This is a genomic window from Thauera butanivorans NBRC 103042 (assembly GCF_001591165.1).
Classification (GTDB): Bacteria; Pseudomonadota; Gammaproteobacteria; order Burkholderiales; family Rhodocyclaceae; genus Thauera; species Thauera butanivorans.
The window spans coordinates 1-111,827 of the sequence record NZ_BCUG01000019.1 but is presented as its reverse complement, the minus strand read 5'-3'; the positions used below and the strand labels follow the sequence as shown (position 1 = coordinate 111,827).

The following is a 111,827-nucleotide window of genomic DNA, read 5'->3' as shown; positions in this document are numbered from 1 at the left end:
GATGTAGAAACGCTCCTCTTCGGTCATCTGCACCGATGTGTTCGCCTTGCGCGCCAGAGCGGTCAGGCGATAGCTCAAGGTGCCATCCTCATCGAGCGCGCCGCCGCTGTCCCAGGTGATCTGCCTGCGTTGATGGCTGCCCAGCGACACGCTCACCTCGTGCAAAGGCTCTTCCGCCGGGCGCTTGCTCACCAAGTTGACGATACCGCCCAGCGGCGCCTGACCATACAGCAGCGAGGCCGGACCTTTGAACACCTCCACACGCTCGACGTTGTGCGTATCGATCTGCGGAATCAGGTATGACGCGCCGCGCGGCAGGCGCAGGCCATCGAGGTAATGGAAGGAGTCGAGCGCAAAGCCGATGCCACGAAAGGCAATCTGATCGAAGCGCGAAATATTGCCGCGAATGTCCGCCGCCACGCCCGGCGTGTAGCGCAGCGCCTGCACCACCTGCTGTGCGCCCTGGCTGTCCATCTGCTCGCGCGTGACGATGTTGATCGACATGGGCGTCTCGATGATCGGCGTGTCCGTTTTCATCGCCGTCATGCTTCGCTTGGCGACATAGCCCAGCACTGGGCCGGTGGCCTGCTCCTGCATGGCCTGCGCCGTCACTGTCACGGCGGCCAGTGTTGCATCCCCTTTTCTCACCGGCGCCGGCCGCACGCTCAGCGTGCCGCTTTCGGTGACGATCAGCTCCAGCCCGGTGCCGGCCAGAGCCTGGCGGGCGGCGTCGGTGGGGCTGTAGCGGCCACGCACCGGGGCGGCGGTCTTGCCGGCGATCAGCGCCGGATCGGCGGACAGGCGCTGGCCGCTGTCGCGGGCGATGCGGGCCAGGGTGTCAGCCAGCGGGGCGACGGGAAGATCCCAGGCGCGCAGGGCGGCGGCTTCGGCGGCGGTGGGGGCCGGTGCGGCGTTTTGGGCGGCGGCCGTCAGGCTGGCGAGGGCGAGCGATACGGCGATGGCGCAGTGCAGCAGACGGGGCCGGCGGGCGCTGGGGCGGTGCTTGCGGGTCATGGAGTCTTCTCGGCGGGTGTTGAACATGGGGCTGAACGCACGGGTTCAGTAGTCATGTCCAACGAGGCCGGCAAAACCCCTCATGGAAATTCGAAATTATTCGATTTCGCCGCGATGCTCGACCAGCGTAACCAGCGCGCCGTAGCGCCGGATGGCGATGGGCTGGGTTTCGGCCAGCGACAGCAGTGCGGCGTCAGGGTCGTCCAGCGGGAAGACGCCATACACGCGCAGCGCGGCGGCCTGCGGAGAGACGCGCAGGTAGCCGCGCTTGTAGGGGCGCAGCGCGTTGACGACTTCGCCCAGCGGCTGGTCGCGTACGTCGAGCTGGCCGCCGGCCCAGGCGGCGTGGGTGGCCGCGGAGGCGGCCAGGGGCTGGATGCGGGTGCCATCGAAGCGCGCCGTGCTGCCGGCGTCGAACACTTGCTGCGCGCCGCTGGTGGCGGTGAGCTGCACGCGGTGTTCGAGCACGGCGAGTTCGCTGTGGGTGTCGAGTTGCCGCACGCTGAAGCGGGTGCCGAGGGCGCGGGCCTGGCCGTGCAGGGTCTGCACGACGAGCGGGCGGGCCGGGTCGGGGGCGGTGTGGATGAGGATTTCGCCCTTGCGCAGGCGCAGCAGGCGCATGGATGCGCTGTATTCCACGTCGACCGCGCTGCGGGCGTTGAGCACCAAGGTGCTGCCGTCGGCGAGCTGCACTTGCCGGCGTTCCCCGGTGGCGGTGTGCAGGTCCGCGACCAGGGTGCCGAGCGGATGCTGGCGGTTCAACGCGTAGCCGCCGAGGCTCAGCAGGAGCAGGGCGGCGGCGCTGTTGCGCAGGGCCTTGCGGCGCTGGGGAGTGGTCAGTGCCAGACGGGCGGCGCGGCGCTGGCCGGGGAGATGGCTTTCCGCTTCGCGGAGGGTGGCGATGGGCTGGTGGAGCAGGCCGGAGATCGTCTGCCAGGCGTTGCGGTGGCGCAGATCCGCATCCAGCCAGGCTTCGAAGGCGCTGCGGTCTTCGGCGGTGGCGCTGCCGGAGTCGAGCCGCAGCAGCCAGTCGATGGCGCGTTCGGCGATGGGGTCGAGCTGTCTGGCCGGAGTGTTCATGGGCGCGTGGAGGAGGGCGCTTCGGTGATGCCGTTCGGTATGGCGTCGAGGCTGGCGAGGTAGCAGTGGGTGAAGGCCAGCTTGATGTCGCGTTCGATGGTGGCCAGGGAAACGCCCAGGCTGCGGGCGATTTCCACATGGGTCATGTCTTCCAGGCGGTTCATCAGGAAGGCCTTGCGGGCGCGCAGCGGCAGGTCGCCGAGCAGGCGGTCGAGGGTTTCGATGGCGTCGCGCACCAGGGCGTAGTCCTCGGCCGAGGGGGCATGGTTTTCCGGCTCTTGGGCCAAGGCTTCCAGCCAGGCGTTTTCCAGATTGCGGCGGCGCCAGAAGCTGTACAGCACGCGCTGCGCCAGGGTCATCAGGAAGGCGCGCGGTTCGTCGAGCCTGCCGAGTTCGTTCGAGCCGAGCACGCGCACGAAGGTGTCCTGCGCCAGGTCGGCGCCCTGGTGGGTGCAGCCGACCTTGTGGGAAAGCCAGCCCCGCAGCCATTGGTGGTGATCCCGGTAGAGCAGGTCGGCGGTTTGTCGCAGCGAGGGCGGCGGGGTGTGCATGAAGAGCGCGGAGGCGGGCGATATCGGGCGATGATATTAAGAATTGTTCTTATCAACAAGCCGATCCGCCGTTCCGGATCAGGGCAATCGCATGAAGCCTGTACGCTTTTCTCTCTCCCTTCACGCAAAAAACCGCGCAATTGCGCCGGTTTCCCCGGCCAATTGCGCGGCTTCCCGCGTTTTTTCACCCATCTCCGCCAGGCCGCGATCTCAGCCTTCCGGTCCGATCACTCCTTCCAGCGTTTCCGCCGTCAGCACCGCATCGATCCAGTCTTCGAGCTGTTCCAGCGGCGCCCGCGCCAGTCGTTCCTCCGCCCAGGTGGGCAGGTCGCCGAAACGCAGGCGAAGCAGCCGACTCAACATCCGTACAGCCTCGACCTGCTTGCCTTTGAGCAAGCCTTCCTGCTCTCCCTTGAGCACCCCCTCTTGGCGGATGCCCTCTAGCCACTGGTCGATACGTTCGGCAAGCATGGTGTCGATCTCCTGCAGGTCATTCGGGGGTTCGATGCTCTGGCTCGCATCGAGTTTCGAGAGAATGGTCCGATTGTAGAACACCACGAAGGCCCGGCGCAGGCTGTCGAAGGCAGGGTCTTTGAGGTGTTCCGCCAGCGCCTGGGTCACTTCGCGGATGAACGGATCATCGGGCAGATGGGTTTCCAGCTCGATCAGTCGCGCCATCAGGTTGTCCGGCAGGCGCCGCAGTTCCTTCTCCGATACCCTCCCTTGGTCGAGCAGGTGATGGCGAAAGCGCGGGCTCCAGCGCGCCAGCCCGCCGGGCGCGGCGGTCAAATCAGCGACTTCCTGCGTCGCAGCCCACTTCGGCTGTCCGTTGTAGAGCACCAGCGGGAAAACCGGCGGCAGCTTGCCGCCCGATTTGACCTGTCCTCCGCGAATCAAATCTTGGTACAGCAGGCAGACATAGGTCAGCAGGCGCAGCGCCATCCATCGACCGACATTGCCGTGGAAAGGGTCGGGGAGGGGAGGTTTCGTGCCCAAAAAGGCGACAGCGGTATTCGTGCGATTGTCCTGCGTTCCGGATGTGATGCCCGAATCGGCAGGTATCATCCCGTCCATGTCCCGCCTGATCCTCCTCAACAAGCCCTATGGCGTGCTGTGCCAGTTCTCCGGCGAGGCCGGGCAGGCCACGCTGAAAGACCACGTTCCGGTGCCCGGCGTCTATGCCGCCGGCCGGCTCGATGCCGACAGCGAAGGTCTGCTGCTGCTGACCGACGACGGCGCCTTGCAGCACCGCATTGCCGACCCGCGCCACAAGCAGCCCAAGACCTATCTCGTGCAGGTCGAGGGCGGGCCGGACGAGGCGGCGCTGGCGCAACTGCGCGCCGGGCTGGATCTGGGCGATTTCCATACCCGGCCCTGCGATGCGCGCCGGGTGGTCGAGCCGGAGTGGCTGTGGCCGCGCAACCCGCCGGTGCGCTTTCGCAAGACGGTGCCGACTGCCTGGCTGGAGATCGTGCTGCGCGAAGGCAAGAACCGGCAGGTGCGGCGGATGACGGCGAAGATCGGCTTTCCGACCCTGCGGCTGATCCGTGTGGCGATCGGGCCGTGGCGGCTGGACGGCCTGCAGCCGGGGGAGTGGCGGGAGGTGGCGGTGCCGGATCTGCCTGCCGCGGATAAAACGGGCAGGGCGGGTCGAATTGCTGGGAAACCTGTTGCCAGCGGGCGTGCCAGGCCGGCCGGGCGGGGTGGCGGAACGATGCGCACGGCGGATTCGCGTTCCCGGTCTGGCGTTGGCGCGGGTAAGATGCGTCGCGCTGACAAGGGTCCAGGCAAAGGAGCGAAAGGATGACGCGGATGGCGGTTTTCTGGAAGGCGGCGCTGGCAACCGGTATGGCCTTGTCGTCGGGCGCCGGGCTGGCGGACGTGGCGATGCCGGTGGCGGAACTGGGGGCAGGCATGTACCGGATCGAGGCCGAAATCGCTCATACGCCGCAGACGCGCCAACTCGGCCTGATGAATCGCAAGTCCATGCCGGCGCAACGGGGCATGGTGTTCGTGTTCACCCAGGACGCGACCCACTGCATGTGGATGAAGAACACTTTTCTGCCGCTGTCGGTGGCCTTCATCGACACGCAGGGAAGGATCATCAACATCGAGGACATGCAGCCGCACTCCGAGGACAACCACTGCGCTGCCGCCCCCGCGCGCTTCGCGCTGGAGATGAACCAGGGCTGGTTCCGCGAGCGCGGCATCGAGGCCGGCGACACCCTGCGCGGCTTCGACCGCCTGCCCTCGGGAAGCTGATCGGGCCTTGATGCCCCTGATGGAAAGGGACGAATAGCGGCCCTTTAGCGCCTTTTTTCGGCCGGCAGATATTGCCGGCCACGGCCGATAATCCGCACACGTCGCCCCGCGCCCGCGCCCTTTGCCGCGCGGCGGGGCGCACATGGAGCCGGCCGTGGCCGAAGAAAGCGATCTCGAAAAAACAGAAGCCCCCTCACCGCGACGGCTGGAACAGGCGCGCGAGGAAGGCCAGGTCCCGCAGTCGCGGGAACTGTCGACTTTCTTCGTCACCATCACCGGCGTGCTGGCGCTGTGGCTGCTCGGCGGCTGGATGGCCGAGCGCATGCTGGCGGTGGTGCGTACCGGCTTTTCCTTCGAGCGCGAGACGGTGTTCGACGTCGCGCTGATGCTCGACGTGCTGCGCGGCCAGTTGAGCGGCGCGCTGCTGATGCTGATGCCGCTGTTCCTGACGCTGCTGGTCGCCGCGGTGGCGGCGCCGATCGTGCTGGGCGGGCTGAACTTGGCGCCCAAGGCGCTGGGGCCCAACTTCGGCCGCATGAACCCGATCAAGGGCCTGGGGCGGATGTTCTCGGCGCACGGCCTGATGGAGATGGTCAAGGCGATCCTGAAGTCGCTGATCATCGGCGGCGTGGCGTCGATGGTGCTGTGGTCGAACAAGGACCACCTGCTCGACCTGATGGTGACGCCGATCGAGGCCGGCATGGCCGACTTTGCCGGCACGGTGATCTTCGCCGCGGTGCTGATCGCCGCCAGCCTCGGGCTGCTGGCGCTGATGGACGTGCCTTTCCAGCTCTGGCAGTACCACAAGAAATTGCGCATGAGCAAGGAAGAGGTCAAGCGCGAGAGCAAGGAACAGGAAGGCGATCCGCAGGTCAAGGGCCGCATCCGCGCCATGCAGCGCGAGATGGCACGCCGCCGCATGATGTCCGAAGTGCCCAAGGCCGACGTCGTGGTGACCAACCCGACGCATTTCTCGGTGGCGCTGAAGTACGACGCCGAGCGCATGGGCGCGCCGGTGGTGGTGGCCAAGGGGCGCGGCGAACTGGCGCTGAAGATCCGCGAGATCGCCCGCGACAACGAGGTGCCGCTGCTGGAAGCGCCGCCGCTGGCGCGTGCGCTGTACAGGCACTGCGAGCTGGAGCAGGCGATTCCCGCCGCGCTGTACACCGCCGTGGCCGAGGTCATGGCCTATGTCTACCAGCTCGACGCCTGGATGAAGCAGGGTGGCCTGCAGCCCGAGGCGCCTGCCGACCTGCAGGTGCCCGAGGGCATGGACCCCGGCGCGGCCGAAGAATGAACATCGAAACGAGTCACTGAGCGATGGCCCTGAACACCACCCTGAACCTGCGCGCGCTGCTGACCCCGGCCAACCTGCGCCCGTTGGCGGCGCCCATCCTGATCATCATGGTGCTGGCCATGATGGTGCTGCCGCTGCCGGTCTTCCTGCTCGACGTCTTCTTCACCTTCAACATCGCCATCTCGATCATGGTGATGCTGGTGGCGATGTACTCGCGCAAGCCGCTGGACTTCTCGGTCTTCCCTACCGTGCTGCTGGTGACGACGCTGCTGCGGCTGTCGCTGAACGTGGCGTCGACGCGGATCGTGCTGCTGGAAGGCCATGGCGGGCCGGATGCGGCGGGCAAGGTCATCGAGGCCTTCAGCAGCTTCCTGGTCGGCGGCAACACCGCGGTCGGCATCGTCGTCTTCGTGATCCTCACCATCATCAACTTCGTCGTCATCACCAAGGGTGCGGGCCGCATCGCCGAAGTGTCGGCGCGCTTTACGCTGGACGCGATGCCCGGCAAGCAGATGGCGATCGACGCCGACCTCAACGCCGGCCTCATCGATGAGAAGACGGCCAAGGCCAGGCGCAAGGAGATCGCGCAGGAAGCGGATTTCTACGGCGCGATGGACGGTGCGTCCAAGTTCGTGCGCGGCGACGCCATCGCCGCCATCATCATCCTCGTCATCAACATCGTCGGCGGCCTGTTCGTCGGCGTCATGCAGCACGACATGGCGGCGGGCGAGGCAGCCCACACCTACACGCTGCTGACCATCGGCGACGGCCTGGTGGCGCAGATCCCGGCGCTGATCATCTCGGTGGCGGCCGGCCTGGTGGTGTCGCGCGTCGGCGACGACGGCGACATCGGCGGCCTGGTGATCGGCCAGCTGTTCTCCAATCCGCAGGTGATGACGCTGGCGGCCGGCATCATCGGCGTGCTGGGCCTGATCCCCGGCATGCCCAACCTCGTCTTCCTGCTGCTGGCCGGCACGCTCGGCGGCCTGGCCTGGATGCGGCGCAAGCGCATGATCGAGGACGTGGCCGCGGCTGCGGCGCCCGAGGCCGCGGCGCAGGCCGCGATGCCGCAGCCGGATGCCCAGGAGGCGAGCTGGAACGACGTGTCGCAGGTCGACGTGCTCGGCCTGGAAGTGGGCTACCGGCTGATCCCGATGGTCGACAAGGGCCAGGACGGCGAACTGCTCAAGCGCATCCGCGGCCTGCGCAAGAAGTTCGCGCAGGAAGTCGGCTTCCTGTCCTCGCCGGTGCATATCCGCGACAATCTGGAACTGAAGCCCAACGCCTACCGCATCGCGCTGAAGGGCGTCGAAGTCGGCGCCGGCGAGGCCTATCCGGGGCAGTTGCTGGCGATCGACCCCGGCCACGTGTCCGGCCCGCTGCAGGGGCGCGAAACCACCGACCCGGCCTTCGGCCTGCCGGCGTTCTGGATCGAGAACGGCATGCGCGAGCAGGCGCATGCACTGGGCTACACCGTGGTCGATGCCAGCACGGTGGTCGCCACCCACCTCAACCACGTCATCCTCAACCACGCCGCCGAACTGCTCGGCCGCCAGGAAACGCAGGCGCTGCTCGACCACGTCGGCAAGGATTCGCCCAAGCTCATCGAAGACCTGGTGCCCAAGCTGCTGCCGGTCGGCACCGTGCAGCGCGTGCTGCAGAACCTGCTCGAAGAAGGCGTCAACATCCGCGACATGCGCAGCATCATCGAAGTGCTGGCCGAGCAGGCGGCGCGCACGCAGGACCCGGTGCAGCTCACGCTCAAGGTGCGCGAGGCGCTGGGCCGCGCGATCATCCAGGGCCTGTTCCCCGGCAACGCCGAAGTCAACGTCATGGCGCTGGAGCCCGGCCTGGAACGCATCCTGATGCAGGCCATGAGCGCGGGCGGCGAGGGCGGCGCGATCGAGCCGGGGCTGGCCGACACGCTGCTGCGCCAGACCGCGCAGATCGCCCAGCGCCAGGAAGAAATCGGCCTCCCGCCGGTGCTGCTGGTGCCCTCGCAGCTGCGCATGCTGCTGTCGCGCTTTTTGCGCCGCGCCGTGCCTTCGCTGAAGGTGATCTCCAACAGCGAAGTGCCCGAGTCCCGCACCATCCGTGTCACGGCGATGATCGGGCAGAACGGATGATCGGCACGATTGATGGGTTTCGCTGCACTCTACCCATCCTACCCAGGGCATCGACGTAGGATGAGTGGGGCCGCGCAGGGGGTGAGCCGGAGGCGAAACCCAGCAACCACGTTCTGCCCAGAGCATCGAATAAGCGGGTGAAACGCGGTTTATTCGGCCCAAGGGATGCGCGCCCCGCTCGGGATAATCCTCCTCAAGCTGCGGCCAAAGTCCGGCTGCCTGGAGAAACGCCATGAACGTCAAACGCTACTTTGCTCCCACTGCCCGCGAAGCGCTCCGCGAGCTGAAGGAAGAGCTCGGCCCCGATGCGATCGTGCTGTCGAACCGTGCCGTCGATGGTGGCGTGGAGATTCTGGCGCTGCCGGGCGAGGCCGTCGGTGCGCTGCAGGCGGCCCGGCGCACGGCTGCTGCGGAGAAAACGGCGGCTGCGGCAAGGCCTGCCGCGAAGGCGGCGGCGCCTGAGCCTTTCGTCCAGCCCGGCCCGCGAGCGCTCGCCCCCGAAGCGGCCGAGGACGATTTCCGCGTCAGCCTGTCCGCACTGGCAGCCAATGCGGCCCGGAATGCGGCGCGTCCGGCTCCGGCCGCCCCCCAGCAGCCCGTCATCCGGCCTTTCTCGCCGCCGCGTATCGAGACGGCCGACTTCGCCATGCGCAGCCGGCCTGCGCCGGCTTCGGCTCCTGTGTCCGCGCCGGCCGAGGATTCCGGCAGTGCCCGCGTGCGTGAGCTGCAGGAAACCAATGCCCGGCTGATGGAAGAGCTGTCCGGCATTCGCGGCATGATCGAGCGCCAGCTTGCCGGCTTCGCCTGGGGCGAAACCCGGCGCCAGGCGCCGGGCCGCGCGGCCTTGATGGGCGAACTGCTCGAAGCCGGCTTTTCCGCCGCCACCGCGCGCAAGCTGTCCGCGGCGGTGCCCGAGGAGGCGGGCCGGATCGAGGCGCGCGAGGCGGCGGGCGCATTGCTCGACCGCATGATGCGCGCCCACGCCTCGGACGACGACGTGATCGACCAGGGCGGCGTGTTCGCGCTGGTCGGGCCGACCGGTGTCGGCAAGACCACCACCACGGCCAAGCTCGCCGCGCGCTGCGTGGTGCGCCACGGCGCCAGCCGGCTGGCGATGATCACCACCGATGGCTACCGCATCGGTGCGCAGGAGCAACTGCGCATCTATGGCCGCATCCTGGGCGTGCCGGTATTCTCGGTGCGCGACGCCGCCGATCTGCGCCAGACCCTGGCCGGCCTGCGCAACAAGCATATGGTGCTGATCGACACCATGGGCATGAGCCAGCGCGACCGCATGGTGGCCGAGCAGGCGGCGATGCTGAGCGGCGCCGGCGACGTCCGCCGCCTGCTGCTGCTGAATGCCACCGCGCGCGGCGACACGCTGGACGACGTGGTGCGCGCCTATGCCGGGGACGACCTGGCGGGCTGCATCTTCACCAAGGTGGACGAGGCCGCCTCCCTGGCGCCGGCGCTCGACGTCGCCGTGCGCCACCGGCTCGGGATCCGCTACCTGACCAACGGCCAGCGGGTGCCGGAAGACCTGCACCTGCCCAACCGGGCCTATCTGCTGCATCGCGCGCTGCGCGGGCAGGGGGCCGAATCGCCCTGGCATCTGAACGGTGACGAGACGGGAATGATGCTGGCCGCGGCCGGAGGTGCCTGAGATGATCGACCGACGAGAAGACCAGGCGGCAGGGTTGAGGCGCCTGTTCCGCCGCGTGCCGCCGCAGGTGCTGGCACTTTATGCCTGCGGCCGCCGCCGTGCGCACAACGCGGTGCTGGCTGCGCATCGCATCGCCGGCCACGCCGAGCGGGTGCTGATCCTGGACGAGGCCGAAGGCGAAGCCGGGCTGGGCGAGGTACTGCGCCAGGCGCCCGGGCCGGACCTGCTGCAACTGCTCGACGGCCGCAGCACGCTGGCCGACGTGCTGCAACCCTCGCCTGGCCTGCTCGGCCGCGTGCCGGCGGTGGCTGCCGCACTGGCGCTGCCCCTGCTGGACGATGCGCGCCGCGCCTGCCTGGTCGAGGCGCTGCGCATCCTGCACCGCCATGCCAGCTTCGTGCTGGTGCATGCCGCTGGTGAAACGGCGGCCGAACCCTCCCCCTTCGTCGCTGCCGCGCCGCGCCGCCTGCTGGTGGTGGAGGCGAGCGCGAGCGGGGCCACCGAGGCCTATCGCACGCTCAAGGCATTGGCCGCCGCCGGCGCGGGTTCCGCCCATGTCGCAGTCTGCCGTGCGCGCGACCGTGACGATGCCGCGCGGTTCTTCGCCGGTCTGAATGCACTGGTCCGGCGCCACGTCGGCCTGCCGCTGGAATGGCTGGGCGAAGTCGAGCACGACGACCTGACTGCCACGCTGTCGCGTTTCGATGCTGCCGCGGCGACGCGGGCGGCCAGCGCCGCCTTCATGCGCGACATCGAGGCGGCGGGCCGGGCGAAGTCCGTGCGGAGAGCCTGAACATGGCGGGCGGTGTGATGTATCCCGCTGGTAATGCCTGTGACAGTGCGGGAGAATGCCGGCAATCCACTTCCCGTCCAGGTATGCCGGCCGGATCGCGCCGCAGGAAAATACAGGCCCAATGGATGTACGACGCCCAAGGTAATCTCGACAAGGCCCATCTGGTCGAAGCTTATGCGCCGCTGGTCAAGCGCATCGCCTACCAGCTCATGGCCAGGCTGCCGGCCAGCGTCGAAGTCGACGACCTGATCCAGAACGGCATGATGGGTCTGCTCGATGCCATCGGCCGCTACGAGGACGGCCTCGGCGCACAGTTCGAAACCTATGCCGTGCAGCGCATCCGCGGCGCCATGCTTGACGGCCTGCGCGAAGCGGACTGGCTGCCGCGCAGCCTGCGGCGCGACATGCGGCGCATCGAATCCGCCATCCACATGCTCGAGCAGGAATACGGACGGGCGCCGACCGAAGGCGAACTGGCGGAGTCGCTCGGCGTGCCGCTGGCCGAGTACCAGCACATGCTGCAGGAAGCGCGTGGGTACCAATTGGTGTATTTCGAGGATTTCGGCCAGGATCGGAACGACGATTTCCTCGAACGCCATCTCGCGCAGCAGGATGCCAACCCGCTCGATCTGCTGGAAGATGCCGACATGCGCCGGCGGCTGGTGTCGGCGATCCAGGTGCTGCCCGAGCGCGAGCAACTGGTGATGGCGCTCTACTACGACGAGGAACTGAACCTGCGCGAGATCGGCGCCGTGCTCGGCGTGACCGAGTCGCGGGTCTGCCAGCTCCACAGCCAGGCGGTGGCGCGGCTGCGCTCGTCGGTGTTCGGCGGCGACGCGCCGGCGGCCGCGCGGCGCGGCCGGCCGCCCAAGAAGCAGCAGACCTGACGAGCGCCCGATGACGATACCCGGACTGCGTCATGGATAGGATCAGTGTCTTCGGCCTCGCGCTGGGGCTTGCCGCGATCGTCGGCGGGCAGGTGCTCGAAGGCGGGCACGTATCCTCGCTGCTGCAGCCGACGGCCTTCTTCATCGTCATCGGCGGCACGCTGGGCGCGGTGATGCTGCAGAGTCCGCTGCGCATCTTCGTCGATGGCGTGCGCATGGCGCGCTGGGTGTTCGTGCCACCGGTGACCAATCCGTCGCGCATGATCGACCAGGTCGTCAATTGGGGCCAGATCGCGCGCAAGGACGGCCTGCTGGTGCTCGAGAACCACATCGGCAGCCTGCCGGACCCCTTCATGCGCAAGGGGCTGCAACTGCTGGTCGATGGCGTCGATCCGGTGCGCCTGCGGGAAGTGCTCGAAGTGGAGATCGACGCCTGGGAGGCCCGGATGCGGCAATCGACCAGAATCTGGGAAGCGGCCGGCGGCTATGCGCCGACCATCGGCATCCTCGGCGCGGTGATGGGGCTGATCCACGTCATGGAGAACCTGTCCGATCCTTCGCGGCTGGGCGCGGGCATCGCCGTCGCCTTCGTCGCCACCATCTACGGCGTGGGCTTCGCCAACCTGGTGTTCCTGCCGATCGCCAAAAAGCTGGCGGCGCAGATCGGCGTGCTGGTGACGCAGCGCGAGATGTTCGTCGACGGCATCGTCGGCATCGCCAACGGCGAGAACCCGCGCATCATCGCCAGCCGCATGCAGGGCTACGTGGTCTAGCCGCAGGCCATGGCGCGCAGACGCAGACAGGCGGAAGAACACGACAACCACGAGCGCTGGCTCGTGTCCTACGCCGACTTCATCACGCTGCTGTTCGCCTTCTTCGTCGTGATGTATTCGCTGTCCTCGATCAACGAGGGCAAGTACCGCGTCGTGTCGGACTCGATCGTCCAGGCCTTCCGCAGTCTCAGCATCACCGACAGGGGCGAGCAGTTCATCGTGCCGCCGGTGGCGATGGCGCCGGTCGTCAGGCCGGCGCCGCCGGCGAACGCCGAGCTGCAGGAGGCGGCCGAGGCCCGCCGCAGGCAGACCACCGCGCAGATGCGTGGCATGGCCGAGGAAATCCGCCGCGCGATGGGCGCACTGGCGCAGACCGGCGAAGTCAATGTGTCCGAAGGTGCGTTCGGCATCAGCATCGAGATCAATGCCGCGCTGCTGTTCGCGTCGGGCGATGCGACCCTGAGCGCGCCCGCGGCCGAGGCCCTGCGCGCGGTGGCGCAGGTGCTGGCGGCCTCGATATTCCCGATCACCATCGAAGGCCATACCGACAGCACGCCGATCGGTTCCTGGCGCTTTCCGTCGAACTGGGAACTGTCGGCAGTGCGTGCTTCGAGTGTGGCGCGCCTGTTCGTCGACAGCGGCGTGCTGCCCGGCCGCCTACGCGTCGCCGGCTATGCCGACCAGCGCCCGGTGGCGGACAACGCCAGCGAAGAGGGCAGGGGCCGCAACCGCCGCGTTACGATCCTGCTGGAAGCGCGCGACGTCGAACCGACACCGGTCGGGCCGACGCGCATGTCGCCCGACGACCCGATCCGCTCGATCCTGCCGGGAGAGGTCGATACCGGGGCTGCTGCGTCGGCAGATGCCGCTGCGGAAGCAGCCCCCGCCGATTAAGGCTTCTCAGCGCATCTTTTCCGGCTTCACCTTCGGCGTCAGCGGCGCGCCCTTGCGCGCACGGCGGTGGCGCAGCGGTTCGCGCTGGGCGGGCTTCAGTTCGATGGCGACCGCTCTGCCGCCACGGCCGCTGCCTTCGACGGTCAGCACCGCGTCGTCGGCCGGCACGGCGACGGCGGCCAGCGCCTCGCCTTCGTCCAGCGCCATCACGATCACGCCGCGGCCGCCGCTCTGGGTCTTCATCTCGGGGCGGGGGAAGACCAGCAGGCGGCCGTTTTCCGACGCGGCGGCGATCCAGTCGCCGTGGGCCTTGGCCGGTGGCAACACCTTCTCGCCCTTTTCAAGGTTCATGAAAGCCTTGCCGGCACGCTGGCGGCTGCTGGCGTCGCCGACGCTGCACTGGAAGCCATAGCCGCCGCTGTTGGCGAACAGCCAGACCGTCTCGGGCGCATCGCTGAGGACCTGCGCCAGCTTGCCGCCGTCCTGGAACTCCACCAGCGTGGTGATCGGCACGCCGTCGCCGCGTCCGCCGGGCAGTTCGGACACCTTGATCGTGTAGGCGCGGCCGTTGGTGTCGATGACGATCAGCGGCCAGGTGGTGCGCGTCTCGATCACGGCGAAGCCGAAGTCGCCGGCCTTGTAGCCGATGCCGGCGGGGTCGATGCCGTGGCCCTGGCGCGAGCGTACCCAGCCGTTCTTCGACACGATCACGGTGACGGGTTCGTCCGGTACCGCGATCTCGGCCGGCGCCACCGCGGCGACGGCTTCGACCAGGGTGCGGCGGTCGTCGCCGTATTTCTTCGCGTCGGCCTGGATTTCCTTCAGGATCAGGCGGGTCATCGCCGGGCGGCTGTCGAGGATGTGCTGCAGGCCGTCGCGTTCGTCGCGCAGTTCGGCCAGCTCCTTTTCGATCTTGAAGCCTTCCAGGCGCGCGAGCTGGCGCAGGCGGATTTCCAGGATGTCCTCGGCCTGCGTCTCGGACAGGCCGAAGGCGGCGATCAGCGCCGGCTTGGGTTCGTCCGACTCGCGGATCACGCGGATCACTTCCTCGATGTGCAGGAAGGCGATCATGCGGCCTTCGAGGATGTGGATGCGGCGGTCGACTTCGTCCAGGCGGTGGCGGGTGCGGCGTTCGATGGTGACGTAGCGGAAGTCGATCCATTCCTGCAGGACCTGCACCAGGTTCTTCTGCTGCGGCCGGCCATCGCGGCCGATCATCGTCATGTTGACCGAGGCCGAGGTCTCCAGGCTGGTGTGGGCCAGCAGCACCGCCATGAATTCGTCGCGGCTCTGGCGGCTGGACTTGGGTTCCAGCACGATGCGCACCGGCGCCTTGTCGCTGGATTCGTCGCGCACGGTGTCGAGCACGCCGAGTACGAGCTGCTTGAGGTTCTTCTGCTCCTGCGAGACGTCCTTCTTGCCGGCACGCGGCTGCGGGTTGGTCAGGGTCTCGATCTCGGACAGCACCTGCGCGGCCGACACGCCGTGCGGCAGCTCCTCGACGATCACCCGCCACTGGTTGCGGGCGAGTTCCTCGATCTTCCAGCGCGCGCGCAGGCGCAGGCTGCCGCGACCGGAGGCGTAGGCGTCGCGGATCGCCTCGGGCGAGGAAATGAGCTGGCCGCCGCCGGGGAAGTCCGGCCCGGGGATGATGCCGAGCACTTCGTCGAGCGTCGCTTCCGGATTGCGGATCAGGTGGCAGGCGGCTTCGGCCACTTCGCGCAGGTTGTGCGGCGGGATTTCGGTGGCCATGCCCACCGCGATGCCGGAGGCGCCGTTGAGCAGCACGAAGGGCAGGCGGGCCGGCAGCAGCTTCGGCTCCTCGAAGGCGCCGTCGTAGTTGGGGACGAAATCCACCGTGCCGCGGTCGATCTCGGACAGCAGCAGTTCGGCGATCGGCGTCAGGCGGCATTCGGTGTAGCGCATCGCCGCGGCGGAGTCGCCGTCGCGCGAACCGAAGTTGCCCTGGCCGTCGACCAGCGGATAACGCAGCGAGAAGTCCTGCGCCACCCGCACCATCGCGTCGTAGACGCTGCTGTCGCCGTGCGGATGGTATTTGCCGATCACGTCGCCGACCACGCGCGCCGACTTCACGTGCTTGGAGCCGGGCGACAGCCGCATCTCGTTCATCGCGTACAGGATGCGGCGTTGCACCGGCTTCAGCCCGTCCTCCACCTGCGGCAGTGCGCGTGATTTCACCACGCTCATGGCGTAGGCGAGATAGGCGCGCTCGGCATAGCGGTCGAGCGCCAGGGTGCCGTCGTCCTCTTCTGCCGGTTCAGGTGCGGCGGGCGGGGCAGGGGGGGGCGCCAGGCCGGCGTCGGCGGGCGGCAGCGTGGCAGAGGTATCGGGCGTGGCCGCAGCCTTGGCGTCGGCGGACGGTTCGGGCGTGCCGAACAGGTCGGAAGTGTCGTTGCTCATCGATCGAAGCGGCCCCGGATGTGCGGCCGCTGCTGCTGCGAAAGGGGGCGATCTTACCCCGAGCACGCGCCTGGGTGCGAGCCGATGCGCGGATGCACGGGAGTGGCTGGCGATCGAGGCGAAAGGTGATCAGGCCGGGATGAGGCATATGCTTGAACTTGCTGCTTCGATAAACCAGAATGGAACCATTCTGGTTTTATTGACGGAGGCTGACATGCCGGTTTCCCTTACGCTGAAGAACATTCCGGACGCGGTGTACGAGCGTCTGAAGGCTGCCGCGGAGCTGCATCGCCGCAGTCTGAACAACGAAGCCATCGTATGTCTGGAGTCCGTGCTGTTGCCGAACCGAGCTGTGTCTCACGACAGGCTGGCCCGCGCTCGCGAGCTTCGTGCCGGTTTGCCGCAAGGGCAGTTCAGCGCGAAGGACATCGACGAGGCCAAGCGCGCGGGGCGCAAATGATCGTCGTCGACAGCAATGTCCTGGCATACCTGTATCTGCCCGGAGACTTGACCGAGGCTGCGGAAGCCTTGCTGGAACGGGAGCCCGAATGGGCCGCTCCGCCACTGTGGCGAAGCGAGTTCCGGAACATCCTGGCGGGATACCTCCGTCGCGGGATGCTGACTTTTGAGCAGGTCTGCAGTTTGCAGGCGGAAGCCGAAGCCTTGATGGCAGGATTCGAATTCGAGGTGCTCTCGCACGACGTGCTGGATCTGGTCCGTGACAGCGCTTGCTCGGCCTGTGACTGCGAGTTCGTTGCATTGGCCAGGCGTTTCGATGTGAAGCTGGTGACGATGGACAGGAAAATACTCAAGGCATTTCCAGAGTTCGCTGTTGCTCTTGCAGGCTGATACCTCGAGTCGTTCCTGATCTGGCCGCATGCAGCGGCTCGATGTTCAGGCGTACAGGAAGGTCAGCCAGGCGGCGCCGGCGATTGTGGCCGGCAGCAGGCCGATTGCCATTCCTGGATTCGAGATAGCCGGACAGGCCCGTCTGTGGCGATAGGGTGAAGCTTGGTTTAGTATAGCCCCCTATACTATAGTCACGACGGAACCGGCCATGTCGCACACCATCCGCCAGAAGGAAAAGCTGATCGCCCGCATCAGGCGGATCAAGGGGCAGCTCGATGGCGTCGAGCGGGCGCTGGAGGCGGAGACCTCGTGCGGCGAGGTCCTGCGGCAACTCGCGTCGGCGCGTGGTGCGCTGACCGGGCTGACCGCGGAAGTGATGGAAGGCCACCTGCAGGAGCACGTCATCGAACCCGCAAGCGAGGATGAGCGCCGCGCAGGCGGACAGGAAATGATCGGCGTCATCCGGACCTACCTGAAATGAGCACGCATCCGAATGCAGCGGCGGCGGGGAATTTCCAGCCGTCCCATGAGCACGTTTTCCTCGGCCGCGATCACCATCGCAACGAGCGGCGGGTGTGGCTGGTGATCGCGCTGACGGCGGCGATGATGGTGGCGGAGATCGTGGCCGGGACGATATATGGCTCGATGGCCTTGGTTGCCGATGGCTGGCACATGTCCACCCATGCCGGTGCCTTGCTGATCACCGCGCTGGCCTATTCCTACGCCAGACGCCATGCGCGCAATGCCCGCTTCACCTTCGGCACCGGCAAGCTGGGCGACCTCGCCGGCTTCGCCAGCGCGGTGGTGCTGGCGCTGGTTGCGCTGCTGGTTGGCTGGGAGAGCCTGTCGCGGCTGGCCGATCCGGTGCCGATCAGCTTCAACCAGGCGATCCTGGTCGCGGTGCTGGGCCTGATCGTCAATCTGGTGTCGGCCTGGCTACTGAAGGATGACCATACGCATCATCACCATCACGGACATGGCCATGCGCACCACCATGACGACGGGCATGGCCATCACCACCACGGCCATACGCCCGACAACAATCTGCGCGCGGCCTACATGCACGTGCTGGCCGATGCGCTGACTTCGGTGCTGGCCATCGTCGCGCTGCTGCTTGGCCGCAGCTATGGCTGGCTGTGGGCCGATCCGTTGATGGGCGTGGTCGGCGCGCTGGTCATCGGCCGCTGGTCATGGGGTCTGATCCGCGACGCGGGCAGCGTGCTGCTGGATGCGGTGCCCGAAGGGGAGGAGGTGCGCGAAGAGATACGGGAAGCGCTCGCCGCCACCGGCGACAGGATCACCGACATCCACGTCTGGCAGGTGGGGCCAGGCCACTTCGCGGCGATCGTCTCGCTGGCCTCGGTCGCGCCGAAGGACTCGCAGACCTACAAGGCGATGCTCGCCCATATCCACGAGTTGTCGCATGTGACGCTGGAGACCGAATTGCTGCTCGATCCAGCCCTGGGAGAGGCGCGGTAGAGGATTCGTCGGGGGCTCACGATGCTGCAGGCCACGGCGCTGCCGGCTCATGCAGCAGCGGTTCGGCCCAGTTTTCGGCCCTGAGTCCGCCGATGCGGGCGAATTCGCGCGTGTTGTTGGTGACCAGGGTGCAGTCCAGCGCGAGCGCATGGGCGGCGATCTGGGTGTCGAGCGAGCCGATGGGGGCGCCGCTGCGTTCCAGTTCGGCGCGCAGGATGGCATATTTCCATACCGCTGCTTCGTCGAAGGGGGCGATGTCGAGCGGCAGCAGGAAGGCCTCCAGCGCTGCGCGGTTGCGCGCCGAATCGCTTTTGGCGACGCCGTAGGCCAGTTCGCAGGCGGTGATGACCGAGATGCCGATGTCGCCGATGGGGTGCGCTTCGAAGCGATGGCGGACGTGGGCCGGGCGGTGGTTGATCAGGTAGATGCAGATGTTGGTGTCGAGCATGTACCTCATGGCGCGATCGCCTCGCGTTGCTGCGGCGGCGGCTGCTCGCGCACCAGCTCGAAGCCGGGCTCGAACTGGTCGAGCGCATCGAACAGGGTTCGCCAGCCATGGCGCGGCAGCAGCACGACGGCATCGCCCACGCGCTTGACCATCACCTCGTCGCCGTCGAAGCGGTATTCCTTGGGCAGGCGGACAGCCTGGCTGCGGCCATTGATGAAGAGCTTGGCGGTATCCATGACGTTTTCTCCTGCCGGACGATGCTGGATGGAGTATATATCATCGATAGATTCCGGGGCAGGGAGAACGGTTTCTCCGTCCGCCGCCTGCGGGGCTCAGATGTCCGCTTCGACGCTGTCGCCCTTTTCCTCCATCCAGGCCCGCCGGCTCGAAGCTTCGCCCTTGCCCATCAGCAGCGTGAACATCTTCAGCGTGTCCTGCAGTGCACCGCCGCGCACCTTGACCGGCAGCACGCGGCGGGTGGCGGGATCCATGGTGGTTTCGCGCAGTTGGTCGGGGTTCATTTCGCCCAGGCCCTTGAAGCGGCCGATCTCGATGGCGTCGGGGCGGAAGCCTTCCTGCTCCAGGCGGTCGCGGATGGCGGTGAGTTCGCCTTCGTCCAGCGCGTACAGGCGGCGCGGCGGGCGCTTCTTGCCCTGGGCGGGGACGTCGACGCGGTACAGCGGCGGCTGCGCCACGTATACGTGGCCGCTTTCGATCAGCTTGGGGAAGTGGCGGAAGAACAGGGTCAGCAGCAGGGTCTGGATGTGGGCGCCGTCGACGTCGGCGTCGGACATGATGACGACCTTGCCGTAGCGCAGGCCCGAAAGGTCGACCTCGCTGTCGGCCTTGTGCGCGTCCACACCCAGGGCGACGGCGATGTCGTGGATCTCGGCATTGGCGAACAGGCGGTCGGGGTCGATTTCCCACGCGTTCTGCACCTTGCCACGCAGCGGCAGGATGGCCTGGGTCTCCTTGTTGCGCGCCATCTTGGCCGAGCCGCCGGCGGAGTCGCCTTCGACCAGGAAGAGCTCGTTGTCGGCGATGTCCTCGGATTCGCAGTCCGACAGCTTGCCCGGCAGCACGGCGACGCCCGAAGTTTTCTTCTTCTCGACTTTCTGCGCGCTCTTCTGCCGCGCCAGGGCCTGCTTGATCGACAGTTCGGCGATGGCCTTGCCGGCGTCGACGTGGTTGTTGAGCCAGATCTCGAAGGGGTCGCGCAACTGGCTGGAGACGAGCTTGACCGCCTCGCGCGAGTTGAGCTTTTCCTTCACCTGGCCCTGGAACTGCGGGTCGAGCAGGCGGGCCGACAGCACGAAGCTCATGCGCCCGCAGACGTCTTCCTGCTGTAGCTTGACGCCGCGCGGCAGCAGGGTGTGGTGGTCGATGAAGGACTTCATCGCCTCGAACACGCCGGCGCGCAGGCCGGACTCGTGGGTGCCGCCATTGACGGTCGGGATCAGGTTGACGTAGGACTCGCTCGGCACCGCGGATTCGAACCAGGCCAGCGCCCAGGCCGCGCCTTCGCCGGGGGCGAAGCTGCTGTCGTCCTTGCCGGCGTATTTCTCGGCGGTGAAGATCGGCGCGACCGCGTCGATGTCGCCGGCAAGTTCCTTCAGGTAGCCGGCCAGGCCTTCGGGATAAGTCCAGGTCTTGCTCTGCATGCCGCCGCCGGCCTGCTCGACGTCGAGCCGCACCGACACGCCGGACAGCAGCACGGCCTTGGAGCGCAGCAGGCGTTCGAGTTCGTGCATCGGCACGCGCGGCGATTCGAAGTATTTCGCGTCCGGCCACACGCGCACGCGGGTGCCGCTCTGGCGGCCGCAGTCGCCTTCGATGCGGACGGCGCCGATGTCCTCGCCGCCGTTGGCGAAGTCGATGCGGTGGATCTTGCCGTCGCGTCTGATCTCGACTTCGATGCGGGTCGACAGCGCATTGGTGACCGACACGCCGACGCCGTGCAGGCCGCCCGAGAAGGCATAGGCCGAGTTGCCTTCGCGCTTGTCGAACTTGCCGCCGGCGTGCAGCCGGGTATAGGCCAGCACCACCACCGGCACGCCTTCCTCCGGGTGCAGGCCGACCGGGATGCCGCGGCCGTCGTCGGCAACGGTGACCGAGCCGTCCAGGTGCAGGCTGACGTGGATCTTCTTCGCGAAGCCGGCCAGCGCCTCGTCGGCGGCGTTGTCGATGACTTCCTGGATGATGTGCGCCGGGCTGTCGGTGCGGGTGTACATGCCGGGGCGCTCGCGCACCGGCTCCAGTCCCTTCAGGACGCGGAAGGAGGATTCGTCGTATTGCTTGGGAGTGTCTTGCTTGCCAGCCATGCTGCGGGCCCGTCCGGTTTCACGAAGGGCGCAAGGATAGCAGAGCTGGATACTGGACGAATGTTCAGGCGCTGCCGAGGATGCGGCCGCCGCCGGTGGGCTTGGCGAGGCCGTCGGCGTCGTAGAGCTGCGGATGGTTGGCGGCCGACAGCAGCACGGTGAGCGCGGCCTGGTTGCCGGCCATGCGTTCGAGGATGAGTTGGCCGTTGAGGGCATTGCGGTCGCGCGCCTGGCGCGCGCGCGATATCACCTCGTCCCAGCGTGCCAGCACGCGCGGGAGGTTTGCGCAGATCTTGCGGATGGCGGCGTCGGACACGCCATGGCCCATGCGTGCCAGCAGCAGGGAGCGTTCGTCGTGCAGGCGCTGGAGCTGGCGGTAGCGTTCGTTCTTCTCGTTGGCGACATTGACCAGCGCATCGGTGTCGCCTTGCACGAGCAGGCCTTCCTCACGTTCGAGAATGGCCAGGAATTCGCCGAGCTGCATCGATTCGGCTTCGATCAGCAACGCAAGCCGTTGCTGATCGGCGGAGGGCGTGGGCGGGGCGGGCTGTTTCATCGTATCGTGCGCTTTCAGTGCGTGCGGAGCCGGATCTTACTCCCCGTTGCCCGCCGATGGATCAGCCGCGCGATTCGAGCATGTCCCTGACGCTGGCGATGAGGCCGTCCGCGATGCGGTTGGCGTCGATCTTGAAGCGGCCTTCGGAGATCGCCTGACGGATCTCGTCCACACGCTTCTGGTCGACCTCGGACGATTCCGAAATCGCGCTTTCAGCCTTCTTCATCAGCGTGGCGAGCGGGGAAAGCTGCACGCTGTCGCCACTGGCCTGCACCGGGGCCCTGCCGGGCTGCGCAGGCGTGCGGGCATCCTGTACCTGCGAGGGAACATAGGCTTTGCCCGTGTTCTCGATTTTCATGATGGTCTCCAAAAACCCATTGACACGAATGGGTAGACGGCCGCGTTTCGTGAAACTTTAGTGATTTATTTCACACCCGGCCAAAAAACGCGGTGACGGCCTAGAAATCGACATCCACCGCGCCGTCGGGCCGTACCCGCCCTTGCACGATCTGGCCGTTGCCGAGCCGGATGCGGACCCGTTCGCCGGGGGCCGCGCCGTTCAGGGCCTGGCCTTCGCCCGATACCGCAAAGCCCGGCCCTCGCGTCACCACAGGAACGGTCTGCCCGCGGCGCACCGCGTCCGGCAGGCGCAGGCTTCCCGCGCGCAGCGGTGCGCCGGCCGCCTGGGCAAAGCGCGTGGCGTGGCCGAGCGCCTGTTCGGGCGCGGTCAGCACGTTGTCGGGCAGGGCGCTGAGTTCGCCCTCGCGCATTTCGACGTCGGCCGTGCCGATGATCTCGGCCGAGCGCAGGGCACGGGTGGTGACCAGGTAGGGGCCGAAGACCTGGACCCGGGCCTGTACCCAGGCCGTCCATGCGGCCGGTGCGTTGCAGCGCACGCCGACGCTCACCTGCCCCCAGGCGCGGGTGCCGGGCTGGAGAAAGGCTTCGAGCGCCGTACACGGCGGAAGCCGGTTGTCCGGGTCGAAGGCGCGGACGCCGATCCGTACGTCGCCGGGCAGGCCCTGGACTTCCCGTTCCAGAAAGCCGCGGACGGCCGCTTCGACTGCCTCGGGGGGCTGGTGGGCGGCGGCCGGGAGGAAGAGGGCGAAAAGCACGAGGGACGACACACCGCGCCACAGGGCGGCAGGGCGTGGGAGCGGACGGTTCATGGGGCGGATTGCAGCATGCCTCTTCCAGCGAGGCAAGCCGCGTGCGGGCAGGGCTGCGGGAAGCTGGCGGCAGGAAGGGGGGGGCAGGTTTTGCCGCCCGTGTCCGCAAGCGGCAGATTTGGGCGGTTTTCCTCCGCCTTATCCGGCGAGGGCGAAAGCGGGCCGGGGCTTAGCATCGCTGGCATGAAAGCTGCACCTTCCATAGCCATCGATTGCGTTCCCCATTCGCGGGGCGCGGCACTTCCATCCGCGAGGTAAGGCGATGAAGACCCTGCTCGACAACCAGATGCGCTTCCACCAGGCGGCATTCAATCTCCAGGCCCATCGCCAGGAACTGCTGGCGTCGAACATCGCCAATGCCGACACGCCGCACTACAAGGCGCGCGATATCGATTTCCGCAGCGCCCTCGACAGTGCGCTGGGCAATGCGCCCGGCGGCGGCCTGCCCGGCGTGGCGCTCGACACCACGCACCGCGGCCACATCGCCGGCGGCGGCGCACCGGGCGCCGACAGCTTCACGCTGTACCGCACCGAACTCCAGTCCGCCGTCGACGGCAATACCGTCAACATGGACGTCGAGCGCGCGGCCTTCGCCGAGAACTCGCTGCGCTACGAGGCGAGCGTGACCTTCATCAACGGCATGCTGCGTTCGATGAACACGGCGCTCACCGGCCAGTAAGGAGCTTCATCATGAGCATGCTCAACGTTTTCCAGATCGCCGGCTCGGCGCTCAATGCCCAGTCGCTGCGGCTCAACACCACGGCCTCCAACCTTGCCAACGCCGACAGCGTGACCACCGAGACGGGCGAACCCTACCGCGCCAAGCAGGTCGTCTTCGCCGCCCGCCAGATGGCGGGGCCGGCTTCGGTCGGCGTGCAGGTGACCCAGATCGTCGACAGCGCGGCGCCGATGCGGCTGGTGTACGAGCCGAACAATCCGGCGGCGAACGTCGAAGGCTATGTCGAAATGCCCAACGTGAACGTCGCCGAGGAGATGGTGAACATGATCTCGGCCTCGCGTTCGTACCAGAACAACGCCGAGATCATGAATACGGCACGGACATTGCTTCAACGTACCCTGCAGATCGGACAGTAAGCGCTGTCCGGCAAATGATGCCGTGAGCAGGAGAGATTCATGACCACCGTCTCGAACAACACGACAGCGGAAAACGTACTGTCCAAGCTGGCCCGCAGCGAACCCGTGCAGGCGGCGGAAGAGGACATGCAGGGCCGTTTTCTCAAGCTGCTGACCACCCAGCTCCAGAACCAGGATCCGATGAATCCGATGGAGAACGCCGAGTTGACCTCGCAGCTCGCGCAGATGAGCACGGTCGATGGCATCGAGCGCCTCAACAAGATGGTGCAGTCCTTCTTCGATTCGCAGGCTTCGTCCGAGGGCCTGAACGCTGCGGCGCTGATCGGGCGCGGCGTGCTGGTCGAGGGCCAGCGCGTGGTGCTGACCGAGGCCGGCGGGATCGGCGGCTTCGAAATCGACGGCCCGGCGGATACCACGACGCTGACGATCAGGGACAGTTCGGGCCTGGTTGTCAAGCAGATGGTCTTCGACGGCCTCGAGGCCGGCAGCCACAACTTCGTCTGGGACGGCACGGCGGAAGACGGCTCGCGCGCGGCCGACGGCGTCTACACGCTGTCCCTGTCGGCGACGCGTGGCGACGACAAGGTCGAGGGGCGCACGCTGCAGTTCGGCGCCGTCACCAGCATCGTTCGCGGCACCAAGGGCACCGACCTGCAGGTGGGCGACCTCGGCCTGTTCAAGTTGGACGACATCAAGCAGATCCTCTGATCCGGAGCACCGATCATGGCATTCCAGCAAGGCCTCAGCGGCCTGAACTCCTCCTCCAAGGCGCTCGACGTCATCTCGAACAACGTCGCCAACGCCAGCACCGTGGGCTTCAAGAACTCCGGCACGGTGTTCGCGGACGCCTATGCCTCGTCGCTCACCGGCGCCGTGTCGAAAATCCAGATCGGCATCGGCAGCGCGGTGCAGGCGGTGCGCCAGGCCTTCACCCAGGGCAACGTCACCACCACCAGCAACCCGCTGGACATGGCGATCAACGGCAACGGCTTCTTCGAGATCGAACTGCAGAACGGCGGCTACGCGCTGTCGCGCAACGGGCAGTTCGACATCAACAAGGAAGGCTACATCGTCACCTCGCTCGGCGACCGTCTGATGGGCTACCAGGCGATCGATCCGGTGTCGGGCGACGTCTATGCGCCGGCAACGGCCTCGGTGGATACCTTCCGGCCGCTGATCGTGCCCGCCTCGGGCGTGGGGGCGATAGAGACCTCGGAAATCAGCCTGAACCTGAACCTCAGCGCCGATGCCGAAGTGATTCCGACGCCGGCGCCGCCGGCCGCGGCGATCGATCCGTCGGACCCGCTGACCTACACGTACTCAACCGGAATCCCGATCTTCGATTCACTGGGCAAGGAGCACACGCTGTCCTTCTACTTCGTGCGCCGCAGCGACGTCGTCGACACCACGACGGCGCCCCCGACCTACAGCGAATGGGATGCCTACACCGTCGTCGACAACGACACCAGCACGCTCACCCACAATTCCACGATCGGTTTCGATGGTGTGGGCCGGGTGGCCGCGGTCACGCCGCATGTGACGGCGGGCGTCACGCCGCCGACCAACGGCTCGGTGTTCAGCGCGCTGCTGGGGACGGACGCGGTCAACCCGAACGAGTCCACGCTGGGGCTGAACGCCATCACGCAGTTCGGCGGCGAGTCCAAACCGCGCGAACTGAAGCAGGACGGGGCCCCGCCGGGAGAAATATCCGGCCTGTCGATCAGCCGCAACGGCATCATCCAGGCGCGCTACTCGAACGGCGACACCAAGGACGTCGGCATCGTCAACCTGACCACCGTGCGCAACAACAACGGCTTGTCGCCCATCGGCAACAACTACTGGGTCGAGACGCCGGAGTCTGGCGGCTTCGCGCGGGGCACGCCGGGCAACGGCATGAACGGCGTCATCTCCGCCGGCCAGGTCGAGGAGTCGAACGTCGACCTGACCCAGGAACTGGTGCAGATGATCATCCAGCAGCGCAACTACCAGGCCAATGCGCAGTCGATCCGCACGCAGGACCAGATCCTGCAGACGCTGGTCAACCTGCGCTGATGGCGGCAGGGGTTCGTTCCGGGCAGCCCGGGCAGGGGGAGTAGAGCATGGACCGTCTGATCTATACGGCGATGACCGGCGCCACTGGGACGATGAACCAGCAGGCGGCGGTGTCGAACAACATCGCCAATGCCGCGTCCACCGGCTTTCGCGCACAGATGCACAAGCTGCGCGGCGTGGAAATCCAGACCGAGGCCTTCCGCTCGCGTTCGTTCGCGGTCGACGCCAGCATTGCCAACGACTTCACCCCGGGGCCGATCCAGTACACCGGCCGGCCCTACGACGTGGCGGTGGAAGGCAAGGGCTGGCTGGCCGTGCAACTGCCCGACGGCAGCGAAGGCTATACCCGCGACGGCAGCCTCACGCTGAGCCCCGCCGGCATCCTGCAGACCCGCGACGGGTTGCCGGTGGCAGGCGACGGCGGGCCGATCGCGCTGCCGCCCGATACCGAGATCGTCATCGGCCGCGACGGCTCGGTGTCGTCCATCGACCCGAACGGCAACATCGTCAATATCGTCGCCCGGCTCAAGCTGGTGAATCCGCCCGAGGCCGAACTGGTGCGTGGCGATGACGGCCTGTTCCGGCTCGCCGGCGGCGCGCCGGCGCCGGCGGACGAGAACGTGCAGGTCGCGGGCGGCTACCTCGAAGGCAGCAACGTCAATGTCGCCGACCAGATGGTGCAGATGATCTCGCTCGCGCGGCAGTTCGAGATGCAGGTCCGCATGCTGCAAACGGCCGAAGCCAACGACCGTGCCGCCACGCAGGTGCTGGCTGCGCGCTGAGGCGCACGCGGGCGCCGATGCCCGCCGTCCGCCCCCTTGCGCATGATTAGCACGGTTTTTGCGTTGTTTATCGCGGGATGGCCGTGGCCGGCAAGGGCCTAGACTGATCCCGTGCAAGAAGCGGCAATCGCCGCCGCGTGCCGGCAAGGCCTGCCGGCACGGCAACGCAGAACAGAGGACTCCATCATGATCCGCTCCCTGTGGACCGCCCGTACCGGGCTCGATGCCCAGCAGACTTCGCTGGACGTGATCTCCAACAACCTCGCCAACGTCTCGACCAACGGCTACAAGCGCCAGCGCGCAGTGTTCGAGGATCTGCTGTACCAGACGATCCGCCAGCCGGGGGCGCAGACCACGCAGCAGACCCAGGTGTCGAGCGGTCTGCAGATCGGTACCGGCGTGAGGCCGGTGGCCACCGAGCGCATCTTCACCCAGGGCAGTCCGCAGCAGACGGGCGGCGCGCTCGACCTCGCGATACAGGGCAACGGTTTCCTGCAGATCGCGATGCCCGACGGCACCACGGCCTACACCCGCGACGGTGCGCTGCAGCTCGACAACCAGGGCAACGTCATCACCGCCAGCGGCTATCCGCTGCTCGACGCCATTCAGATCCCCGCCGATGCCACGCAGATCTCCATCGGCAAGGACGGCACCGTCACCGTCAAGCTGCCCAACCAGATCGAGATGCAGCCCGTCGGCCAGATCCAGCTCGCCACCTTCGTCAATCCGGGCGGCCTGCAGAGCATGGGCGAGAACCTGTTCTACGAGACGGCGTCGAGCGGCGAGGCCACGCCGACCGAGCCGGGCACCAATGGCGCGGGCGTCATCAACCAGGGCTACGTCGAGAACTCGAACGTCAACGTCGCCGAGGAACTCGTCAGCATGATCGTCACGCAGCGCGCCTACGAGCTGAATTCGCGCGCCATCTCCACGTCCGACCAGATGCTGGGCCGGCTCACCCAGCTGTGAGCGCATCGCCATGAAACCGCTGTCCGCATTCTGGCTTGCCGCCGCGCTGGCGCTGCTGTCGGGCTGCGCCGCCATCGAAACCGTGCCGCCGACCGCCGTGCATCAGCCGATGAGCGTGCGCCCGGACGGCCAGGCTCCGGCACCCGCCGCGAACGGCGCCATCTACCAGGCGGCGCTGGCGCGCCCGCTGTTCGAGGACAGGCGCGCGCGCCATGTCGGCGACATCATCACGATCAACCTGGTCGAGCGCAACACCGCGACCAAGAGCGCCAACACCAGCGCAACGCGCAGCTCCGAAATGACGGGCGGCATCACCGCCTCCTCGCGCCTGCCGCTGGGCGGGCTCAATGGGCTGAACGTCGAGGCCGGGGTCGATTCCGGCTTCAACGGCGCCGGCAGCGCCCGCGCCAACAACGCCTTCAACGGCACGATCACGGTCACGGTCATCGACGTCTACGCCAACGGCAACCTGCTGGTGTCGGGCGAGAAGATGCTGGCGATCAACCAGGGCAACGAATTCATCCGCTTCTCGGGCGTGGTCGACCCCAACACCGTCACGTCGACCAATACGGTGCAGTCGATCCAGGTCGCCGATGCGCGCATCGAATACCGCGGCACCGGCGTCATCGACCAGTCCAACACCATGGGCTGGCTGCAGCGCTTCTTCCTCGCCATCCTGCCTTTCTGAACGGGGCCAGACATGAACGCCTTCCGATCCCTGCTGACGCGCGCGCTGGTGGTGGCCGTGGCGGCCGGCATCTTCTTCGTGTCGGCGGCCGAAGCCGCGCCCGAGCGCATCAAGGACCTGGCCACCATCGCCGGCGTGCGCGAGAACCAGCTCGTCGGCTATGGCCTGGTGGTCGGCCTCGACGGCAGCGGCGACCAGACCACGCAGACGCCCTTCACCAAGCAGAGCATCGTCAACATGCTGGGCAACATGGGCGTCACCGTGCCGCAGGGCACCAACATGCAGTTGAAGAACGTCGCCGCGGTGATGGTGACGGCCAGCCTGCCGGCCTTCGCCCGGCCCGGCCAGGCGATCGACGTCACCGTGTCCTCGATCGGCAACGCCAAGAGTCTGCGCGGCGGCACGCTGGTGATGACGCCGCTGAAAGGCGCGGACGGCCAGGTGTATGCGGTGGCCCAGGGCAACCTCGCCGTCGGCGGCGCGGGCGGCGCGGCGGGCGGCGCGGCGCAGACCATCAACCATTTGGCGGCAGGGCGGATTCCCGGCGGCGCCACGGTGGAGCGCGGCGTGGCCGCGTCGGTCGGGCAGGGCGACTTCGTCATGGTCGAGCTCAATGAAGCCGATTTCCACACCGCCGGCAAGGTGGTCGATGCCATCAACGCGATTGCGCCGGGCTCGGCCTATGCGCTGGACGGCCGCAGCATCCAGGTCATGGCGCCGCAGGACGTGTCGCGCCGCGTGGCCTTCCTCGGCCGGATCGAGAACCTGAGGGTGGCACCGGGCGAGCAGATCGCCAAGGTCATCGTCAATTCGCGCACCGGCTCGGTGGTCATGAACCAGCGCGTGACGCTGCAGAACGTGGCGGTGTCGCACGGCAACCTCACCGTCACCGTCGACAGCCAGACCGAAGTCAGCCAGCCGGCGCCGTTCTCGCGCGGCGAGACGGTGGCGGCGCAGAACCAGGGCCAGGTCGACATCCGCCAGGACGGCGGCAGCATCCACAACGTGCGTGCCGGCGGCAATCTGGCCGACGTGGTCAAGGCGCTCAACGCATTGGGCGCCAAGCCGATGGACCTGGTCAGCATCCTGCAGGCGATGAAGGCGGCCGGCGCGCTGCGCGCCGAGCTGGAAATCATCTGAGGGCGGGCCATGAACGCCGGCGTCCAGCTCAACGCCCTCGATCCCAACTCGCTCGGCGAGCTGCAGCGGCTCGCCCGCAGCGAAGGCCGCTCGAATGAGGCCTTGCGCGCGGCCTCGAAGCAGTTCGAGGCCTTGTTCATGCAGATGATGCTGAAGTCGATGCGCGACGCCACGCCGCAGAACAGCCTGCTCGACAGTGACCAGACCCGCATGTACCAGAGCCTGCTCGACCAGCAGATGGCACTGAACCTGTCGCAGGGGCGCGGCACCGGCCTCGCCGATACCCTGTTCCGCCAGCTTGGCGGCAAGGATGAAGGTGCGGCGGGTACGGATGCCCTGGCGGCGCCCGCACAGGCCGGGCAGACCGGGCAGGGCGGCAAGGATGGCTTTCCGCTTGCCGGCGTGCTTCGCGGCGCGGCAATATCTGCCGCCGCGCGGCGCGCGGTGCCGGTTCAGGCCCGTGCCGAGGCTGCTGCGCCGGCTGCCTCCGGCGATGCCAGGGCGGCCGGCGGCGGCGTGCTCGAAGCCGGCTTCAGGGAGGCGATCCAGCGCGTGCGCCAGCTTGGCGGCGCGGTGTCGGACAAGGTCCGCGGCTTCGTCGCCGAGGTGTGGCCGCATGCCGTCGAAGCCAGCAAGCGCACCGGCATCCCGCCCGCCTTCATGGTGGCGCAGGCGGCGCTGGAAACGGGCTGGGGCGAGAAGCAGTTGCGCCATGCCGACGGCAGCCCCAGCCACAACCTGTTCAACATCAAGGCCGGCTCGGCCTGGCGCGGCCGCACCGTCGACCGCGAGGTCACCGAATATGCCGACGGCCGCCCCTATGCCGAAGCGGCACGCTTCCGCTCGTATTCGTCCTATGCCGAATCCTTCCGCGACTATGCCAGCCTGATGGCGCGCAGCCCGCGCTACGCCGGCGTGCTGGGCCAGACCGATGCTGCCGGCTTCGCCCGCAGCCTGCAGGATGCCGGCTATGCCACCGATCCGCAGTACGCCGACAAGCTCACCCGCATCATCGGCGGCAGCACGCTGCGCAGCGCACTGGCCGGCATCGGCTGAGCCTGCCGCTCCGGATGGCCGCATGAATTGCCGGTTTCGGGGTGGCATCCTTCTTGCTGAACCCTTTCCAGGCAATCGCGGATCAGGAAGACCATCATGGCTGGCATGCTGAACATCGGAATGACGGGCCTCAATGCGGCACAGGCCCAGCTCAATACCACCAGTCACAACATCACCAATGCAGGGACCAAGGGCTACCACCGGCAAACGGTGGGGCAGAGTGCGCTGCAGCCCTTGTTCACCGGCGCGGGCTTTTTCGGCCAGGGCACCCAGGTGTCCTCGGTGACGCGCAGCTACGACCGCTTCCTGGAAGGACAGATCCTGCAGGCCGACAACCGCCGCTCGCAATATGCGGCCTACGGCGCGCAAGTCGGCCAGATCAACAACCTGCTGGCCGATCGCACCACCGGGCTGTCGCCGGCGATGGAAAACTTCTTTGCCGGCGTGCAGGAAGTCGCTTCCAACCCGACCAGCGTGGCGGCGCGCCAGGCGCTGATTTCCAATGCCCAGTCGCTGGCGTCGCGCTTCCAGTCGCTGAATGCCCGGCTGGAAGAAATCCGTGACGGCGTCGAAGGCAGCATCGTGCAGACGGTCGAGTCGATCAACACCTATGCGCAGGCGATCGCGGACATGAACCAGCGCATCGTCATCGCCCAGGCGGGCGGAGCCGGCACGCCGGCCAACGACCTGCTGGACCAGCGCGACCAGTTGCTGGCCGAACTGAACAAGCTGGTGAAGATCACCATCGTCGAGGAAACCGATGGCGCGCAGGCGAACGGCGCGGTGTCGGTGTTCATCGGCTCGGGGCAGTCGCTGGTGCTGCGTGGCACGGTATCGACCTTCGAAGTCGTGCCCAGCGCCAACGATCCGACACGCGGCGCGATCTCGATGGTGGCGCCGGGCGGCAACCGCATGGAACTGGCGGAATCGCTGCTGACCGGCGGAACGCTCGGCGGGCTGCTGGAGTTCCGCCGCGTGTCGCTCGATGCCGCACAGAACGAACTGGGCCTGATCGCGCTGGGCATCACCGAAACCGTCAATGCCCAGCACAAGCTCGGCATCGACCTGGAAGGGGTCTTCGGCAAGGACTTCTTCAAGCCGATCACGCCCACGGTCGTGCCGGCCACGGCGGGCGTCAGCGCCGGCATCACCGACGTGAGCGCGGTGCGGGCCAGGGATTACCGCGTCGCCATCGACAGCGACGGCGGCGCGCTCAGGCTGTTTGCCGGCAACGAGGAGCTGGCTTCCCTGAGCCTGCCGGCCGCCGGGCCGCTGACGTTGAACGGCGGCGGCCTGTCGGTCACGATTCCGGACGCGGCCAGCGTGCCGGCCAAGGGGCTGCTGATCCAGCCGACGCGCAACGCCGCGCGCGACATTTCCGTGGCCATTTCCGATCCGCGCGAAATCGCCGCCGGCGGGCCGATGTCGGTGACCGCGCCATTGACCAACCAGGGCACGGGCAAGCTGGCCAACATCGATGTCCGCAGCAACGCCGGCATGGATGCTTCGGGCGACGGCAAGCCGGATTTCGCCGCCTTCTCGGCCAGCTTCGGCGGCACCAGTCTGTCGGTGCCGGCCGGCTACACCATCGAGCGCCTGCGGCAGGACAGCACGAGCGGACAGTGGCTGACGGATACCGCCTATCCAAGCGGCGGCACCGGCACGACCTTCGACCCGGCCACGGATTCGTCCGGAGCGCGCTTCCGCGTCACCGGCCCGGGCGGGTATGAGTTCGACTTCGAGTTCAGCGGCACGCCCGAAGCTGGCGACACTTTCGCCTTCGCGCCGAACGCTGCCGGCGTCGCCGACAACCGCAATGCGGTCGCGCTCGGCGCGCTGCAGACGTCCAAGACCCTGCTGGCCGATGCCGGCGGGCGGCCGACCGCCACGTTCCAGTCGGTCTATGCCCAGACCGTGACCACCGTCGGCAACAAGACGCGCGAAGCCCAGGTCAACGAAGCCGCGCAGCAGGCGCTGGTGACACAGGCCACCTCGGCGCGCGACAGCGTCTCGGGCGTCAATCTGGACGAGGAAGCGGCCAACCTGATCCGCTTCCAGCTTGCCTATCAGGCCTCGGCCCGCGTCATGACCGTGGCGCAGCGGCTGTTCGACGAACTCATCGCCATCGGCCGCTGAGCCGGAAACATCGGGAGAGCATCATGCGCATTTCGTCCAACATGATCTACGACCGTGGCGTGGCCTCGATCCAGCAGCAATGGTCGAACATCCTGCAGACTTCGCAGCAGGTGGCCACCGGCCGCCGCGTGCTGACGCCGGCCGACGACCCGATCGCTTCGGCCCGCGCGCTCGAAATCGGCCAGACCCAGGCGGTCAACAAGCAGTTCTCGGTGAACATCGGCTACGCCGACGATGCGATGAAGCTGCTGGAAGCACGCCTGGATGGGGCCGGCGAAATCCTGCACTACGTGCGCACGCGCGCCGTGCAGGCCGGCAACGGCGACAGCACGATGAAGCCGGAAGACCTGCGTGCGCTGGCGGTCGACATGAAGGCGCAGTTCGAAGCCATGCTGGCGCTGGCCAACAGCCAGGACGGCATGGGCGAGTACATCTTCGGCGGCTATCGTTCGCAGGCACAGCCGTTCAACGGCAACCTGTCCGGCGTCAGCTATGCCGGGGACCAGGGCGAGCGCAGCATCCAGGTGTCGGCCTCGCGCTACATGCCGATCAGCCTGCCGGGCTCGGACGTGTTCGACCGCACGCTGACGCTCGACACCGACACGATCAAGATCCATGGCGCGATCGACAACGAGGGCAGCGCCGCACCCGCCCTGAGCGCAGTCGACCCGGCGGCGGTGAACCAGGCGTCGCGCTATCAGCTCCGCTTCGATGAGGCGACCGGCGAATACAGCGTCACGCGCCTCGGCCAGGATGGCAACGAAGTGCCGCCGGCGACCACGCTGACGCCGCCGAGCGCCACCATCGACGGCTTGACGCTGTCCCTGCCGACGGCCGACGTGGCCGATGGCGACGCCTTCGAAATCTACGTGCCGTCGACCAGCATGCTCAACAACATGGCCATGTTCGCCGCCGCGCTGGAAAAGCAGAACGGCGTGTCGGGCATGACCGGAGCGGTTGCGTTCGCGCTGGAAACCTTCGATGCCAGCCAGGAAAGCATCCTGAAAGCGCGCGCCCAGATCGGTTCGCAACTGACCGAAACCGAGGCGCTGGCCAATCTCGGCAGCGATCTGAACATCCAGTACGCCGCCACGCTGTCCGACCTGATGGACGTCGATTACGTCGATGCGATCTCGCGCCTGACCCAGCAGCAGACTTACCTGCAGGCGGCGCAGATGTCCTTCATGCGGGTGTCCGGCCTGTCGCTGTTCAACTACCTCAACTGAGTCCCGCCATGCCTGCCCGTTCCGCCCTGGCCCTCACTGCCGCCGCTGCGGTCGCGCTCGTCCTTGCCGGCTGCTCTTCGGCGTCCAGAATCTCGGCGCCCGAACAGGAAGAACAGGCATCGGCTCAGCCCTCCGGCCTGGAGCGGACCCGGGCGTGGGCCGGAGACCAGGGCGCCCCGGTGGCGGCGATCGCCGGCGGGCTGCTGATGCTGCGCGACTTGGAGATGCTGAAGGTCGAGTACCTGGCCGGTGCCCTGGTGGCTTTCGCGATCTACGATCCGCTGGCGCCGACCTGGCGGATCGAGGTGCGCGAATCCGGCGCCGGCCGCGTGCGGATGGCGCTGCGCATGAAGTCGCTGATCACCGGCGGCGACGGCGAGGCGCGCCAGGTCTTCCTGCGCAATGCGCGCGAGATGGTCGAGGCGGGCGGCTTCGCCGGCTACGAGATCGTGCATTACGAGGAAGGTGTCGAATCGACGCGGCCGTTCGCGCACCGCTACGCCAATGCCGAGATCCGGCTGCTGAGGTCGCAGATCTTTCCCGCGCTCTGAGCCGGGTGCGGGGGTCAGCGTGGCGGCACGGCCGGCGGCAGCGGAGCGAGCAGTTCGAGCATGTGGCCGATGTCGTCGAAGCCGCGTTCGAACAGGCTTTGCAGCACCGGCGCGAAGTTGGTCATGAACAGCAGCACGCCGATGAAGCCGGCGGTGAGCGTGACCGGGAAGCCCACCGCGAACAGGTTGAGCTGCGGTGCCGCGCGCGTCAGCACGCCGAGCGAGATGTTGGCCACCAGCAGGATGCCCAGCACCGGCAGCGACAGCAGCAGGCCGGTGGCGAAGACGGTGGCGCCGGCGCGGGCGATATAGCCCCAGCCCTGGGCCCGCACGACTTCGGCGCCGACCGGCAGCCATTCGAAGCTGCGCACCAGCACTTCGATCATCAGCAGGTGGCCGTTGACGGCGAGGAACAGCAGGGTGGCGATCAGGCTGAGGAAGTCGGACAGCACCGCGGTCTGGCCGCCGGCGTCGGGGTCGAAGAAGATGGCGAAGGACAGGCCCATCTGCATGCCGATCAGTGCGCCCGCGGTATCCACCGCGGCAAATACCAGCCGCATCATGAAGCCCACGGCGACGCCGATGAAGATCTGCTGGCCGAAGATCGCCAGCCCGATGCCCGAGTTCGGCGCCACCTCGGGCATCGGCGGCATCGCCGGCAGCAGCGCGATGCCCACGGCCAGGCCGGCGGCGAGGCGGACGCGGGCTGGCATGCCGCGGTTGGAGAAGATCGGTGCGGCGGCGAACAGGCCGAGCAGCCGTGCCAGCGGGAAGGCCGCTGCGGCGAGCCAGGCGTCGAGCTGGGCGGCTGTTACGCTGAGCATCGGGCGGGGGCGGACCGTGGTTTCAGCCGATCATCGCCGGGATGGATTCGAACAGCTGGCGCATGAAGTCGGTCAGCACCGTGATCATCCACGGCCCGGCCAGCACCAGCGCGGCGAAGATGGCGACGAGCTTGGGCACGAAGGTCAGCGTCATCTCGTTGATCTGGGTCGCGGCCTGGAAGATGCTGATGATCAGGCCGGTGACGAGCGCGGCGAGGAACAGCGGCGCCGATACCATCAGGGTGATTTCGACGGCCTGGCGGCCGAGTTCGATGACGGTGGTGGGGGTCATGGCCGGTTTCTCCCGCTTGTTTGCGCTAGACCGCGAAGCTCTGCACCAGCGAGCCGATCAGCAGCGTCCAGCCGTCGACCAGCACGAACAGCATGATCTTGAACGGCAGCGACACGATCACCGGCGACATCATCATCATGCCCATCGACATCAGCACCGAGGCGACCACCATGTCGATGATGATGAAGGGGATGAAGACGATGAAGCCGATCTGGAAGGCGGTCTTGATTTCCGAGGTGACGAAGGCCGGGATGATGACGCGCATCGGCAGGTCTTCGGCCTTGTCGACCGGCGGCACCTTGGCCAGGCCGGCGAAGAGGTCGAGATCGGGCTCGCGCACCTGGGCCAGCATGAAAGTGCGCATCGGCACCGAGGCTCGCTGCAGGGCTTCGTCGAACTGGATCTGGCCTTCGGCCATCGGCAGGTAGGCATCGGTGTAGACGCGCTCGGCGACCGGCGCCATGATGAAGAAGCTCAGGAACAGCGCCAGGCCCAGCAGTACCTGGTTGGGCGGCGCGGTCTGCGTGCCCAGCGCCTGGCGCAGCAGCGAGAGCACGATGATGATGCGGGTGAAGCTGGTCATCATCAGCACCATTGCCGGGATGAAGCTCAGCAGCGTCATCAGCAGCAGCGTCTGGATGGTCAGGCTGTAGGTGGTGCCGCCGTCCGCTGTGGCCGTGCTGGTGACGGCGGGCAGGGCCTGGGCCTGGGCCGGCAGCGGCAGGCCGGCGAGGGTGAGCAGCAGCGCCAGTATCGCTGCCAGCCACAGCGCCGGCGCCAGGCGTGCGCGCAGCAGCGGCAGAGGATGGCGTTCAGCGGGCATCGCCGCGCTCCGTCACATGCTGTTCAGCCGCTTGCCGCTTCATGGCCTGCCCCAGCCAGGCCGAGAAATTCCGTGTCGGGCCGGATGAGGGCGGCTGCGCGCCATGCCGCGCTGCGAGCGGCAGATCTTCGGCCTTCATCTCATGCAGCCGGGTGACGCTGCCCGGCGCCACGCCGAGCACCAGCAACTGCTCGCCCAGGCGCACCAGCACCACCCGCTCGCGCGGCCCGACCGCGGCGGCACCCAGCACCTCGATCGCGGCGGCGGCACTGCCGCGCGGCGCGGCCAGGCGGCGGATCAGCCACAGGCAGCCGAGCAGCAGGGCGATGACCACGGCCAGGCCGGCCAGCATCTGGAACAGGCTGCCGGCAAGCTCGGTGGGGGCGCTGCCGGCTGCGGGCGTCGTCTGGGCCAGCGCATCGGCGGCGAAGGCGGGCAACAGGATCGGCAGAAGACGCGGGGGGATGGGGCGATGCACGGTGCTACGGCGTTCAGTGGCGGATCTTGCGCATGCGCTCGGCCGGACTGATGATGTCCGTCAGGCGGATGCCGAACTTGTCATTGACGACGACGACTTCGCCTTGCGCGATCAGCGTGCCGTTGACCAGCACGTCCATCGGCTCGCCGGCGAGACCGTCCAGCTCGACCACCGAGCCGTGCGCGAGCTGCAGCAGGTTGCGGATCGTCAGCTTGGTGCGCCCCAGCTCCACGGTGATCTGCACCGGGATGTCGAGGATCATGTCGAAGTCGTTGAGCGAGCCCTTACCGGGGCTGCCGGCGCCGAAATCCTCGAAGATCTGGCTGGCCGGGCGGGCCTGGTAGGGCGAATCGGCCATCGCCGCGGCGGCCAGTTCGGCGGCGACGCGGTCGGCCTCGCTGTCGCCGGACTGGCTGGCCTCGGTCGCCGCCTGTTCCTGCATCGCGGCGGCCCAATCGTCGTCGGTAATCTGGTTGTCGTCAGCCATTCTGGCCTCCAGCTAACAAGGGCGAAGGCTCTTCTTCCTGCGCGAGGAAGCGCTCCACCCGGATGGCGTATTGCCCGTTCTTGGTGCCCTGCCTGCATTCGAACACCGGCACGCCGTCGATCTCGGCCTGCAGCAGTTCGGGCACGTTCAGCGGAATCACGTCGCCGACCCGCATGTCGACGATGTCGCGCAGCGTGACGCGCGCGCTGCCGAGATTGCAGTACAGCTCGATGTCGGCCGAGCGCAGCTGGTGCGACAGCAGCTTGATCCAGCGCCGGTCCGAGGTGATGTGGTCGCTCTGCATCGTCGAATACAGCAGGTCGCGGATCGGCTCCAGCATCGAGTACGGAAAGCAGATGTGCATCTCGGCCTGGGCGCCGCCGATCTCCAGCGAGAAGGTCGTCGAGATGACGATCTCGGAAGGCGTGGCGATGTTGGCGAACTGCGAGTTCATTTCCGAGCGCACGTACTCGAACTCGAGCTTGAACACCGGTGCCCAGGCCTTGGCGTATTCGGTGAACACCACCTCGAGCATGCCCTGGATGATGCGCTGCTCGGTCGGCGTGAAGTCGCGGCCTTCGACCCGGGTGTGGAAGCGCCCGTCGCCGCCGAACATGTTGTCGACGACGAGAAAGACCAGGTTCGGGTCGAAGACGATCAGCCCGGTGCCGCGCATCGGCTTGGCCGTGACCAGGTTGAGGTTGGTGGGCACGACCAGGTTGCGCACGAATTCGGCGTATTTCTGCACCTTGATCGTGCCGACGGAAACCTCGGTGTTGCGATGCACGTAGTTGAAGAAGCCGATGCGCAGGTAGCGCGCGAAGCGCTCGTTGATCAGCTCCATCGTGGGCATGCGCCCACGCACGATGCGCTCCTGCGTGCCCAGGTTGTAGGGGCGCACGCCTTCGGCCGCGTGTTCCTCGGCTTCGGGCTCGTCGGATTCTCCGGTCACGCCCCGCAGCAGGGCGTCAACTTCTTCCTGGGAGAGAAAATCCGAGGACATGGCGTTCGCGTCCGCTACTGGATGATGAAGGAGTTGAACAGCACGGCCTGGACCGGGCCGGTGGAGGTCGTGCGGCCGCGGGCGTCGGTCTGCACCGGGAAGCCGAGCGCGGCATTGGCCTCGTCGACGATGCTGGTCGCCAGCAGTTCGCGGCCTTCGGTGGTGAACAGCTCGGACGGCAGCCGGCTCGACAGCAGCAGGTTGATGCGGTGCCGGATCTCGGGCATGTAGCCCTTGAGCGCGTCGCCGGTCTTGGCATCGGCGACGCGCAGCACGATCACGGCCTGCAGGTAATGGTCGCCCTCGTCGCGGCGCAGGTTGACGGTGAAGGGGTCCAGCGGCACGAAAGTGGGGGGCTTGGACAGATCCACCGGCGGCGGTGCTGGGGGCTGGGCGGCGGCGGCTGCCGGCGCGGAGGCGCCGTCATCGCTGCTGCCCTTGTTCTTCAGCAGCAGCAGCGCGCCGATGCCGCCCGCGACGATGATCAGCAGCACCAGCAGCACGATGACGATGATGATGAGCAGCTTGCTCTTGCCCTTGGGGGCGGCTTCTCCGCCCGCCTCCGGTTTGGTTGGCGCCTTGGCCATGCGAATCTCCTGATATCTTGCCAAAATTATCGCGGAAGATCGCACGCCGCGAAGCGTGGAAAAGTGGGGCAGAGCGGCCCCAATTCAAGCGCTTCAGACGAAGGTGTCGACCATTCCGTCGTGTTGCTGCAGCCATGATGCGGGCTGGCTGCCGTCGGCCGCATCCGCGATCGTTCCGCTGCCGCCCGTGTGCCGGCCCTGTCCGCTGCCATTGCCGCCGCCGTCACGTCCAGCGCCACGGTCTTCCGAGGTGCTGACATCGGCCTGTCCCAGGCTGATGCCGGATTGCTGAAGTATCTCCCGCAAGCGCGGCAGCGCCTGCTCGAGTGCGTCACGCGCGGCCTGACTGGAGGCGACGAACTGCGCCGTGGTCTGGTCGCCGTTGAGCGAGATCGACACTTCGAGCTTGCCGATGTTGGGCGGCGTCAGCACCAGTTCGGCCTTGCTCTCCGCGCGGCCGATCATCCATCGCACCTGGTTGCCCACGTCCTCGGCCCAGGCTTGCCGGTTTGCCGGGGTGTGCACGGGCAACTGCGGCGTCGGCGCCTGGGCGGGAGGGTGGCGCAGCACGCCGAGCAGATTGGCGCCGTGATGCCCGCCCGTGGCCTGGCCGGGCTGCCGGGCCGCGATGTCGTCGTCCCCGGCCTTCAGGCTTGGGGTCGTGCCTGCCGCCTTGTCGGCGATGACTGCCGCGAGCGGCAATCGTCCCTGTGCCGCCTGGCCGGCGTCGATGCCGGCATCCGCCGGTTTCGGACTGCCTTTCGATGGCAGGCCGGCATTCTGCAGCGCTTTGCCGGCGCTGTCATCCGCGGCCGGTTCGGCGTCGGCTTCGCCGTCGTTCGCCGTGCCGGCCTGCAGGGCGGCAATCGCTGCCGGCAGGCCGGCAAGCGCGGCCGCCTCGGCGGTCGTATCTGCCGGCGCCTCGGCCGCTGCCGCCTGGCCGTTCCGTGAGGTGTCGGCATGCTCGCCCGTGGTTTCGCTGCCCTTGGCTGCCTCGTCCGGCTGCACGGCGTTTTCGGCGGGACGGGACTCGCCGGATTCGGCGGAGCGGGCCGCCGGGTCGGCAGGCTGTGCCCGGCCGTGTTCCGGTTCGCGCGTGGTGGTGCGCTGGGGATTGCGTTCGGCCTCGCGCGGCCGTGCCGGAGCGTCGTTCGCATGCGCGGGCTGGGCCGATGGGGGGCGCGAATCGCGCAACTGGTTCTGCAGCGTGCGGGAGAAGGATGGCAGTTGGGAAGGTGTCTGGGCAGGCGATTGCTGGCTGCCGGGGCCGATCAGCCCGGCAAGCGTCACCGGGTCGGACCACTTGCGAGCGGAATGGCCTTGCAGGCTCTGGGCCGGGCTGGGGGAAGAAAGGGTTGCGGACATGGTCTGGCGCCTCTGGAACAGGATGAGCAGGGCTTTCTACGCAAGAGCCGTGCCATGCAGGCGGACTGCCGGACGATCAGTCGTGGGCGCCGCCGTCGCCGTCCAGACGGGCGCGGCCGAGGCGTGCCGCGTGCTCGTCGGCCATCTTCTGCTCCTGGCGGGCCTCGATGCGGGCCAGGCCCGCCTGGTGGCGCTGCGACAAGGTGTCGAAGGCCTTGAGCTTGTTGCGCTGGGCGAGCCAGTGCTGCTGTCCCTGCGCGGTCAACTGCTGCGACTGTTCCGCCAGCTTGCGCTGCGCGAGGATGGCTTCATCCAGGCGGGTGATGAAAGCGCCATAGTTGCGCCAGGCGTCCGGGCTGAGGCCTTCGCGTGCGGCTTCGACGAAGCGGTCGTTGTACTCGCGCCGATAGTCCTCGAGCATCTGCAGCTTCTGCGCCACGTCGCGCTCGGCCGCGACCAGTTCGCCCAGCTGGCGGGCGGCTTCGTCGGTGCGGGTCTGGGCGAGGTCGAGCAGGGGCTGGAGGTGGAAGCGGGGACTCATGGGGATGGCTGTGTCGTTCGCGTGCCCCGGCGGCGGAGAGAGGGGCGCCGGCAGTCTAAGCGCCGTATGCCGCAGGCGTGCCGTGTGTTCGGCTGCCGCTCGTGCAAAATGTCACACTCAGGCCGAAAATGCCTGTGCCAGCTTCTGCAGGGCGCCGTCGTAGGATTCGCGCTCGTTGATGCCTTGCTGCAGGAAGGCCTCCAGCCTGGGGTAGAGCTGCACCGCGGTGTCCAGCACCGGGTCGCCGCCCGGCTGGTAGGCGCCGACCGCGATCAGGTCGCGCGAGCGCTGATAGCGCGAGAAGAACTGCTTGAACTGGCGCACGACGGCGAAATGCTCGTCGCCGACCAGGCCGTGCATCGCGCGCGAGATCGACTGCTCGATGTCGATCGCGGGGTAGTGGCCCTGGTCGGCGAGGCTGCGCGACAGCACGAAGTGGCCGTCGAGGATGGCGCGCGCGGAGTCGGCGATGGGATCCTGCTGGTCGTCGCCTTCGGCCAGCACGGTATAGAAAGCGGTGATCGAGCCGCCTCCTTCGGGGCCGTTGCCGGCGCGCTCGACCAGCGCCGGCAGGCGGGCGAACACGCTCGGCGGATAGCCGCGGGTGACCGGGGGTTCGCCGATCGCCAGGGCGATCTCGCGCTGCGCCATCGCGTAGCGCGTCAGCGAATCCATGATCAGCAGCACCTGCTTGCCCTGGTCGCGGAAGTATTCCGCCACCGTGGTCGCGTAGGCCGCGCCCTGCATCCGCATCAGCGGGCTGGTGTCGGCGGGCGCGGCTACCACCACCGAGCGCGCCAGGCCTTCCGGGCCGAGACTCTGGTCGATGAATTCCTTGACTTCGCGGCCCCGTTCGCCGATCAGGCCGACGACGATGACGTCCGCCGAGGTGTAGCGCGCCATCATGCCGATCAGTACCGACTTGCCGACCCCGGAGCCGGCGAACAGGCCCAGGCGCTGGCCGCGGCCGACGGTCAGCAGGGCGTTGATCGCACGGATGCCGACGTCCAGCGGCTGCTCGATCGGTGCGCGCGACAGCGGGTTGATCGCGCGTCCCTGCAGCGAGCGTGTTTCCTGCGTGGCGAGCGGCCCGGCGCCGTCGAGCGGCCGGCCGGCGCCATCGACGACGCGGCCGAGCAGGGCGTCGCCCACCGGCAGGTGCTTGGCGCGGTCGGCGGCGCGGCGGCGCGGGCCGATGCGCTTGCCCGGCACCAGCCGCGGCATGCCGACTTCCATCGGCAGCACGCGGGCGCCGGGTGCCAGGCCGAAGACGTCGTCGGTCGGCATCATGAACAGCTTTTCGCCGCTGAAGCCGACGACTTCGGCTTCGACCGAGCCGCCGCCCGGGATCAGGATCCGGCAGCCGGAACCCAGCGGCAGCTTGAGTCCGGCCGCTTCCATGACGAGGCCGTTGATGCGGGTGAGCCGGCCCGAGATCTCGAAGGCGCTGGTGTCCCTGACCAGGCGGCGGCCGTCGGCGAGGAAGTCGCGCCACAGATTGCTGCCGTGCTTCATGCGGCAGCGTCCGGTGTGCCGCTTGCCGGCCGATCCGGATCGGCGGGGGAGAAGCGCATGTGTTCGCGCCCGAGCGATTCGAGCACGCGCCGCCAGCGGGTCTCCAGCGTGGCGTCGAGCTGTGCGCCCTGGGTGTCGATGCGGCACTCGCCGCGCTGCAGGTCGAAATCTTCCTGCAGGCGGTGGCCGGCTTGCGCGAGCTGTTCGCCCAGGTTGTCACGCACCAGCGCCAGGTCGTCCGGATGCAGCCGGATCTGCGCGTTACCCTGCGGCAACTGCTGCAGGGCGATGCGGATGGTGTCGAGCACGGTCTCGGGGTGGAGGCGCAGGGTGTGGTGGACCATCTGCCGGGCCAGCTCGATGGCGAGCGCCATCAGCTCCTCGGCCACTTCGCGGTCGATTTCGGCCAGCGACTGCTCGAGCCGCTCGGCCAGCGCCAGCACGCGCGCGGCTTCGGCTTCGGTTCTCGCCTTGCCTTCCTCATAGCCCTTGCGTTCGCCTTCGGCCGTACCCGCCGCCAGCCCGGCTTCGTGGCCTTCGCGCCAGCCTTCCTCGCGCGCGGCATTGCGGATTTCCTCGTGCATGCGCTCGATTTCCTCCGCCGTGGGCAGCTTCAGATCGGGCGGCAGGCTGTAGGCCGGCTCGGGTGCGTCGGGAACGGCTTCGGGCTCGGCCGCGGCAGCGGCGTCGGCGCCTGCCGGGGGAGGGGGCGCTTCCCGCGCGTCGAAATCCTCCGGCGTCCAGCGCCGGTACGCGCCCACGGCCTGGTGGCGGGAAATGCTCACGAAATGCTCCCGGGCCGTATCGAGAGCGGCGGCAGCTTAGACGAAGCCATCGTCGCCTCCCTTGCCCGCCATCATGACCTGGCCTTCCTCCGCCAGGCGGCGGACGATCTTGAGGATTTCCTTCTGCTCGGCCTCGACTTCGGACAGGCGGACCGGGCCGCGGGATTCGAGATCCTCGCGCAGCATCTCGGCCGCGCGGCTCGACATGTTCTTGAAGATCTTCTCGCGCAGCTCCGGCTGCGCGCCCTTGAGGGCGACGATCAGCGAATCGGACTGGACTTCGCGCAGCACGGTCTGGATGCCGCGGTCGTCGATGTCGAGCAGATTCTCGAACACGAACATCTCGTCGAGGATCTTCTGCGCCAGTTCGGGATCGTATTCGCGCACGTTGTCGATGATGCTGGTCTCGTAGGTCGAGCCGACGAAGTTGAGTATCTCCGCGGCATGGTGCACGCCGCCCATCGAGGCCTTCTTCACCGTCGATGCGCCGGCCAGCATGCGCGTCAGCGAATCGTTCAGTTCGCGCAGCGCGGCAGGCTGCACGCCGTCGAGCGTGGCGATGCGCAGTACCACGTCGTTGCGCAGGCGTTCGTTGAAATGCGTCAGGATCTCGCCGGCCTGGTCGAATTCGAGGTGGACCAGGATGGTGGCGATGATCTGCGGATGCTCGTTCTTGATCAGGTCGGCGGCGGTGCCGGCGTCCATCCACTTCAGGCTCTCGATGCCGGCGGTGTCCGAGCCCTGGATCATGCGTGCGAGCAGGTGGCTGGCGCGCTCGTCGCCCAGCGCCTTGGTCAGCATCAGGCGCAATTGCTCCTCGTCCGATTCGATCAGTGCGCCCTTGGCGAAATGCTCGATCATTTCCTCCAGCAGCGGTTCGACCTTGCTGCGCGACTGCGGCGGCATGCTCGCCATCTTCATGCCGAGACGCTGCACTTCGCGCGGGCCGAGGTGCTTCAGCACCTCGGCCGCTTCGTCGGCGCCGAGCGTCATCAGCAGCAGGGCAGCTTTTTCCAGGCCTTCTTCGGGTGTCGTCACTTGCGGCCCTCCTCGGCCACGCCCAGCCATTCCTTGACCAGATTGGCGACGGTCTTGGGATCGTCGCGGGCCAGCTCGCGGGCGCGGGCGAGGCGGCCTTCGTAGCTGTCGGCTTCATCCTCGCCCGACAGCGACACGACCACGCCGTCCTCGTCTTCGTCGCCGCCCACGCCACCCTGGCCGCCCTGGCCCGGTTCGGCCTGGGCATCCTTGGCCGGCTTCTCCTTCGGCGGTATCACCGTGCGCAGCAGCGGGCGCAGCACGCCGAAGTAGGCGAGCAGGATCGCGATCAGGATCAGCAGCCAGTTCAGCCCTTCGCGGCCGAGCTCGACCATTTCCGGATCCTTCCACAGCGGCGGCGCAGCGTCGTCGGTGTCGCGGGCAAAGGCGTTGTTGGCGACGTTGATCGAGTCGCCCCGGTCGGCGTTGTAGCCGACGGCTTCGCGCACGACGTTGGTGATGCGGGCGATTTCCTCGTCGGTCAGCGGCACCCGGGTCGGCTTGCCGTCCGGGCCGGGCATGCTGCGGTTGTTGACGACCACCGCCACCGACAGGCGCTTGATCTGGCCGACCGCCTGCTTGATGTGCTGGATGCTGCGGTCGACTTCGTAGTTGAGCACCGCGCTGCGGTTGCTGCTGATCACGCCCTGCGAGCCCTGCTGGCCTGCGCCGACCGGCGGCACGCTGAGCGGCGCGGTGGCCGGTACCGGCGGCTGGTTGGTGAGCGCGCCGGGAATGCCTTGCGGCCCCTGCAGCGGGTTGATGGTCTCGGTGGTCTGCTGGCTGCGGATTGCCTGGTCGGGCGAAGGGTTGGGCTTGTAGGTCTCGGCGGTCTGCTCGACCTGGTTGAAATCGACGGCGGCGGTGACCTGGGCGCGGAAGTTGTCCTTGCCGAACAGCGGCACCAGGATGTTGTCGATGCGCTCGATCAGGCCTTCCTCGACCATCCGCACGTACTGCAGCTGGTTGGCGTTGAGGCCGGCGCGCATCAGCGGGTCGGCCCGTTCGGTCAGCAGCTTGCCGCTCTGGTCGATGATCTTGACGCCTTCGGCGGTCATGCGCGGCACGCTGGACGACACCAGATGCACGATGCCGGCGACCTGGTTCTCGTCCAGGATGCGCCCCGGGCGCAGGTTCACCATCACCGACGCGGTCGGCTTCTGGTCGTCGCGCAGGAAGGCGGTCTGCTTGGGCATCGCCAGATGCACGCGGGCGCTGTCGACCGCCGAGATCGACTGCACGGTGCGCGACAGCTCGCCTTCGAGCGCGCGCTGGTAATTGACCTGTTCGTTGAACTGCGAGATGCCAAGTTTCTGCCCATCCATCAGCTCGAAGCCCGCCAGCCCGCCCTTGGGCAGGCCGGCCGCAGCCAGGCGCAGGCGGGTTTCGTGCACCTGCGCGCTGGGCACCAGGATCGCATTGCCGGTGGACGACATCCGGTAGGGCACGTTCTGCTGCTGCAGCGTGGCGATGACCTGGCCGCCGTCGCGCTCGTCGAGGTTGGAGTACAGCACCGCGTAGTCGGGCGGACGGTTCCACATCAGCAGGGCTGCGATCAGCGCGATCGTCAGCGCGAGCGCGGCCGCAGCGGCGATCTTCTGCTGCTGCGTCAGCGCCTTGACGTTCTCCAGCGCCTGCTGCAGGCGAGAGGGTTCGGTGGGCTCGGCAGGCCCGGTATTCGGTGCGTTCCCTGCGGGCGCCCCACCAATGGGCATCTCGGCAGTGTTCTCGGCAGCGGCCATGATGGCGGTCCACTTTTTCGGATGGGCGCATTGTCACGCGGCCCTGGCAAGGGTGGTCATGCGAATAGCGGCATTTTTTGCCGCCTGTTTGCCGGCTAAGATAGTGCCCACCATGATTAGAGTGCAGGGCGTGAATACGGAACCCAGCCATCCTTCTGCCGGATCGCCGGCCGCTCCGCTCGACGCGGCGCAGCTGGCCGAGGCGTTCGCGCTGTTCAACCGCGCTTCCGAGGAACTGTCGACCGCCTACAACGCGCTGCAGGCGCAGGTCGGGCAACTGACCGAGCGGCTGTCGGTGCTGATGGGCGCGCTGCCGGCAGCGGTCGTCGTCGTCGATCGCGCGGGCCTCGTCGTCCAGGTCAATCGTGCGGCCGAGGCCTTGTTCGGCGGCGCGCTGGTCGGCACCGCCTGGCGTGCCGCGTGGGCGCGCCTGCAGGCCACCGAGACGCCGGGCGAGTTCAGCTTCGCGGCGCCGGGCGAGGGCGGTAGTGCGGACGAGCCGCGGCGGCTGTCGCTGTCCGAATCCGCGCTCGAATCGGGCGACGAGCGGATCGTGCTGCTGCACGACATCACCGAAACACACCGCATGCGCCTCGCTTCAGAGCGCAACGAACGGCTCGCGGCGATGGGCGAGATGGTCGCGGGCCTGGCGCACCAACTGCGCACGCCGCTGGCCGCCGCGCTGCTCTACACGGGCAATCTGCGCCAGCCCGAGCTCGGCGCCGCGCAGCGCAGCCACGTCGCCGACCGCGCGCTGGAGCGCCTGCGCTACCTGGAACGCCTGATCCGCGACATGCTGCTGTTTGCCCGCGGCGACAGCCTGGGGCGCCAGCGCTTCCACGTCTGCGAACTGGCGGCGGAACTCGCCCATACGCTGGAGCCGCTGGCGAAGGCGAAGCAGATCGAGTTCGACGCGCACTGCGGCTGCGGCGACACCGAACTCCTTGGTGACCGCAAGGCACTGGGCGGCGCGTTGACGAATCTGCTCGAGAATGCCATCCAGGCCAGCGAGGCGGGTGGCTGCGTGCGCTTCGACGTCGCAAGCGTGCCGGCCGCCGACAGCGGCCTGGGTGTGGCCGCGGTGCGCTTCGCCGTCAGCGACGAAGGCCGGGGCATTCCGGCCGAGTTGCAGGAGCGCCTGTTCGAGCCTTTCTTCACCACGCGCGCCGAAGGCACCGGCCTCGGCCTTGCCATCGCGCGCGGCGTCGCACGCGGCCACGGCGGCGACATCCTGCTGCGTTCGGCGCCCGGCCAGGGTTCCACCTTCATCCTCAGTCTGCCGATGTCGCTCGAGTTGCCGGCAGACACGACTTCTTCGCCGTCACCGCCATGATCGAACACCTGAACATTCTCGTCGTCGAGGACGATGCCGCGCTGCGCGATGCCGTGTGCTTCACGCTGGAGATGGCCCGCCACGGCGTCACCGGCGTCGATGGCGGACCGGCGGCGCTGGCCGAACTCGAGCGCCAGCGCTTCAACCTCGTCGTCACCGACCTGCGCATGCAGCCGATGGACGGCCTCGAACTGCTGCACGAGATCCGCCTGCGCCAGCCGCAACTGCCGGTGCTGCTGATGACGGCCTACGGCGACGTCGACAAGGCGGTGGCAGCGATGCGCGGCGGTGCCTGCGACTTCCTGATGAAGCCCTTCGAACCCGAAGTGCTGCTGGAGAACGTGCGGCGCTACGCGGCGCTGCCGCCCGCCGCCGAGGATACCGTCGCCGAAGACCCGCATACCTGCAATCTGCTGGCACTGGCCGCGCGCGTGGCCGAGACCGACGCCACGGTGCTGCTGTCCGGCGAGTCCGGCACCGGCAAGGAAGTCTTCGCGCGCTACATCCACAGCCATTCGCCGCGCCGCAGCGGCCCCTTCATCGCGATCAACTGCGCGGCGATCCCCGAGAACCTGCTGGAGGCCACGCTGTTCGGCTACGAGAAGGGCGCTTTCACCGGCGCGCAGGCTGCACAGCCGGGCAAGTTCGAGCAGGCCCAGGGCGGCACCATCCTGCTCGACGAAATCTCCGAAATGCCGCTCGGCCTGCAGGCCAAGCTGCTGCGGGTGCTGCAGGAGCGCGAAGTCGAACGCGTCGGCGGCAAGAAGCCGGTGGTGCTCGACATCCGGGTGCTGGCCACCAGTAACCGCGACATGCAGAAGGAGATCGCCGCGGGCCGCTTCCGCGAGGACTTGTACTACCGGCTCAACGTCTTCCCGATCGCGATTCCCGCGCTGCGCGAGCGGCCGGGCGACATCGTGCCGCTGGCACGCCATTTCCTCTCCCAGCACGCTGCGCGGCTCAAGCGCCAGACCCGCCTGGCGCCCGAGGCCGAGAACCTGCTGCCGAGCTACGGCTGGCCGGGCAACGTGCGCGAACTTGAGAACACCTTGCAGCGCGCGCTGATCCTGACGCCCGGCGACACCGTCGGCGCCGAGACGCTGCGCCTGTGCCTGCCGCACTGGGACGGCGCCGCTGCGGCGCCGGCGGTGCAGATCGCTCCGGCGGCAGATTTTGCCGCGGCACCCAGCAAGGCGCCTGCCGCGCCGGCGGCAATGTTTGCCGCCAGCCAACCGTTGCCGCCGCAGACCGGGGCTGTCGCTGCAACTGCCCAGGCCGCTCGCCCGGCGAACATGAAGGATCTCGAACGCGAGCACATCCTCGGCACGCTGCGCGAACTGGGCGGATCGCGCAAGAAAACCGTCGAAAAGCTGGGAATCTCGGAACGAACCTTGCGCTACAAGCTGCAGCAGTACCGCGACGAAGGCTACGATGTCTAGCCGGTGGACGAACTGCATGGCGGTGGCACGGGCTTTGCTCTGCTAGACTGACGTCAACAGCGACAAACAGAGCGACACAGGCCGGGGAACCGAAGATCGGCAGACAGATCACAAGGCCGAAGACCTGGACCGGAGAGCGAGCATGGACACCCGTGGAATCGACCAGATGTTGAGCGAACTGCGCTCGGTATCCCAGGCTGCACAGAACAAGCCTGTGGAAACGGCTGCGCCCGCGGCGGGCGGCGTCAACTTCGCCGATGTGCTCGACAACGCCCTCAAGGACGTCAGCGCGGCCCAGTCCGAAGCACGCCAGATGGCGCAGGAGTTCTCTGCCGGCGACCCCAACGTCAATCTTCAGGACGTGATGGTCAACCTGCAGAAGGCCAACCTGTCCTTCCAGCAGATGGTGCAGGTGCGCAACCGCTTGGTCACCGCGTATCAGGACATCATGAACATGCCGGTCTGAGGGCGTCCAGCGAGGTCCATGGATGTCCAGTGTTTCGCGGTAATTAGCTGAAAAACAAAGAATTACGCCCTTGGGTCTTTCCAGGGGCGTTTTTGTTCGTCCATTGTATTCCGGCTCTCGTGTGGGTAAAGAACGGAAGGGATTCCGCCATGTCCGCACACACGCCGCTGGCCATCCTGCTCGAGTTGTCCGAAGAGAACCGCCTGACCTCGGACGACTTCACCCGCGCATTGAACGCCGCAAAAGTGCGTGCCACGAAGCCGGGCACTGCGCCCACCAAGTTCGCCGACGGGGGAGGGCTTACCCTCTATGTCCCGCCGACGGGTGCGAAGGTCTGGCGCTACCGCTACCGCCTTGGGGGCAAGGAGCAGATCCTCACTGTCGGCGCCTATCCCGATGTCTCTCTTGAACATGCCCGCGTCGCCCATAGGGCGGCGCGCTGGCTCGTGGCGCGCGGCATTCACCCACTGAGCTATGCCGAGCAGGAAGCCAAGCGGCGGGGGGGCGCGGCCGATGTGGGCTGCTCATCGAGCATCTCCAGCAAGCCGGAAAACGGATCCGCTGGAACGATGTCGGAGCGACGGCCACGGGAGCGGATCGTGCTGCTGCACGATGCCGTGATCCTGCAGCACATTGAACACCGCCGTGTTGTTCGACGGGATGCCGTCGATGCCCTGCGACAGCAGGTGGGCGCGCAGCTTGTCGGAGACCGTTTTGCTGACCAGCCACAAGGCATCCTGGGTCAGCCAGCCGTCCGAGGCTTGCGGCTGGTTCAACTTGAACTCCTCGCGCAGGAGGAAGCGCAGGCCGTCGAGGAGCTTGCGCTGCAGTGCATGCTTCGGGGCGGCCATCGCCTTCGCAGGGGCGCCGCCGAGTTGATGGGCGACCGATGCCTGGTCGGCCTGCACGACCAGTTCGGTCTAGCGTTCCAGCGGTGCGAGGTAGAGCGTGGCGAACTGCCGGCGGGACAGCGAGGTGCGCTGCCAGATGTCCTCCAGCAGCTTCTGTCGGCGCGGTGTCGCCAGCAGTGATGAGGCCGGCTCCGGCCGCATCAGCCCTTTTTGGGGCTCTATCGTGCGAGTGGGCAGCGTGGAGGTGGTGGGTGGCATCCGTTTGAGCCAGAACAGCGGGAGCATGGCAAACCCCAGATGACAAGGCCGGTCGGGGAGCCTTTTGGCCCTTTCGGGTAGGGCCTTTCCCCTTGATCCCCGTTCCCTTGCCCCTTCCCGACCCTTTGGCCTTCAATCCGTTGCGGTATAGGGCAAGCTGGCGGAGGGCTCCACTATCAATGTGAGGCTGACCCTGATCGGATTGGACCGCCGCTCCGGTTACTGTGCATGACGCCATCAACGGCCGGTGCAAAGCGATCACGCCATGGAGCGAATGTAGGCATGGTTTACATAATTGACAAAGGAGACATGGGAGAATAAAGTGCTTGTGTTTCAATCAAGCCTGCGGGGGTTGACCATGCCCAAGACCCTTGAATTCATCGCCGATCACCTGCCACCCATCACCGTGGATGATGTCGTGCGCCGCTTCTCCACCAGCGTCGAAATCCGGGATGCCCGGGCCTTTGCGGCCGAACTGCAGGAGTTCATGCATGAACGTGTGGAAGCAGTGGAGCTTCCGCCTTCCCTGGACCTGCCGCTGGGGGCGGAAACGACTGAGCAGGCCCTGGCGCGCAAGGCGGCCACGCTACGCGCCGACACTCGTTGGGTGCCGGGCGAGACCGACATCCAGCGCGGTCGCGCCGCGTTGCTGGAAGCCTTCGATCGGCCGCACAACCTGCCGCTGCCCGAATTTGCCCGGCTGGCAAACAAGTCGCGCCAGCAGATCTACAAGGACATCGACGCACGCCGGTTGCTGGCACTGAACGTGGGACCTCGCGGCCAGAAGCTGCCCGACTGGCAACTCGATCCCGTGAAGCGACACTTGACGCAGACCGTGCTGCAAGGGGCGGCCGAGGTCGACAACTGGACGCTGTACCGCGCCCTTTCCGAACCGCTCGAAGGCCTGGGCGGACGTTCGCCGGTCGAAGCCGTGACTGCCGATTCGGTAGACGAGGTGGCCAGGGCGGTATTCAATGCGCTGGGCATGCGTTGAGTCGGGGCTGGCGTGAGCATCGTGTTACCGCGGTTCCGAATCGCTGCAGGTACATTGCTCCAGCATTTGAGCCGCGTCGTCCATCGGGGCCAGCCGCTGTACTACGGGCGTGACGGCACCAACCGTTACGACGCGCTGGCCCGGGACTACGGCGTGCTCTACTTGGGCTGCGACCTCCCCACGGCATTGATGGAATCGGTATTCCACAAGCACCAGTGGGACAAGGACACGAAGCGTTCGATCGCTCTGGCAGAGGTCCGGAGCCGTCTGGTGCGCGCGGTCGGTGTGCTGGAGGATCTGAACCTCGCCGACCTCTCGGCCGAAGGTGTGATGGCCGGCTACTTCGGCTTGAATCTGGAGCAGTTGGCTGGTCGTGGCTACACGCACACGCAGCAGGTGTCCGGCCAAGTGCATGCGATGCTGGGTAGCGATGATGTGCCGTTGTTCGACGGCGTGCTTTATCCGTCGCGCAACAACTACCCTGCCACGAGCATCGCTCTGTTCGAAAGCGCCAAGGAGAAGGTCAAGGTATTCGAGGATATCGACTTGGTTGACCATGTCGACTGGCCGCGTTTCGTAGCAAAGTACCGCATCGGTGTGGAGCCTGATCCTGGCCCGGTTGGCCTGCCGTGAGCCAAGTCTGGAAAGGTACTCTGTTGGAGATGCAAGAAGGTGAGTCGGGCGTACCGGCTGCTTCCGAGGGTGACCGAGCCGGCGTAGTAGCCATTGGACGCCGCGGGTGCGCCGTGGCCGGGGTGGGCTCGCTGTCCAGGGCGCGCTGTCGGCTTTCGTTGTCTCCGACCTCCAGGTTGGGCGAACGTGTCGCTCCTCTCGATCCGTGAACCGTCACGACTGATTCAAGCTGACAGGAATATCCGCCTTCGGGCGATTCCATCCCGTTTCGGGTGGCGGTGCCGGCGACTCCATCCATAAGCTCCTTCCGTTGTCGGCGAGGCTGCTGCCGCAGAATCAGGACAGGTGGGAACTGCATTGACGCACGGATTCGATCTTTCGTTCGACAGGCTCGAAGAGCATTTCCGGTGCGATGCTGCGACGGATGCGGTGTGGGAGCGGTTGGTCGGCGAGGCGAAGCATGCGTACGCAACCGACCCCGCGCTGCGTGCGATCATCACCGAGATCATCCTTGTGAAACAGGATTTCTACTCTGCTCTGAGCGGGTTGCTGGCACGCAAACTGTGCGATCCGACCTTGCCATTGAGCCTGTGGGAGACGCTGTTCGCCGAGGCAAAGGTGGGTTGCCCCGGCCGTGATGCGACGGCGCAGGAGGACTTGGTGGCGGTCGTCGCCCGAGATCCTGCAACCGAAGACATCTTGACCCCGTTCCTTTGCTACAAGGGCTTTCATGCCCTGCAATGCCACCGCGTCGGACACTGGCTGTGGAGCCAGGGGCGGCGCACCGCGGCACGGATCGTGCAGAGCCGAGTCTCGGAGGTGTTCAGTGTCGACATTCACCCGGCGGTCTCCATGGGGCGTCGCGTATTCATCGACCACGGCACCGGCATTGTCATCGGTGAAACGGCAGTGGTCGGCGACGACGTGTCGATCCTCCAGCACGTGACTCTGGGAGGCACGGGGAAGGGCCGGGGCGATCGTCATCCGAAGATTCGCGATGGCGTTCTTCTCTCGGCGAATGCCACGGTCCTGGGAAACATCGAGATTGGCCGCGGCGCCACAGTGGGGGCCGGCAGTGTCGTCCTCAAAAGCGTGCCACCGTTAGCGACTGTCGTCGGCGTACCGGCGCGCACTTTGGGCGGATGACCGCGGCGTTTCGGTGCTGCTGCGCCTGGTGTCGAGCGGTGTTGGGTACGCCGGTCACGCTCGTCGTCTGCAATGCCGGGGGGTGAGCGAGATCGGAACGCGTGTTGTTGCATTGAGCTGCGCCGGATTGCGGAAGGAGGCGACTGGAGGCGGGGAAGGGGGCAACCAACTCGAGCGTGACGCCAGTTCGGCTCAGTGCTCGTGTCCGGGAGTTTCGAGTGAACCTTCGCCACCTTCGCTGCTTCATCACGGTTGCCGAAGAACTGTATTTCGGGCGGGCCGCCGAGCGACTGCATATCGAGAAATCGCCGCTGTCTCGCGCCATCAAGAAGCTGGAATCCGATGTCGGCGCGCGGCTGGTGCAGTCATCTATGTTCGGACATCACAGCAGCACAAGCGGATGTCGAGATGCTGAACCGTGGGCGGATCGTGTGCCGCAAACAATGAGTACTGGCGAAGTACTGGCGAGCTCCCGGATTCGCTCCAGTGCGCTGTCAACGGGGTCTGCGGGCGATGATGACCCTGATCAGGCGACCATTCTGTCACCCTCTGGAAAGGCGGTTCACCGCGAGAGGTTCTGCAAGTCCCACATGTCGCGATACAGCTCTCCAGCCCGCAGGAGTTCGTCGTGGGAGCCGCGCTCGATGATCCGCCCCCGCGCGAGCAGCAGTATCTGGTCGGCGTGTTGGATGGTGTGCAGCCGATGGGCGATCACGATGACGGTGCGCCCTTTGATCAGGCGCGAGATCGCCTCCTGTATCTCATGCTGCGCTTCTGGATCGACCGAGGCGGTGGCCTCGTCGAGCAGCAGCACGGGGGCGTCCTTCAGCAGGGCGCGCGCGATGGAGAGCCGCTGGCGCTGGCCGCCGGAGAGGCGTTGGCCGTTCTCGCCGATGGGGGTTTCATAACCCTGTGGGAGTTGCCGGATGAACTCGTCGCACCAGGCGGCACGGCAGGCGGCCATCACGTCGGCGTCGGTGGCGTCTGGACGGCCGATGCGCACGTTCTCCAGCACGCTGCCGTCGAACAGCTGGACGTCCTGGAAAACGAAGCTCAGGTGGTCGTAGAGCCGGTCCGGACCCAGGTCGCGGAGCTCGACGCCACCGAGGGTGATCCGGCCCTCCTGTGGATCGAAGAAGCGGGCCAGAAGGTGGAGCAGGGTGCTCTTGCCGCTGCCCGATGGACCGACCACGGCGACGATCCGGCCTTGGGGTGCGCGGAAGGAGACATCCCTGAGCACCCACTCGGCGCCGGCGTCATAACGAAAGCCGACGCCCTCGAAGGCCACCTCGAACCCGTCGGGCTCGGCAGGTTTCGGCGAATCGGGGAGAGGTGGGCGGTCGAGCAGCGCCTGAACGCGGGCCTCGCTCCGGGCCATGGCGCGCAGCTCCGTGAGAAAGGCGGCGGCATCCAGCAGCGGATCGAGCAGCTTGTAGGCGACCATCGCGAACAGGAGCCAGTGCAGCGGCGCGAGCCCGTCACCCTTGGCCAGCCAGGCGCCGCACAGCAGCAGCGCCACCAACCCCAGCTCCAGGCAGAGGCGATAGAGTTGCACCGAACCGCCGGCCCAGGCCTCGACCCCCATGCTGCTGTTGCGGATCGCCTCGAAGCGCCGGTCCAGCCGCTCCCACCAGGCTCCGGCGCGGTTGAACAGCCGCAGGGTGCGTATGCCGGTGACGAACTCCACCAGCAGGCCGGACACCTCCAGGAACTGCTCCTGCTTGCGATCGGCGCGCGCGAGGAAGAAGCGGCGCGCCGCATTGAGCGCCGCAACGGCCAGCGGCAGCGTGACGACCAGGCTCAATGCCAGGCGCCAGTCGATCCAGAGCAAGGCGATCACGAACAGCAAGGGCACGGCCGCCGCGGCCACCCATTCGGCCGTCAGGTGGGTGAAGATCTTCTCCACCCGGTTGACGTCGTCGGTGAGCACCGAGGCCAGGCGTCCAGAGCTTTCCTGTTGCAGGGATCCCAGAGGCAGGCGCCGCACGTGGTCGATTACCGTTTCCCTGTAGGACCCGGTGAGTTCGTAGGCCCCGGTGAAGCTCCGCAGCTGGCCCAGGTAGGAGAACACGAGTTGCCCTGCCAGTAGGACGCCCAGTGCCACGCCGTACGTCACCATCCGGTCATCGTTGCCGATCGTTTCCACAAGCTCCAGGCCTGTGCCGCTCTTCTGCAGCAGCTCATCGAACCAGGCATAGGCGAGAAAGAAGGGGGCGATGGAGAAGACGCGCTCCATTACCCGCAGTGACAAACCCCAATAGAACAGGCGTGGGCCTCGCTTGCCCGCCCGGATCACACGCTTCAGGAGATCAAGAAATGCCCGCATCGACCAACTCCTCCTTTCCGATCGTCCAGCTCTCGCCGACACTCTGTCGGTGCCACAGCCGCTGATAGAGACCACATCGGGCGAGGAGCTCGCCATGGCGACCCGCGTCCACCAGCCGGCCGCTTTCCATGACCAGGACCTGGTCGGCCTGTTCTATGGTGTAGAGGCGGTGGGCGATCACCAGCAGCGTCTTGTGCGGGTACGCCTCGTGCAGCGCCTCGTAGAAGGCGCGCTCGGTCAGGCTGTCGGCGAACGCGGTCGCCTCGTCCAGCACCAGCACGGGGGTGTCGGCCAGCAGGGCGCGGGCGATGGCGATGCGCTGGCGCTCTCCGCCCGAGAGTCGCACCCCGCGCTCGCCGACGCGTGTGCCGTAACCTTCGGGCAGCGCCGAGATGAAGGCGTCGGCCTGGGCGACGCGGGCAGCCTGCCGAACCGTCGCCTCGTCGGCTTCGGGGCATGCCAGTTGCAGGTTCTCCATCAGCGTACCGCGGAACAGAAAGGCCTCCTGGGTGGCCACCGAGATCAGTGAGGCCCGCTGCGTTTCGTCGAGGATGTCCAGGGAGATGCCACCCAATCGGACGGTCCCTTGTTGCGGCTGTGCCAAACCGCCCAGCAGATGGGCAACGGTGGACTTGCCTGCCCCGGAGGGTCCCACCATCGCCGTCAGCTTGCCGGGAGGCAGCTCGAAAGAGAGATCTCGCAGCACTGGCGTGTCGTCATAGGCGAAGGAGACTGCGTTGAAGCCGACTGCAGGCGTTGCTGGGAGTGCGACGGGAGATCTTGGGACCGGAGGGGGCCAGGCGAGGAAGGGGGCAATGCGGCGCATGCTTCCTAGGATTTCACGGATCTCGGAGGACAGGCGCGCCACCTTGAAGAGCGGCTTGAGCATGCCCGTGCCGAGCATCACGGCCAGGATCAGGTCCGGCAGGGACAGCGCTCCGTGGCTCATCAACCATGCGCCGGTCGGCAGGATGAAGAAGATGTTGGCCCCGAGCAGTACCGTGAACACCGACCAGCCCGGTACGGTCCGTCGAATGACCGCTGCGATGAGGTTCTGGTAGCGGTCCAGCACACTCCGCATGCGGCGGAAGGAGCCGGCCTCCTGACGGAAGGCCTTCATCACCGGGATGTTGCGCACGTACTCGACCGTCGCCCCGCTGAGCTCGCCGACTGCGCTGTCGAAGTCGCCGATGCGCTCGCTCATTCCTCGCATGAACAGGCCCTGCGCCAGGGCCGCCAGAGGTACCGCCGCCAGCGCCGCCAGCGCCAGACGCCAGTCCAGCCAGATCAGCAACAGCGCCACGAACAGGGGGCCGGCCAGTGCAGCCATGCATTCCACCGAGTGGTGCGCGATGAACTGCTCCAACCGCTCCACGTCCTGCATGACGATCTTCTTCAGCTTGCCTGAACTGTAGCCTTGCAGCCAGGTGAGTGGCGCCCACACCAGCCGCCGGGCCAGGTCCCGCCGCAGGTTCGCGAGGACCTGATAGGCCGCGCGGTGGCTGAGGTAGTAGGCGATGGAATACAGCCCGTACTTGGCCACCAGCACCACGGCCATCCACCCCGCGAGGCGGGTCAGTCCATCGGCAACCTGCGTACCGGACAGTACCAGTACGATGGACTGATAGAGCAGCCAATAGGGCAGCAACTCGAACAGGGCAGCTGCGACGGCCACCGATACGGCTGTCAGCAGGGGACCTCTTTCGTCATGCAGCAGGCCAAGCAGTACGTGCCAGGGCGCCGGGTGGGGACGGATGGTCATCCTGTCTCTCCTTGGCGCATAAGGTCGCGGCGGACGGCGTTCACCTCGAACAGGGAGCCCCGCAGGGTGGTGTGGTGCGCGATCTCATCGACGGTCGAGATGGCGCGGTGACCCTCTCCATTCGGCCTTTCATCGATCTGATGCACGAATGAACAGTCCTTCGGGGGAACTGCATTAGTGGACACGACGGCTGCCGAAGGGATGAGCGGATACGGAGAACAGAAGAAATGCAGGAGCATGGCGGATCCACGGGTTTGCTTCGAACGAGGGAAACAAGCCTATCCATCAAGCCGCTCTCGCGACTCCCCGCATCGGAAGCGAGACTGTCCGGATCGGGAGTCATTTGTCCAAGGACCCGTGCAGCGCGGGGAGGCAGTCAGCCTCATTTCTTGCGAATGAGTCGCATTTACTGTATAAGCATAAAGTGCTTGATGATTCCACTGTCGTCCAGGAGGAGCCAATGCGATGCGTGGTCACACAACCCGTTGAACTCGCGACTCCGTTGCGAACCTCGAAGCTCCTTGGTGGAGAACACCTCGCAGACCAGCCTGAGGCCGAAGGGCATTGCGCGTTCAAGGCCGCGTTGGTCGAACCGCGGCCGGGAATGGTCGTCGGCCTGTACAACGGCAATGGACGCGACGCGTTGCAGGTCGACCTGCTCAATGACAGCTGCTATGTCCATTTCTCCTGCCTGCTTTGCGGGACGTCGAGGGGAAGGGTAAGAGGGATTTCGATCGCTCCGCGGGTCGGGGAAGGGCACATTGGATATGCGCCGGGAGAGCGGTTCTCGGTGTGGTACAGCCCGGACTACCGCCATCTGGAACTCATGCTGACCCCCGAAGCGCTGGGCGAGTTGGTGGGTGATGAGTTCGAACGCATCGGTGATATAGAGAGCGGTTTCATCATGCGGGCAACGCCGCCGGGCAGCAGGACCATTGATGCCGCGATGCGCTTGGCGCAACGCGTCGAAACCCCGGGTACGTCGCCATTGCTGCTGCATGCGGCGGTATTGGAGTTCCTCGGCTGGCATCTCGAGGGATTGAACCGCAACGGCGTGCAGGGTGCCGTGCCGCTTCGAGAACGCAAGCGCCTGCTGGCGGCGCGGGAACGCCTGCTCGAAGACCTGAGTGCGCCGCCCACGATCGCGGAGTTGGCCATGGAGGTAGGGCTCAATCAACTGAAACTGAAACGGGGCTTCAGGTCGCTGTTCGGCATGGGCGTCTATTCACTGTTTCAGCGCCACCGCATGGAGCGGGCAAGGGAGCTGCTGTATCACTACAATGTGACGGAAACGGCGCTGATGCTGGGATACAGCAACATCAGCCACTTCAGCACCGCGTTCCGAAAGCAGTTCGGCGTGCTGCCCGGCGAGGCGCGCAAGAACACGCTCATATCGGTGCAGTGCCCCTCCCATTTGTCGAGCGGCATCTCGGGATCTGCCTGACGACAGCAGGTGGTTCCAGGATGCATCGTGGTGCAGCGTCGCCAGTTTCAGATGCCGCGCTCGATTCTCAGCAGTCGTAGCTTCTTCCAGGGGGATAGGCATGCGACGGCGAGGTGGGCGCCGCCCTCCAGCTTCCTGTGCTCGGCATGCCAGAGTTCATCCCCATGTCTGCACCGGTATCGTGTCGGCGTGGTCGGCTCCAGCCGCAGCTGCGTGAATGGCAGCGCCAGGCCGATCCCGACCGCCTTGCTGACCGCCTCCTTCAAGGTCCAGGCGGTATAGAAGCGCTCGGCGGGGGAGTCCGGTTCGGGGGCAAGGCGGTCGTCCGGGTGCAGCGCGAGGGACAGCATTACCTCGGGGAGCGCGCAGTCTCCCTGTTCGATGTCGACGCCCACGGGAGCGGAGCGGGATATCGCCAGTACCACCAAGTCTCCGCTGTGGGAGAGGTTGAAATGGATTTCGGATCCCACCAGTTGGGGCTTTCCCGCCCATTGGCGTTCGAAGCGCAGCTGCGCTCCGGGCGCATCGAGCAACACGCCGAGCAGGCGCCGTTTCAAGGCGTGGGCGGCGAAGAAGCGATCCCGGTCGGCGGCGACACGGAACTGCCGGCTGCGGTCGAGCTCATCGGCCGAGAGCAGGGTCGGGGCAAACCCGGCCAGGTCGGCATACCGGGCGGTTGCCACGAGCAGTTCTCCTGCTTCCAGCCTCGATCCACCGGTGGCACCGCCCCAGGTCAGGACATCGGTGTCACCGAGGGTGGGCACGGTCCAGCGGCGGCGGCTCGGTCGGTTCGCCTTGCGCCAGGATGAAATCGGCCATGTCCGCAGAGGCCCGCGAGCGAATTCCCATGTGGTCGGTGTCGGCGAGCACGGTAAGGCGGCCCCTGTCGGGGCGCGCCGTGGCGAACAGCCGATCGAGCCTGACTGCAGAGATCAGCTCGTCGCGATCACCGATCAACGCCAGCACCGGCGCCGACAGCGCCGCCAGCCGCTGGCTCGCGGGCTGCTCGGAGAACAGCCGTCGCAGCAGAGTGCGGTCATAGACGTCGGTCAGCAACGGATCGCGCCCAGCGCCCGTGAAGCTCCAGTTCTGTCTGATGGTTGGATAGCCGTCGACGAACAGGCCGGCGGGGTTGATCGAGTTCATCGTGCAGATCAGGGGATCTTGTCCGCTTCCAGCGAGTCCGCCTGGTTGCCCTGCAGGGGCGCCAGGGGCGCCAGGGGCGCCGGGACGACCCCGGCCAGTTGGCAGCCCCAGAACAGCGTGACGAAGGCACGCGAATCGCTTAGCACGAAGAGGCATAAGTCACCCGGCCGCCAGCCCTTCGCCAGCAGCAGGCGCGCCGCCATGCGCGACTCGTCTCGAAGCTCGGCGTAGGTCTGCAGATCCTCTGTGCCGTCGAGTGGTGAGACATGGACGATGCCCCTGTCGGGAAACATCGATGCGGTGCGTTCCAGCATTTGCGGCAGGGTGGCGATACCGTGACGGGAGATGGCCGGGATGGATTCTGGTCGGTTCATGGTGTTGTCCTTTACGAATCAAAGCCTGGCTGGAAGGACCCGGGTGTCAGCCCGAAAGCGGCAGCGGCGGCACGGTCAGCGCTCCGACGACGAACAACAGGGCGCCGAGCGCCAGAACGGCCGCCGTTCGCGGAGTGACGGCAAACGGGACCGCTGCCCGGTAGTCCTGGAACGTCTGGCCGAAGCGCGGACGCAGTACCCATCGCTCCTCGGCGAGGTTGAAGCCCGCGCTGATGGCGAAGTAGAGCGGCAGCAGGAGCGTGGTGAACAGCGCGCCGGTGGCGAGGCAGACGCCGAGATGGGCGAGGAAGTCGCCCAGGAACATCGGGTGTCGGACACGCCCATAGGGGCCGTCGGTAAGCAGCGTGGAAGGGGTCAGGAAGTCGCGCATGCCGGCGCCGGTGGCGGTCTGGTTGGAGCGGACGGTGCGCAGCGCCTGAACCCCGTAGAACAGGGCCATGGCAAGTCCGATCAGGCCGACCGCGAGGCCGATGGCCGAGGTCTGCAGGATCCCTTCGGGCAGCGACGGAAAGCGCGGTTGCGGCAGAAACGGCATCACGTACCAGATCACCGAGGTCAACAGGCTGATCCAGTACAGGACACCGCAGAGCCGCCTGGGGGGTGGTTCTCGTCGCCCGAGCCAGAAGGTGGCGTAGCCGGCCACGGCGCAGCCGAGGGATATCAGCAGCGCGATGACCTGATTGCTCCAGTCGCCACCATGGGTTGCTGCGATGGCTGCGTAGTTCTCAAGCAACGAGGTGGTGAGCCGAGAGGCTTGTTCGTGCATGGGGGGCTCCATTCACTCTCCGGTGGCGGATGCTTCGGGAATCGCGTCGAGGCGGCGGGCGGCGGGTTTGGTCAGGACCGTGCGCAAGAAGAGGGCAACGGCGAGGCCGGCAAGGGCGGTGAAGGCGAAGGCGGCGCCATAGCCGAGCAGGCCGGCGAGGTGGGTCGCCGCGCCGATGGCGGCGATGTTGCCGATCGCTTCGACGCACTGGAAAGCGGTGAAATCGGTGCCTGCCTGTTCCTTCGATGACCAGCGCATGAAGAGGACGAAGGCGGCGACGTAGGCGATGTTGATGCTGATGTTCTCGAGCAGCAGGGCGGGGAGGAGTTGGGCGAGATCGGTCTGGCCGATGGCGGCCAGGATGGCGAGCACGCCCATGCCGAGCGCGGAGAGCGCCACGAAGGTCACCAGGGTCCGCTCTGCCCCGAGTCGCGTGGTGACGGCACCACCCAGAAACGCGAATACCGTGCCCAGGCCGATCAAGGCGGTGCCGGAGATCATGCCGACCACGTCGAGGCCGTAGCCGGCGTCGACGAGGTAGGGGTGCAGCAGCGCCTCGCCGCCGGCGCTTCCAGCCTTGAAGAGGCCGGCGACGGCCAGCAGAACCCAGATCCCGGGGCGCCGGAGGAGCGCGCGCAGCGATGCCCGTTTTGGCGCGGCATTCTCCCCGCCTGGGGGCGGCGTGGCTACGCCCTCGGGCCGCAAGAGAACGGGGAGCGTCAGCAGGCCCGTCACGATGCCCAGTCCCATCATGGCCGCCGCCCAACTCAGATGCTCGACGACGATGAGCACGCCGCTGCCGCCGAGCAACATGCCCAGGCAGAAGCCACCGATCTGCAGGCTGTTGCCGAAGGCGTGTTGCTCGCGGGCGAGTTGCTCGACCGCGTAGCCGTCGGTGGCGATGTCCTGGGTGGCGCAGAGCAGATTGATCAGTACGAGCGCCATGGCGAAGCCGACAATCGGCGTGCTTCCTGGGGGGAGATGGGCAAGGGCGGCGAAGCCCGCCGCGGTGGCGACTTGCAGCGGTACGATCCAGCTGCGCCGGTGGCCGAAGCGGGCCAGCCCATGATTGTCGACCAGCGGACCCCAGAGGAGCTTGAAGGCCCACGGCAGCATGACCAGCGCGAAGATCCCCAGGCTCTCCACGGGGTGCCCAGCCTGGCGCAGGATCGCGGGCATGGCGATCATGGCCAGGCCGAACGGCAGCCCCTGGGTGAGGTAGAGCGAGCCGATGACTGCGTATTTTCCTCGCATGACGTTCTCCTTGACCGCGTCAGAAGCGGGCGCTGACGGTCACGCCGAAGGCGCGCGGCCGCCCGGCCTGGGCGCGCGGGCCGAGCCCCGGGAAGTCGTAGGCGAACTCGGCATAGCCCTCGTCCAGCAGGTTCTTGCCCCAGAGGTACGCCTCCCAGTTGTCGCCCTCCACGCCGAGTCGCAGGTTGACCAGGTTGTAGGCACTCTCCTTCAGGGTGTTGGCCGTATCCCAGTGGAAGTCACCGGTGCGCTGCAGCTCCAGGCGGGAGAACAGCACGGTGGAGGGGCCGATGGGCCGGCGGTTCTGCACCGCCAGGTTGAACATCTGCCTTGGCACGAAGGGCACGCGGTTGCCGGCATAGTCGGCGCCGAGCACGTCGTCACGGTACTCGTCGAACTTGGCGTCGGTGTAGCTGAAACCTGCGTTGACATCCCAGCCGGGGGCTGGGCGCAGGACCAGTTCGGCTTCCAGCCCCTGGCTGCGGGATTCGCCGGCGTTGCGAACCACGCTGCCGATGCTGGGCGTCAACTGGATGACTTGCTGATCGGTCAGGTTGATGCGAAACAGGGCCAGGTTGAACGACAGCCGCTTCTGCCAGCCTGACCACTTGAGTCCCGCCTCGTAGTTGATGCTGTGCTCGGGATCGAAGTTGGCGTCGGCCGGATCCACGTTCATCAAGGTGTTGAAGCCGCCGGCCCGGTATCCCTTGGCAGCGTTGGCGTACCAGAGGATGTTTGCGTCAGGCTTGTAGGCGAGCGCGATCTTCGGCAGCCATTCTTTGAAGACGCGGCGGTCGTTCAGGCCACCCTCGCTGCCCGGAACCGGGGCGCCCCCCATTTCCATGCGGGTGTGCATCCTGACACGGCGCCTGTCATGATCCCGACGCAGGCCGGCGGTAAGGGTGACGTGGTCGGTGATGCGGAAATCCAGTTGGCCGAACAGGGCGTATCCCTGGTCATCCTTGTCGGCGTCCAGAACGCTGTCCATGGGGGCGGGAACGAACCCCATGGCGACTGCATCGCTGCCGAACCTCGATCGCGTCACGATGCCGGTGTCTTCCTGGTAGTAATAGAGGCCGGCCATCCAGCGCAGCGCGCTCTCCGTTTCGGGGGATGCCAGCCGCAGTTCCTGGGTCAGTTGTTTCCGGTGCTCTTGGGTATTTTCCTGAACGATATCCAGAGGCGAACCATCGGTATCGCCGACCCCGTCGTTCTCCCAGTCGCGCCAGCCGGTGATGGAGGTCACCCGCACGCCGGGGGCGTTCCAGTTCAGGCTGAGCGAGCTTCCGAAGGCGTCGTGGTTGTCGTGCCCGGCGAAGTCATTGCGCACGCGGTCCGGGTGATCGCGTATCTCCTGCAACGGGCCCAGCGGGTAGGCGCCGCCCCGGAGCCGTTCCGCATCCAGCGACAGGGTGACGTCGAGGTCGGTGGAGGGTGCCCAGCGCAGGTTGGCACGCAGGCTCTGGTCGTCGCGGTCGTCTGCCTTCTTGCCGAGATGGGTGTTGTCGACGTATCCATCGCGCTTCGTTGCGGACGCCGACAGGCCGAGAAACAGTCTGTCCTCCACGAGCGGGGTGCGCAGGCTGCCCTTGAGTTCGCGCTGGCCGAAGTTTCCGGCGCCTGCGCTCACGCGCGCCTCGGTCTCGTTCGTGGGCTGTCGGGTGACAATGTTGATCACGCCGGCGAGGGCGTTCCGTCCGTAGAGTGTCCCTTGCGGTCCGCGCAGAACCTCGACACGTTCCACTTCGAAGAGGTCCATGTCGAACATGCCGTCACTGGTGTAGCCGACGCCGTCGACGTAGAAGCCCACCGCCGGCTCGCCGTAGGTGGCGCCCACGCCGCGCATGAAGACGTGGCTGTTGCGCCTGCCGCCCCAGGTGGAGATGTGGAGATTCGGCACCTGGTTGGCGATCTCGACGATGGTCTGGATGCCGGCATCGTCGATCTGGTCGCCGGTGATTGCCGAGATGCTCGCCGGGACGTCCTGCAGCGCGGCGGGGCGTTTCTCCGCAGTGACGGTTACGGCCTCGAGTTGGTAGATTTCACCGGTTTCCCGGCCGCTCGTGGGCGTCTCGTCGGCGGCGGCCGCACCGGGCACCAGCATCTGCGCGGCAAGGAGGAGTGTTGCACCTCTCAATGTCACTCGTTTCATCTTCGCTGCTTGCATGAACAGTTCCTTTCGTCGTGCAAGATGACGACATTTGATTTCTTATGGGAATGAGAATCATATTTAAATGGAGGGCCGCGATTCCCCGGATCGGGACGTGTACCGCCCTGATCGGGATTCTCTTCACAACGGGCGCCGATCACTGCTGTCGGCAAATGTCTTGTGAGGTGAGGAAAGTGGCAATGAAAGTGGGCCTGTTGCTGGTCATCGCGATGGATGTCGTTGGGGCGATCGCACGGCGGTCTGGCTGAGGGCAGTGAAAACGACGCCGCACTGTCGGTTCTGATGTCGTTGCGGCAGACTGTTGGCAGTGGTCAATTCGTGACAGACAACGGACGCGAGGTGCGATGAGTACAGACAACAACCAGGTTCACCGACGTGGACTGATTGACCACCCGGGTCTTCAGGTGCTGATGCCTCACCTGCAGACCTATCTGCTCAAAGGATTGACCGAACTGCGGTCAGGCGGAGAGACGTTCTCAGGGACCGCGGTGGAGATCTATGCGGCGGGCGTGGCCGACCGGGTATCGGAGTTGGATAACGCACTGTCAGCCCTCCGTTTGACCATGGGCTTCGTGATGGAGTTGGGGAGCCAACCCAGTCCGGACCCCGACGTGTACGGTTCCCGAAACAGACGCAGTGCCGGCATCAGAAGCTGGCGCTCAGGCCGGCGAAGTAACGCCGCCCTTCGTCCGCCCGGCCGTAAAGATCGGCATCGTCGTTGCCCAGGCGCTTGTCGCTCAGGTTCTCGATGCCGGCGTGCAGGCTGAGGCCGGACTTCAGCTCGTAGTCCACATACCAGTGCACCAGGGTGTAGCCCGGGCGCTCGCCCAGGGTAGCCGAACGGTACTGCGAGCCGACGTATTCCGCTCGCACGCGGGTGGCGAGCCGGTCCTGCGGTGCCCAGGCCAGCGTGAGGTTGGCACGGTGGCGGGAACGGTCGGCGAGGCGCTCGTCGTTGCTGAGGTCGCGTGCGTCCAGCCAGGTGTAGTTGGCTTCCAGCCGCCACAACGCGGCCAGATCCGCCGCTGCCGTCAGCTCCAGGCCTTGCAGCCGCACCCGGGAGACGTTCTCGTAGTTCAGGCAGACGCGCCCGCGTTCGGAGCAGGTGAGCTGCCGCACGGTTTCGATCAGGTTGCGGACGTCGTTGCGGAACACCGTGGCGCTGGCCGACCAGCGGCCGAGCTCGTAGGCCGCGCCGAGCTCGAATGAGCGGTTGGTTTCGGGCTCCAGCTCCGGGTTGCCGCGGATGATGCCGCGCCCGCCCATGGCGGCGCGGGACTCGAATTCGGGCGAGAGCTGCTTCAGCGTGGGCGCCTTGAAACCGCGGCCGACGCCAGCCTTCAAGGTCAGTGCGTCGTCGGGGCGGAACAGCAGATAGGCGCGCGGACTGGTTTCCCAGCCGAAGTCCTCGTGGTGGTCGAAGCGGCTGCCCAGCACCAGCTCCCAACGCTCGCCCAGCAGGATCTCGTCCTGGGCGAAGAGCGCATGATGGTTCAGCGCCTTCTTGCCGGAGCGGTTGACGCTCGGATCCTCCAGGCTCTCGCGCCGGGTTTCGAGGCCGAAGGTGAGCTTGTGGGCTTCGCCCGCGATGAAACCGATCCGGCCGTCGAGCACGGTGTCGACGAAGCGGTTCGGACCGGTGGCGCCGTCGCTGCGCCAGGCCTTGCGGTCGAGCGTGCTGCGATACAGTCTGAGCTGGCTGTCGCCCCAGCTCCAGTTGCCGGCGTGAGTGAGGGCGTAGCGGCGGCGCTGGACTTCGTTTTCGCTGCGGTAGATCGCTCTTCCCGAAGCGCCGCGCACGCCGTCCAGTTCCTCGTTGCCGGCATCGACCGAGAGATCGATGCGCTGGCGCTCGTCTGGTGTCCAGCTCAGCCCGAGGTGCCCTGTCTTTGCGCGCTGGTCGTCGAGTGCGGTCAGCATGGTATTGGCCTCGTCGCGCAAGGCGTCGCGGTGGCGGTATTCGCCCCAGGCCTTGAAACCCAGAGTGCCCGGCAGCAGCGGCCCGCTGACGTAGAAGCCGCCCTTGTACTGATTGCCGTCCAGGCTGTGGTCGTTGATTAGCGCCTGGGTGCTGACGGAGCCGCGCCAGCGGTCGGTGGCGGAACGGGTGATGATGTTGACCACGCCGCCGAGCGCTTCGGAGCCATACAGCGAGGAGATCGGGCCCCGCACCACTTCCACGCGCTCGATGGCTTCCGTCGGCACCCAGCCGAGTTCGAAATCCGAATGAGCGATGGCCGATCCAGAGGAGTTGATGCGCTGGCCGTCGATCAGCATCAGTGTGTGTTCGGAGCTCATGCCGCGGATCGAAATGCCGCGCCGCCCCATGCCGAGATCGTCCAGGCCGATGCCGGGCGAGTTGCGCACGGCATCGGCGAGGTCATTGACGGGACGCTGGCGAAGAGATTCGCCGTCGATCACGGCAACGCTGGCGGGTGCATCGGCTACCTCCCGTGCCGAGGCGGTGGCGATGACGACGATGGATGGCAGGGCAGCGACTGTTTCACGCTTGTCTGCGCTGTTGTGCGCGGCAGCAATGCCTGGGCCCAGGCATTGCTGCCCGATGCCGCCAGCGCGAGCAGGCAGGCCCTGGCGATTCCACGATTCACATCCATCTTCGACATCCTTTCCTTGTTCCGGCCTGATCCGACGGCTTCCGGCGCTGGGCCGGGGTTCAGCCCTTGTGCTTGTTCTTCGCGCAGCCCTGGCGCGCCTTGAAGCGCGGGTTGCTCTTGCAGATGACGTACAGGCGGCCGCGGCGGCGGACGATCTGGCAGTCGCGGTGACGGTTCTTGGCTTCCTTGAGGGATGACAGAACTTGCATGGGACAACCTCCTTCCTGCTGGATGGATTGAATGGAACGGGTTGGAGTCTTGTTGCCGGCGAAGGGAGGACCGTGCCGTTGCACGCGCGTGGCCTGCTCCTGGCGCTATGGAAGTGCGTTCAGGGCCAATTCGGGAAAGGGTTGTGCCAGCCTGTCCACGCCTGCGGCCCGAGTGCCATCTCTTCGTCGGTCAACAGACAGGAGTCGAAGCGTGTGCGCAGTGCCGCCTCGTCCATGTCCATGCCGATCAGCACGATTTCCTGGCGGGCGTCGCCGACTTCCTTGTCCCAGTGCTGCTTGATCGCGGCCACGGCTTCGGGGTCTTGCGGCCAGTGCTCCGGCGGTGCCGAGGCCCACCAGTAGCCGGCCACGCCATGGCGTGCCACGGCGCCTGCCTGTGACCAGGAGCCGACCATCGACGGGTGGCTGGCGAGCCAGAAGAAGCCTTTGGAGCGCACCACACCGGGCCACTCGTCCTCGATCCAGGCGAAGAAGCGTTCGGGATGGAAGGGGCGGCGGGCGCAGTAGACGAAGCTGCCGATGCCATATTCGTCGGTCTCGGGCACATGCGTGCCACGCATTTCCTGCAGCCAGCCCGGCGCCTGGGCGGCGGCGGCGAAGTCGAACAGGCCGGTGTTCAGCACGCGATCCAGCGCCACCTTGCCGAACTCGGCGACTTCGATGCGGGCGCGCGGGTTCAGGCCACGCAGGATGGCCATCAGGCGTTCGCGTTCCTCGGCGCCGACCAGATCGATCTTGTTGAGCACGATGACGTCGCAGAATTCGACCTGCTCGATCAGCAGATCGACCACGGTACGGCGGTCCTCCGCCCCGAGCGACTCGCCGCGTGTCTGCAGGCTGTCGCGCGAGCCGTAGTCGTGCAGGAAGTTGCGGGCGTCGACCACCGTGACCATCGTGTCCAGCTGCGCCAGGTCGTTGAGGCAGCGTCCGTCCTCGCCTTCGAAGGTAAAGGTCTCGGCGACCGGCAAGGGTTCGGAGATGCCGGTGGATTCGATCACCAACTGGTCGAAGCTCCCATCGCGGGCGAGGCGTTCGACTTCGACCAACAGGTCTTCGCGCAGGGTGCAGCAGATGCAGCCATTGCTCATCTCGACCAGCTTCTCGTCGGTACGGGACAGTTCGGCGCCGCCGTTGCGAACCAGCGCGGCGTCGATATTGACCTCGGACATGTCGTTGACGATGACCGCGACCCTGCGTCCTTCACGGTTGTGCAGGATGTGGTTCAGCAAGGTGGTCTTGCCGGCGCCGAGGAAGCCCGAGAGCACGGTCACCGGCAGTTTTTTCTGTTGCGGCTGGGAAAGGTCTGCGTTCATTGCTCGTCAATTCAGTAAAAGCGCGATCGGTTATGTTATAATATAACAAAAGGCGTTTCAACGAGCGTGCATACCTCCGGGCGGAGGCTTCGCCAGCGGCAGGGGGTGGAAGTCGGCCCTCAGGCCGTCGGGCAGTTCCCGCAGATGCCGCGGATTTCGACGATGGCGCTTTCCATCCTGAATGCGTGGGCCTGCGACAAATCCGTCAGGTGCTGCTCGATGGCGTGATCGGCGAATTCCTGCACCGATCCGCAGCGCTTGCAGATTGCAAAGGCGACCAGGTCATGCTCATGCTCGTGCGGATGCGCACAGGCGACGAAGGCGTTGAGGCTGTCCAGCTTGTGGGCGAGTCCGCAACTGACCAGTTTGTCCAGCGCCCGATAGACCTGCGGTGGAGCCTTGATCCCCTCGTCGCGGAGCTGCTCGAGCAGCGCATACGCGCTGGTCGGCTCCTTGGCACGCTGCAGCGCATTCAACACCAGCGTCTGGTGCCTGGTGAGTGTCGGACTGGGCATTCCCTGTTTCTCCAATCGGTTCGTCTCCTGGCGTCCGCCAGGTGAAGCACATGCGTGTCGATGAGCTTCGGCACCATCCTGCCGATGGGGGCCGGGCAGGTATATCTCAGGTCTTATAGAGGACTTTTGCGCGTTGGCCTTGACCGGAGCGTAAATCGGTCGCATCCTCGCGGTCGCCCGCGTTGCATGAGTGCTGCGCCCGGGTTCCCATGAATCATGCCAGAGAGTGCGTACAACATGACCGAGAGAGTGAACTGCCATCGCCTTCAGGTGGCTGCGAATCTGAAGCGTTTCATCGAAGAAGAGGCCCTGCCGGGCACGGGCGTGGATGCCGCCGCCTTCTGGAAAGGCTTCGATGCGCTGGTACACGATCTCGCTCCGAAGAACCGCGCGCTGCTCGCCGAGCGCGATCGCCTGCAGACCGAACTGGACAAGTGGCATCGCGCCAATCCCGGCCCGATCACCGACATGGCCGCTTTCCGTGCCTTCCTCGAATCGATCGGCTATCTGCTGCCGCAGCCGACCGGCGTGAAGGTGGATACTCCCAACGTCGATAGCGAACTGTCGTCGCAGGCCGGCCCGCAGTTGGTGGTGCCGGTCATGAACGCCCGCTACGCGCTCAACGCCGCCAATGCCCGCTGGGGCTCGCTGTACGACGCGCTGTACGGCACCGATGCCATCCCGCAGACCGACGGTGCCGAGATCACCAAGGGCTACAACCCGGTGCGCGGCGCCAGGGTGATCGCCTTCGCCCGCAAGGTGCTCGACCAGGCCGCGCCGCTGGCCGGCGGCTCGCACGCCGATTCGACCGCCTACGCCGTGGTCGATGGCAAGCTCGCCGTCACGCTGAAAAACGGTTCCACCGTCGGCCTGCAGCAGCCTGAGAAGTTCGTCGGCTACCAGGGCGGCGCCGCCGCGCCGAGCGCGGTGCTGCTGAAGAACCACGGCCTGCACATCGACGTCCAGATCGACCGCAACGGCGCCATCGGCAAGACCGACGCCGCGGGCATCAACGACCTGATCGTGGAAGCCGCGGTGTCCACCATCATGGACTGTGAAGACTCCATCGCCGCGGTCGATGCCGACGACAAGGTCGTCGTCTATCGCAACTGGCTGGGCCTGATGAAGGGCACGCTGACCGAAGAGGTGCAGAAGGGCGACAAGACCATCACCCGCCGCCTGAACGCCGACCGCGAATATACCGCCCCCGACGGCGGCAGCCTGCGCCTGCACGGCCGCTCGCTGCTGTTCATTCGCAACGTCGGCCACCTGATGACCAATCCGGCGATCATCGACGGCGAAGGCCACGAGATTCCCGAAGGCATCCTGGACGGCGTCGTCACCACGCTGATCTCGATGCACGATCTCGCGCGCAAGGGCAACTCGCGCACCGGCAGCACGTACATCGTCAAGCCGAAGATGCACGGCCCGGCCGAAGTCGCCTTCGCCGACGAACTGTTCAGCCGCATCGAGGACCTGCTCGGCCTGCCGCGCCACACGATGAAGATGGGCATCATGGACGAGGAGCGCCGCACCTCGGTCAACCTGATGGCCTGCATCGCCGCCGCCAGGAGCCGCGTCGTCTTCATCAACACCGGCTTCCTCGACCGCACCGGCGACGAAATGCATACCGCGATGGAAGCCGGCCCGATGATCCGCAAGGGCGACATGAAGACCAGCACCTGGATCCAGGCCTACGAGCGCAACAACGTGCTGGTCGGCCTGACCGCCGGCCTGCGCGGCAAGGCCCAGATCGGCAAGGGGATGTGGGCCATGCCCGACCTGATGGCGGCGATGCTGGAACAGAAGATCGCCCATCCGAAGGCCGGCGCCAACACCGCCTGGGTGCCGTCGCCGACCGGCGCGACGCTGCACGCGCTGCACTACCACCAGGTCGACGTCGCCGCGATCCAGCAGGAAATGGAGAAGATCGACCTCGCCGCCGAACGCGACGCGCTGCTGGCCGGCCTGCTGACCGTGCCGGTCGCCGCCAAGGCCGACTGGAGCGCGGAAGAACGCCAGCAGGAACTGGACAACAACTGCCAGGGCATCCTCGGCTACGTGGTGCGCTGGGTGGAGCAGGGCGTCGGCTGCTCGAAGGTGCCCGACATCAACAACGTCGGCCTGATGGAAGACCGCGCCACGCTGCGCATCTCCAGCCAGCACATCGCCAACTGGCTGCGCCACGGCATCGTCAGCGCCGAGCAGGTCGATGCCACGCTGCGCCGCATGGCCGCGGTGGTGGATGGCCAGAATGCCGGCGATCCGGCCTATCGCCCGATGGCGCCGAACGTCGACGACTCGATCGCCTACCAGGCCGCCCGCGCGCTGATCTTCGACGGCCGCGCCCAGCCCAGCGGCTACACCGAACCGCTGCTGCACCACTACCGCCAGGTGTTCAAGGCGAAGCAGGGCGCCTGAGCAGTGGATCGGGCCGGCGGCTGAAGCTGCCGGCATCGATCGATGAGCGCCGGCCTCAGGGCCGGCGCTTGCATTTCCGACCACGATTTTCCATGCCCGTACAACACAGCCTGCTGCTTGCCGTCCTGATCGTCGCGCTGACCTCGATCGGCCCCTTGTCGACCGACTTCTACCTGCCGGCCCTGCCTGCGATCGCGCGGGCGCTGGGCACGGACACCGCCGGCGCCCAGCTCACGCTGTCGGTCTATCTGCTGGGTTTCGGCCTGGGCCAGCTGCTGATCGGCCCGCTGTCGGACCGCTTCGGCCGGCGGCCGGTGATGCTGTGGGGGTCGGCGCTGTTCGTGCTGTCGTCGGCGGCCTGCGCGCTGGCGCCGACGATCGGAACCTTGATCCTGGCGCGGCTGGTGCAGGCCTTCGGCGCCTGCGTCGGCCCGGTGCTGGGGCGTGCGGTGGTGCGCGACGTCTATGGCCCGCAGGAGGCGGCACGGGTGCTGTCGCACGTGTCGACCGCCACGGCGCTGGCGCCGCTGGTGGCGCCGATCTTCGGCGGCTGGCTCAGTGCCCATCTCGGCTGGCGTTCGACCTTCGTCGTGCTGACGCTGTACGGGCTGGCGCTCGGCTTCATGGTGTGGAAGGTGCTGAAGGAGACCAACCGCCATCCCGATCCGCACGCGATCCGTCCGTCGCGCATGCTGGCGAACTACGGCGTGCTGCTGGCCGACCGCACTTATCGCGGCGCGCTGCTGACCGGCTGCGGTGCCTTTGCTTCGCTGTTCGCCTTCATCTCCGGCTCGCCCTTCGTCTATATCGAGCTGTACGGCATGTCGCCGCAGCAGATGGGCCTCGCCTTCGGCGCCAACGTCACCGGCTTCATCGTCGGCAGCACGCTGTCGGCGCGTCTGACGCGGCGGCTGGGCGCGGACTGGCTGATCCGCAGCGGCGTGTATCTGGGCGCGGCCAGCGGCCTGCTGCTGGCCGTGCTGGCGCTGGCCGGCGTGCATCACCCGGCGGCGGTGATGGGGCCGATGTGGGGCGTGACCGCAGCGGTCGGCCTGCTGTTGCCGAACGCCACCGCGCTGGGCCTGGCGGGCTACCCGAAGATGGCAGGCGCAGCGGCGTCGATGATGGGCTTCGCGCAGATGGGGCTGGGTGCCGGCGCCGGCATGATCGTCGGCCACAGCGTGCAGGCCAGCGCGACGCCGCTGGCGCTGACGGTGGCGGCCGGCATGCTGTTCAGCTTGGCGATGCGGGCCTTGCTGCTGCGCAGGCGCGGCAGCAAGGCTTGATTCGGCTCCCGGCTTACGCAGGCACGCCGACGATCACGCTCGATGCCTTGAAGATGGCGGTGGCCGGCTTGCCGGTGGCGAGGCCGAGATTGGTGGCGCTCTCGTTGGTGACGATGGCGGCGACGCTGCCGCCGCCGGGCAGGTCGAGCACCACTTCGGTGTTGACCGCGCCGGGCTGCACGCGCGACACCGTGCCGGCCAGGCGGTTGCGGGCCGAGAAGCGGGCGCCGGCTTCGTCGGTGACGACGATGATCGACGAGGCCTTGATCAGCGCGAAGGCTTCGGCGCCGGGCTGCAGCCCCAGGCTTTCGCTGCTCTCGTGGGTGACGATGGCGACGATGCGCTGCCCGCCGGCGACTTCGAGTTCGACCTCGTCATTCACCGCTCCCCGCTTCAGTTCGCGGACGGTGCCGAGGAATTCGTTGCGTGCGCTGGTCTTCATGCTCATTCTCCTGATCAATAGGTAATCGTCGGCAATGCCTTCGGCCTGCCGGCTGAGATGTTCGATGAAGCGGCGATGCTCCTGCACGATCAAACGGAAGTTCGCCACCAGTTGCTCGGCGCGGCGCGTCAGCCTGGTGCCGCCGCCGCCCTTGCCGCCGGTCTGGCGTTCGACCAGCGGTTCGCCGGCGAGGTTGTTCATCGCATCGATTGCGTCCCAGGCGGCCTTGTAGCTCATGCCGATGGCCTTGGCCGCGCCGGTGATGGAGCCGCATTCGGCGATCCTCGACAGCAGTTCGATGCGGCCCGGACCGCCGAGATTGGCGCTGCCGACCGTCATCCAGATCGCGCCCTGCAGCTCGATGCCCTTGTTGTCGGTTTTCATGCGTCGGCACCACCTCTTCGAATTCGAATCGACCGAAGCATACCGGCTGCGACGCGGGCAGGCTAGGCGGAGCCGGCGGCGATCAGGCTTTCAGCGACGCCATAAAGTTCGGCCAGCGCCCTGGCGTCGATGATCTCGCGACCGCCGCGGCGCACGATGCGGCCGGCTTTCAGGAAGGCGACGCGGTCGGCGACGCGCAGCGCGTGTTCGGGCTGGTGGGTCGACATCAGCACCGCGATGCCGCGTTTGCCGAGCGTTGCGATGCGCTCCAGCACGCGCAACTGGTTGCCGAAGTCGAGGCTGGAAGTCGGTTCGTCGAGGATCAGCACCCGGGCTTCCTGCGCCAGCGCGCGCGCCACCAGCGCAAGCTGGCGTTCGCCGCCCGATACTTCCATGCAGGCGCGTGCCGACAGATGGGCGATGCCGAGTGCCTCAAGCGCCTCTGCCGCGACGTGGCGGTCGTGCGCCGAGGGCTGGGCGAAGGGGCCGATATGCACCGTGCGCCCCATCAACACCATCTGCGCCACGGTGAAGGGGAAGGGCACGGCCTGGCTTTGCGGCACGTAGGCGATCAAACGTGCCAGCGCCTTGCGTGGCCACCCGGGCAGTGGCTTGCCGCCGATGCGGACGCTGCCGTCCAGTGCCGGCAGCAGGCCGAGCAGGGTGCGGAACAAGGTCGTCTTGCCGCTGCCGTTGGGGCCGAGCAGGCACAGCACCTCGCCGCGGTGAAGCTGCAGGTCGATGTCTTCGCCGATGCGCTTGCGATGGTGGCCGATGGCGAGTCCGCGGGCCTCCAGCACCGGCCCGGTGTCTTGCTGGTGGCGATCGGCCGTCATGGCGTCGAATGCCGTGTCGCTCATGCCTGCCTGCCGCTCCGGGCCAGCAGCCACAGGAACACCGGCGCGCCGACCAGCGCGGTGAGGATGCCGAGCGGCAGTTCGATGCTGGCGGCCGAGCGCGCCAGCGTGTCCGCCGCCACCAGGAAGGCGCCGCCGAGCAGCGCGGTGGCCGGCAGCAGGCGGGAGAATTCGGGGCCGACCAGCAGCCGCGCCGCATGGGGCACGACGAGGCCGATCCAGCCGATGATGCCGGCGATGGACACCGCCGCCGCGGTCATCAACGTGGCGCAGGCGATCAGCGCGAGGCGCAGGCGGACGACGTTGATGCCCATGCTCGCCGATTCGTCGTCGCTCAGCGTCAGCAGGTTGATGCGCCATCGCAGCAGCCACATCGGCGCCAGGCCGCACAGGATCAGCGGCACGGCGATGGCGAGGTCGTCGATGCTCACCGCGTTCAGCCCGCCCAGCAGCCAGAAGGTGATCGAAGGTAGCTCCACGCTCGGATCGGCCAGCACCTTGGTCAGCGAGATGGCGGCACCGAACAGCGTGCCCACCGCGACCCCCGCCAGCACCAGGACCAGCACCGGGTCGTGGTAGCGGATGCGGCTGGCGACGGCATACACGCTGCCGACGGCCAGCATGCCGCCGGTGAAGGCGGCGCCCTGCACCGCGGCGATAGGCAGGCCGAGCAGGATGGCGATGGAGGCGCCCGCGCCGGCGCCGGCCGACACGCCGAGAATGTCCGGCGACACCAGGGGATTGCGGAACATGCCCTGGTAGGCGGCGCCCGCCACCGACAGCGCCATGCCGACCAGCAGCCCGGCGAGGATGCGGGGCAGGCGCAGCTTCCACACCACGGTGCCGGCCTCGCCGCCGCCCGCCGGGCCGGCCAGCAGCGCGGACAGCGCATCGGCCAGGGCCAGCGGATAGGCGCCGGACACCAGCGCGACCACCGCGACCAGCACGGCCGGCAGCACCAGCACCAGCGGATGCAGGCCGCGAGCGCTCATGCGGCGGTGATGGCGCGCACGAGCAGTTCGCGCGGGGGCACGTGGCCGTAGAACAGGCGGTGGAATTCCTCCGCCTCGTCGATCCAGTCCGCCGCCGGTGCGCCGCTGCGCAGCACCTCGCGCAGCCAGTGCACGCCGATCAGGCGATTGACGCTGGGTGGGCCGTCCAGCCAGCCGAAGGGCAAATGGGGTGCCAGGAACAGGCGGCCCTCGCGCACCGCCGGCAGCGTGTTCCAGGTGGCGTCGCGGCGGGCGAGGGCGGCGAACTCGGCGTGCTGGGTGACGATCACATCCGGCTTCCAGGCCAGCAACTGCTCCAGCGACACCCGCGCCAGGTTGCCGCTGCCGCGGGCAGCATTCGCCGCGCAGGCCGCTTCGATGCACTCGCCATTGACCGAGCCGGGCAGCGGCGTCTCCAGGCCGTCGCTGCCGCGCGCCAGATAGACTCTGGGCTTGTCCTCCGCGTCGATGGGCGGGCAGGCGGTCAGCACCGCCTCGGCATGGCGGGCGAGGGTTTCGCCGCGCTCGCCGGCGCCCAGCAGGCGGCCTGTCTGCCGCAGTTGCCGGGCACTGTCGGGCAAGCGTCCGTCGACGAGGATGTAGGGGATGCCGGTCTGCCGATGGACGCGCTCGGCGATGGAGAGGAAGTGCTCGCTCACCATGCCGGTATCGACGATGGCGTCCGGCGCCAGCGCCACCAGCCGCTCCATCGGCACCGTGCTGCCGCGCCCGGTCAGCCGGCCCAGCGCCGGCAGCGCGCGGTATTGCGGAGCGAGCAGGGCGAGCGCGTCGTCGGACATCGCACCCGGCCAGCCCATCAATTTGTCGGGCGCCAGGGCATGGACGAGCACCGAGGCTGGCGGCCCGGCGGCGAACACGCGACGGATGCGTTCGGGCGCGGGCAGTTCGCCGAAAACGTGAATGCCGTCCCCGGCGGTCGGGCGTGCTGCGGCAATGCCCGGCAGCAGCACGCCTGCCGGCAGGAAGGGCGCGCAGGCGGCGAGCGCCAGGAAGGATCTTCGTTTCATTGGCCGGTCATCCGCAGCTTCAGGCTGCGCGTTTCGCGTAGGCAACGCCGATGAACCATTCGTCCAGCGCGGCACGATTGGGCGGCAGCTCGGCCGCCTGTCCGCTGGTGAACTCCCGCCAGTCGGCCAGGTAGGCCTTGCCGACTACCGTCAGCAACGGCCGGCCCGTGTTCATCAGCGCCAGCATCTCGGGTGCCAGCCCGCCGCCGAGCGCTTCCAGCGTGCCGAAGCGGTTGGCCACCGCCAGGTCGCTTTCAGCCTCGCGTGCAGTGCGCAGCGCGAGGCTGGCGGCAGTGATGCCGCCCGGTTCGGGGCTGCACGGCAGCGGCCAGCGGCCGGTATGGTGGTAAAGCGGGATGTGCAGGCCGGTATCCAGTTCGACCAGCGCGGCATGCGCCTTGCGCGAACCGCAACGACGCTGGACGATGCCGTGCACCCGCCAGCCCGAGTCGCGCAGGTCGAGCGCGAAGCGCGCGAGCAGCTCGTCGGCCTGGTCGCCGTGCTTGTGGACGATCGCGGCCACCAGCGGCGATGGCCGGCGGGCGCCCGAAGTGGAGATCGTGGAGGTCGTCATCGGATGTCCCCGGTAGCGGTGTGCCGAACCGGAAGCCGGGCGGCCGGGCATGATGCCCCGCGCCGCCCGGTGCCGTTATCATCAATAGCGCACGCGCGCAGTCAGCATGAAGTTGCGGCCTTCTTCCGGATAGCTGTGCTTCAGTTCGTAGTTCTTGTCGAACAGGTTGCGCGCGGTCAGCGACACGTCGAGATCGGGCGTCACCTGATAGGCGACCCTGAAGTTCGCCAGCGTGTAGGAGCCGGTTCTGACATCCGGGTCGCCGCTCATGATGTTGGGCGACCAGCGGCTGCTTGCCGACTCGATGTAGGGCATCACGCTGATACGGGGTGTCGGCGTCCACTTGGCATAGACCATGCCGGCGTGGCGCGGGATTTCGTTGCGGGTCAGCGTGCTGTTGACCGCGGTCCGGTCCAGGTCGATGTCGGCATGGGTGTAGGTGTAGTTGCCGCCGACTTCGAGGCTCGGGTTGATGAAGCCGTTGAGCGACAGTTCCACGCCCTTGAACGTGCCTTTGCCGACGTTCTGGTTCTGGGTGTAGAAGCGGCCCGAACCGGCCGGGTATTCGACGTCAACGCCCTGCATCAGGTCGTCGATCTTGTTGTGGAACAGCGCTATTTCGCCAAACCAGTTTTCGCCGATCCTGTCGGACAGCGCCAGTTCGAAGTTCAGCGCCTTCTCGGGCTTCAGCCCGGGGTTCGAGGTGGCGCCGCCGAAGCGCGAGCTGAAGCGGTGGAACATCGTCGGCATGCTGACCCTGCGCGAGGCCGAGAAATTCAGCCTGCCGGTGTCGCTGTAGCGCCAGACCGCCGCGCCCTGGTAGTTCCAGGCCGATGCGTCCTTGGTTTCGTACTCGAAGAATTCCGGCGTCTGGCCCTTGCTGAACTGTTCCACCTTCTTGGTGTTGCGGTCGTCGTAGCTGATGCCCGCGACCAGGTCGAGCCTGGAGGTGGCGTGGAAAGTGTTTTCCAGGCCGAAGGACCAGGTTTCCTCCTCGGCGTCCTGCTTGGGCGTGACGAAGAAGGGCGAGTATTCCTTGTCCCAGCCGGTGTGCTTGTCATTGCGGTAATGCACCGCGGCCTTCAGCGTGTTGCGGGCGAGCCAGGTCGTGCCGGCTTCGAGCGAGAGGCCGTACGAGGTGTCGTCATAGGTGCTGAGCGTATCGAAGTTGTTCATCATCAGCTCGTTGTCGAACTGGTTGTAATACGCCTTCGTCTTCAGGTAGGCGGTGTCGGACAACTGGGTGTGCGACAGCCAGTACAGGCTCCAGACGTCCCACTTCGGCCAGTCCCAGTCGCGGTCGCGGTTGCCGGGACGGGTGCTCAGGATCGCGGTCTTTTCGCCTTCCTGCTTGACGAAGTTGATCGAATATTCGTCGGTGGCGTTCGGGGTGTAGCCCAGCTTCAGGTTCAGCCGCTTGTCATCCGAGTCGGAACGGTTGCGGTCGCCGCCGTTTTCCATGCTGGTGGACGTGTAGTCGCGCGACATGCGCCAATGGTCGATGTCGCGCTGCTCGAAGCTGGCCTGCCAGTACCAGTCCTGCTGCTTGCCGCCGACGTTGGCGTACCAGGTCATGCCGCCACGCTGGCCGCCTTCGCCCAGCAGCAGCGACACCCGGCCTTCGGCCTCGAAGGACTTGGCCGGCTTGCGGGTCACCAGGTTGATCGCGCCGCCCATGCCGCCCGGCCCGTTCAGCACCGAGACATAGCCCTTCGAGACCTGGATCTCGGACAGGTCGGGGGTCAGGAAGCGGCCGATGTCGATGCGGTTGTCGTAGGGCAGGTAGAGCCGGATGCCGTCCATCATCAGCGGCACGCGCCAGGCGTCGTAGCCACCGATGCGGAAGCTGCCTTCATTGCGCGAGCCGCTGCCCGACGTGGTGCTGACGCCCGGCAGCAGGTCGATCGCACCGAGCAGGCCGTCACGGCTGAATTCGTCCATCTGCTCGCGGCCGATGGTGCTGGTGGCGACGGCCTGGCCACCGTCGTCGGGGCGGCCGGTCACGGTGATCTGGCCCAGCGTGAACACGCGCTCGTCCGTCTCGGCCTGGGCGATGCTGGGAACGGCCAGCGGAAAGCACATCGCGATTGAACAGCACAGAATCTTTCTTCTCATGACCCGGACTCCCCTGATGAATCGAAATATTGAACCGTATATAACGACTGGCAAAAAAATGGCGCTCTCATGTCGGCGCTTTGCACCACGGCCGCGGGCAGGCTTGCAGTCCGCGGCCGATGCCGGTTGCGGTAAGGCGGCCAAGGGCCGAATTCCGCAACATTCTGTCAAGAATTGAAATATACGCTTGTATATAACGAAATCAAAGCCAAGCCGGCCTGGAGTGGCAGGCTGGGAAGCCTTGCCGTGCGGGAGCGTCGTCAGTATCGGGCGTATCGGCGCCGGCGTGCTGAAGCTCAGTCGGCCTAGGTCTTGCGCGACAGTCCTTGCATCGCACGTGCCAAACCGTCCAGCGTCAGCGGGTACATGCGTTCGCCGATGATCTGGCGGATGATGCCGATCGACTGGCGGTATTCCCACAGCCGTTCCGGCTCCGGGTTGAGCCAGGCGGCGGCGGGGTAGGCGTCGAGCAGGCGGCGCAGCCAGGTGGCGCCGGCCTCGGCGTTCATGTGCTCGACCGAGCCGTGCGGGTGCAGGATCTCGTAGGGGCTCATGGTGGCGTCGCCGACGAAGATCAGCTTGTAGTCTGGGCCGTACTTGTGGATGAGGTCGAGCAGTTGGGTGCGCTCGCTGAAGCGGCGGCGGTTGTCGCGCCACACGCCTTCATACACGCAGTTGTGGAAGTAGAAGTATTCGAGGTGCTTGAATTCCAGCCGGCAGGCGGAGAAGAGTTCCTCGCAGACCTTGATGTGGTCGTCCATCGAGCCGCCGACGTCGAGGAACAACAGCACCTTGACCGCGTTATGGCGTTCGGGGCGCATCAGCAGGTCGAGCCAGCCGGCGTTGCGCGCGGTGGCGGCGATGGTGCCGCCGAGGTCGAGCTCTTCTGCCGCGCCTTCGCGGGCGAAGCGGCGCAGCCGGCGCAGCGCGACCTTGATGTTGCGCGTGCCCAGTTCCACCGAGTCGTCGAGGTTGCGGAATTCGCGCTTGTCCCACACCTTGACCGCCGTGCGGTTGCCGGCCGATTCGCCGCCGACGCGGATGCCTTCGGGATGGGTGCCGCTGTTGCCGAAGGGCGAGCTGCCGCCGGTGCCGATCCACTTGCTGCCGCCCTGGTGGCGGCCCTTCTGCTCGGCCAGGCGCTTGCGGAACTCGTCCATCAGCTTGTCCCAGCCGAGCTTTTCGAGCCGGGCGCGTTCTTCGGGCGTCAGGTGCTTCTTCGCCATCGCGCGCAGCCATTCCTCGGGCAGCTCGGCTTCCAGGCCGGGAATCTCGGTGACGCCCTTGAAGTAGGCGCCGAAAGCCTGGTCGAAGCGGTCGTAGAGCGATTCGTCCTTGACCAGGCAGGCGCGCGAGAAGACGTAGAAGTCGTCGATCGATGGACCGCAGACATGGTCGCGCAGGCCTTCGAGCAGGGTCAGGAACTCGCGCGTGGAGACGGGCAGCTTGCGGGTCTTCAGGTGCAGGAAGAAGTCGATCAGCATCGTCGCGTCCCCCTCATTGCTGGATGTCCATCGCCCACAGCAGGGCCTGGATGTGGCAGCGGGAGGCCTGCCTGGGCGTGACGCCGCAGCGTTCGGCGACAGCCTGGAGCTGTTCGCTGTCGGCGCTGCCGCGTTCGCAGGCGATCGCGAGTTCGAGCAGCGGGCGCAGCGGCCCTTCGCCGCCGCGCAGCGCCGCCTGCACGTCGGGCGCCAGTGCCAGCGGCGCCAGGGCCTTTTCCAGCGGCACCTGCATGATCACGTCGGCGAGCGACAGCAGGCCGACCAGGAAGAGCGATTCGCGCTGCGCCACCGGCTGGTCTTCGGCCAGCAGCTCCATCATGCGCGCGCGCACCAGGGCGGTTTCGAGCGCGGCGGCGGCGCGTCCCTGGCTGCCGTCGGTGCTGCAGGCGAGCAGCACCAGCCAGCGGTACAGGCGGTCGTGGCCCAGCATCACCAGCGTGTGCTCGATCGAGGAGATCGGCTCGGCATGGGCGCCGGCCACCGAATTGACGTAGCGCAGCAGGCGCAGCGACAGGGCGCCGTCCTGCTTGAGCATCGCGGCGATCTCGCGGGTGTCGCCGTCCAGGCGCAGGCGGCCGATCAGCGTGGCGATGCGCGCGGTGTTCGGACCGAGTTCATGCTCGCTCCAGTCCTCGCGGCTGGTGATGAACGGCCCCTGGAACAGGTTGGCGCCCAGCTTGAAGGCGAAGCGGAAATCTTCCAGCGAAGGCAGGTCGCGGACCAGCAGGCGTGCCTGCGGCGCCGCGTCGGCGAGCATCTGGCCGAGCTGCAGGCCGCGGCGTGCGTCCAGGGTGGGCGCGCGCAGCACGATCACGTCCGCCTGAGGCAGCAGCGGCACGAACTCGCTGAAGATCATCGGGTCGGGCAGGCCGAAGCGGAAACCCGCCTGGCGCAGTTGCGCCATCGCGCCGCCCAGCGTCTCGGTCGCGGGGCCGCCGGCTTCGGCGTGGGGCATCGGGATGAGGACGATGTTTCGTGCCGGCAACTCGGCCAGGCAGGGGTGGGACAGGAAGGAGTCGGGTATCTCGATGAAAGCCAGGCGGTGGCCCAGCAGCCGGCCGATGTCGGCACTGACGAGGTTGCGTACCAGCACTTCGGCATAGAGGTGGTGTATCCGCCGGCTGCTGTGGCGGATGCGGTTGCGCGTGCCTTCGTGCAGCATGAACTGGTAGCCGGCGATGCGCTGGTCGCGCCCCAGTACCGCTTCGCGGCACAGATAGGTGACGGTGGCAGCGCCGTCCTCGCCGTGGGCGTCGCCGCCGGCCGCCTCGCGCAGTGGCGCGTTGCGGTTGAGCTGCTCGAAATCCTGTCGCGTGGCCGCCGGTGCGGCTGCCTGCGCGGCGGCAGGGCGGCGTCCGAACAGCCAGTCGAGAAGGGCCTTGAACATGCGGTGCCTGTGCCGTCAGCGGTTGTTGCGCGCCATCATCACCAGGCGCTCGAACAGGTGCATGTCCTGCTCGTTCTTCAGCAGCGCGCCATGCAGCGGCGGCACCACGGTCTTGCCGTCCTGGCTGCGCAGGGCTTCGGGCGGGATGTCCTCGGCGACGAGCAGCTTGAGCCAGTCGATCAGCTCGGAGGTCGAGGGCTTCTTCTTCAGCCCGGGAACGTCGCGCAGGCCGAAGAAGACTTCCAGCGCCTCGCTCAGCAGCTGCCTGCGGAGGGCGGGGAAATGCACATCGACGATGCGCTGCATGGTGTCGCGGTCGGGGAAGCGGATGTAGTGGAAGAAGCAGCGGCGCAGGAAGGCGTCGGGCAGCTCCTTCTCGTTGTTCGAGGTGATGAAGACGATGGGGCGGTGGCGCGCACGCACGGTCTGGCGCGTCTCGTACACATGGAATTCCATGCGGTCGAGCTCGCGCAGCAGGTCGTTGGGGAATTCGATGTCGGCCTTGTCGATCTCGTCGATCAGCACCACGGTCTGCTGCTCGGCTTCGAAGGCCTGCCACAGCACGCCCTTGACGATGTAGTTGGCGATGTCCTTGACGCGGTCGTCGCCCAGCTGCGAGTCGCGCAGGCGCGACACCGCATCGTATTCGTACAAGCCCTGCTGGGCCTTGGTGGTGGACTTGATGTGCCACTGCAGCAGCGGCAGCCCGAGCGCGGCGGCGACTTCCTCTGCCAGCATGGTCTTGCCGGTGCCGGGCTCGCCCTTGATCAGCAGCGGCCGTTGCAGGCGGATGGCGGCATTGACCGCCAGCATCAGGTCGGGCGTGGCGACGTAATCGCGGGTACCTTCGAAGCGCAACGTGGACATGCGGGATTCCTCTGATTATTCCCTGGCGATTATAAGACTAGCGTTACGAAAAACCGGCGGCGCGTCCGCAGCTCCGGGGTGTGTTTCTCCCCCGGGCTGCGTTCCAGTCCTGCAGGCACCATGCAGGATTGGATGGGGACGGCCGGAAACGGCTTGTGCAGCACCCCGACGGAGGGCTCGACATGCGGAGACGATATCTGGTTTGCGGCCTGGCGTTCGCGCTCGGCGCCCTGCCTGCGGCGGCGGTCGAAGGCGATGCCGAGGCGGCCAAGGGCAAGATCTCCATGTGCATCGGCTGTCATGGCATCGACGGCTACCGCACCGCTTTCCCCACGGTATATCCGGTCCCCAAACTGGGCGGCCAGCATCCGGAATACATCATGGCCGCACTGCAGGTGTACAAGTCGGGCGACCGCAGCCATCCCACGATGCAGAGCATTGCCGGCGGCTTGTCGGAGCAGGACATGGCCGACCTCGCCGCCTATTACGGTGCGATGCCCGCGCAATCCGCAGCGGCGCCGGCACGGGTAAGCGGCAGCCCGCAGCGCGGCAAGGAGAAGGCGGAAGTCTGTGCCGCCTGCCACGGCCCCGACGGCAACAGCCCGCTGTCGACCTTCCCGCGCATCGGCGGGCAGCATCCCGAGTATCTGCTGCAGGCGCTGCTCGACTACAAGGCGGGCCGGCGCAAGGATCCGATCATGGCCGTGCAGGTCGAAGCCCTGTCGGAGCAGGACATGGCCGATCTCGCCGCCTGGTTCGGCGCCCAGCAGGGCCTGTATACGAAGCGCTGACGGCGCGGCGTGCCGGTGCTAGCATGCCGGCTCCATGCGTATCGAAGACCTTCGCGTCCGCCTGCGGGAACTGGGCGCCAAACCCTGCCACGAAGACCGCCTGATGCGGACCTGGCTGCAAGCCCTGCCGCTCGACGGCGGGCCGTGCCCGCCCGAACATTTCCTGCCGCTGGCCGTGCGCCAGGCGCTGCCGGACATCGCCGCCAGCCTGGAAAACCTGGCGCGCCTGCGTTCCCGGCATCCGGGCGAGGATGGTTCCTCGCGCCTGCTGGTCGAACTGGCCGACGGCCAGACGGTGGAAAGCGTGCTGCTGCCGCGCGACGGCCTGTGCGTGTCCACCCAGGTCGGCTGTGCGGTGGGCTGCGTGTTCTGCATGACCGGCAAGGACGGCCTGCTGCGCCAGCTCGGCAGCGCCGAGATCGTCGCCCAGGTGGCGCTGGCGCGCAGCCTGCGCCGGGTGCACAAGGTGGTGTTCATGGGCATGGGCGAGCCGGCCCACAACCTCGACAACGTCGTCGAGGCGATCGAGGCCCTGGGCACCGACGGCGCGATTCCGCACAAGAACCTGGTGTTCTCCACGGTCGGCGACCCCCGCGTGTTCGAGCGTCTGCCGCAGATGCGGGTGAAGCCCGCGCTCGCGCTGTCGCTGCACACCACCCGCGCCGACCTGCGTGCCAGCCTGCTGCCGCGCGCGCCGCGCATGGCGCCGGAAGAACTGGTCGAGCGCGGCGAAGCCTATGCGCGCGCCACCGGCTATCCGATCCAGTACCAATGGACGCTGATCGACGGTGTCAATGACGGCGCCGAGGAACTCGAAGGCATCGTCCGCCTGCTCGCCGGCAAGTACGCGGTGATGAACATGATTCCGTTCAATGCCGTGGAAGGGCTGGCCTACCAGCGGCCGAGCTGGGAGAAAGCCGCCGCCATCGCCCGCTGGCTGCACCAGCACCGCATCCTGACCAAGCTGCGGCGCTCGGCCGGGCAGGACGTGGATGCCGGCTGCGGACAACTGCGGGCGCGCGAGATCAAGATCGGCTTCGCCCAGCGAAGTGCGAAGCGGAAAGTCGAAGCATGACCCGGCTGAACGTCGAGCTGCCGCTGCCTGCAGGCTTTCGCACCGTGGATGTGCTCGCGTTTCACCGCCGCGATCCGCAGCAGATCGCCGAGCGCATCCTGGACGAGGGTCCGGAGACAGGGCTCGACAAAGCCTTCGTCTGGGCTGGACGTCCCGCCTGCATGGCATTTCGCTTCGACGGGGATGTCGCGGAAGGCGGGGCTCTCCAGAACGGTCATGTGCGGGTCGAGTGCGTCATCGACACCGTATCCGGCACCGAACGCGGAGCCATCGGAGAAGGCCTCGGGCAGGGCGATTTCGGCCAGGAAGCCTTCGAACGACTGGTGCGGCACATGCTCGGACTCGCTCAGCCGATCGAGGCCTTCGAGCACGCCCACACCACCCATCCGGAACTGGGGCCGCTGATCCGGCGCAATGCCGGCCTGCGCATTCCGCAGGTGGCGACGCCTTTCGAAGCCATCAGTTGGGCCATCCTCGGCCAGCAGATCAGCCTGGTTGCCGCGGTGGCGCTGCGCCGCAGGCTGATCCAGGCCGCCGACCGGCGCCATTCGTCCGGGCTGATCTGCTACCCGGACGCCGCCAGCCTGCTGCAGGTCGACGCCGCCGCGCTGCGCGCCGCCGGCTGCTCGCAGACCAAGGCCGCCGCGCTGCTGGGGCTTGCCCGCGCCGTGGCGGAGGAGGGGCTTCCGCTCGACGACTGGCTGCGGACCCTGCCGGTCGAGGATATCCGCAGCGGCCTGCTCGCCATTCGCGGCATCGGTCCGTGGACGATCAACTACGCCCTGCTGCGCGGCTTCGGCTGGCTCGACGCTTCGCTGCACGGCGACGTCGCGGTGCGGCGCGGATTGCGGCTGCTGCTCGGCAGGGCGGAGCCGGTCGGCGAGGCCGAAACGCGGCAATGGCTCGAAGCCTTCGCTCCGTGGCGTGCGCTGGTGGCGGCGCATTTGTGGACGGTGAAGGCGGAAGGCTGAAGCCGTCGACCATCTACGGCTATGCGTCCTGGTACCATGAACAAGCTCGCCCCTGCCATCGAGGCTGCGGTGAAGATTCCGCTGCTGCACATTGCCGATCCGATCGCGGCAGCGATCCGCAAGGCCGGCTTGTCCTGTATCGGCCTGCTCGGCACGCGCTTCACGATGGAGCAGGCCTTCTATCGCGGCCGCCTGGAGGAGCGCCATGGCATCGAAGTGCTCATCCCCGAGCAGAACGACATCGATGTCGTGCATCGCGTGATCTACGAGGAACTCTGCCTTGGCCGGGTTGAGGATGCCTCACGGAAGGCATACCAGGGCGTGATGGCACGTCTCGTCGAGCGCGGTGCACAAGGAATCATTCTGGGATGCACCGAGATTTCGATGCTGGTGGGTGCGCAGGACGCGGCCGTTCCGCTGTTCGACACCACGGCGATCCATGCGGGCGCAGCGGTGGCGGAAGCCTTGGATGATGCACGGATGGTGTCTTGACTGCCCCCTGCGCTGCGATGGGTGTTCGCTCAATGGCTGGCGAACACCGCAGTCTTGCCTTGGGCGTCGAAGCTCACCACATCATAGTGGTCGGCCGGGTAGGGGCCTTCCATGCCGGGCGAGCCGAGCGGCATGCCGGGTGCCGAGATGCCGGTGATGGCGGGTTTGTCGGTCAGCATGCGCTTGACGTCGGCGGCCGGCACGTGGCCTTCGACGACGTAGCCGCCGACTTGGGCCGTGTGGCAGGAACCCAGCGCGCGCGGCACGCCGGCCTGGCGCTTGACCTGGTCCATTTCCTGGGAGATGACTTCCTTCACCTTGAAGCCGTTTTCGCGCATGTGATCGGCCCATTTGCCGCAACAGCCGCAGTGCGGGTCCTTGAACATCGTGACTTCGTCGTCGGCCGCGGCAGCGGTGCCGATGGCGCCCAGGCCGAGCAGGGCGGCGCCGAGCAGGGCGAACAGGGAGGAACGGACGGGATTCATGTTGCAGCTCCTGTGTGGGAGGGGGGAACGCTGCCTGCCGCGGCGGTGGCGCGCGGCAGCGTGAGGGTGAAACGGGTCTGGCCATCGGCCGAGGCGGCGCGGATGTCGCCGCCGTGGGCGAGCACGATGGAGCGGGTGATCGCCAGCCCCAGGCCGGCGCCTTCGCCCTTGCGGGCGCGTTCGTCACTGGCGCGGTGGAAGCGGTCGAAGATGCGCTCCAGCTGGTCGGACGGAATGGGGTCGCCGGGGTTGGATACGGACAAGGTGGCCATTCCATCGGCGGCTTCGTCCGCGTCGCGGATGTCGATGCCGATGGTGCTGCCGGCCGGCGTGTGGCGCAGGGCGTTGGACAGCAGGTTGGACAGCGCGCGCCGCAGCATCAGCCGGTCGCCGGTGACGCGCGCCTGGCCGGCCAGCGTGATCTTCACGCCGCGGTCCTCGGCCAGGGCTTCGTAGAATTCGATCAGCGCGCGCGCCTCGTCGTCGAGCTGCACGGTCTCGACCGGGCGCGGCAGGCGGCCGTTCTCGGCCTGGGCGAGGAACAGCATGTCGCCGACCATGCGCGCGATGCGCTCGAATTCTTCGAGGTTCGACGCCAGCACTTCGCGGTAGGCCTCGCTGCTGCGCGCGCGTGATAGCGCCACTTCGGTCTGCGTCATCAGGTTGGAGATCGGCGTGCGCAGTTCGTGCGCGATGTCGGCGGAGAAGTCCGACAGCCGGGTGAAGGAGGCTTCGAGCCGCGCCAGCATGCCGTTGAAGGCGTCGACGAAGTCGCGCACCTCGGCCGGCGCGCCGGCTTCGTCCAGCCGTAGCGACAGGCCGTCGGCCGATAGCCGGCGGGCGGTCGTCGTCACCCGCCGCAGCGGCGCCAGGCCGCGGTGCGCGGCCAGCCAGCCGAGCAGCGCGGCGGCCAGCGCCGCGGCCGAGATGCCGAGCCACAGCCCGCGCCGCACCTCGTCCAGGAAGTGCGCATGGTGCGAGATGTCCAGCGCCACCGCCACGCGCAGCGGCTCGCCGCCGGCGGCGTCCGGCGCCAGCCCGATCTCGCGGCCGATGAATTCCCGCCCGGCTTCGTGCCAGGTTTCGCCGCCTTCGTTCAGCGCTACGCCCGCGCGCTGCGCGGCGGTGAATGCCTGGGGCTGGATCGCATGCAGCACGCTGCCGTCGGCTGTCTGCAGCAGCAGGCCGACCATGTGCTGGCCGGCGAAGGCGGCGTCGAGGTGCTGTTCCGGTTCGGCACCGGCTTCGCGCACCAGGTTGCCGACCAGGGTCAGCTTGGCCGCCAGCTCGTGCGCGTCGAGTTCGTCGAAATGGCGTTCGACCGCGCGCCCGAGCACGATGCCGACGACGATCAGCAGGCCGGCGGTGAGCAGCGCGAACAGCAGCGCGAGGCGGGCGGTCAGCGACAGCGGCATCGTTCAGCGCTCCGCCGCATCGCCGGCGTCGCCCGCGTCACAAACGTAGCCCATGCCGCGCACGGTGCGGATCAGCTTCGGCTCGAAGGCGTCGTCCACCTTGGCGCGCAGGCGGCGCACCGCGACTTCGACGACGTTGGTGTCGCTGTCGAAGTTCATGTCCCACACCTGCGAGGCGATCAGCGAGCGTGGCAGCACTTCGCCGCGGCGCCGCAGCAGCAGTTCGAGCAGGGCGAATTCCTTGGCGGTCAGGTCGATGCGCTGGCCGGCGCGCTGCGCGCGGCGGCGCAGCAGGTCGAGTTCGAGATCGGCGGCGCGCAGTATCTCGGGCTCCTTGCTGCGGCCGCGGCGCAGCAGCGTGCGCACGCGGGCGAGCAGTTCGGAGAAGGCGAAGGGCTTGACCAGGTAGTCGTCGGCGCCGAGTTCGAGCCCGCGCACGCGGTCTTCCACGCTGTCGCGCGCGGTCAGGAACAGCACCGGCATCTCGCGTCCGCCGCTGCGCAGCGTCTGCAGCACGCCCCAGCCGTCCAGCCCCGGCAGCATCACGTCGAGCACGATCAGGTCGTAGTCGCCGCTGAGCGCAAGGTGCAGGCCGTCCGGTCCGTTGCGGGCGAGGTCGACGACGAAGCCTGCTTCGGCCAAACCTTGGCGCAGGTAGTCGCCGGTCTTGGGTTCGTCTTCGACGATCAGGATCTTCATCGGGTCGGTGTTGCGCTGGGCTTGCGGTGTCGCTGGAACTGAGGCGCATTGTGCCCTGTGTGGCGCCGCGCGGGCCGCAGATTACAGAGATGTAATCCTGGCGTCAGTCTGTCGACGGCGGTGGCGGGGCACCATCGCTTCATCCCCCGCATTCCACACCGTCCAACGGAGAGACCGACATGGCCAAGGCGCTGCACCCTTCCGCACTTCATCCCTCCACGCTGCGCATTTCCCTGCTGGCGTCCGTGCTGATACTCGCCGCGCCCGCCGTCGCGCTGGCCCAGGCGGGGCACGACCACCACGGCGGCCACGGCGCGGCCGCCACCGCAACGCAGGCGGACGACCATTCCGAAGGCACGGTGCGCAAGGTGGATGCCGCCGCCGGCAGGATCACGATCGCCCACGGTCCTCTGCCGCGGCTGGATATGCAGCCGATGACGATGGTGTTCGGTGTCACCGATGCGGCGATGCTCGAAGGCGTGAAGGCAGGAGATCGTGTGCGCTTCATCGCCGACAAGGTCGACGGCAAGCTCGTCGTGATCGAGCTGGAGCCCTTGCGCTGAGTGTCCGCCATGTCCAGCTTCATCCCCGCCTCGATGCCGAAGCGGCAATGCACTCCTGCCGCCAATGGCTTGGCCTTTCTTGCGCCGGACTCTCGTGGCTCGTGCGAGCGGAGCCTGCAATGAGCCTGCCGGGACTGTCCCGCTCGATCGTCCGCGCCGGCTTGCGGGTCGGCGCCGTGGCCTGCGTGGCCGTGGCGGCATCGGTGCTGCCGGTGCCGTCGTCCGCCGCGGATGCCGGGGCGGGCGCCGAAGCCGTGCTGGGTGCGGAGCCGCGCGGGCTGATCGACCATGCGCGCGAGCACAGCCCGGCCTACGCGGCCGACCGCGCCGAGGCCGAGGCGGCGCAGGCGCGCATCGAGTCGGCCGGCGCCTTGCCGGACCCGCGCTTCGAACTCGAACTGATGGATTTCACCAACACCATGAACGGCCGTTCGGCCTCGCTGCTGCCGGAACGCGTCGGCGAGACGCGCTACCGCGTGGTGCAGCCGCTGCCGGGCTGGGGCAAGCGCGAACTCGACCGCCAGGCGGCCGAGGCGCGGGCGCGGCAGGCCGGCGCGCTGCGCGATGCCGGCTGGAGCGAGCGCGTGGCGGCGATCGAGGCGGCGTGGCTGCGCTACTACGCGGCCGACCGCGAGCTTGCGCTGGCGCGCGATGCCCTGGCGCTGATGCAGGAACTGGAAACCCTGGCGCTGGCCCGCTACCGGCTCGGCCTGCTGCCGCAGCAGGCGGTGCTGCGCGCGCAGCGCGAGATCACCGAGCAGCGCCTGCAGTTGCTGGCGCGGGAGCGCGCCCGCAGCGGCGCGGTGGCGGCGCTGAACGGCCTGCTGTCGCGCCGGCCCGATGCGCCGCTGGCGGTGCCGGCCGAACCCGGCCCGCTGCCGGACCTGCGCGATGCAGCCGAACGCTTCGAGCGCGCGCGCAGCCGCAACCCCGAGGTGATGGCCGCGGCGGAAGGCGTCGGCCTGGCCCATGCCGAGCGGGACCGCACCCGGCGCGAGCGCTTGCCGGACTTCGGCATCGGCCTCACCCACAACCGGCCCGACGATGGGCGTTCGTCCTGGGATCTGATGTTCGAGGTGACGATTCCCTTGCAGCAGGGCAGCCGGCGTGCCCGTGAATACGAAGCCGAGCGCATGCTCGCCGCCGCCCAGGCGCGGCGCGAAGCCACCGCCGACGAAGCCGCCGGCCGGCTGGGCGCGGCGTGGGCCGCCTATACCGGCGGACGGGATGGCCTGCGCCTGCTGCGCGACAGCCTGGTGCCGCAGGCCGCCGCCACGCGCGACGCGGCGCGCAGCGCGCTGGCCGGCGGGCAGGTGGATTTCGACAGCGTGCTCGAAGCCGAGCGGCAACTGATCGCGGTGCGCGAGCAAGTGCTGCAGGCCGAAATCGAAGCCCGCCTGGCCCTGAGCGAAATCGAGAAATTGTCGGGAGAAATCAAGTGAACAGGACGGGGTGGCTTGCCGCGCTGGTGTTGCTCGGCGCGCTGGCGGCAGGTGCCGGCTACTGGGCGGGGAGCCGCCAGGCGCCGCATGGCGGTGCCGTGGCGGAAGGCCCTGGGCAGACAGCCCACGGCAGTGGGGCGGCAGGGACGCAGGCGGCCGGCCAGGGGCGCCAGATCCTGTACTACCGCAACCCGATGGGCCTGCCGGACACTTCGCCGGTGCCCAAGAAGGATTCGATGGGCATGGACTACATCCCGGTCTATGCGGGCGAGGAACCGGGCGGCGAAGGCGTGGTGAAGGTCAGCCCGGCGCGGGTGCAGACGCTGGGGGTGAAGACCGCGGCGGTGGAGATGCGGCTGCTGGCCCAGCCGGTGCGCGCGAGCGGCCGTGTCGAGGTCGACGAGCGTGCGCAGGCGGTCGTCGCGCCGCGCTTCGACGGCTGGATCGAGCGCCTGCACGTCAGGGCCACCGGCGACGTGGTGCGCCGCGGCCAGCCGCTGTTCTCCGCCTACAGCCCGGAACTGCAGTCGGCGGGCGAGGAATTGCGCATCGCCGAGCGCCTGCGGCGCGAAAGCGCCGCCGACCCGCAGGCTGCCGAGGCCGCCGCGCGCCTGGCCGAGGCGACGCGGGCACGCCTGCGCAACCTGCAGGTGGCGGAGCAGACCGGTGCGCGCCAGACCCTGCACGCACCGATCAATGGCGTCGTGCTGGAAAAGGCGGCGGTCGAGGGCGCGCGCTTCGCCGCTGGCGAGGCGCTGTTCCGCATCGCCGATCTGTCCAGGGTGTGGGTGATCGCCGACGTGTTCGAGCGCGATCTGGCGCAACTGCGGGTCGGCCAGCCTGCGCAGCTCGTGTTCGATGCCTTCCCGGGGCGGAGTTTCGAGGCGCGGGTCGCCTACCTGTACCCGACGCTGGACACGGCCACGCGCAGCACGCAGGTGAGGCTGGAACTGGACAACCCCGACGGCGCGCTGCGGCCCGGCATGTTCGCCCGCGTCGAAGTCATGACCGGCGGCGATGCGCCGCGCATAGCCGTGCCGGCATCGGCCGTCATCGACGACGGCGACCGCCAGGTGGTGCTGGTCGCGCTCGGCGAAGGGCGCTTCGCGCCGCGGCCGGTGCGCCTGGGCGTGCGCGGCGGCGATTTCGCCGAAGTGCTCGACGGCGTGCGGGAGGGCGAGCGGGTGGTGGTCTCCGCCAGCTTCCTGATCGATTCCGAGAGCCAGTTGCGCGCAGCGCTGTCGAACCTCGCCGATGCCGAGGAGGGGGGCGAAGGTGGCGAGGCCGGTGCGCCGCCTGCCTACGATGCTGAAGGCAGCTTCGAGGACTTCGACGCCGAAACCGGCAGCGCCATGCTGAGCCACGGCGAGATTCCGGCGCTGAAGTGGCCGTCGATGACGATGGAATTCGGCCTCGAATCGCCTGACCTCGTGCATGGCCTGGTGCCGGGCACGCCGATCCGCTTCCGTTTCGAGGAGCGAGGGCCGGGCGAATATGTCGTCACCCGCATCGAGCCTCTCGGCGCCTCGCCGGCGCCGGGCGCGGTGGAGCATCGCCATGACTGATCCGGCACGGGAGCCCGCCGGCGGCCGCGCGGGAGCCGGCGACTACATGGAAGGCAGGCGGGCGGAGGGCGGCCTGCTGGGCGGGCTGATCGAGGCTTCGGCGCGCAACGTCTTCCTGGTACTGCTGGCGACGTTGTTCCTGATCGGCGGCGGGCTGTACGCGATCAAGCACACGCCGCTCGACGCCTTGCCCGACCTGTCCGACGTGCAGGTCATCGTCTATACCGACTTCCCCGGACAGGCGCCGCAGGTGGTGGAAGACCAGGTCACCTATCCGCTCACCACCTCGCTGCTGGCGGTGCCGCGCGCGCGGGTGGTGCGCGGCTTCTCGATGTTCGGCGCGTCCTACGTCTATGTGATCTTCGAGGACGGCACCGACATCTACTGGGCGCGCTCGCGGGTGCTGGAATACCTCAGTACCGCGGCGGCGCGACTGCCGCAGGGCGTGGCGCCGCAGATCGGGCCGGACGCGACCGGCGTGGGCTGGGTCTACCAGTACGCCGTCACCGGCCGCGACATGTCGCTGGCCGACACGCGCAGCCTGCAGGACTGGTATCTGCGCTACCAGTTGACCCAGGCCGAGGGCGTGGCCGAGGTGGCGAGCGTCGGCGGCTTCGTGCGCGAATACCAGGTCACGGTCGACCCGTTCCGGCTGGCGGGCTACGGCATCGCCCTCGACGACGTGACGCGCGCGATCCGCGAGTCGAACCGGGACGTGGGCGGGCGCGTCATCGAGCTGGCCGAGAAGGAATACATGGTGCGCGGGCGCGGCTATCTGCGCGGCGCCGAGGACATCGGCGGCATCGTGCTGAAGGTGGAGAACGGCACGCCGGTACGCATCGCCGACGTCGGCCGCGTCGAGCAGGTGGCGGCCGAGCGGCGTGGCCTGGCCGAGCTGAACGGCGAAGGCGAAGTGGCGTCCGGCATCGTCATGGCGCGCTTCGGCGAGAACGCGCTGGACGTGATCGGCGCGGTCAAGGCCAAGCTGGCCCAGATCGCCCCCGGCCTGCCGGAAGGGGCGGAGGTGGTGCCGGTGTACGACCGCTCGACGCTGATCGGGCGCGCGATCGACAACCTGACGTGGACGCTGCTGGAAGAAAGCCTGATCGTCGCCGCGGTGTGCATCGTCTTCCTGCTGCACGTGCGCAGCGCGCTGGTGGCGATCGTGACGCTGCCGCTGGGCATCCTGGTGGCCTTCATCGGCATGCAGGCGCTGGGCATCGGCTCCAACATCATGAGCCTGGGCGGCATCGCGATCGCCATCGGCGCGATGGTCGATGCCTCCGTCGTCATGATCGAGAACGCGCACAAGCGCCTGGAGACGCTGGGCGCGGACGCCAGCGGAGCCGAACGGCGGGCGACGCTGATCGGCGCCTGCCGCGAAGTGGGGCCGGCGCTGTTCTTTTCGCTGCTGATCATCACCGTCTCCTTCCTGCCGGTGTTCACGCTCGAAGGCCAGGAGGGGCGGCTGTTCGCGCCGCTGGCGTGGACCAAGACGCTGGCGATGGCCGGCGCCGCGGTGCTGTCGGTGACGCTGGTGCCGGTGCTGATGCTGCTCTTCGTGCGCGGCCGCATCGTGCCCGAGCACCGCAACCCGATCAACCGCGCGCTGGGGGCGGCCTACCGGCCGCTGATCGCGCTGGTGATGCGCTTCAGGCTGACGACCCTGGTGCTTGCGCTGCTTGCGCTGGGGCTGACGCTGATCCCCGCGCGCCAGATCGGCAGCGAGTTCATGCCGACGCTGAACGAAGGCGCCATCTTCTACATGCCGGCGGCGCTGCCCGGCATGTCGGTGACCGAGGCCGGGCGCCTGCTCGCCACCACCAACCGCATCATCAAGACCTTTCCCGAAGTCGAGTCGGTGTACGGCAAGGCCGGCCGCGCCAACACCGCGACCGACCCGGCGCCGCTGGAAATGTTCGAGACCGTGATCAACCTCAAGCCCGAAGCCGAATGGCGCCCGGGCATGACGGTGGACGCGCTGATCGCCGAGATGGACGCGGCGCTGAAATTCCCCGGCCTGGCCAATTCATGGACGATGCCGATCAAGGCCCGCATCGACATGCTGTCCACCGGCATCCGCACGCCGGTCGGTGTGAAGGTGTTCGGCACCGACCTGGAAACCCTGGAACGGGTGGCGAAGGAGGTCGAGGCGGCGGTGCGCGCGCTGCCCGGCACCAGCAGCGCCTACGCCGAGCGCGTCGCTGGCGGCTACTACGTCGACATCGAGCCGCGCCGCGATCAGCTGGCACGCCACGGCCTGACCATCGACCGCCTGCAGGAGACACTCGCCACCGCGCTCGGCGGCGAGCGCGTGACGACGACGGTGGAAGGGCTGGAGCGCTACGACGTCAGCGTGCGCTACCCGCGCGCGCTGCGCGACGACCCGCAGCGTGTCGCCGCCAGCGTGCTGGTGCCGACCGCCAGCGGCGCGGTGCCGCTGGGCCAGCTTGCCGACGTGCGCATCGTGCGCGGCGCGGCGTCGGTGCGTACCGAGAACGCGATGCTGGCCGCCTACGTGTATGTGGACACGCGCGAGACCGACCTCGGCGCCTTCGTCGCCCGCGCCCGGCAGGCGGTGGCCGAGCAGGTGCAGTTCCCGCCGGGCTACTACGCTACCTGGAGCGGCCAGTTCGAGAACATGGAGCGTGCCGGCGAACGGCTCGCCATCGTTGGCCCGCTGACGCTGGCGCTGATCTTCGTGCTGCTGTACCTGAACTTCCGCCGCCTGGCCGAGACGCTGATCGTGATGCTGTCGGTGCCTTTCGCGCTGATCGGCGGCGTATGGCTGATGTGGTGGCTGGACTACCAGATGAGCGTCGCGGTAGCGGTCGGCTTCATCGCGCTGGCCGGCGTCGCCGCCGAAACCGGCGTGATCATGCTGATCTATCTCGACCAGGCATGGAAGCGAGTGCTTGCCGCCTGCGCCGCCGAGGGGCGATCGCCCACTGCCGCCGAACTGCATGCGGCGGTGATGGAAGGCGCGGCCGGCCGCGTGCGGCCGAAGATGATGACGGTGCTGACCATCGTCGTCGGCCTGCTGCCGGTGATGTGGGGCACCGGGGTGGGCAGCGAGGTCATGCGCCGGATCGCCGCGCCGATGGTGGGGGGCATGGTGTCGTCGACGGTGCTGACGCTGGCGGTGATTCCGGTGCTGTTCGTGCTGGCGAAGCAGCGGGAGTTGCGGCGGGCGGAGGGCGGACAGGCGGCGCGGGTCTGAGCTTGGTGGTTGCCTCCGTGGCGAACATCAAACGGACGATCCCTTGGGGAGGCCGCTGTTCGGCCTCAGCTGTCACTGGTCTGATCGGTGAAGTCAGGCAGTAATGTGTTGCTCACAGCCTCTGAGCTTGCTGTCGATCGCGAGGTTGAACATGGCGAGGTCACGCATCGCGTGCGCGTTTTGCAGATGGATACGGATGGCCCAGATGTCTTTGGGCTTGAGCGGCGCCTTCTGGCCAACCAGCTTTCCCTTGTTCCAGGCTCTACGTCGGCGGATTGCAACGCATGGCGCTTACCGCGCGTCCTCAGTGTCTTGGCCAGCTCCAGATCGCGGGAACATCCCGGGCGTGGTGGAGGACGCGCGCAACGGTGATCCCATCGCCCTCAACGAAATAAAACAGGATGTAGGGCGTTGACGTCGGCCAACTGCGCAGGCCGACCGCCAGTTCGTCCCGAGCCCGGCCCATTTTTGGCTGCAAGAGCAGTGTTCGCGAATCGTTTCGGATCTGATCGAGTAGCCGGTCGGCGGACTCGACGCTGTCCTCGGCGATGAACAGCCAAGCCTCAAGCAAATCGTTTTCCGCACTGGCGGAATGTCGAACCTTGCTCACGCCGTCGCTACGCCGGCCGCCGAGCTGCCAGTGTTGCCCGGCCGCGTTGCTTGATTTCGTTGATGTCGAGCTCGCGCACCCGGCCCGCCTCGATGTCGGCGACGCCTTGGGCGATGTCGGCTTTCAGGCTGGCCAGGTTCGCCGCCTGCACGCCCTGGTAGGCCTCGAACAATCGCAATGCTTCGCGGATGACTTCACTCGCAGAGCTATAGAGGCCAGATTCGACGTGCTGGCGCACCCGGTTTTCCAGCTCTGGTGGTAAAGAGACGTTGAGGGACATGGCGTACTCCAGGCAATGTCAAGTAATGGCATAGTTTGCCACTAAACCGACTGCCTGTGTGCTTGGCAGCGCGTTCGCGCCGCCTCGACGATCCACGCTTTGTTGGGCTAGCCGGTGCGCTGTGCGTACGAACATGTACCGAAGCCCTTCCAGCGCAGAAGTCCCAGTTCGCGGGATGGCAAGTGAGCGACAGATTTCTGCCGCATTGCGGCTGCACTGGCAGCGGCTGGCGAATGGCAGCTGAGGTCGAGAACCTGTCGCATGACATTTACCCAGCCTCGGCCTCATTATTTCTCTTCAGCAGATTTCACCTTTTTCGTCGGGTGACCGAGTCATCGGTTTATGCAGCCCTCGTCGGCCGCTGGCTCCGACGAGGGCTATTGAACCCTCACCCCAGCGAATCGAGCGCCCGCTCCAGATTACCCACCGCGCGGTCGATGTCGCCCAGCTTGTCGAGGCCGAACAGGCCGATGCGGAAGGTCTTGAAATCCGCCGGTTCATCGCATTGCAGCGGCACGCCGGCGGCGGTCTGCAGACCGGCGGCGATGAACTTGGCGCCGCTCTTGATGCCGTCGTCCTCGGTGTAGCTGACGACCACGCCCGGGGCCTGGAAGCCTTCGGCGGCGACGCTGCGGATGCCGCGCGATTGCAGCAGTGCGCGCACGCGGCGGCCCAGTTCCCATTGTGCGTCCCTGGCCTTGTCGAAGCCGAAGGCTTCGGTTTCCTTCATCCTGTCGCGCATGGCGGCGAGCGCGTCGGTCGGCAGCGTGGCGTGGTAGGCGTGGCCGCCGGCCTCGTAGGCTTCCATGATCTGCAGCCACTTCTTCAGGTCGGCGGCGAAGCTGGTGCTGGTGGTGGCGTCGATGCGCTCGCGCGCGGTGGCGTTGAGCATCACCATCGCCGCGCAGGGCGAACTGCTCCAGCCCTTTTGCGGCGCGCTGATCAGGATGTCGACGCCGCAGGCCTGCATGTCCACCCACACGGCGCCGGAGGCGATGCTGTCGAGCACGAACAGGCCGCCGTGTTCATGCACCGCGTCGGCCACTGCGCGCAGGTAGTCGTCGGGCAGGATCATGCCGGCGGCGGTTTCGACGTGCGGCGCGAAGACCAGGTCGGGGCGGTGCTGGCGGATGGCGGCGACGACTTCGTCGATCGGCGCGGGGGCGAAGGGGGCCTGCGAGCCGGTGCCGATCTGGCGGGCCTTGAGGACGATCGATTCGGACGGGATGCCGCCCATTTCGAAGATCTGCGTCCAGCGGAAGCTGAACCAGCCGTTGCGGATCACCAGCGTCTTCTTGCCGGTGGCGAACTGGCGTGCCACGGCCTCCATGCCGAACGAGCCGCCGCCGGGCACGAGCGCGACCGAGCTGGCGTTGTAGACCTTCTTCAGCGTCGCCGAGATGTCGCGCATCACGCCCTGGAAGGCCTTGGACATGTGGTTCAGCGAACGATCGGTGAACACCACCGAGTATTCGAGCAGGCCATCGGGGTCGACGTCGGGCAGCAGTCCGGGCATTGTCATCTCCATTCGTGTGCGGGGGCGCCGGGTGTCTCCACCGGGCGGGCTGCAGGCGGTGCGCCTGCGGGAAACGACCGATTGTAGCCGAATGCGCGTGAGGGCTCAGAGGGAGGCGTCGTGCAGATGGCAGGCGGCACGATGGCCGGGGGCGGTCTCGCGCAGCACGGGGCGTTCCTCGCGGCAGCGGGCGAAGGCGTGCGGGCAGCGCGGGTGGAAATGGCAGCCGGAGGGCGGCGACAGCGGCGAGGGCAGTTCGCCGCGGATGGCGACGAAGCGTTTCTTCCCGGCCTTCAGCGTCGGCGCATCGGCGATCAGGGCCTGGGTGTAGGGGTGTGCCGGCGAGGTGAACAGTTCGTCCGCCGGGGCGCTTTCGACGATGCGGCCGAGGTACAGGATGGCGACGCGTTCGCACAGGTGGCGCACCACGCCGAGGTCGTGGCTGATGAACAGGTAGGTCAGGCCGAGGCGGTCGCGCAGTTCGCCGAACAGGTTCAGCACCTGGGCCTGCACCGACACGTCCAGCGCCGCCACCGGCTCGTCGCAGATCAGCAGTTCGGGCTTCACCGCCAGCGCGCGGGCGATGCCGATGCGGGCGCGCTGGCCGCCCGAGAACTGGTGCGGAAAGCGGCTCGCCGCGCCGGGGTCGAGGCCGACCCGGCGCAGCAGGCCGGCGACGTAGTCCGCCTGCTCGCGGCGGGCGATCAGCCCGTGGGTGCGCGGCGCTTCGGCGATCAGCTCGGCCACCCTCATGCGCGGGTTCAGCGACGCGGACGGGTCCTGGAAGACCATCTGGATGCCGTGGGCGGCCATCGGCGCGGCCGCGATTTCCTCGCCATGCCACAGGCGGCGGCCCTGATCCGGCCGCAGCAGGCCGGCGGCGACGCGGCCGAGGGTGGATTTGCCACTGCCGGATTCGCCGACCAGGCCGAGCACTTCGCCGGCAGTGATTTCCACGTCGACGCCGTCCAGCGCGTGCACCCGCGCGGGCGGCGGCAGCCAGCCCAGGCGCATGCCGAGCCGTTCGAGCCAGTCCGGCCGCGGGCCGAAGTGCTTGTGGATGCCATGCAGGGCGAGCAGCGGCGGGGTGTTCATGGCCGTGCTCCGATGTCTGCGGCGGGGGCGGTCAGCGATGCGCCGGGCGGCAGCGGATGCCAGCACAGCACTTCTTGCCCGGCCGCCGTGGCAACGCGCGGCGGCGTCTGCATGCAGCGTTCGTCGGCGCGCGGGCAGCGCGGATGGAAGGCACAGCCAACCGGCAGCGCCGACAGCGGCGGCGCGCTGCCGGGAATCTGGCGTAGCGGCTCGCCGCGCCGGTGGCCGCGCGCCAGCGCGGCGGCGGGCGTGGCGTCGAGCAGGCCGCGGGTGTAGGGGTGGGCAGGGCGTTCCAGCACCTGCGCGGTGCTGCCCTGCTCGACGATGCGGCCGGCGTACATCACGCAGACGCGGTCGGCCAGCCCGGCCACGACCGACAGGTCGTGGGTGATCCAGATCAGCCCGGTGCCGGCTTCGCGGCACAGGGTCTGCATTTCGTACAGGATCTGCGCCTGGATGGTGACGTCGAGCGCGGTGGTGGGTTCGTCGGCGATGATCAGGTCGGGCTGGTTGAGCAGTGCGATGGCGATCGCCACGCGCTGGCGCATGCCGCCGGAGAGCTGGTGCGGGTAGCTGCGCAGGCGCTCGGTGGCGGCCGGGATGCCGACGCGTTCAAGGGCGTCGAGCGCGCGCGCCAGCGCCTCGGCGCGGCCGACGCGGCGGTGCGCGAGCACGGTCTCGACCATCTGGGTGTCGATGCGCAGCACCGGGTTCAGCGTCAGCATCGGGTCCTGGAAGATCATCGCGATGCGGTCGCCGCGCAGCGCGCGCCAGGCTTTCGGCGGCAGGCCGCGCAGCTCGCGGCCGTGCAGGCGCACCGAGCCGCCGGCGACGTAGCCGGGCGGGTCGACCAGGTCGATCAGCGAGTAGCCGGTCATCGACTTGCCGCAGCCGGATTCGCCGACCAGCCCGAGCACCTCGCCCGCCGCCAGTTCGAAGCCGACGTCGTCGACCGCGGTCACTTCGCCGCCGCGGCTGCGGAAGCGGGTGCTGAGGTGTTCGACGCGCAGCAGCGGCTCGGTGCCGCCGGCGGTGGAGGGCGGGATCGGCGTCATTGCGATTGCAGGCGCGGGTTGAGGATTTCGCGCAGGCGGTCGGCGACCAGGTTGAGCGCGACGATGGCGAGCAGCAGCGCCACGCCGGGGAACACGCTCATCCAGTAGCGGCCGGAATACAGGTACTGGAAGCCGTTGGCGATCAGCAGGCCGAGCGAAGGTTCGGTGACCGGCAGGCCGAGGCCGAGGAAGGACAGCGTGGCTTCCAGCGCGATCGCCGCCGCCACTTGCAGCGCGGCGACGACGATGAGCGGCGGCAGGCAGTTGGGCAGCAGGTGGCGGAACAGGATGCGCGGCGTGGACAGCCCCAGCAGGCGGGCCGCCTCGATGTATTCCCGCCGGCCTTCGACCAGTGCCGCGCCGCGCGTGGTACGGGCGTAGTAGGCCCATTGCGAGGCCACCAGGGCGATGACGATCTTGTCCGTGCCCTGGCCGAACAGCGCCAGCAGGATCATCGCGGTGAGGATCGCCGGGAAGGACATCTGGATGTCCACCGCGCGCATCACGAAGGCATCCAGCCGCCCGCCGGCGTAGCCCGCCACCAGCCCGAGCGACATGCCCAGCGCCAGCGCCAGCAGCGTGGCGCTGAAGCCGACCGCGACGCTGATGCGCAGGCCGTAGAGGATGGCCGACAGCATGTCGCGGCCCTGGCCGTCGGTGCCGAGCAGGTAGTGCAGGCTGCCGTCGGCGCTGGCGCTGCCCGGCGGCAGGCGCGAGTCCATGATGTCGAGCTGCGACAGGTCGTAGGGGTCCTGCGGCGCGATCCAGGGCGCGGCCAGCGCCGCGGCGACGATCACCATCAGCAGCGCCAGCCCGGCGAGCGCGAGCGGGCTGTCGGCGTAGGCGCGGGCCAGCGCGCGCCAGCCGCCGGCGGCCGGGGTGAAGGCAGCAGCGGCAGCCGTCATCGCGCAGCCCTCATGCCGCCTGCCCGCCGGCGAGGCGCACGCGCGGATCGAGCGCGGCGTAGATGAGATCGGCCACCAGGCTGATCAGCGTGTAGATGAACACGATCAGCAGCAGGTAGGCGACCACCACCGGCCGGTCGAGCTGGCCGATGGAATCCAGCAGCAGCTTGCCGATGCCGGGCCAGGCGAAGATGGATTCGGTGACGACCGAGAACGCGATCAGCGTGCCGAACTCCAGGCCGGCCACGGTGACGACCGGGATCATGATGTTCTTCAGCACATGCACGCCGACCACGCGGCGGGGCGGCAGGCCCTTGGCGCGGGCGAAGCGCACGTAGTCCTGCAGCAGCGCCTCGCGGGTGCCGCTCTGCGTCAGGCGGATCATCAGCGCGAGCTTGAACAGCGCCAGGTTGAGCGCCGGCAGCAGCAGATGGCGCCAGCCATCGGGGGCCAGCAGCGACCATTCGAGGCCGAGGAATTCGCGCGTCGGCCCGCGCCCGCCGGACGGCAGCCAGCCCAGATGCACCGAGAACACCATGATCAGCATCAGCCCGACCCAGAAGGTCGGCAGCGAGAAGCCCAGGATCGAGCCGGCCATGATCGTGCGCCCGCCGAAGCTGTCCGGCCGCAGCCCGGCCCACAGGCCGAGCGGGATGCCGAGCAGTACCGCGATCAGCAGCGCGCTGACGGCCAGTTCCAGCGTCGCCGGCAGGCGCTGCACGATCAGTTGCAGCGCCGGCGTGCCGTGCAGGAAGGAGGTGCCGAGGTCGCCTTGCAGCGCGTTGCCGAGGAAACGCCAGTACTGCACCCACAGCGGCTGGTCCAGCCCCAGCGCCGCGGCCACGCGGGCGGTGTCGGCTGCCGTGGCCTGCGGATCGACCAGCATGTCGAGCGGGTTGCCGATGGCGTAGACGCCGACGAACACCAGCAGCGACATGACGAACAGCACCTGGGCGGTCTGCAGCAGGCGGCGCAGCAGGAACAGCGTCATGCGCCGGCTCCGCCGCTGGCACGCACGCGCCGGACCGATGCATCAACGCGCACTGCGGATCTCGTGCGCAAAGGTGAACTCGTCGATGCGCCCGTCGTAGGCGAAGCCCTTGCGCAGCCCCCAGGTGGCGAGCTGGTGGTGCGAGGGGATCACCGCCAGGTCGCCCAGCGCGACGCTGGCGGCTTCGCGGGCGAGGCGTTCGCGCTCGGCCGGTTCGACCGCGGCCAGCGCGCCGGCCACCAGTTCATCCACTTTGGGGTTGCTGTACTTGCCCCAGTTCCAGCTGCCCCAGCCGGTGTCGGGGTCGATGGTGCCGACGATGGAGCGCAGCGTGAAGTCGGTGGCGAGCGAACCCCAGCCCAGCAGCGCGAAGCTGTATTCGTGCGCGCGCGCCTTGCCGAAGTAGGTGGCGACCGGCTGGGTGTCGACCCGCGTCCTGATGCCGATGCGGTTGAGGAACTGCGCCACCGTCTGCACCACCTGATCGTCGTTGATGTAGCGGTTGTTGGTGCCGTGGATGGTCAGCGAGAAGCCGTCGGGATAGCCGGCTTCGGCGAGCAGCTTCTTCGCGCCTTCGGGGTCGTACGCTTCGACCGGGATCTGCGCGTTGTAGCCGAAGATGCCCGGCGCGTTGATGTTGGAGGCGGGCTCCGCCAGGCCTTCGAGCGTGCGCTCGACCAGTGCCTGGCGGTTGATCGCCTTGGAAATCGCCTGGCGTACGCGCAGGTCCTTCAGCGGGTTCTTGTCCAGCGGCTTGCCGTCCTTGCCGGTGACGAAGGGGCTCTGGTCGCGGAACTGGTCGAGCTGCCAGAACAGCGTGCGCCAGGTGGTGTGCTGGGCGAGCGTGACTTGCGGATTGGTCTTGAGCCGGGCGAGGTCGGCGGCGGGCACGTTCTCGATCACGTCGACGTCGCCGGCCAGCAGCGCCGACAGGCGCGGTGCGTCGGAGGCGAGGATGCGGAAGACCACCTTGTCCCATTCGGGTTTGGCGCCCCAGTAGCGCTCGTTGCGCGTGATTTCGATGCTCTCGCCCTTGCGGAAGGCGGCGAACTTGAACGGGCCGGTGCCGATCAGCGCCTTGCCGCTGTTGAAGTCTTCGGTGCCGGCGTTTTCGGCGGCCTTCTTCGATACCACGTAGATCGAGATCAGGTCGAGCGGCAGCGGGCCATAGGCCGAGGCGGTGTGCAGATGCACCGTGTGGGCGTCGATGGCTTCCTTCCTGACGATCTGCTTGGTGTAGCTGGTGAAGGGGCCGGGGCTGTTCTTGATGGTGGCGGGGCGGTCGAGCGAGAACACCACGTCCTCGGCGGTCAGCGGCGTGCCGTCGGAGAAGACGACGCCCTGGCGCAGCTTGAATTCCCAGGTGGTCGGCGACAGCGCGCGCCAGCTTTCCGCCAGCCCCGGCACCAGCTTGCCGCTGGCGTCGGACTTCACCAGGGTGTCGAAGACGTGGTCGGAAAAGGCGATGTTCGGTGCGATGTTGACGAAGTGCGGGTCGAGCGAGGTGACGTCGGACGACAGGCCGATGCGCAGGTCGGCGGCCCAGGCGGGCAGCAGCGCGCCGGCCATGGCGGCGCCGAACAGCAGGCGCGCGAGCAGGGATGGGCGGCGGGAAGGCGAAGCGTGCTGGGGCATGGATGGGTTCTCCTGGCGAGTGCGGGAAGGGCGCGCGGACGAGGTGCCGCCGCAGTCGGACGAAAGGCCGAAGGTGCCGCCATTATCCGTCGCCGATGCCATGAGCGGAACGATGAAATGCTGGTTTGCTTAGGCTGGCGCATGCATCGCCGGGCGAGTGGAATGGTGTCCGATGAGGTGTCCGATGAGGTGTCCGATGAGGTGTCTGGCCAGGTGTCTTGCGCAGGCTGACCGGTCCATGTCGTGGAGCGGGCTGCTACAGCGGCAGGTGCAGGGATACGCGCAGGCCGCCCAGCGACGGAGAGGGTGCGTAGCCGATCGTGCCGCCGTACTGCGCGACGATGTCGCCGACGATGACCAGGCCGATGCCGTGGCCCGGGCGCCGTTCGTCGCTGCGCAGGCCGGCGGTGCCGAGGCTGTGGATCATGTCCGGCGGTACGCCGGGGCCGTCGTCCTCGATGGTGCATGCCAGGGCGTCGGGGGCCTCGGCCTCGCCGGCGAGGCGCAGCACGACGCGTGAGCCTGCCCATTTGCAGGCATTGTCGAGCAGGTTGCCGAACAGCTCCAGCATGTCTTCGCGGTCGAGCGGGTAGTGGCGCTCGGGTATGTCGAGGACGATGTCGAGTGCGCGCTCGGCATGGAGCTGGCGCAGGGCCAGGGTCAGGGCCTGGAGCTGGGAGCGGGCGTCGAATCCTTCGCGGGTGGGGCCGCCGCCGGCGAGCCGGGCGCGGCGCAGTTCGCGCTCGATGGTGTCGCGCATGGTGTCGACCTGGGCCTGGATGGCCCGGGCCGAGGTTTCGGCCCCTTGCCGCTGCAGTTCGTCGGCGTGGTGCTGCAGCACGGCCAGCGGGGTCTTGAGGGCGTGCGACAGGTTGCCTACGGTGTGGCGGATGCGGCCGAGGCGCTGGGCGTGATGCTGGGCGAGGCGGTTGAGGGCGTCGAGCATCGGCTGGACTTCGCGCGGGGCCTGGCGGTCGAGGCCGGCGGCTTCGCCGCGCTCGATCCGGCGGCAGGCGGCGGCTGCGTCCTGCAGCGGGGCGAGGCCGTGCAGCAGCAGGCGGCGCTGCAGGATCAGCAACAGCAGCAGGGCGATGCCCAGGCCGGCGAGCATGCGCTGGCCGAAGCTGGCGATGGCGTCGTCGAGCAAGGAGATGTGCTGGGTGACGACGACCATGATGCCGCCGTCGGCGGACGGGAAGTGCTTGGCATAGACCAGCAGTTTCTGCCGCGCGGGGCCGTCGAGGCGGAACACGGCCTCGCCGCTGGCGTCGGGCGGCGGCAGGGCGAGCTCTTCGTCCCACAGCGAGCGCGAGCGCAGCCAGGGGCCGTCGCCTTTGCGGATCATGAAGTAGTGGCCGGACAGGGGGATCTGGTAGGCGGTGCCGGCCGAGCCCTCCGCGGCGGTTCCGGGGTCGTCGGCATCGAGCACGTGGACGTAGAGCAGGTCGGCGTCGTTCTTCAGGCGCGAAACCACGTAGTCTTCGACCAGGCGGCGGGGAAAATCCTGCAGCGCGAAGGCGAGCAGCAGGCCGGCGGCGACCAGCACCAGGGCCATTGCCAGCGACAGGCGGTTGAGCAGCGATGTCATGGCAGGAAGCGGTAGCCCTGGCCGCGCCGGGTCTCGATGCGCTCGTTGCCGAGCAGGCTGCGCAGCCGGCGCACGTAGACCTCGATGACGTTGCTGTCGTGCTCGGCACCGTGGTCGTACACATGCTCGTAGAGCCGGGTCTTGGACAGCACTTCGTCCGGATGCCGCATGAAGTAGCGCAACAGGCGGAATTCGGTGGCGGTCAGGGTCTGCTCGCCGCCGTCGTCGCCGCACAGGCACTGGCGCGCTTCGTCGAGCCGCCATCGGCCGGCGCGCAGTTCCAGCGTGGGCGCCGGGGCGCTGCGGCGCAGCAGCGCCTGCAGCCGGGCCAGCAGTTCCTCGACGTGGAAAGGCTTGCCCAGGTAGTCGTCGGCGCCGGCCTGCAGGCCTTCGACGCGCTCGGTCCAGCCGTTGCGGGCGGTGAGGATCAGCACGGGCAGGCGGCTGCCGGCCGCGCGCCATTCGCGCAGCACGTCCAGCCCCGGCTTGCCGGGCAGGCCGAGGTCGAGCACCGCGGCGTCGTAGGCTTCGGTGGCGCCGAGGTGGGCGCCGTCGATGCCGTTGCCGGCGACATCGACGGCGTAGCCCTCGTGCTCGAAGCGGCTGCGCAGCTGCCCGGCCAGATCGGGATCGTCTTCGACGACGAGCAGGCGCATGGCTTATTTCGTCTTGCGGCGCAGGATTTCGCCGCTGGCGGCGTCGATTTCGAGCTTATGCACGCGGTCGGCGTCGTCGATGATCTTCACCTCGTAGACGTAGCTGCCGCGTTCGCGGTCGAGTTCGACTTCCACGACCTGGCCGGGCTGGGCGGCGCGGCCGCGGGCGAGGATGTCTTCCATCGGCAGGATCTTGCCGCTTTCGCGCAACTGGCGGACTTCGCTGGCGCGGGCGCGGTCGTCCGAGGCGTGGGCGGTGGCAGGCTGCAGGCCGGTGGCGGCGAGCGTGGCGACGGCGAGGCCGGCGATGGCCGCGGCGACGCTGCGGCGGGCGGTGTGGGTCTGGCGGATGTTCATGATGGGCTCCTTGCGGTTTGGCTGTCCGGGATGGGACGGGCACAGTGTCGCAGGGCCTGGCTGAAGCCAGGCTGAAAGCTGCCATGCCTGTTGATGGCCTGCGGGCCTTCAGCCGATGCCGGCCTTTTTCTTCAGGCAGGCGACGTAGGCCGCGCCGTCGGGCGGGGTGCCGTTGCGCTGGGCGTTGAACAGCATTTCGCCGAGGCATTCGAGCGCATCGTGCATGGCGTCGTGGCGGTCGCCGTGGCGCGCACAGGCGGCCTCGAAGGCGGCGCGGATGCCGGGCGGCTGGTCGATGGACAACTGTTCCTCGATCGCCAGGTGCAGCGACAGGTGCAGGAAGGGGTTGATGCCGCCGTCCTCGGGGGTGAAGTCGCGATCGATGGCGTCCGGGTCTTCGACGATGGCATGGTATTCCGGGTGATGGCCGACGATGTCGGCGGCGATGGTCTCCATCGGCGTCAGCACTTCGCGTGCATGATGCTTGCGCCAGCTGTCGATGAAGAAGCGGCGAACCTGGTCGCGGCTGGGGTTGAACATTGGAGGCTCCGGCAAGTGTTCGGGATGGAATGGGGCGTATCGGCTCGTCGGCTTCGATCCGGATCGCCGGCGTCGGTTCGTCCGGGGCGGCGATGCCGTCGCCGCTCAGGCGGTCTTGTCACGGAACAGGCACAGGTCGCGCACGATGCACTGCCCGCATTTTGGACTGCGCGCGGTGCATGTGTAGCGGCCGTGCAGGATCAGCCAGTGGTGGGCGTCGAGCAGGTATTCCTTCGGCACGCGGCGCATCAAGGCTTTTTCCACTTCCACCACGTCCTTGCCGGGCGCCAGCCCGCTGCGGTTAGAAAGGCGGAAGATGTGGGTGTCGACCGCCATCACCGGCTGGCGGAACACGGTGTTGAGCACGACGTTGGCGGTCTTGCGGCCGACGCCGGGCAGGGCTTCGAGCGCGGCGCGGTCGGCCGGCACCTCGCCGCCGTGGCGTTCGAGCAGCAGGCGCGACAGCGCCAGCGTGTTCCTGGCCTTGTTGCGGAACAGGCCGATGGTCTTGATGTGTTCGGCGATGGCGGCTTCGCCCAGCGTCACCATCGCCTCGGGCGTCGGCGCGTCGGCGAACAGCTTGCGGGTGGCGAGATTGACGCTGCGGTCGGTGGCCTGGGCGGACAGCACCACCGCCACCAGCAACTGGTAGGGCGAGGCGTATTCGAGCTCGGTCCGCGGGTCCGGGTTGGCGTCGTGCAGGCGGCGGAAGAATTCGCGGATCGCCTCGCGTTTCATCAGGGCCATGGCTTCAGCCCGCTGCCGCCGGTTCGGCGTCCGTGGCGTCCTGGGCGATGGGTGCCGCAGGCGGGCGCCGGCGCGCGCGTTCCGCCAGCTTCGCATTGATCGCGTTGAAGGCGGCGATCAGGCAGCCCAGCGTGATGAAGGCGCCGGGCGGCAGCATGGCGACCAGGAAGCCGGGATAGCCGTCGCCGAACACGTTCCAGGCCGACAGCGAGGGGACGATCATCTCGATGCCGGAGAACAGCGTGCCGGCGCCGAGCAGTTCGCGGATGCCGCCGAGCAGGCCGAGCACCCACACCAGGCCGAGGCCCATCATGACGCCGTCCAGGGTGGAGCCGAGCGGATCGTTCTTGGCCGCGTAGGCTTCGACGCGCGCGAGCACGATGCAGTTGGTGACGATCAGCGGGATGAAGATGCCGAGCACCAGATAGAGGTCGTGGAAGAAGGCGTTGAAGCTCAGATCGACCACCGTCGTCAGCGCGGCGATGATCAGGATGAAGACCGGAATGCGGATCTCGTAGGGGATGTAGCTGCGCAGCGCCGAAACTGCGAGGTTGGCCAGCGCCATCACCAGGATGGTGGCCAGCCCGAGGCTGACCGCATTCACCATGCTGGTGCTGACGGCGAGGATGGGGCACAGGCCGAGCAACTGGGCGAGGCCGGTGTTCTGCTTCCACAGGCCGTTGTGGGCGAGCTCGCGGAATCGTCGGGTGTTCATGGCTGCGCTCCGAAAGTGCTGCCGGCGGGGGCGGAGAAGAGATCCTGCTGATGCGCGACGGCCCAGGCGGTGGCGCGGCCGACGGCGCCGACCACCGCGCGCGCGCTGATCGTGGCGCCGGTGCGGTAGCCGAAGGTGCCGCCGTCCTTGCGCACCGCCCAGCTCGCGGGGTCGGCGTCCCGCCAACCGGCGACGGCGAACTGGCCGATCCAGGGCATGTCCTTGCGGCGGTCCTTCTTCGGATCGATGTAGTCGCCGAGGCCGGGCGTTTCCTTGTGCGTGGTGACGCGCACGCCCGACAGCAGGCCGTTGGTGTTGATCGCGACCACCAGCGCGATGCGGCCGGCGTAGCCGTCCGGGGCGGTGGCCTCGACGATCAGCGCGACCGGCTCGCCGGCCTTGCGTGCGCGCCAGACCCTGCCGCCCTTGTCGAGGCCGAGCGCGGGGGTGGGGCCGAGCAGCACGAGGTCGTCGAGCAGGGCGTTGTCGTAGCCGTCCGGCGGCAGGATTTCGTCGATCAGGCGCATCTGCGCTTGCTGCGCCGAGGCTTCGATCATCGGCCGGGTGCGGTCGTAGGTGAAGGCCATCAGCGCGGTGAAGGCCACGGTGAAGGCCAGCATGATCGCGGACGTGCGCAGCGAGGTGCGCAGGGCGTCGCCGGGCGCGCTCATCGCCGGCCTCCGCGGTGGCCGAAGACGCGCGGCTGGGTCTTCATGTCGATCAGCGGCACGCACAGATTCATCAGCAGCACGCCGAAGGCGATGCCTTCGGGATAGGCGCCGAAGTTGCGGATGGTCCAGGCGACGAGGGCGACGCCGGCGGCGAAGATCAGCTTGCCGCGCGGCGTGGTGGCGCCGGACACCGGGTCGGTGACGATGAAGAAGGCCGCGAGCATCGCGCCGCCGCTGGCCAGATGGAACAGCGGCGAGGCGAAGCGGGCGGGATCGACCAGCCAGAACAGGCCGGACACCAGGCTCAGGGTGGCGATGAAGGCGGCCGGCATGTGCCAGGTGATGACGCGGGCGGCGAGCAGGAAGAGGCCGCCGGCGAGGTAGCCGAGCGCGATCCATTCCCAGCCGCTGCCGCCGAGGAAGCCGAAGGCCGGCCCCTGCCTGAGCACGTCGACCGGGCCGGCGCCGGCGTGCAGGCCGGTGCGCAGGGCGTCGAGCGCGGTGGCGCCGGTGAGGCCGTCGATGTCGCGCGCGCCGCCGAGGATCAGGCCGAGCTGGGTGCCGAAGTCCATCCCGCCGGCCGGCGGCCACTGCGACATCAGCGCCGGATAGGCGACGATCATCGCGCAGTAGGCCACCATCGCCGGGTTGAAGGGGTTCTGGCCGAGGCCGCCGTACAGTTGCTTGGCGATCACGATGGCGACGGTTACGCCGAGCATCGTCAACCACCACGGCGCGATCGGCGGGAAGCACAGCACCACCAGCCAGGCGCTCAGCACCGCCGACAGGTCGCTCAGCGCGATCGCCACCGGCCGCTTGCGCAAGGCCAGCACCAGCGCTTCGGCGGCGAGCGCGGTGCAGGTGGCGATGCCCAGGTTGACCAGGATGCCGGCGCCCACGGTGTGGGCGTAGGCGGCGATGCCGGGCAGCAGCGCCAGCAGCACCAGGCCCATCACGCGCTGGACGCTGGCCGGTTTGCGGATGTAGGGGGAGTGGATCATGGGGCCGGGTCTTCGGTATCGTGCGCCGCCGCCGCGGCCTTTTGCGCCTGGGCGCGGGCGAGTGCGGCGGCGATCAGGGCCTTCTTCTTGTCCGCCGCATCGCCGGGACTTGCCGCGGCCGGCGCTCCGGCGGCGGGCGTTTCTGCCGTGGCTTCTCCGGCGGCACGGGCACGGGTTTCCGCGGCCTTGGCGGCGAAGCGGGCGGCTTTTTCTTCCTTTTCCCGGTCCTGGCGGAAGTTGCGGAATTCGAAGCGTTCGCGCGCCTGGTCGGCGGCGTTCCTGTCGCGCTCGCGCGCGACGATCTCGCTCTTGGCGAAACGGTAGTAATCGACCAGCGGAATGTGCGAGGGGCAGACGTAGGCGCAGCAGCCGCATTCGATGCAGTCGAACAGGTGGTAGTCGCGCGCCTTGTCGAAGTTGCGCGCGCGGCTGAACCAGTACAGCTCGAAAGGCTGCAGTTCGGCCGGACAGGCGCGTGCGCATTCGCCGCAGCGGATGCAGGGCTGTTCGGGCGGCGGCGGCGGCATCAGCGTCGGCGAGGCGGCGATGATGCAGTTGCAGGCCTTGATCACCGGCACGTCGAGCCGCGGCAGCGCGAAACCCATCATCGGGCCGCCCATCAGCCAGCGGTCGGTGTCCGCTGCGGGCCCGGCGAGTGCCAGCAGTTCGTCGATCGGGGTGCCGATCAATACTTCCCAGTTGCCGGCATGGGCGACGTTGCCGGTGAGGGTGACGATGCGATCCACCAGCGGTTCGCCGTGGACGATGGCGCGCCATGCGGCGTGGGCGGTGCCGACGTTGAAGCATTGCACGCCGTATTCGGCGCCAAACCTGCCGTAGGGAATCTCGATGCCGGTCAGCGCGCGGATGAGCTGCTTTTCGCCGCCCATCGGGTAGAGCGCGGGCACCGGCAGGATGCTTGCCTCGTCGCCGGCATCGCGGGCGGCGGCGCGCATCGCTGCGATGGCTTCGGGCTTGTTGTCCTCGATGCCGATCAGCAATTCGCGCGCGCCGATGAGGCGGAACAGGATGCGCGCGCCGGCCAGCACCTCGGCGGCGCGTTCGCGCATCAGGCGGTCGTCGCAGGTGATCCAGGGCTCGCATTCGGCGCCGTTGAGGATCAGCGTATCGACGCCGCCGCTGCTGCCGAGCTTGACGTGGCTGGGAAAGGCGGCGCCGCCCAGGCCGACGACGCCGCAGTCGCGCAGCCAGGCCAGCGCGGCGTCGCGGCCGGCAGCGTCGATGTCGAAGGGCGTGCGCTCGATCCAGCGCTCCTCGCCGTCGGGTTCGATGACGACGCAGCGCGTCGGCAGGCCCGAAGGGTGGGCCATCGGGTAGGGAGCGAAATCGACCACGGTGCCTGAAGTCGGCGCGTGCACCGCGGTGCCGAAACCGCCTTCCGCTTCGCCGATGCGCTGGCCCTTGAGCACTTTCTGGCCGACCTCGACGCAGCAGCGCGCGGTGGTGCGCGGGCTCTGGCGCAGCGGCACGACCAGGCGCGAGGGCAGCGGCGCGCGGCGGATCGGCGTGCCGGCGGATTCGTCCTTGTGGCCTTCGGGTGCGACGCCGCCGTGGAACTTGAACAGGCGCGCGATCATGCGGCTTTCCTGATGTCGATCACCGGGTATTTCCATTTCCAGCTCTGGACGGTCTCGGCGACCGGCTCCATGGCGATGCAATCGACCGGGCAGGGCGGCAGGCAGAGTTCGCAGCCGGTGCACAGCGGCGCGACCACGGTGTGCATCTGCTTGGCGGCGCCGACGATGGCATCGACCGGGCAGGCCTGGATGCACAGCGTACAGCCGATGCAGGTCTGCTCGTCGATGACGGCGACGGCCCTGGGCTTCTCGGTGCCGTGTTCCTCGGACAGCGGCTTGAACTCGCGGCCGAGCAGGTCGGCCAGCTTGCGGACGCCTTCCTCGCCGCCCGGCGGGCACTGGTTGATGTCGGCCTCGCCGCCGGCGATCGCCTGGGCGTAGGGCTTGCAGCCGGGGTAGCCGCACTGGCCGCACTGCGTCTGCGGCAGGATGGCGTCGATCTTGTCGACCAGCGGGTCGCCTTCGACCTTGAAGCGC

Annotated in this window: 109 protein-coding genes and 3 pseudogenes (1 of these 112 running past the window's edge); 44 read left to right on the top strand and 68 right to left on the bottom strand. The window is 67.8% G+C overall.

The window, feature by feature from the left end; all coding sequences use genetic code 11:
* From TBU01S_RS09640 to TBU01S_RS09625, 4 genes are all read right to left on the bottom strand, one after another.
* Positions 1-1,014, bottom strand: the 5' portion of a protein-coding gene (locus tag TBU01S_RS09640; protein ID WP_157659117.1) for a TonB-dependent siderophore receptor. It extends 1,434 nt beyond the left edge of the window; 1,014 of the gene's 2,448 nt are visible here — the first part of the coding sequence; it begins with the start codon at positions 1,012-1,014; its stop codon lies off the left edge, out of view.
* Between the two features lie 96 nt (positions 1,015-1,110).
* A complete protein-coding gene (locus TBU01S_RS09635) occupies positions 1,111-2,094 on the bottom strand; it encodes a FecR domain-containing protein (protein ID WP_068636418.1) in 984 nt (327 codons plus the stop codon).
* Positions 2,091-2,645, bottom strand: coding sequence for a sigma-70 family RNA polymerase sigma factor (locus TBU01S_RS09630; protein WP_068636417.1), 555 nt, complete (start codon positions 2,643-2,645; stop codon positions 2,091-2,093). The genes TBU01S_RS09635 and TBU01S_RS09630 overlap by 4 nt, the downstream gene beginning before the upstream one ends.
* 210 nt (positions 2,646-2,855) lie before the next feature.
* Positions 2,856-3,719, bottom strand: a complete 864-nt coding sequence (locus tag TBU01S_RS09625; RefSeq protein ID WP_083953545.1) for an Rpn family recombination-promoting nuclease/putative transposase — start codon at positions 3,717-3,719, stop codon at positions 2,856-2,858.
* On the opposite strand from TBU01S_RS09625, the gene TBU01S_RS09620 reads away from it, so the two are divergent.
* The 9 genes from TBU01S_RS09620 (at position 3,718) to motD (ending at position 13,340) form a co-directional block, all read left to right on the top strand.
* Positions 3,718-4,452, top strand: a complete 735-nt coding sequence (locus TBU01S_RS09620; protein ID WP_083953544.1) for a pseudouridine synthase — start codon at positions 3,718-3,720, stop codon at positions 4,450-4,452. The genes TBU01S_RS09625 and TBU01S_RS09620 overlap by 2 nt on opposite strands.
* Positions 4,453-4,457: 5 nt before the next feature.
* Positions 4,458-4,907, top strand: a complete 450-nt coding sequence (locus TBU01S_RS09615) for a DUF192 domain-containing protein (RefSeq protein ID WP_068636434.1) — start codon at positions 4,458-4,460, stop codon at positions 4,905-4,907.
* Positions 4,908-5,061: 154 nt separating this feature from the next.
* Complete coding sequence (gene flhB, locus TBU01S_RS09610; protein WP_068636433.1) at positions 5,062-6,204, top strand: flagellar biosynthesis protein FlhB; 1,143 nt, start codon at positions 5,062-5,064, stop codon at positions 6,202-6,204.
* A 23-nt stretch (positions 6,205-6,227) separates the two neighbouring features.
* Entirely contained in the window at positions 6,228-8,330 is a 2,103-nt protein-coding gene (gene flhA / locus TBU01S_RS09605) for a flagellar biosynthesis protein FlhA (RefSeq protein WP_068636415.1), read from the top strand.
* Positions 8,331-8,562: 232 nt separating this feature from the next.
* Positions 8,563-9,993 carry a flagellar biosynthesis GTPase FlhF gene (flhF, locus tag TBU01S_RS09600; protein WP_068636414.1) on the top strand — a complete coding sequence of 477 codons (1,431 nt, stop codon included), beginning with the start codon at positions 8,563-8,565 and terminating at the stop codon, positions 9,991-9,993.
* 1 nt (position 9,994) lies between these two features.
* Positions 9,995-10,786: a MinD/ParA family ATP-binding protein gene (locus TBU01S_RS09595; RefSeq protein WP_068636413.1), complete on the top strand. Its 792-nt coding sequence runs from the start codon at positions 9,995-9,997 to the stop codon at positions 10,784-10,786.
* A gap of 125 nt (positions 10,787-10,911) precedes the next feature.
* A complete protein-coding gene (locus TBU01S_RS09590) occupies positions 10,912-11,673 on the top strand; it encodes an RNA polymerase sigma factor FliA (protein ID WP_068636412.1) in 762 nt (253 codons plus the stop codon).
* A gap of 32 nt (positions 11,674-11,705) precedes the next feature.
* Positions 11,706-12,446: a flagellar motor protein gene (locus tag TBU01S_RS09585; protein WP_068636411.1), complete on the top strand. Its 741-nt coding sequence runs from the start codon at positions 11,706-11,708 to the stop codon at positions 12,444-12,446.
* A gap of 9 nt (positions 12,447-12,455) precedes the next feature.
* Entirely contained in the window at positions 12,456-13,340 is an 885-nt protein-coding gene (gene motD / locus TBU01S_RS09580) for a flagellar motor protein MotD (protein WP_068636410.1), read from the top strand.
* Between the two features lie 6 nt (positions 13,341-13,346).
* Here motD and parC read toward each other — a convergent pair whose 3' ends face one another.
* Positions 13,347-15,761 carry a DNA topoisomerase IV subunit A gene (gene parC, locus TBU01S_RS09575; RefSeq protein WP_068636409.1) on the bottom strand — a complete coding sequence of 805 codons (2,415 nt, stop codon included), beginning with the start codon at positions 15,759-15,761 and terminating at the stop codon, positions 13,347-13,349.
* 148 nt (positions 15,762-15,909) lie between these two features.
* Between parC and TBU01S_RS09570 the strand changes: the two genes are divergently transcribed.
* The 4 genes from TBU01S_RS09570 (at position 15,910) to dmeF (ending at position 18,089) form a co-directional block, all read left to right on the top strand.
* Entirely contained in the window at positions 15,910-16,221 is a 312-nt protein-coding gene (locus TBU01S_RS09570) for a FitA-like ribbon-helix-helix domain-containing protein (RefSeq protein WP_245650885.1), read from the top strand.
* Positions 16,218-16,610 (top strand): type II toxin-antitoxin system VapC family toxin, encoded by a 393-nt coding sequence (locus TBU01S_RS09565; protein WP_068636408.1) that lies wholly within the window; start codon positions 16,218-16,220, stop codon positions 16,608-16,610. Before TBU01S_RS09570 ends, TBU01S_RS09565 begins: the two co-directional genes overlap by 4 nt.
* Positions 16,611-16,818: 208 nt before the next feature.
* Entirely contained in the window at positions 16,819-17,091 is a 273-nt protein-coding gene (locus TBU01S_RS09560) for a metal/formaldehyde-sensitive transcriptional repressor (protein WP_068636407.1), read from the top strand.
* On the top strand, positions 17,088-18,089 hold the full coding sequence (gene dmeF, locus TBU01S_RS09555) for a CDF family Co(II)/Ni(II) efflux transporter DmeF (protein WP_068636406.1): 1,002 nt from the start codon (positions 17,088-17,090) through the stop codon (positions 18,087-18,089). Before TBU01S_RS09560 ends, dmeF begins: the two co-directional genes overlap by 4 nt.
* 16 nt (positions 18,090-18,105) lie before the next feature.
* Here the strand turns inward: dmeF and vapC are convergent, their stop codons facing one another.
* From vapC to flgA, 6 genes are all read right to left on the bottom strand, one after another.
* Positions 18,106-18,546, bottom strand: a complete 441-nt coding sequence (gene vapC / locus TBU01S_RS09550; RefSeq protein ID WP_068636405.1) for a type II toxin-antitoxin system tRNA(fMet)-specific endonuclease VapC — start codon at positions 18,544-18,546, stop codon at positions 18,106-18,108.
* Complete coding sequence (locus TBU01S_RS09545; protein ID WP_068636404.1) at positions 18,543-18,773, bottom strand: antitoxin; 231 nt, start codon at positions 18,771-18,773, stop codon at positions 18,543-18,545. Before TBU01S_RS09545 ends, vapC begins: the two co-directional genes overlap by 4 nt.
* Before the next feature lie 96 nt (positions 18,774-18,869).
* Positions 18,870-20,858, bottom strand: coding sequence for a DNA topoisomerase IV subunit B (locus TBU01S_RS09540; protein ID WP_068636403.1), 1,989 nt, complete (start codon positions 20,856-20,858; stop codon positions 18,870-18,872).
* Positions 20,859-20,922: 64 nt separating this feature from the next.
* The gene (locus tag TBU01S_RS09535; protein WP_028792488.1) at positions 20,923-21,414 is read right to left on the bottom strand and encodes a flagella synthesis protein FlgN; all 492 of its coding nucleotides are present in this window, start codon (positions 21,412-21,414) and stop codon (positions 20,923-20,925) included.
* Between the two features lie 61 nt (positions 21,415-21,475).
* On the bottom strand, positions 21,476-21,772 hold the full coding sequence (gene flgM, locus TBU01S_RS09530) for a flagellar biosynthesis anti-sigma factor FlgM (protein WP_004335275.1): 297 nt from the start codon (positions 21,770-21,772) through the stop codon (positions 21,476-21,478).
* A 100-nt stretch (positions 21,773-21,872) separates the two neighbouring features.
* Positions 21,873-22,583 carry a flagellar basal body P-ring formation chaperone FlgA gene (gene flgA / locus TBU01S_RS09525; RefSeq protein WP_068636402.1) on the bottom strand — a complete coding sequence of 237 codons (711 nt, stop codon included), beginning with the start codon at positions 22,581-22,583 and terminating at the stop codon, positions 21,873-21,875.
* Positions 22,584-22,845: 262 nt separating this feature from the next.
* On the opposite strand from flgA, the gene flgB reads away from it, so the two are divergent.
* From flgB to TBU01S_RS09465, 12 genes are all read left to right on the top strand, one after another.
* Positions 22,846-23,262, top strand: coding sequence for a flagellar basal body rod protein FlgB (flgB, locus tag TBU01S_RS09520; RefSeq protein ID WP_004335280.1), 417 nt, complete (start codon positions 22,846-22,848; stop codon positions 23,260-23,262).
* Positions 23,263-23,273: 11 nt separating this feature from the next.
* Positions 23,274-23,678, top strand: coding sequence for a flagellar basal body rod protein FlgC (flgC, locus tag TBU01S_RS09515; protein WP_068636401.1), 405 nt, complete (start codon positions 23,274-23,276; stop codon positions 23,676-23,678).
* Between the two features lie 39 nt (positions 23,679-23,717).
* The gene (locus TBU01S_RS09510; RefSeq protein WP_004335288.1) at positions 23,718-24,386 is read left to right on the top strand and encodes a flagellar hook assembly protein FlgD; all 669 of its coding nucleotides are present in this window, start codon (positions 23,718-23,720) and stop codon (positions 24,384-24,386) included.
* Positions 24,387-24,401: 15 nt separating this feature from the next.
* On the top strand, positions 24,402-25,730 hold the full coding sequence (gene flgE / locus TBU01S_RS09505; RefSeq protein WP_068636400.1) for a flagellar hook protein FlgE: 1,329 nt from the start codon (positions 24,402-24,404) through the stop codon (positions 25,728-25,730).
* A gap of 47 nt (positions 25,731-25,777) precedes the next feature.
* On the top strand, positions 25,778-26,512 hold the full coding sequence (gene flgF, locus TBU01S_RS09500) for a flagellar basal-body rod protein FlgF (RefSeq protein ID WP_004335294.1): 735 nt from the start codon (positions 25,778-25,780) through the stop codon (positions 26,510-26,512).
* 186 nt (positions 26,513-26,698) lie between these two features.
* Positions 26,699-27,481 (top strand): flagellar basal-body rod protein FlgG, encoded by a 783-nt coding sequence (flgG, locus tag TBU01S_RS09495; protein WP_068636399.1) that lies wholly within the window; start codon positions 26,699-26,701, stop codon positions 27,479-27,481.
* 10 nt (positions 27,482-27,491) lie between these two features.
* On the top strand, positions 27,492-28,169 hold the full coding sequence (locus TBU01S_RS09490) for a flagellar basal body L-ring protein FlgH (protein ID WP_068636398.1): 678 nt from the start codon (positions 27,492-27,494) through the stop codon (positions 28,167-28,169).
* Between the two features lie 12 nt (positions 28,170-28,181).
* Positions 28,182-29,309, top strand: coding sequence for a flagellar basal body P-ring protein FlgI (locus TBU01S_RS09485; protein ID WP_068636397.1), 1,128 nt, complete (start codon positions 28,182-28,184; stop codon positions 29,307-29,309).
* A gap of 9 nt (positions 29,310-29,318) precedes the next feature.
* Positions 29,319-30,365, top strand: a complete 1,047-nt coding sequence (gene flgJ / locus TBU01S_RS09480) for a flagellar assembly peptidoglycan hydrolase FlgJ (RefSeq protein WP_068636396.1) — start codon at positions 29,319-29,321, stop codon at positions 30,363-30,365.
* 96 nt (positions 30,366-30,461) lie between these two features.
* The gene (flgK, locus tag TBU01S_RS09475) at positions 30,462-32,501 is read left to right on the top strand and encodes a flagellar hook-associated protein FlgK (RefSeq protein ID WP_068636395.1); all 2,040 of its coding nucleotides are present in this window, start codon (positions 30,462-30,464) and stop codon (positions 32,499-32,501) included.
* A 23-nt stretch (positions 32,502-32,524) separates the two neighbouring features.
* Positions 32,525-33,727, top strand: a complete 1,203-nt coding sequence (gene flgL / locus TBU01S_RS09470) for a flagellar hook-associated protein FlgL (protein ID WP_068636394.1) — start codon at positions 32,525-32,527, stop codon at positions 33,725-33,727.
* An 8-nt stretch (positions 33,728-33,735) separates the two neighbouring features.
* Positions 33,736-34,278, top strand: coding sequence for a hypothetical protein (locus TBU01S_RS09465; protein ID WP_068636393.1), 543 nt, complete (start codon positions 33,736-33,738; stop codon positions 34,276-34,278).
* Positions 34,279-34,292: 14 nt separating this feature from the next.
* Here TBU01S_RS09465 and fliR read toward each other — a convergent pair whose 3' ends face one another.
* The 13 genes from fliR to fliF form a co-directional block, all read right to left on the bottom strand.
* Positions 34,293-35,102, bottom strand: a complete 810-nt coding sequence (gene fliR, locus TBU01S_RS09460) for a flagellar biosynthetic protein FliR (protein WP_068636392.1) — start codon at positions 35,100-35,102, stop codon at positions 34,293-34,295.
* A 22-nt stretch (positions 35,103-35,124) separates the two neighbouring features.
* A complete protein-coding gene (fliQ, locus tag TBU01S_RS09455) occupies positions 35,125-35,394 on the bottom strand; it encodes a flagellar biosynthesis protein FliQ (protein WP_068636391.1) in 270 nt (89 codons plus the stop codon).
* Between the two features lie 25 nt (positions 35,395-35,419).
* Positions 35,420-36,217, bottom strand: a complete 798-nt coding sequence (fliP, locus tag TBU01S_RS09450) for a flagellar type III secretion system pore protein FliP (RefSeq protein WP_088178859.1) — start codon at positions 36,215-36,217, stop codon at positions 35,420-35,422.
* Positions 36,207-36,656 carry a flagellar biosynthetic protein FliO gene (gene fliO, locus TBU01S_RS09445; protein WP_245650884.1) on the bottom strand — a complete coding sequence of 150 codons (450 nt, stop codon included), beginning with the start codon at positions 36,654-36,656 and terminating at the stop codon, positions 36,207-36,209. The genes fliP and fliO overlap by 11 nt, the downstream gene beginning before the upstream one ends.
* Before the next feature lie 52 nt (positions 36,657-36,708).
* On the bottom strand, positions 36,709-37,182 hold the full coding sequence (fliN, locus tag TBU01S_RS09440) for a flagellar motor switch protein FliN (RefSeq protein WP_068636390.1): 474 nt from the start codon (positions 37,180-37,182) through the stop codon (positions 36,709-36,711).
* Complete coding sequence (fliM, locus tag TBU01S_RS09435) at positions 37,175-38,185, bottom strand: flagellar motor switch protein FliM (RefSeq protein ID WP_068636389.1); 1,011 nt, start codon at positions 38,183-38,185, stop codon at positions 37,175-37,177. Before fliM ends, fliN begins: the two co-directional genes overlap by 8 nt.
* Before the next feature lie 14 nt (positions 38,186-38,199).
* Positions 38,200-38,772 carry a flagellar basal body-associated FliL family protein gene (locus TBU01S_RS09430; protein ID WP_068636388.1) on the bottom strand — a complete coding sequence of 191 codons (573 nt, stop codon included), beginning with the start codon at positions 38,770-38,772 and terminating at the stop codon, positions 38,200-38,202.
* 93 nt (positions 38,773-38,865) lie between these two features.
* Positions 38,866-40,137 carry a flagellar hook-length control protein FliK gene (locus TBU01S_RS09425; protein WP_068636387.1) on the bottom strand — a complete coding sequence of 424 codons (1,272 nt, stop codon included), beginning with the start codon at positions 40,135-40,137 and terminating at the stop codon, positions 38,866-38,868.
* 76 nt (positions 40,138-40,213) lie between these two features.
* Entirely contained in the window at positions 40,214-40,678 is a 465-nt protein-coding gene (gene fliJ / locus TBU01S_RS09420) for a flagellar export protein FliJ (RefSeq protein ID WP_068636386.1), read from the bottom strand.
* A gap of 117 nt (positions 40,679-40,795) precedes the next feature.
* Positions 40,796-42,193 carry a flagellar protein export ATPase FliI gene (gene fliI, locus TBU01S_RS09415; protein WP_068636385.1) on the bottom strand — a complete coding sequence of 466 codons (1,398 nt, stop codon included), beginning with the start codon at positions 42,191-42,193 and terminating at the stop codon, positions 40,796-40,798.
* Entirely contained in the window at positions 42,190-42,978 is a 789-nt protein-coding gene (locus TBU01S_RS09410; RefSeq protein ID WP_068636384.1) for a flagellar assembly protein FliH, read from the bottom strand. The genes fliI and TBU01S_RS09410 overlap by 4 nt, the downstream gene beginning before the upstream one ends.
* A gap of 36 nt (positions 42,979-43,014) precedes the next feature.
* On the bottom strand, positions 43,015-44,016 hold the full coding sequence (gene fliG, locus TBU01S_RS09405) for a flagellar motor switch protein FliG (RefSeq protein ID WP_068636383.1): 1,002 nt from the start codon (positions 44,014-44,016) through the stop codon (positions 43,015-43,017).
* Complete coding sequence (fliF, locus tag TBU01S_RS09400; protein ID WP_068636382.1) at positions 44,013-45,758, bottom strand: flagellar basal-body MS-ring/collar protein FliF; 1,746 nt, start codon at positions 45,756-45,758, stop codon at positions 44,013-44,015. Before fliF ends, fliG begins: the two co-directional genes overlap by 4 nt.
* Before the next feature lie 112 nt (positions 45,759-45,870).
* On the opposite strand from fliF, the gene TBU01S_RS09395 reads away from it, so the two are divergent.
* From TBU01S_RS09395 to TBU01S_RS24975, 4 genes and pseudogenes are all read left to right on the top strand, one after another.
* Positions 45,871-47,091 carry a sensor histidine kinase gene (locus TBU01S_RS09395; protein ID WP_068636381.1) on the top strand — a complete coding sequence of 407 codons (1,221 nt, stop codon included), beginning with the start codon at positions 45,871-45,873 and terminating at the stop codon, positions 47,089-47,091.
* Entirely contained in the window at positions 47,088-48,530 is a 1,443-nt protein-coding gene (locus TBU01S_RS09390) for a sigma-54-dependent transcriptional regulator (RefSeq protein WP_068636380.1), read from the top strand. The genes TBU01S_RS09395 and TBU01S_RS09390 overlap by 4 nt, the downstream gene beginning before the upstream one ends.
* Before the next feature lie 142 nt (positions 48,531-48,672).
* Entirely contained in the window at positions 48,673-48,996 is a 324-nt protein-coding gene (gene fliE / locus TBU01S_RS09385) for a flagellar hook-basal body complex protein FliE (protein WP_068636379.1), read from the top strand.
* Between the two features lie 149 nt (positions 48,997-49,145).
* Positions 49,146-49,466, top strand: a pseudogene (locus TBU01S_RS24975) (Arm DNA-binding domain-containing protein); the annotation flags it as partial.
* Between the two features lie 138 nt (positions 49,467-49,604).
* Here the strand turns inward: TBU01S_RS24975 and TBU01S_RS25270 are convergent.
* Positions 49,605-50,132: pseudogene (locus tag TBU01S_RS25270) on the bottom strand (TraI domain-containing protein); the annotation flags it as partial.
* Between the two features lie 331 nt (positions 50,133-50,463).
* Here TBU01S_RS25270 and TBU01S_RS09375 point away from each other — a divergent pair.
* From TBU01S_RS09375 to TBU01S_RS25220, 4 genes and pseudogenes are all read left to right on the top strand, one after another.
* Positions 50,464-51,099, top strand: a complete 636-nt coding sequence (locus tag TBU01S_RS09375) for an integrase (protein ID WP_068636377.1) — start codon at positions 50,464-50,466, stop codon at positions 51,097-51,099.
* Between the two features lie 12 nt (positions 51,100-51,111).
* A complete protein-coding gene (locus tag TBU01S_RS09370; protein ID WP_068636376.1) occupies positions 51,112-51,732 on the top strand; it encodes an RES family NAD+ phosphorylase in 621 nt (206 codons plus the stop codon).
* Between the two features lie 357 nt (positions 51,733-52,089).
* Entirely contained in the window at positions 52,090-52,878 is a 789-nt protein-coding gene (gene cysE / locus TBU01S_RS09365) for a serine O-acetyltransferase (RefSeq protein ID WP_068636375.1), read from the top strand.
* Positions 52,879-53,054: 176 nt separating this feature from the next.
* Positions 53,055-53,186 (top strand): annotated as a pseudogene (locus TBU01S_RS25220) (LysR family transcriptional regulator); the annotation flags it as partial.
* A 254-nt stretch (positions 53,187-53,440) separates the two neighbouring features.
* Here the strand turns inward: TBU01S_RS25220 and TBU01S_RS09360 are convergent.
* Genes TBU01S_RS09360 through TBU01S_RS09350 form a run of 3 tightly spaced genes read right to left on the bottom strand, consistent with a single transcriptional unit; the run spans position 53,441 to position 57,205 of the window.
* Positions 53,441-55,204 (bottom strand): ABC transporter ATP-binding protein, encoded by a 1,764-nt coding sequence (locus TBU01S_RS09360; protein ID WP_068636374.1) that lies wholly within the window; start codon positions 55,202-55,204, stop codon positions 53,441-53,443.
* Complete coding sequence (locus TBU01S_RS09355; protein ID WP_068636373.1) at positions 55,188-56,966, bottom strand: ABC transporter ATP-binding protein; 1,779 nt, start codon at positions 56,964-56,966, stop codon at positions 55,188-55,190. The genes TBU01S_RS09360 and TBU01S_RS09355 overlap by 17 nt, the downstream gene beginning before the upstream one ends.
* Positions 56,963-57,205, bottom strand: coding sequence for a hypothetical protein (locus TBU01S_RS09350; protein ID WP_068636372.1), 243 nt, complete (start codon positions 57,203-57,205; stop codon positions 56,963-56,965). Before TBU01S_RS09350 ends, TBU01S_RS09355 begins: the two co-directional genes overlap by 4 nt.
* Before the next feature lie 230 nt (positions 57,206-57,435).
* Here TBU01S_RS09350 and TBU01S_RS09345 point away from each other — a divergent pair, with 230 nt between their 5' ends.
* Positions 57,436-58,410 carry a helix-turn-helix transcriptional regulator gene (locus tag TBU01S_RS09345; protein WP_217999589.1) on the top strand — a complete coding sequence of 325 codons (975 nt, stop codon included), beginning with the start codon at positions 57,436-57,438 and terminating at the stop codon, positions 58,408-58,410.
* A 47-nt stretch (positions 58,411-58,457) separates the two neighbouring features.
* Here the strand turns inward: TBU01S_RS09345 and TBU01S_RS09340 are convergent, their stop codons facing one another.
* The 10 genes from TBU01S_RS09340 to TBU01S_RS09290 form a co-directional block, all read right to left on the bottom strand.
* Entirely contained in the window at positions 58,458-59,093 is a 636-nt protein-coding gene (locus tag TBU01S_RS09340; protein ID WP_157659116.1) for a 4'-phosphopantetheinyl transferase family protein, read from the bottom strand.
* 64 nt (positions 59,094-59,157) lie between these two features.
* Entirely contained in the window at positions 59,158-59,556 is a 399-nt protein-coding gene (locus tag TBU01S_RS23825; RefSeq protein ID WP_068636370.1) for an alpha/beta fold hydrolase, read from the bottom strand.
* Positions 59,557-59,564: 8 nt separating this feature from the next.
* Entirely contained in the window at positions 59,565-59,930 is a 366-nt protein-coding gene (locus TBU01S_RS09330; RefSeq protein WP_083953538.1) for an AMP-binding protein, read from the bottom strand.
* 46 nt (positions 59,931-59,976) lie between these two features.
* Positions 59,977-60,717, bottom strand: coding sequence for a methyltransferase family protein (locus TBU01S_RS09325; RefSeq protein WP_068636368.1), 741 nt, complete (start codon positions 60,715-60,717; stop codon positions 59,977-59,979).
* A gap of 12 nt (positions 60,718-60,729) precedes the next feature.
* Complete coding sequence (locus tag TBU01S_RS09320) at positions 60,730-61,971, bottom strand: MFS transporter (RefSeq protein ID WP_068636367.1); 1,242 nt, start codon at positions 61,969-61,971, stop codon at positions 60,730-60,732.
* 19 nt (positions 61,972-61,990) lie between these two features.
* A complete protein-coding gene (locus tag TBU01S_RS09315) occupies positions 61,991-64,138 on the bottom strand; it encodes a TonB-dependent receptor (protein WP_083953536.1) in 2,148 nt (715 codons plus the stop codon).
* A gap of 648 nt (positions 64,139-64,786) precedes the next feature.
* On the bottom strand, positions 64,787-66,562 hold the full coding sequence (locus TBU01S_RS09305) for a TonB-dependent receptor domain-containing protein (protein ID WP_217999588.1): 1,776 nt from the start codon (positions 66,560-66,562) through the stop codon (positions 64,787-64,789).
* 253 nt (positions 66,563-66,815) lie between these two features.
* Positions 66,816-66,965: a type B 50S ribosomal protein L36 gene (ykgO, locus tag TBU01S_RS09300; RefSeq protein ID WP_068636363.1), complete on the bottom strand. Its 150-nt coding sequence runs from the start codon at positions 66,963-66,965 to the stop codon at positions 66,816-66,818.
* A gap of 119 nt (positions 66,966-67,084) precedes the next feature.
* Positions 67,085-68,299 (bottom strand): zinc metallochaperone GTPase ZigA, encoded by a 1,215-nt coding sequence (gene zigA, locus TBU01S_RS09295; protein ID WP_068636362.1) that lies wholly within the window; start codon positions 68,297-68,299, stop codon positions 67,085-67,087.
* Positions 68,300-68,418: 119 nt separating this feature from the next.
* Complete coding sequence (locus TBU01S_RS09290) at positions 68,419-68,814, bottom strand: Fur family transcriptional regulator (RefSeq protein WP_068636361.1); 396 nt, start codon at positions 68,812-68,814, stop codon at positions 68,419-68,421.
* 237 nt (positions 68,815-69,051) lie between these two features.
* Here TBU01S_RS09290 and TBU01S_RS09285 point away from each other — a divergent pair, with 237 nt between their 5' ends.
* On the top strand, positions 69,052-71,235 hold the full coding sequence (locus tag TBU01S_RS09285; RefSeq protein WP_068636360.1) for a malate synthase G: 2,184 nt from the start codon (positions 69,052-69,054) through the stop codon (positions 71,233-71,235).
* A 92-nt stretch (positions 71,236-71,327) separates the two neighbouring features.
* On the top strand, positions 71,328-72,521 hold the full coding sequence (locus tag TBU01S_RS09280) for a multidrug effflux MFS transporter (RefSeq protein ID WP_068636359.1): 1,194 nt from the start codon (positions 71,328-71,330) through the stop codon (positions 72,519-72,521).
* Positions 72,522-72,534: 13 nt separating this feature from the next.
* Here the strand turns inward: TBU01S_RS09280 and TBU01S_RS09275 are convergent, their stop codons facing one another.
* From TBU01S_RS09275 to TBU01S_RS09235, 9 genes are all read right to left on the bottom strand, one after another.
* Positions 72,535-73,347, bottom strand: a complete 813-nt coding sequence (locus TBU01S_RS09275) for a TOBE domain-containing protein (RefSeq protein ID WP_068636358.1) — start codon at positions 73,345-73,347, stop codon at positions 72,535-72,537.
* 62 nt (positions 73,348-73,409) lie between these two features.
* Positions 73,410-74,207 (bottom strand): ABC transporter ATP-binding protein, encoded by a 798-nt coding sequence (locus TBU01S_RS09270; RefSeq protein ID WP_245650883.1) that lies wholly within the window; start codon positions 74,205-74,207, stop codon positions 73,410-73,412.
* Entirely contained in the window at positions 74,204-75,196 is a 993-nt protein-coding gene (locus TBU01S_RS09265) for a FecCD family ABC transporter permease (RefSeq protein ID WP_068636357.1), read from the bottom strand. Before TBU01S_RS09265 ends, TBU01S_RS09270 begins: the two co-directional genes overlap by 4 nt.
* A complete protein-coding gene (locus TBU01S_RS09260; RefSeq protein ID WP_068636356.1) occupies positions 75,193-76,224 on the bottom strand; it encodes an ABC transporter substrate-binding protein in 1,032 nt (343 codons plus the stop codon). Before TBU01S_RS09260 ends, TBU01S_RS09265 begins: the two co-directional genes overlap by 4 nt.
* 19 nt (positions 76,225-76,243) lie before the next feature.
* The gene (locus tag TBU01S_RS09255) at positions 76,244-76,798 is read right to left on the bottom strand and encodes a DUF2478 domain-containing protein (protein WP_068636428.1); all 555 of its coding nucleotides are present in this window, start codon (positions 76,796-76,798) and stop codon (positions 76,244-76,246) included.
* 81 nt (positions 76,799-76,879) lie between these two features.
* Complete coding sequence (locus TBU01S_RS09250) at positions 76,880-78,913, bottom strand: TonB-dependent receptor plug domain-containing protein (protein WP_083953534.1); 2,034 nt, start codon at positions 78,911-78,913, stop codon at positions 76,880-76,882.
* Between the two features lie 305 nt (positions 78,914-79,218).
* Positions 79,219-80,397 (bottom strand): vWA domain-containing protein, encoded by a 1,179-nt coding sequence (locus TBU01S_RS09245; protein WP_068636354.1) that lies wholly within the window; start codon positions 80,395-80,397, stop codon positions 79,219-79,221.
* Between the two features lie 13 nt (positions 80,398-80,410).
* Positions 80,411-81,805 (bottom strand): EAL and HDOD domain-containing protein, encoded by a 1,395-nt coding sequence (locus tag TBU01S_RS09240; RefSeq protein ID WP_068636353.1) that lies wholly within the window; start codon positions 81,803-81,805, stop codon positions 80,411-80,413.
* A gap of 15 nt (positions 81,806-81,820) precedes the next feature.
* A complete protein-coding gene (locus TBU01S_RS09235) occupies positions 81,821-82,672 on the bottom strand; it encodes an AAA family ATPase (protein ID WP_068636352.1) in 852 nt (283 codons plus the stop codon).
* A gap of 182 nt (positions 82,673-82,854) precedes the next feature.
* On the opposite strand from TBU01S_RS09235, the gene TBU01S_RS24750 reads away from it, so the two are divergent.
* From TBU01S_RS24750 to TBU01S_RS09210, 4 genes are read left to right on the top strand one after another with little or no spacing between them, the layout of a single operon-like run.
* On the top strand, positions 82,855-83,463 hold the full coding sequence (locus TBU01S_RS24750) for a c-type cytochrome (RefSeq protein WP_245650882.1): 609 nt from the start codon (positions 82,855-82,857) through the stop codon (positions 83,461-83,463).
* Between the two features lie 34 nt (positions 83,464-83,497).
* Positions 83,498-84,538: an RNA methyltransferase gene (locus TBU01S_RS09220; RefSeq protein WP_068636351.1), complete on the top strand. Its 1,041-nt coding sequence runs from the start codon at positions 83,498-83,500 to the stop codon at positions 84,536-84,538.
* Complete coding sequence (locus tag TBU01S_RS09215) at positions 84,535-85,509, top strand: DNA-3-methyladenine glycosylase 2 (RefSeq protein WP_068636350.1); 975 nt, start codon at positions 84,535-84,537, stop codon at positions 85,507-85,509. The genes TBU01S_RS09220 and TBU01S_RS09215 overlap by 4 nt, the downstream gene beginning before the upstream one ends.
* A gap of 36 nt (positions 85,510-85,545) precedes the next feature.
* A complete protein-coding gene (locus TBU01S_RS09210) occupies positions 85,546-86,001 on the top strand; it encodes an aspartate/glutamate racemase family protein (protein ID WP_245650881.1) in 456 nt (151 codons plus the stop codon).
* Between the two features lie 29 nt (positions 86,002-86,030).
* Here TBU01S_RS09210 and TBU01S_RS09205 read toward each other — a convergent pair whose 3' ends face one another.
* From TBU01S_RS09205 to TBU01S_RS09195, 3 genes are read right to left on the bottom strand one after another with little or no spacing between them, the layout of a single operon-like run.
* A complete protein-coding gene (locus TBU01S_RS09205; protein WP_068636349.1) occupies positions 86,031-86,486 on the bottom strand; it encodes a DUF411 domain-containing protein in 456 nt (151 codons plus the stop codon).
* Positions 86,483-87,901, bottom strand: coding sequence for a heavy metal sensor histidine kinase (locus tag TBU01S_RS09200; RefSeq protein WP_068636348.1), 1,419 nt, complete (start codon positions 87,899-87,901; stop codon positions 86,483-86,485). The genes TBU01S_RS09205 and TBU01S_RS09200 overlap by 4 nt, the downstream gene beginning before the upstream one ends.
* Positions 87,902-87,904: 3 nt before the next feature.
* Entirely contained in the window at positions 87,905-88,600 is a 696-nt protein-coding gene (locus tag TBU01S_RS09195; protein WP_068636347.1) for a heavy metal response regulator transcription factor, read from the bottom strand.
* Between the two features lie 179 nt (positions 88,601-88,779).
* Here TBU01S_RS09195 and TBU01S_RS09190 point away from each other — a divergent pair, with 179 nt between their 5' ends.
* From TBU01S_RS09190 to TBU01S_RS09175, 4 genes are all read left to right on the top strand, one after another.
* Entirely contained in the window at positions 88,780-89,163 is a 384-nt protein-coding gene (locus tag TBU01S_RS09190) for a copper-binding protein (RefSeq protein WP_068636346.1), read from the top strand.
* Between the two features lie 119 nt (positions 89,164-89,282).
* Positions 89,283-90,605, top strand: coding sequence for a TolC family protein (locus tag TBU01S_RS09185; RefSeq protein ID WP_083953533.1), 1,323 nt, complete (start codon positions 89,283-89,285; stop codon positions 90,603-90,605).
* A complete protein-coding gene (locus TBU01S_RS09180; protein ID WP_068636345.1) occupies positions 90,602-92,170 on the top strand; it encodes an efflux RND transporter periplasmic adaptor subunit in 1,569 nt (522 codons plus the stop codon). Before TBU01S_RS09185 ends, TBU01S_RS09180 begins: the two co-directional genes overlap by 4 nt.
* A 46-nt stretch (positions 92,171-92,216) precedes the next feature.
* The gene (locus TBU01S_RS09175) at positions 92,217-95,390 is read left to right on the top strand and encodes an efflux RND transporter permease subunit (protein ID WP_068636425.1); all 3,174 of its coding nucleotides are present in this window, start codon (positions 92,217-92,219) and stop codon (positions 95,388-95,390) included.
* Between the two features lie 304 nt (positions 95,391-95,694).
* Here TBU01S_RS09175 and TBU01S_RS09170 read toward each other — a convergent pair whose 3' ends face one another.
* From TBU01S_RS09170 to rsxB, 18 genes are all read right to left on the bottom strand, one after another.
* On the bottom strand, positions 95,695-96,000 hold the full coding sequence (locus TBU01S_RS09170) for a type II toxin-antitoxin system RelE/ParE family toxin (RefSeq protein ID WP_068636344.1): 306 nt from the start codon (positions 95,998-96,000) through the stop codon (positions 95,695-95,697).
* A gap of 7 nt (positions 96,001-96,007) precedes the next feature.
* Entirely contained in the window at positions 96,008-96,280 is a 273-nt protein-coding gene (locus TBU01S_RS09165; protein ID WP_040828871.1) for a type II toxin-antitoxin system ParD family antitoxin, read from the bottom strand.
* Positions 96,281-96,668: 388 nt separating this feature from the next.
* Positions 96,669-97,796: an aminotransferase class V-fold PLP-dependent enzyme gene (locus TBU01S_RS09160; RefSeq protein ID WP_068636343.1), complete on the bottom strand. Its 1,128-nt coding sequence runs from the start codon at positions 97,794-97,796 to the stop codon at positions 96,669-96,671.
* 105 nt (positions 97,797-97,901) lie between these two features.
* Positions 97,902-98,891, bottom strand: coding sequence for an ABC transporter ATP-binding protein (locus tag TBU01S_RS09155; protein ID WP_068636342.1), 990 nt, complete (start codon positions 98,889-98,891; stop codon positions 97,902-97,904).
* On the bottom strand, positions 98,888-99,946 hold the full coding sequence (locus tag TBU01S_RS09150; RefSeq protein WP_068636341.1) for an ABC transporter ATP-binding protein: 1,059 nt from the start codon (positions 99,944-99,946) through the stop codon (positions 98,888-98,890). The genes TBU01S_RS09155 and TBU01S_RS09150 overlap by 4 nt, the downstream gene beginning before the upstream one ends.
* The gene (locus TBU01S_RS09145) at positions 99,943-100,851 is read right to left on the bottom strand and encodes an ABC transporter permease (protein ID WP_068636340.1); all 909 of its coding nucleotides are present in this window, start codon (positions 100,849-100,851) and stop codon (positions 99,943-99,945) included. The genes TBU01S_RS09150 and TBU01S_RS09145 overlap by 4 nt, the downstream gene beginning before the upstream one ends.
* A 10-nt stretch (positions 100,852-100,861) precedes the next feature.
* Positions 100,862-101,842, bottom strand: coding sequence for an ABC transporter permease (locus TBU01S_RS09140; RefSeq protein WP_068636339.1), 981 nt, complete (start codon positions 101,840-101,842; stop codon positions 100,862-100,864).
* Positions 101,843-101,884: 42 nt separating this feature from the next.
* Positions 101,885-103,477, bottom strand: coding sequence for an ABC transporter substrate-binding protein (locus tag TBU01S_RS09135; RefSeq protein ID WP_068636338.1), 1,593 nt, complete (start codon positions 103,475-103,477; stop codon positions 101,885-101,887).
* Between the two features lie 256 nt (positions 103,478-103,733).
* A complete protein-coding gene (locus TBU01S_RS09130) occupies positions 103,734-105,065 on the bottom strand; it encodes an ATP-binding protein (RefSeq protein WP_068636337.1) in 1,332 nt (443 codons plus the stop codon).
* Positions 105,062-105,721, bottom strand: coding sequence for a response regulator transcription factor (locus TBU01S_RS09125; RefSeq protein ID WP_068636336.1), 660 nt, complete (start codon positions 105,719-105,721; stop codon positions 105,062-105,064). Before TBU01S_RS09125 ends, TBU01S_RS09130 begins: the two co-directional genes overlap by 4 nt.
* A gap of 3 nt (positions 105,722-105,724) precedes the next feature.
* Positions 105,725-106,078 carry a PepSY domain-containing protein gene (locus tag TBU01S_RS09120; protein ID WP_068636335.1) on the bottom strand — a complete coding sequence of 118 codons (354 nt, stop codon included), beginning with the start codon at positions 106,076-106,078 and terminating at the stop codon, positions 105,725-105,727.
* A 108-nt stretch (positions 106,079-106,186) separates the two neighbouring features.
* Positions 106,187-106,618 (bottom strand): DUF1841 family protein, encoded by a 432-nt coding sequence (locus TBU01S_RS09115; protein WP_068636334.1) that lies wholly within the window; start codon positions 106,616-106,618, stop codon positions 106,187-106,189.
* 105 nt (positions 106,619-106,723) lie between these two features.
* On the bottom strand, positions 106,724-107,356 hold the full coding sequence (gene nth, locus TBU01S_RS09110) for an endonuclease III (RefSeq protein ID WP_068636424.1): 633 nt from the start codon (positions 107,354-107,356) through the stop codon (positions 106,724-106,726).
* Between the two features lie 13 nt (positions 107,357-107,369).
* Positions 107,370-108,080, bottom strand: a complete 711-nt coding sequence (locus TBU01S_RS09105; RefSeq protein ID WP_068636333.1) for an electron transport complex subunit E — start codon at positions 108,078-108,080, stop codon at positions 107,370-107,372.
* Positions 108,077-108,751 (bottom strand): electron transport complex subunit RsxG, encoded by a 675-nt coding sequence (gene rsxG, locus TBU01S_RS09100; protein WP_068636332.1) that lies wholly within the window; start codon positions 108,749-108,751, stop codon positions 108,077-108,079. Before rsxG ends, TBU01S_RS09105 begins: the two co-directional genes overlap by 4 nt.
* Positions 108,748-109,752 (bottom strand): RnfABCDGE type electron transport complex subunit D, encoded by a 1,005-nt coding sequence (locus TBU01S_RS09095; RefSeq protein WP_068636331.1) that lies wholly within the window; start codon positions 109,750-109,752, stop codon positions 108,748-108,750. The genes rsxG and TBU01S_RS09095 overlap by 4 nt, the downstream gene beginning before the upstream one ends.
* Complete coding sequence (gene rsxC / locus TBU01S_RS09090) at positions 109,749-111,350, bottom strand: electron transport complex subunit RsxC (protein WP_083953531.1); 1,602 nt, start codon at positions 111,348-111,350, stop codon at positions 109,749-109,751. Before rsxC ends, TBU01S_RS09095 begins: the two co-directional genes overlap by 4 nt.
* Positions 111,347-111,827 (bottom strand): electron transport complex subunit RsxB (gene rsxB, locus TBU01S_RS09085; protein WP_068636330.1); only part of this gene is annotated, 481 nt, incomplete at its 5' end. The genes rsxC and rsxB, both read right to left, overlap by 4 nt.

Bases quoted from the DNA above. Each gene is read 5' to 3' on its own strand.
- parC (WP_068636409.1), bottom strand. From the start codon at position 15,761: ATGAGCAACGACACTTCCGACCTGTTCGGCACGCCCGAACCGTCCGCC.
- fliN (WP_068636390.1), bottom strand. From the start codon at position 37,182: ATGGCTGACGACAACCAGATTACCGACGACGATTGGGCCGCCGCGATG.
- TBU01S_RS09315 (WP_083953536.1), bottom strand. From the start codon at position 64,138: ATGCAAGCAGCGAAGATGAAACGAGTGACATTGAGAGGTGCAACACTC.
- TBU01S_RS09490 (WP_068636398.1), top strand. From the start codon at position 27,492: ATGAAACCGCTGTCCGCATTCTGGCTTGCCGCCGCGCTGGCGCTGCTG.
- TBU01S_RS09290 (WP_068636361.1), bottom strand. From the start codon at position 68,814: ATGCCCAGTCCGACACTCACCAGGCACCAGACGCTGGTGTTGAATGCG.
- fliQ (WP_068636391.1), bottom strand. From the start codon at position 35,394: ATGACCCCCACCACCGTCATCGAACTCGGCCGCCAGGCCGTCGAAATC.
- TBU01S_RS09595 (WP_068636413.1), top strand. From the start codon at position 9,995: ATGATCGACCGACGAGAAGACCAGGCGGCAGGGTTGAGGCGCCTGTTC.
- TBU01S_RS09200 (WP_068636348.1), bottom strand. From the start codon at position 87,901: ATGCCGCTGTCGCTGACCGCCCGCCTCGCGCTGCTGTTCGCGCTGCTC.
- flgC (WP_068636401.1), top strand. From the start codon at position 23,274: ATGAGCATGCTCAACGTTTTCCAGATCGCCGGCTCGGCGCTCAATGCC.
- flhA (WP_068636415.1), top strand. From the start codon at position 6,228: ATGGCCCTGAACACCACCCTGAACCTGCGCGCGCTGCTGACCCCGGCC.
- flgL (WP_068636394.1), top strand. From the start codon at position 32,525: ATGCGCATTTCGTCCAACATGATCTACGACCGTGGCGTGGCCTCGATC.
- fliI (WP_068636385.1), bottom strand. From the start codon at position 42,193: ATGAAGCACGGCAGCAATCTGTGGCGCGACTTCCTCGCCGACGGCCGC.
- TBU01S_RS09330 (WP_083953538.1), bottom strand. From the start codon at position 59,930: ATGAACCGACCAGAATCCATCCCGGCCATCTCCCGTCACGGTATCGCC.
- TBU01S_RS09285 (WP_068636360.1), top strand. From the start codon at position 69,052: ATGACCGAGAGAGTGAACTGCCATCGCCTTCAGGTGGCTGCGAATCTG.
- TBU01S_RS09125 (WP_068636336.1), bottom strand. From the start codon at position 105,721: ATGCGCCTGCTCGTCGTCGAAGACGATCCCGATCTGGCCGGGCAGCTG.
- TBU01S_RS09165 (WP_040828871.1), bottom strand. From the start codon at position 96,280: ATGTCCCTCAACGTCTCTTTACCACCAGAGCTGGAAAACCGGGTGCGC.
- TBU01S_RS09190 (WP_068636346.1), top strand. From the start codon at position 88,780: ATGGCCAAGGCGCTGCACCCTTCCGCACTTCATCCCTCCACGCTGCGC.
- TBU01S_RS09510 (WP_004335288.1), top strand. From the start codon at position 23,718: ATGACCACCGTCTCGAACAACACGACAGCGGAAAACGTACTGTCCAAG.
- fliF (WP_068636382.1), bottom strand. From the start codon at position 45,758: ATGGCCGCTGCCGAGAACACTGCCGAGATGCCCATTGGTGGGGCGCCC.
- TBU01S_RS09235 (WP_068636352.1), bottom strand. From the start codon at position 82,672: ATGTCCACGTTGCGCTTCGAAGGTACCCGCGATTACGTCGCCACGCCC.
- TBU01S_RS09280 (WP_068636359.1), top strand. From the start codon at position 71,328: ATGCCCGTACAACACAGCCTGCTGCTTGCCGTCCTGATCGTCGCGCTG.
- flgE (WP_068636400.1), top strand. From the start codon at position 24,402: ATGGCATTCCAGCAAGGCCTCAGCGGCCTGAACTCCTCCTCCAAGGCG.
- TBU01S_RS09210 (WP_245650881.1), top strand. From the start codon at position 85,546: ATGAACAAGCTCGCCCCTGCCATCGAGGCTGCGGTGAAGATTCCGCTG.
- TBU01S_RS09360 (WP_068636374.1), bottom strand. From the start codon at position 55,204: ATGCGGGCATTTCTTGATCTCCTGAAGCGTGTGATCCGGGCGGGCAAG.
- TBU01S_RS09620 (WP_083953544.1), top strand. From the start codon at position 3,718: ATGTCCCGCCTGATCCTCCTCAACAAGCCCTATGGCGTGCTGTGCCAG.
- zigA (WP_068636362.1), bottom strand. From the start codon at position 68,299: ATGAACGCAGACCTTTCCCAGCCGCAACAGAAAAAACTGCCGGTGACC.
- TBU01S_RS09245 (WP_068636354.1), bottom strand. From the start codon at position 80,397: ATGCTGATCGACTTCTTCCTGCACCTGAAGACCCGCAAGCTGCCCGTC.
- flgB (WP_004335280.1), top strand. From the start codon at position 22,846: ATGAAGACCCTGCTCGACAACCAGATGCGCTTCCACCAGGCGGCATTC.
- flgK (WP_068636395.1), top strand. From the start codon at position 30,462: ATGGCTGGCATGCTGAACATCGGAATGACGGGCCTCAATGCGGCACAG.
- TBU01S_RS23825 (WP_068636370.1), bottom strand. From the start codon at position 59,556: ATGAACTCGATCAACCCCGCCGGCCTGTTCGTCGACGGCTATCCAACC.
- TBU01S_RS09195 (WP_068636347.1), bottom strand. From the start codon at position 88,600: ATGAAGATCCTGATCGTCGAAGACGAACCCAAGACCGGCGACTACCTG.
- TBU01S_RS09145 (WP_068636340.1), bottom strand. From the start codon at position 100,851: ATGACGGCTGCCGCTGCTGCCTTCACCCCGGCCGCCGGCGGCTGGCGC.
- TBU01S_RS09395 (WP_068636381.1), top strand. From the start codon at position 45,871: ATGATTAGAGTGCAGGGCGTGAATACGGAACCCAGCCATCCTTCTGCC.
- vapC (WP_068636405.1), bottom strand. From the start codon at position 18,546: ATGAGGTACATGCTCGACACCAACATCTGCATCTACCTGATCAACCAC.
- TBU01S_RS09270 (WP_245650883.1), bottom strand. From the start codon at position 74,207: ATGAGCGACACGGCATTCGACGCCATGACGGCCGATCGCCACCAGCAA.
- TBU01S_RS09430 (WP_068636388.1), bottom strand. From the start codon at position 38,772: ATGGCCAAGGCGCCAACCAAACCGGAGGCGGGCGGAGAAGCCGCCCCC.
- TBU01S_RS09390 (WP_068636380.1), top strand. From the start codon at position 47,088: ATGATCGAACACCTGAACATTCTCGTCGTCGAGGACGATGCCGCGCTG.
- TBU01S_RS09275 (WP_068636358.1), bottom strand. From the start codon at position 73,347: ATGAAAACCGACAACAAGGGCATCGAGCTGCAGGGCGCGATCTGGATG.
- TBU01S_RS09140 (WP_068636339.1), bottom strand. From the start codon at position 101,842: ATGACGCTGTTCCTGCTGCGCCGCCTGCTGCAGACCGCCCAGGTGCTG.
- rsxG (WP_068636332.1), bottom strand. From the start codon at position 108,751: ATGAGCGCGCCCGGCGACGCCCTGCGCACCTCGCTGCGCACGTCCGCG.
- TBU01S_RS09625 (WP_083953545.1), bottom strand. From the start codon at position 3,719: ATGGACGGGATGATACCTGCCGATTCGGGCATCACATCCGGAACGCAG.
- TBU01S_RS09485 (WP_068636397.1), top strand. From the start codon at position 28,182: ATGAACGCCTTCCGATCCCTGCTGACGCGCGCGCTGGTGGTGGCCGTG.
- TBU01S_RS09635 (WP_068636418.1), bottom strand. From the start codon at position 2,094: ATGAACACTCCGGCCAGACAGCTCGACCCCATCGCCGAACGCGCCATC.
- TBU01S_RS09540 (WP_068636403.1), bottom strand. From the start codon at position 20,858: ATGGCTGGCAAGCAAGACACTCCCAAGCAATACGACGAATCCTCCTTC.
- TBU01S_RS09465 (WP_068636393.1), top strand. From the start codon at position 33,736: ATGCCTGCCCGTTCCGCCCTGGCCCTCACTGCCGCCGCTGCGGTCGCG.
- ykgO (WP_068636363.1), bottom strand. From the start codon at position 66,965: ATGCAAGTTCTGTCATCCCTCAAGGAAGCCAAGAACCGTCACCGCGAC.
- TBU01S_RS09545 (WP_068636404.1), bottom strand. From the start codon at position 18,773: ATGGATACCGCCAAGCTCTTCATCAATGGCCGCAGCCAGGCTGTCCGC.
- dmeF (WP_068636406.1), top strand. From the start codon at position 17,088: ATGAGCACGCATCCGAATGCAGCGGCGGCGGGGAATTTCCAGCCGTCC.
- TBU01S_RS09135 (WP_068636338.1), bottom strand. From the start codon at position 103,477: ATGCCCCAGCACGCTTCGCCTTCCCGCCGCCCATCCCTGCTCGCGCGC.
- TBU01S_RS09615 (WP_068636434.1), top strand. From the start codon at position 4,458: ATGGCGGTTTTCTGGAAGGCGGCGCTGGCAACCGGTATGGCCTTGTCG.
- TBU01S_RS09425 (WP_068636387.1), bottom strand. From the start codon at position 40,137: ATGTCCGCAACCCTTTCTTCCCCCAGCCCGGCCCAGAGCCTGCAAGGC.
- flgA (WP_068636402.1), bottom strand. From the start codon at position 22,583: ATGAACCGTCCGCTCCCACGCCCTGCCGCCCTGTGGCGCGGTGTGTCG.
- flgF (WP_004335294.1), top strand. From the start codon at position 25,778: ATGGACCGTCTGATCTATACGGCGATGACCGGCGCCACTGGGACGATG.
- fliR (WP_068636392.1), bottom strand. From the start codon at position 35,102: ATGCTCAGCGTAACAGCCGCCCAGCTCGACGCCTGGCTCGCCGCAGCG.
- TBU01S_RS09590 (WP_068636412.1), top strand. From the start codon at position 10,912: ATGTACGACGCCCAAGGTAATCTCGACAAGGCCCATCTGGTCGAAGCT.
- TBU01S_RS09215 (WP_068636350.1), top strand. From the start codon at position 84,535: ATGACCCGGCTGAACGTCGAGCTGCCGCTGCCTGCAGGCTTTCGCACC.
- TBU01S_RS09240 (WP_068636353.1), bottom strand. From the start codon at position 81,805: ATGTTCAAGGCCCTTCTCGACTGGCTGTTCGGACGCCGCCCTGCCGCC.
- flhF (WP_068636414.1), top strand. From the start codon at position 8,563: ATGAACGTCAAACGCTACTTTGCTCCCACTGCCCGCGAAGCGCTCCGC.
- TBU01S_RS09175 (WP_068636425.1), top strand. From the start codon at position 92,217: ATGGAAGGCAGGCGGGCGGAGGGCGGCCTGCTGGGCGGGCTGATCGAG.
- flgJ (WP_068636396.1), top strand. From the start codon at position 29,319: ATGAACGCCGGCGTCCAGCTCAACGCCCTCGATCCCAACTCGCTCGGC.
- TBU01S_RS09265 (WP_068636357.1), bottom strand. From the start codon at position 75,196: ATGAGCGCTCGCGGCCTGCATCCGCTGGTGCTGGTGCTGCCGGCCGTG.
- TBU01S_RS24750 (WP_245650882.1), top strand. From the start codon at position 82,855: ATGCGGAGACGATATCTGGTTTGCGGCCTGGCGTTCGCGCTCGGCGCC.
- TBU01S_RS09350 (WP_068636372.1), bottom strand. From the start codon at position 57,205: ATGCTCCTGCATTTCTTCTGTTCTCCGTATCCGCTCATCCCTTCGGCA.
- TBU01S_RS09095 (WP_068636331.1), bottom strand. From the start codon at position 109,752: ATGATCCACTCCCCCTACATCCGCAAACCGGCCAGCGTCCAGCGCGTG.
- TBU01S_RS09560 (WP_068636407.1), top strand. From the start codon at position 16,819: ATGTCGCACACCATCCGCCAGAAGGAAAAGCTGATCGCCCGCATCAGG.
- TBU01S_RS09375 (WP_068636377.1), top strand. From the start codon at position 50,464: ATGCCCAAGACCCTTGAATTCATCGCCGATCACCTGCCACCCATCACC.
- TBU01S_RS09565 (WP_068636408.1), top strand. From the start codon at position 16,218: ATGATCGTCGTCGACAGCAATGTCCTGGCATACCTGTATCTGCCCGGA.
- nth (WP_068636424.1), bottom strand. From the start codon at position 107,356: ATGAAACGCGAGGCGATCCGCGAATTCTTCCGCCGCCTGCACGACGCC.
- TBU01S_RS09320 (WP_068636367.1), bottom strand. From the start codon at position 61,971: ATGCGAGGAAAATACGCAGTCATCGGCTCGCTCTACCTCACCCAGGGG.
- TBU01S_RS09185 (WP_083953533.1), top strand. From the start codon at position 89,283: ATGAGCCTGCCGGGACTGTCCCGCTCGATCGTCCGCGCCGGCTTGCGG.
- flgG (WP_068636399.1), top strand. From the start codon at position 26,699: ATGATCCGCTCCCTGTGGACCGCCCGTACCGGGCTCGATGCCCAGCAG.
- TBU01S_RS09570 (WP_245650885.1), top strand. From the start codon at position 15,910: ATGCTTGAACTTGCTGCTTCGATAAACCAGAATGGAACCATTCTGGTT.
- TBU01S_RS09105 (WP_068636333.1), bottom strand. From the start codon at position 108,080: ATGAACACCCGACGATTCCGCGAGCTCGCCCACAACGGCCTGTGGAAG.
- fliJ (WP_068636386.1), bottom strand. From the start codon at position 40,678: ATGAGTCCCCGCTTCCACCTCCAGCCCCTGCTCGACCTCGCCCAGACC.
- rsxC (WP_083953531.1), bottom strand. From the start codon at position 111,350: ATGATCGCGCGCCTGTTCAAGTTCCACGGCGGCGTCGCACCCGAAGGC.
- TBU01S_RS09205 (WP_068636349.1), bottom strand. From the start codon at position 86,486: ATGAATCCCGTCCGTTCCTCCCTGTTCGCCCTGCTCGGCGCCGCCCTG.
- TBU01S_RS09535 (WP_028792488.1), bottom strand. From the start codon at position 21,414: ATGAAACAGCCCGCCCCGCCCACGCCCTCCGCCGATCAGCAACGGCTT.
- TBU01S_RS09220 (WP_068636351.1), top strand. From the start codon at position 83,498: ATGCGTATCGAAGACCTTCGCGTCCGCCTGCGGGAACTGGGCGCCAAA.
- motD (WP_068636410.1), top strand. From the start codon at position 12,456: ATGGCGCGCAGACGCAGACAGGCGGAAGAACACGACAACCACGAGCGC.
- TBU01S_RS09355 (WP_068636373.1), bottom strand. From the start codon at position 56,966: ATGACCATCCGTCCCCACCCGGCGCCCTGGCACGTACTGCTTGGCCTG.
- fliP (WP_088178859.1), bottom strand. From the start codon at position 36,217: ATGCCCGCTGAACGCCATCCTCTGCCGCTGCTGCGCGCACGCCTGGCG.
- TBU01S_RS09260 (WP_068636356.1), bottom strand. From the start codon at position 76,224: ATGAAACGAAGATCCTTCCTGGCGCTCGCCGCCTGCGCGCCCTTCCTG.
- TBU01S_RS09255 (WP_068636428.1), bottom strand. From the start codon at position 76,798: ATGACGACCTCCACGATCTCCACTTCGGGCGCCCGCCGGCCATCGCCG.
- TBU01S_RS09250 (WP_083953534.1), bottom strand. From the start codon at position 78,913: ATGAGAAGAAAGATTCTGTGCTGTTCAATCGCGATGTGCTTTCCGCTG.
- fliE (WP_068636379.1), top strand. From the start codon at position 48,673: ATGGACACCCGTGGAATCGACCAGATGTTGAGCGAACTGCGCTCGGTA.
- TBU01S_RS09130 (WP_068636337.1), bottom strand. From the start codon at position 105,065: ATGACATCGCTGCTCAACCGCCTGTCGCTGGCAATGGCCCTGGTGCTG.
- TBU01S_RS09160 (WP_068636343.1), bottom strand. From the start codon at position 97,796: ATGCCCGGACTGCTGCCCGACGTCGACCCCGATGGCCTGCTCGAATAC.
- TBU01S_RS09120 (WP_068636335.1), bottom strand. From the start codon at position 106,078: ATGAACATCCGCCAGACCCACACCGCCCGCCGCAGCGTCGCCGCGGCC.
- TBU01S_RS09115 (WP_068636334.1), bottom strand. From the start codon at position 106,618: ATGTTCAACCCCAGCCGCGACCAGGTTCGCCGCTTCTTCATCGACAGC.
- TBU01S_RS09155 (WP_068636342.1), bottom strand. From the start codon at position 98,891: ATGAACACCCCGCCGCTGCTCGCCCTGCATGGCATCCACAAGCACTTC.
- flgM (WP_004335275.1), bottom strand. From the start codon at position 21,772: ATGAAAATCGAGAACACGGGCAAAGCCTATGTTCCCTCGCAGGTACAG.
- TBU01S_RS09325 (WP_068636368.1), bottom strand. From the start codon at position 60,717: ATGCACGAACAAGCCTCTCGGCTCACCACCTCGTTGCTTGAGAACTAC.
- fliM (WP_068636389.1), bottom strand. From the start codon at position 38,185: ATGTCCTCGGATTTTCTCTCCCAGGAAGAAGTTGACGCCCTGCTGCGG.
- TBU01S_RS09585 (WP_068636411.1), top strand. From the start codon at position 11,706: ATGGATAGGATCAGTGTCTTCGGCCTCGCGCTGGGGCTTGCCGCGATC.
- TBU01S_RS09630 (WP_068636417.1), bottom strand. From the start codon at position 2,645: ATGCACACCCCGCCGCCCTCGCTGCGACAAACCGCCGACCTGCTCTAC.
- TBU01S_RS09150 (WP_068636341.1), bottom strand. From the start codon at position 99,946: ATGACGCCGATCCCGCCCTCCACCGCCGGCGGCACCGAGCCGCTGCTG.